Source organism: Embleya sp. NPDC059237, assembly GCF_042754105.1.
Taxonomy (GTDB): Bacteria; Actinomycetota; Actinomycetes; order Streptomycetales; family Streptomycetaceae; genus Embleya.
The window spans coordinates 110541-210054 of sequence record NZ_JBHZAE010000021.1; the positions used below are offsets into that span (position 1 = coordinate 110541).

A 99514-nucleotide genomic window follows, 5' to 3' on the forward strand; every position below is an offset into this window, starting at 1 on the left:
GGCCCCGCGCACGAGGTCCTGCTCGCCTCCGCCGAACACGCCTCCCTCGTGGTGCTCGGAAGCCGCGGGCACGGCCGGATGGCCGGTCTGCTCCTGGGCTCGGTCAGCCTTTCGGTGGCCGCGTACACCCCGTGCCCGCTGCTGGTGGTGCGCGACCGGCACGAGGCCCCGTCCCGGCCGGACGGTTCCGGTGAGGGCTTGGTGGTGGTGGGTGTCGCGGGCTCGGACTGCGGCCTCGCGGTGGAAGCCGCTTATGAGGAGGCCGAGTTGCGCCACCTGCGGGTGTGTGCGCTGAACGCGATCCCGCCGATCGTCCCCACCCCCCTCGGGCTGCCCGCGGCGGCCATCGAATCCCTGGCCGCGGAAAGCGCCGTGCGGCGGAGCGCCGTGGATGCCGCACTCGCCGCCTCGCGGGCCAAGCACCCCGAGATCGAATCGCAGGTGCGTGTCATACGCGAGGGCGCGAGTCAGGCGCTGGTGGAGGCATCGCGCGAGGCGGACCTGGTGGTCCTCGCCGCGCACCGTCGCACCGCCCGTTTCGGCACGCGTCTGGGACGGGTCGGTCACACGGTCCTGCACCACGCACACGCCCCCGTCCTGATCGTGCCGGTCGGCTGAGGCAACGGGCCGGGCCCGACCGAAGTCCCGGATGTGGTCGGACGGTTCGTCACGCGAGCGCGGTTCGTTCCGGGCACGAGGAAGGCGCACGAAGAGGACTGCGACCCGAGGCGGTCGTCCCGGATCCGTCGGGGACGACCGCCTTTTGCCGTGTCGGCCCGTCCGATCCATCGGCAACGTCCCGGCGGCAACCGGCTGTTGGACCCACCGTTTCGGGCCTCTCGGCCCTGGGGCGGCTGCCGGGATCACGGGAGATTGATGCCAACGGCCCGGCAGCGTACGACGGCGGCCGAGCGCCGGGCACCGGGCCCGGCGCCACAGGGAGGGAACCGACATGGCAACCGCACACGACCACCGACTGTCCTCGCGCCTGCACCTGCCCCACCGCCCCACCTCGGCGCCCCGGAGGGACGCGACCGGGCCCGACGTCGTGGCCGGTGCCCCGGCGATCGCCGCCACCCGCACCGTCGACGTCGCCGTGGCGGGCCTGCGCGTCCTGCTGGGCTTCGTGTTCCTGTGGGCGTTCCTCGACAAGACGTTCGGCCTCGGCTACGCCACCGCGAACGGCAAGGGCTGGGTCGACGGCGGCTCCCCCACCAAGGGATTCCTGTCCCACGTGCACGTCGGCCCGATGGCCGGCACCCTGCGCGGCTGGGCCGGGGAGACCTGGGCCGACTGGCTGTTCATGCTCGGCCTGCTCGGTGTCGGCCTCGCCCTGATCCTGGGCATCGGCCTGCGCCTGGCGGCCCTGTCCGGAACCGCCATGATGGCGCTGATGTGGATCGCCGAGTGGCCCCCGGCCAAGCACCTCGACAGCGGCAAGGCCACCGCCTCCACCAACCCCTTCACCGACTACCACGTCATCTACGCGATCTCACTGATCACCCTCGCCGCCGTCGCCGTCGGCAGCCGACTCGGCCTCGGCGCCCTGTGGGCCCGCCTGCCGATCGTCCGCGACCACCGCTGGCTGCTCTGATCACCACCACCATCACCACGGACCTCGGCCGGGTACCGTCCACGCGACGGGCCCGGCCGAACCACGTGCGGTCCCGATCCCGAAGCCCTGCGTACCGACAGGAGCCGGACACCATGCGCACCCCACACTCCCCGGCCGAGAAACCCGCCTCCGAACCACCCGCCGCCGAGCCACCCGCCGGCGACCACCCCGTGCGGGACGTACCGACGAGTCCGCTGCCCGAGCCGATCCGGCGATGGCTCGCCCATGCGGTGCCGCCCGGCGCGCCGACCCCGACCTCGGTGGAGCTGCGCGCGCACGGCCGGATCCGGGTACGGCGCCGGTGGTGCCCCTTCGAGTCCCGGCAGACCCTGACCCCGCCCACCGCGTTCCGCTGGGACGCGAGGGTGCGCGGGCCGGCGGGGATCCGGATCCGCGGCTTCGACCGCCTGGACGCGGCGGGCGGCGCGATGCGGTGGCGGCTGTTCGGCGTGGTGCCCCTCATCGGCGCGTCCGGTGCCGACGTGACCCGCAGCGCGGCCGGTCGCCTGGCCGGCGAATTCGTGTTCGTGCCCACCTTTGCGCTGCACCGCGACGTGCGTTGGCAGGGGTTGGACGACACGCGGGCTGTCGCCCATTTCGTCGTCGCCGGCCATCCCCGGGAGGTGACGGTGACCGTGACGCCCTCCGGCGCCCTGGCATCGGTCTCGCTGCCCCGCTGGGGCAACCCCGACGGCGATCGCCATCGTGAACACCGCTTCACCGCCACCTTCGACGGCGAGATCGCGCACGACGGATTCCTCCTGCCGACCGGAATCAGCGCCGGTTGGGACGACGCCGACGCGTTCATCCACTACGACATAGACGCGGCGGACTTCCGCCGCGCCGAGCCGTGACGTACACCCCGTCACGCACGGTGAGCGCGACCCGTTCTCTCGCACAGGGCCGTTCGGCCCTGGTCGAGGACCCGATGTGGTTCGAGAGTGGGGGGATGAGCGAAGACCTCGTGACGAATCGTCCCCTCGACCGCCGGGAGACGCTGGCGTTGATGGCCGGCGCACGCGTGGGACGTGTCGTCGTCAGCGAGGGCGCACTTCCGGCCGTGCACTTGGTGACGTTCGCCTTCGACGGGGAGTCGGTGGTCTTCCGCGCCCCCGCCGACTCCACGCTTGCGAGGGCCTTGGTGGACGCGGTGGTCGCGTTCCAGGCCGATTACATCGACCCGACGACGCTTGCCGGCTGGACGGGCACCATCACCGGCCACGCCTCCCGCGTCCGGGGCCCCGCGGCCGTCGCGCCCGTCGCGCGTCCCGAACACCCGCTGTCCGATGCCGAACCCGGGGAGAACCAGGCGTGGTTCTCGATCACTTCCGAGTTCGTCACCGGCCTGCTGGTGCGGCACACCACGGGCTCCGGTTCCCCGTCGGGACAGGCGACGGCGACCGACCCGCCGCCGGCTGCTTCGGGCGCGTGAGTTCGACCCGTCCATCCGACACCGCGATCCGTCAGGTGTTGCGGCCGATCGCTCTGCGGACGCCGTAGGCCGCGGCGCCGACCGCGATCACGGCGGCCCCGGCGAGTACCGAGGCAAGCGGCAGGGCGAAGGCCAGGACCAGGCAGCCCGACGTGCCGACGATCGGCACGATCCGGGCCGGGCGACCCTCGTCGGGGGCGAGGGTCCAGGCGGCGGCGTTGGCGATCGCGTAGTAGGCCAACACGCCGAAGGACGAGAAGCCGATCGCGCCGCGCACGTCCGTCGTGGCGGCCAGGATCGCGACCACGCAGCCGACGGCCGGTTCGGCCCGGTGCGGGACGTGGAAGCGCGGATGCACGGCGGCCAGGGCGTGCGGCAGATGCCGGTCGCGGGCCATGGCCAGGGTGGTCCGGGAGACGCCCAGGATCAGCGCAAGGAGCGAACCGAGTGCGGCGACGGCCGCACCGACCCGGACCACGGGCGCCAGGCCCGGGACACCCGCCGCGCGAACCGCCTCGACCAGCGGCGCGGCGGCGTCGGAGAGCCGGTCCGGGCCCAGTACCAGCAGGACGGCGACGGCGACCGCCGCGTACACCACGAGGGTGATGCCGAGGGCCAGCGGGATCGCGCGGGGGATGGTCCGCTTCGGATCTTTGACCTCTTCGCCCAGCGTGGCGATGCGCGCGTACCCGGCGAACGCGAAGAACAACAGCCCGGCGGCCTGCAACACCCCGCCCGCGGAGGCGTCCGCCCCGACGTCCAGCCGCGCCGCGGCCACCGAACCCGACGTCAGGCACACCACGACCACCATGGTGAGCACCACCAGGACGACCGCGACCACCGCCCGGGTCAGCAGCGCGGACTTCTGCACGCCCGCGTAGTTCACCGCCGTCAGCACCACCACCGCGGCGACGGCGACCGCGTGCGCCTGGTCGGGCCACACGTACGAGCCGACCGTCAGCGCCATCGCCGCGCACGAGGCGGTCTTGCCGACCACGAAGCCCCACCCGGCCAGGTATCCCCAGAAGTCGCCGAGCCGCTCGCGCCCGTACACGTACGTGCCGCCCGACTGCGGGTAGCGGGCCGCCAGCCGCGCCGAGGACGTCGCGTTGCAGTACGCCACCACCGCCGCCAGCGCCAGGCCGAGCAACAGTCCGGAGCCGGCCGCCGACGCGGCCGGGGCCAGGGACGCGAAGATCCCGGCCCCGATCATCGAGCCCAACCCGATCACTACGGCGTCGGACACGCCCAGATGCCGTTTCAGCTCACCCCCGCCGACCGGCACCGCAGACGTACTCATCGTTCACTCCTCGACGACGACGGCCGCAGGGAGCCGATGGGACGGGCACTTCGACAGCGGTGCACGATATCGGAAGGGGATGTCGCACGGATGACGACGAGGGGAACCGCCGGGGCCGGACGGGCGGGCGCCGGCGGTGCCTTCACTGTTCCCGGGCAATGCTCCGATTCAGCGCAGGCGTCGCAGGTACGGGTCGTGTCCGGGGCGCGGCGCGAGGCGGATGCGGGCGTCGAGGACGGTGACGCCGTCGGGGCGGGCGACCAGCGGGTTCAGGTCCGCCTCCACGAGTTGCGGCACGTCGTCCGCGAGCCTGGACAGTCGGTGCAGGACGTCCTCGATCCCGGCCGTGTCGACGGGCGCCGCCCCCCGGTGGCCGTAGAGCAGCGGCGCCCCGCGCGAGCCCGCGAGCAGCGTATGCGCGTCCAGGTCGGTCAGCGGGGTGAGCCGGGCGCCGTGGTCGGCCAGCACGTCGGTGGCCACGCCGCCGAGGCCGAACAGCACCAGCGGGCCGAGCACTTCGTCCTGGGTCACCCCGGCGATCAGTTCGACGCCGGACGCGGCCATGGGCTGCACCACCACGCTCTCCATCAGGGCGCCGACGCGATCGGCGAGGTCGGTGAAAGCCGCGCGCACCGCGTCGTCGCCGACCAGGCGCAGCCGGACCCCGCCGACGTCGCTCTTGTGCACGATGTGCGGGCCGTACGCCTTGAGCACGACCGCGCCGTCGGCGCCGAGCGAGGCGAGTTCGCGGGCGAGCGCCACCGCCTCGTCGGCGTCGAACGCCTGCCGCCACGGGCTGACCTCGATGCCGTAGGCGCCCAGCAGGCGGGCGCACGCGCGAGGCGGCAGCCATCCCCCGTCGGGCTCGCGCAGCAGATGATCGGCGACGAGCGCGCGGGCCGCGCCGCGGTCGACGTCGGCCAGCGGCGGCACCGTGCCGCGCGGGCGGGTCAGCCACATCGAGCGCTCGTAGGCGTGGGCGAGCGCGACGGCGGCGGTGCGCGCGTCGTTGTACACCGGCACCGTCCCGCCCAGGGCGGGCAACAGCTCGACGGCCGCGCCGCGTTCCGGAGCAATGACCACGACGGGCCGCGTACGGACCGCGGGGCCCTCCAGGAGGTCGCCCAGCGGGTCGCCGAGGGCGGTCGGCGCGAGGGCCAGGACGACCGCGTCCACGTGGCCGGCCGCCAGGACCCGGTCCACGCAGCGGCGCAGCGTCTCGCCGTCGACGGTGGCGGTGGTGTCGACCGGGTTGGCGCACGCGGCGCCGGCGGGCAGGAGGGCGCGCAGGTCGGCTTCGAGGTCGGGGCCGAAGCGCGGTACGGCCAGCCCCGCGTCCACGCAGGCGTCGGCCGCCAGCACCCCAGCGCCGCCCGCGTTGCCGATCACCGCGACCGCAGCGCCGTCGGGCAGAGGTTGCGCGTGCAGCAGCGCCGCGACGGCGACCAGGTCGCCGAGGGTCTGTACGGCGGTCACGCCGGCCTGGCGGAACAGCGCGCCGCGCGCCACGGTCGGGGTGACCGCGGCGGCGGTGTGCGACCCGGCGGCGCGGCGGCCGGCGGCGGAGCGTCCCGCGTCCACGGTGAGCACCGGCTTGACGCGGCCGACGGTGCGCGCGATCCGGGAGAACTTGCGCGGGTTGCCGAAGGATTCCAGGTGCAGGATCGCCATCGTGGTGCGCGAGTCGGCCTGCCACCACTGGAGCATGTCGTTGCCGCTGACGTCGTACTTGTCACCGAGTGACGCGAACGTGGACACGCCGATCCCCAGGCGGTTCAACTGCTCGATCAAGGCGATCCCCACACCGCCGGACTGCACCGCCACCCCGGCGCCGCCGCGCGTGGGGATGGTCCAGCCGAAGGTCGCGTTCAGGGCCGTCGCCGGGTCGGTCTGCGCGATGCCCAGGCAGTTCGGGCCGACCATGCGCATCCCGTGCCGCCGGATGGAGGCGTGCACGCGCGCGGCCTGCTCCGGCGTACCGCCCGAGGTCACCACGACCACGGCCCGCACGCCGACCCGTCCGCAGTCCTCGACCAGTTCGGGGACCCGGTCGGCCGGGACGGCCACCACGACCAGGTCGGGCACCTCGGGGAGCAGATCGGGCGTCGGGAACGCCGGTACCCCGTCCACCTGCGTCGCCGTGGGATGCAGTACGGCCAACGATCCGGGGTAGCCGGCCGCCATCACGTTGCGCAGCAGCGCCCGGCCGACCGAGTCCACCCGTCGCCCCGCGCCGGCGATCGCCACCGAGCGGGGCGCGAACAGCGGTACCAGACTGGCCACATCGGCCAACGCCTCGCGCCGCGCCACCGCGGTCAGGTAGCGCTCGATCGTCGGGATGTCGCCGTCCAACGGGATCTCGCAGCTCAGCACGCCGGACACGAGCCGGTTGCGGACCGGCATGCCCATGTCCTCCAGGACCCGCAACATCGGCCGGTTCCACGGCAACAGGTCCGCCACCAGCGTGCGTACGCCGTCCGCGCGGGCCATCGTCACCACGTGCTCGATCAGCAGCGTGCCGATCCCCCGGCCGTGCCACGCGTCGGCCACGGCCAGCGCGAGTTCCGCCTCGCCGGAGCGGGAGCCGGGGCCGGGGCCGGGGCCGTCGGCGCCGTTGTACTCGACGACCCCGACCACCTCGTCCCCATCGGGCGTGAGCGCGATCAGCGCACCGCAACCGTCCCGGTCGGGTGTGGTCACCCGCTCGGCGGTCTCGCGCGCCGCCGACTCCGACGCGCCGAAGAACCGCAGGTACAGACTCTCCGCCGACATCGCGCGGTGCATCGCCAGCACCCGGTCCCTGTCCTCGGGTCCGGGTCGCCGCAGCAGCACCGTCTCGCCGTCGGCGGCGAGCGCCCAGATCGCGTGCGGTGTACCGACCTCGTGCATGGTCCCGTTCCCTTCGGCCGGGGCGCGTTTCGCGCCGCTCGCGGCCAGCCTCGCGCCGATCCCGCGCACCGGGCAGGGCCGACCGGTCCCCGGACCCGGGTCCAACGACCCTGCCCGGCTCCGGGCAGGGCGGGCAGTGTTCCGGGTACAGGCCGACGGGCAATCGAACGGCCCGGGAGAAGGAGTCGACCGTGACCACGCACGTGGGAGCAACACCGATCGTCGTCGGCGTCGAACACACCGACGCCGGCCGCCTCGCCGTCGTGTGGGCCGCCGACGAGGCGGCCCGACGCGGCCTGCCGCTGCGCCTGGTGCACGCGCTCGACTGGCCGATCGGCGTCGAGCGCCGGCCCGAGCCGAACCCGCACCGCCTGACCTGGGGCGAACGTTTCCGCGCGACCGGCACCCGGGCCCTGGACGAAGCCCGCGAAACGGCCACGACCCGCCACCCTCGACTGAACACCGAGTCGGTCCTGGCCGACGGACCACCCGTAGCCGTGCTGCGCGAACACTCCCGGGACGCCGCGATGGTCGTGCTCGGCTCGCGCCGGCTGTCCGCGGCCACCGAGATGTTGACCACCGGCGGAATCGCGGTACCGGTCACCGCGCACGCGACCTGTCCGGTGGTCGTGGTCCGAGAGCCCGAGCACACGAGCGGCGAGCCGCCGACGATCGTGGTCGCGGTGGACGGGGCGCCGCACTCCGAACCGGCCGTGGCGTACGCCTTCGACGAGGCCGCCCGGCGCGGCGCCACGATCGTGGCCGTCAACGTCCGCCAGTTCTCCGGCGGGTTGTTGGCCGGGATGCGAATGCGCGAGGAGATGCAGGAGGGCCGACTGCGGCTCGCCGAGACGCTCGCGGGGTGGACGGAGAAGTACCCGAGCGTGCCGGTACACCGCGAGGTCGCCGTCGGACACCCGGTCGCAGTCCTGCGCGAGGCCGCCGAGCACGCCCTGTGCCTGGTCGTCGGCACGCGCGGACGCGGCGGCTTCGCGGGCCTGCTGCTCGGCTCGGTCGGTCAGGGCCTGATCCACCACGCCCGTTGCCCGCTGGTGATCGTCCCCACCTCGGCGGACGAGACATCCGCCGACCACGACTGAGCCCTCGCCGAACCGGGCATCGACGCACGGTCGGCCCCGACGCCCCCTCCCGTCTCCCACCCCCTGAAAGGGATTCCCCACCATGACCGAAGAATCGACCCCCCGTCCGGCTCCGCTCCAGGGACACGTCGTCGTCGGTTTCGACGGCTCCCCCGGCGCCGAACGAGCCGTGGACCTGGCCGCCGACGAGGCCGCCCGCCGAGACACCACCCTCGAAGTGCTGCACGCCCTGGAATGGGTCGAAGTCGCCGGCGGCGACGACCGCTTCGGGCAGCAGTTGCGCGAGAACGCCCGCGCCATCGTCGACCGGGGCGCCGACCGCGCACGCGCCAGACACGGCGACCTGCGGGTGCTCGCCACGGTCGAACTCGCCAACGCCATCGACGCGTTGGAGGCTGCGAGCGACCGCGCCGCCCTGCTCGTCGTCGGCAGCCGGGGCATGGGCGGCTTCGCCGGCCTCCTGATGGGCTCGGTCAGCCTGCCCGTCTCGGCGGCGGCCCGCTGCCCGATCCTGGTCGTCCACCCCGACCACGACACCGCCGTCGACCGTCCCGCGAAGCCGATCGTGGTCGGCGTCTCCGCCGACGACTGCGGCCCCGCTCTGGAAGCCGCCTTCGCCCAGGCGGCGGCCCGGAACCTGCCCGTACACGCCATCCACGCGTGGCGCTACCCGGCGTCGCTGGCCGGCGGCCTGGCGTTCGCCCCGGCCGTGTCGATCATCGACGACTGGCGCACGATGGCGGAGACCACCCTGGCCACCGCCCTCAAGCCCTTCCGCGACAAGCACCCGGACGTCCCCGTCACCGAGGACGCCGTCCTGGACACCACCGCCCACGCCCTGATCACCGCAAGCGCCGACGCCGACCTCCTGGTCCTCGCCGCCCACCGCAACACCGGCCGCTTCGGCCCCAACCTGGGCCGAGCCACCCACACAGCCCTACACCACGCCCACTCCCCAATCCTCCTCACCCCAACCCAACCCAACCCCACCCCCAAGTCCACCAACCCCCAACACCCCGACAACCCTCGCTGATCATCCGTCGCACGGCGCCACTTCCGGTGTTGACCAACCCCGACGGCCACCCGTTCTGCGTGGTGGCGCACAACGCGGACGCCGGCGGCTGACCGATCGGCAACGGGAAGTACAGGGGGAGGGTCGCGGATCGTATGCCCTGCCGCACACGATCCGCGCCCCCGGATGGTGACCGGGACCCCCGGTGCTCAGAGTTGTCCGGTGCTCGGGAAACGTTCCCAGACCCGGTGCGTGGCCAGCAACCGAGCCGTCGCGTCGACCACGGCCGCCGGATCGTTCTCGACGAGGACACCCGGGCTGTCGACGGGGATGCCCGCCGCGGCGAGGGCTTCGCCGGCCGTGGACCAGCCGCCGACGACTTTGGCGTGCCGGTACGCCTCGGCGAGGATCAGCGCGACGCGCGGGTCCAGCTCGCCCGTTCCGGAGCCCGCCTTGGCGTCGCGGGCGCCGTACGCGTCGGCGGCCGGTGCGGGTGCGCTCGCGAGCAGCACCGCGTCGAACTCCACCGAGCGGGCGGCGGCGAACGTACGCTGCACCGGAACTGGTTCGGCCGAGGAGCCGCCGAGCGCGCCACCGGTCGGCGCGATGATCAGCGGGACCATGTCCGCCCCGGCGATCGCGTCCCGCGCCGCGCGCAGAGCGCCGAGATCGCTGCCCTCGTCCGCAACGATGCCGACGACGCGTCCGGCCACCGGCCAGGTTCCGCCGACCTGGGACAGTGCGGGGCTGGGCCGTACGGACGCCGTCGGCTTCGTCGGCGCGGGCGCGGGCAGTCCCAGCCCGGCGGCGACCGCTGCGCACAGATGCTCGTCCACATTGGCCAACACACCCAGCGCCCGCTCGCGCACGGCGTCCTCGTAACACTTGGCGAGCTCGAACGTGTAGGCGCCGACCACATGTTCGCGTTCGACGTCGCTCAGGCTCAGCCAGAAGAGCCGCGCCTGGCCGAAGTGGTCGTCGAAGGACGCCGGTGCCTCGCGCACCTTCGTGGCGGCCGGTACCGCCACCGGGGTCTCCACGTACGCTCCCGCGTCGGCGCCGGCCAGGAACGGACAGCCCCCGTCGAGCGAGTTCGGGCGATACGGCGCGACGCCCGTGTGCACCGCGTCCTGATGGAACCCGTCGCGCTGCATGTCGTTGATCGGCGCGTGCGTGCGGTTGATCGGGATCTGCGCGAAGTTGGGGCCGCCGAGACGGGTGATCTGGGTGTCCAGGTAGGAGAACAGCCGACCGGCCAGCAACGGATCGTCGGTCAGGTCGATCCCGGGGACGAGATGCCCCGGATGGAAGGCGACCTGCTCGGTCTCGGCGAAGAAGTTCTTCGGGTTGGCGTTCAGGGTGAGCAGCCCGATCGGCTGTACCGGCGCCAGTTCCTCCGGCACGATCTTGGTGGGATCCAGCAGATCGATGCCCTCGAACGTCTGCTCCGGCGTATCGGGAAAGGTCTGGATGCCGAATTCCCACTGCGGAAACGCGCCCGCCTCGATCGCGTCCGCCAGATCGCGCCGATGGAAGTCCGGGTCCATACCGTTGATCAGCTGCGCCTCCTCCCACACCAGTGAGTGCACGCCCGCCTTGGGCTTCCAGTGGAATTTCACCAGGGTGGTCGACCCGTCGGCGGCGACCAGTCGGAAGGTGTGGACGCCGAAGCCCTCCATGGTGCGGAAGGAGCGGGGGATGCCCCGATCGGACATGTTCCAGATGGTGTGGTGGGTGGCCTCGGTGTGCAACGAGACGAAATCCCAGAACGTGTCGTGCGCGCTCTGCGCCTGGGGGATCTCGCGATCCGGATGCGGCTTCCCCGCGTGGATGACGTCGGGGAACTTGATGGCGTCCTGGATGAAGAACACCGGGATGTTGTTGCCGACCAGGTCGAAGACACCCTCGGAGGTGTAGAACTTGGTCGCGAACCCCCGGGTGTCGCGCACGGTGTCCGCCGAGCCGCGCGAGCCGAGCACGGTGGAGAAGCGCACGAACACCGGCGTCTCCACCCCCTCGGCGAGGAACGCCGCCTTGGTGACCGATGTCGCCGTGCCGTAGCCGCGAAAAACGCCGTGCGCCGCCGCGCCGCGCGCGTGCACCACCCGCTCGGGAATGCGCTCGTGATCGAAATGGGTGATCTTCTCGCGCAGATGGTGGTCCTGGAGCAGTACCGGGCCGCGCGGCCCCGCCTTGAGCGAGTGGTCCGAGTCGGGTACGCGCAATCCCTGGGCGGTGGTCAGGAACGCGCCTGCCTGGGCCCGGGTGGACTGCTCGGCGCCGGTGGCCTGCCCCGTGGGGCTCTGGGTGGCCGGCCCGTCCTGATCGGGCTTGGGGGGAAGCGGGTCGTGCGGGTCCGTCGGTTCCGTCACCGATGGCGCACGGCTGCCGGGACGTCCGGGAATCTGCGGGGCGGGGTCGGACTGGCTCATCATTCCTCCGGGCACAGCGGTTGTTTGGACCGTTGCCGCTTGCCCGTCCACGCGCGGGTGATACATCCGACGGGCCGGGTTCCCCGGTTTCCCTCATTCGTCGTCACCCGAGGTCCAAAAGCCGGAACGCCCGAGTCCGGATACATCGGCCGGCGCGCCCGCGCGGGCGCGCTCATTGCCGGGTGAAGTCGATGTCCTCGGCCGGGAGGATGCGGGCGCCCATGTTGCGCTCCATCATGCGCAGCGCCGCGTCGGCGAGGTCCTCGTGGATGTGGGCGACGGCGTCCCGTGCCACGGTCACCTCGAAATGCCGGATGTGGGCGTCCAGCGCCGAGTAGAGCACGCACTGCTCGGTGACCTGCCCCGTGAGCACGATGTACCGCACGCCCTTTTGCGTGAGCAGGTACTCGAGCGGTGTCTGGTAGAAGATCGAATGGCGGGCCTTGACCACGAACATCGACATGTCGTCGGGACGGATCGGGGAGCGGTGCCGAACGACTCCTGGTGGCCATATTCGCCTGCGCGTACCCGGAAGCGTTACCGCACAAGCGCCGGCACGGGTGAGGCGGCGAAAAGCGGGCAGCGGGCGGGAGGGGCACCGTCGTCCGCCCCGCCCGGAACGTCGGCGCCCCCCGCACATCACCGGATCAGCGATGAAACAGGAGCGTTCGCTCATGGATCGCGAACCATGTCTCGACATCCACCGAAGCCACGGGCGACTCGCCGTGGCGGCCGTGTCCGGCGAACTCGACGCGGACACGGCGCCCGGCCTCGATCGGCAAGTGCGCGAAGTGCTCGCCCGGCACCCGGCTCTCGTCCTGGACCTGGCCGGAGTCGACGGGTGCGACTCCTCGGGGTTCGACGCGTTGTTACGGCTGCGCCGGCGCGCATCGGCGGCCGGCGGGCGATTGTTCCTGGCGTCCCCGCCACCTCGGATACTCCGACTCCTGGCGACGAGCCACTCGGACATCGTCTTCGCCGTGCACAGCGACGTCGACGACGCTCGGGCCGCGTACACCTGCGGGGAACACGAGCAGACCTCGCCCTGAGGCGGACGACCCTCTCGCGGCTTCGCCGTCAGCCGCCGCAAACACAGGCGGCGGCGGGCGCCGGATCGACCTCGGGCCCACCCCCGCAACAGGCGTCGGCGCCCGGTGCCGAGCTCTTGCCCATTCGCTCGGCGTCGGCCTTGACGACGTAGACCTCCCACGGTTCCTTGCCGGGGCCGTGGACCCACACCTTGTCCTGGAGGGCGTAGCAGCAGGAGGTGTCGTTTTCCTCGAACGTGGCGAGTCCGGCGTCCTTGAGGCGGGTGATGGCGGCGGTGACGTCGTCGGTGGAGTCGACCTCGACGCCGAGGTGGTCCAGACGGGTGTCCCGGCCGGCCTCGCCCTCGATCAGGACGAGCTTCAACGGCGGGTCGGTGACGGCGAAGTTCGCGTAGCCGGGTCGGCGCTTGGCGGGCTCTACGCCGAACAGCTTGGAGTAGAAGGCCACCGACGCGTCGAGGTCGGCGACGTTGAGCGCAAGTTGCACACGGGACATGACAGCTGCCTCCATCGGCTTGTATCGATGTTGATCGATACAAGCTTGCGCGTTGGATCGAAGAACGTCAACATAGAGGAATGTCAAAACAGAAACTCGTGGTGCTCGGGCAGGACGCCGACGGATGTTGCCCGGCCCTGTTGACCGCCCCGCTGGACGAGGAGCAGGCCCTCGACCTGGCGCGGGTGTTCAAGGCGCTGGGCGACCCGGTGCGGCTGCGGCTGTTGTCGATGATCGCCTCCCGTGCGGGCGGGGAGATCTGCGTCTGCGATCTCACCCCGGCGTTCGACCTGTCCCAGCCGACGATCTCCCACCACCTCAAGCTGCTCAAGCAGGCCGGGCTGATCGCCTCCGAACGGCGCGGGACATGGGTGTACTACCGACTCCTGCCCGCCACGACCGACCGCCTCGCCGCGATCCTCACCCGCCCCGCCGGCGAACCCCTCCCCGAACCCGCCCCCACTCCGGTCGACGCGTGAGCGCCCCGGCCGCGACCCCCGCGGGACCGGTCGCCGGACGACTGTCGTTCCTCGACCGTTTCCTCGCGGTGTGGATCCTGCTCGCGATGGCCGCCGGCCTCGGCCTGGGCCGACTCGTCCCCGGCCTCGGCGACGCGCTCGCGAAGGTGACGGTCACCGGCGTCTCGCTGCCGATCGCGCTCGGCTTGCTCGTGATGATGTACCCGGTGCTCGCGAAGGTGCGCTGGGACCGGCTCGACACCGTCACCCGCGACCGGCGGCTGCTCGTGCCGTCCCTGGTCCTGAACTGGGTCGTCGGTCCCGCGCTGATGTTCACCCTCGCGTGGCTGATGCTGCCCGACCTGCCCGAGTACCGCACCGGCCTGATCATCGTCGGCCTGGCCCGCTGCATCGCCATGGTGATCATCTGGAACGACCTCGCCTGCGGCGACCGCGAGGCCGCCGCCGTCCTGGTCGCGCTCAACTCGGTGTTCCAGGTGATCGCCTTCGCCGCACTCGGCTGGTTCTACCTCGACGTGCTGCCCGGATGGCTCGGCCTGGACCGCACCGCCCTGGACGTGTCCGTATGGGAAATCGCCCGCAGCGTGCTGATCTTCCTCGGCATCCCGCTCCTGGCCGGATTCCTCACCCGCCGCCTCGGCGAGAAGACCCGCGGCCGCACCTGGTACGAGACGAGACTGATCCCCAGGATCGGCCCGTTCGCCCTGTACGGACTCCTGTTCACCATCGTCGTGCTCTTCGCCCTCCAAGGCGACGCCGTCACCTCCAAACCGCTCGACGTCGCCCGGATCGCGCTGCCCCTGCTCGCCTACTTCGCGGTGATGTGGGGCGGATCCATGGCCGTCGCACGCGCCGTCGGCCTGGACCATGCGCGGGCCACGACACTGGCGTTCACCGCCGCCGGCAACAACTTCGAACTCGCCATCGCGGTCGCCATCGCCACCTTCGGCGCCTCCTCCGGACAGGCCCTCGCCGGAGTCGTCGGGCCCCTCATCGAGGTGCCGGTGCTGATCGGCCTCGTGTACGTCGCCCTCGCCGCCCGCCGCCACTTCCCCCAACCCACCGCCACCGCAGCCCCGGAAGGTCCCGCCCGTGTCTGAACCCGCCGCGCCATCCGTGCTGTTCGTGTGCGTCCACAACGCCGGACGGTCCCAGATGGCCGCCGCCTGGCTCACCCACCTCGCCGACGGCCGGGTCGAGGTACGCTCCGCCGGATCCGCGCCCGCCGACGCCGTCAACCCGGCCGCCGTCGCGGCAATGGCGGAGGTCGGCATCGACATGTCCGCCGAGACGCCGAAGATCCTGACCACGGAGGCGGTACGCGCGTCCGACGTGGTGATCACCATGGGTTGCGGCGACACCTGCCCGATCCTCCCCGGCAGGCGATACCTCGACTGGAGGCTCGACGACCCCGCCGGACAGGGTGTCGAAGCCGTACGGCCGATCCGCGACGAGATCGAACGACGCGTCCGCGCCCTGCTCGCCGAACTCGGCGTCGAGGCGGCCTGACCGGCGCTGCCGTGTGCCGCACACCGACTATCGCCTTCCCCGCGTTCGGGCGTTCGCCAGACGACATCGGCCGGGAACGCCCGAGCCGGTCCCGGCCGTGTACCCGGTTCGCCGATCTTCCGCGTCGGGCTCGGGCAGGCTTGTCACGTGACCTACTTCGTACACGTCGACGTCGTCCCCCCGAGCGGCCATCCGCCTCTGGACAACCTGCGGCGGGCAGGCATAGCAAGCCTGCTCGCCGAACCCCTGGAGCGCCTGGAGGGCGTCGACGGCCCCGACGACATGCGCATCGACCTCGACGACTTCCGCGTCGGCTCGCATCCCGAAGGCGCCCTGGTGCTCATGGAACTGAACGCCCCCGCACTGGAGTTCGCCGAGACGGCGGCCCGTGAGGTGGTCGAGGAGATCCTGGAGAACACCGAAGGCTTGGAGGAGTGGGTGGTTGCCTCGTGCGAGGTCAAATTGCACGACGCGCTCGCGCGAAAGAGCCTCGCCGCCGCCGACGGCCCCGACGCGCCGCCCGCGGACCCGGCAGAGCGCGCCCTACTCCACCGCCGCCCCGTGCCGGACCCGAACGTGGGCGCGCCGACCGACGAGGAAGTCGAGAGGTATTGCAGGCGACTTCGGAGCCTGGCCCCACGTCTGACCTGTTTCTCCGCAGCCCGATTCGGTCACACCGACTCGGACCCGCTCCCCCACGCCACCGTCGAACTGGCGGCAGGCGCCCTCGTCTACGCCATCGATCTGCTCACCGACGAACTCTTCGGCGACCTGGTGAGCCTGGCCGAGGACGAAGTGGCCGACCATGTCGAGGACTCCGACGCGGACTTCTTCATTCTGGACGAACTTCCGCCCGCCTTCGCCGAGCAGTACACCGAGTTGTTCGTCCGCCGATTCATCATCGCCGCCGCCGGTGTGACCCAACGCCTCACCTCGACCGCGTGGCACCCACCCGCCACCACGGCCGAGGCACTCGCCCTGCACCTCCTCCTCCAGGAAGCCGTCCCCGTCCTCGACATCCACGGCCTGTACGACCACGACATCAAGAGCGCATACGCCGCGTTCAGAGAGGCGGTTCTGGGGGATCTCGACCCGGAGTGGCTCTACGAGGAAGACCCGTTCGACGAACAGGGCTCGGTCACCGACTGGTTCAAAACCTTCGGATCCGACACGCGGGTCCACTTCTACACCCTCGGCGACTGACCAACGCGGCACCAACAAGCCGGCCGCCACCACACATCACGCACCCGCCGTGGTCGCCGGCGAAACGATGTGGCGTAGGTATGCCTGTGGGTCATGCATGAACCGGCGCCGGCGGTCGACGATTTGAACGTAGCCTCGGACGGGGCCGACCACGCCCCGGACGACACATGAACCACCAAAGGACACACGTGAGCACAGAGCGATACCACATCTCGGTCCCCGGCCATGTGCTCGACGACCTGCGCGAGCGGCTGCTACGCACCCGGTTCACCACCGCGACGAACCCGGTGTACTGGGCGGCCGGGGTCGATCCCGGCGCCCTGCGCGAGCTGGTGGCGTACTGGGCGGACGGCTTCGACTGGCGGGCGGCCGAGGCTCGGCTGAACGCGTACCCGCACTTCCGCGCCGAAGTCGGCGGGCGCAAGGTGCACTTCGTGCACATGCGCGGCAAGGGCCCGGCCGGTGGACCAACCCCCTTGCCGCTGGTACTCAGCCACGGATGGCCGAGCAGCTTCGTGGAGATGTTGCGGATCGCCGAGCTGCTGACCGACCCGGGCGCACACGGCGCAGACCCGGCGGACGCATTCGACGTGGTGATCCCGTCGCTGCCCGGGTTCGCCTTCTCCGAGCCGCCGAGCGGCCCGTTCACGCGGCGCGCGGTCGCCGAGACGTGGCACGCGCTGATGACCGACGTACTCGGCTACCCTCGCTTCGGTGCCGAGGGCGGCGACATCGGCAGTGGGATTACGCAGTGGCTCGGCGCGCTGTTCCCGGACGAGGTGGCCGGCGTACTCGTCACCTCGTCGGTGGTCCCGACCGACTTCGGCGCGGCGCCGCCGACGCCCGAGGAGCAGCAATTCCTGGACGCGCTGGCCGTGTACGACGCCGCCGACGGCGGCTACAGCGCGATCATGTCCACCCGCCCGGACACCGTCGCGGCCGCGCTGATGGACTCCCCGGCGGGACTGCTGGCGTGGATCGTGGACAAGTACCGCGACTGGAGCGACTGCGGTGGCGACGTGACGACGCGCTGGGACCGCGACACGCTGCTGACGGTGGCGACGCTGTACTGGGCGACCGAGTCGATCGGCACGTCGTTCCGCGAGTACCACGACTGGTCGCACGACCGGCCGCTGCCGCCGATCACCGTGCCCGGCGCCGTGACGCTGAGCAACGAACCGGCGTTCCGCGGCATGCCCCGCGGCCTCGCCGAACGGACCTTCACCGACCTGCGGCAATGGCACACCCCGGAGCGCGGCGGACACTTCATGGCCCACGAGGAACCCGAACAACTGGCCCGCGACCTGCGAGACTTCTTCCGACCGTTGCGAGTCCGGGACCGGTAGGACTTCGCCGGTTTCCCGGAATTTGCCGGTTCGGTCGTATCCCTTCGCCCGGCATGGACGCCTGTGTGAGTGTTTCGCTTGCTCGGGCACGAACCCCGTCCTGCCCGGTCGTTCGCGGCTCACGAGATGCCCGCGACAGCAGGTCGGTGTCGTGGTCGAGGTCTGCCTTCCACCAAAGGAGCCTCGATGAATCGAAGAGTGACCACCACCGGGACCGTCCTCGCCTTACTCGCCGGCCTCACCGTCGGCGCGGCGGCCCAGTCGGCCGCGGCCGAACCGCCCGCGCCGCCCGGCTCTCAGGCGCTCGCCGTCTCCGCCGCCGACCGGGCCGCCGCAAGCGGCCTGGACGTTCTGGCCCAGGGACCCGACGAGCAGTACGAACGGCAGTCGGTGACGCCGTGGGTCGACGATCTGTACTCCGTCGCCTACGAGCGCACCTACCGCGGCCTGCCGGTCGTCGGCGGCGACGCCGTCGTCCTCGCCGACGGCAAGGGTCGCGTCCGCGCGACCCAGTCCGCGAGCGACGTACGGATATCCACCCCGGTTCACCCGATCGTGACGGCCGACGCCGCGGAGACCACCTCCAGGGCCGAACTCGCTTCGGTGGACCGGGTCGAGTCGCACCGCCTGGTCGTCCGGGTCGGGGACGATCGGAGCAATCTCGCCTGGGAGACCGTGCTCGTCGGCCGCACCGCGACCGCGCCCAGCAGGCTGCACGTCTTCGTCGACGCGAGCACGGGCACGGTGCTCGACAAGGTCGACGACGTCAAGGCCGGCACCGGCAACAGCCAGTGGAACGGCCCGAACATCCCGATCGACACCACCAAGTCCGGTGCCAGGTATTCGCTGCGCGACCCGGGCCGACCCGGCCTGTCCTGCGCGGACTACTCCACCGGGACGGTGTTCTCCAAGTCCACCGACTCGTGGGGCAACGGCCAGGCATCCAGCAAGGAAACCGGCTGCGCCGACGTCATGTTCGCGGCCCAAAAAGAATGGAACATGCTCCGCGACTGGCTCGGTCGCAACGGCCACAACGGCAGCGGCGGCAGCTGGCCGGTCAAGGTCGGTCTGAACGACGTCAACGCCTACTGGGACGGCTCGTCCGTCTCGATCGGCCACAACCAGAGCAACCAGTGGATCGGCTCGATGGACGTCGTCGGCCACGAATTCGGCCACGGCATGGACCAGTTCACCCCCGGCGGCGCCAACGGTGAAGCCGGACTCGGCGAGGGCACCGGCGACATCATGGGCGCGCTGACCGAGGCGTACACCAACGAATCCTCGCCCTACGACACCCCCGACTACACCGTCGGCGAAACGGTCGACCTGGTCGGCCAGGGGCCCATTCGCTACATGTACAAGCCCTCCACCAACGGCGACCCGAACTGCTACAGCTCGTCGATCCCCAACACCGAGGAGCACGCGGCGGCCGGACCGCTCAACCACTGGTTCTACCTGCTCGCCGAGGGCACCAACCCGGGCGGCGGCAAGCCGACCAGCCCGACCTGCAACAACACCACCCTCTCGGGCGTGGGCATCCAGAAGGCGGGCAAGGTCTTCTACGGCGGCATGTTGCTCAAGACCAGCGGCATGACCTACAAGAAGTACCGCACCGCGACCCTGAAATCGGCGAAATCCCTCGACCCCACATGCGGTCTGTTCAACAAGACCAAGGCGGCGTGGAACGCCATCAGCGTGCCCGCCCAGTCCGCCGACCCCACCTGCACCGCGGGTTCCGGCCTGGACGACTTCTCGGTCGCCTTCACCTCGCCCTCGGGCATCGTGACACCGGGCGACTCGATCACGACCGCGGTGAGCACGGCCGTGACCGCGGGCGCGGCGCAGAACGTCACGCTGTCCACGAGCGGTCTGCCCACCGGTGTGACCGCGACCATCACCCCGGCGTCCGCCGAGGTGGGCGGCTCGACGCTGACCCTGTCGGCGAGTTCGACCGCGCCGGCGGGCACCTACCCCGTGACCGTCACCGGTAGCGGCCCCACCGCCACCCACACCGCCCGGTACACCCTCACCGTGACGGGTCCCGGCAACCGCAGCCTGGCGCCGCCCGACATCAACGTGGCGAACGTACAGGCGCATCTGGCCCAGCTCAACCAGATCGCGAACCAGAACGGTGGCAACCGCCGTGCGGGCAGCGCCGGTTACACCGCGTCCGTGGCCTATGTGAAGGGCAAGCTCCAGGCCGCCGGCTTCACCGTGTCCGAGCAGGTCTGCACCTCCTGCCGATACCGCTCCAACAACCTGATCGCCGACTGGCCCGGCGGCCCCGCCGACCAGGTCGTCATGTTCGGCGCCCACCTGGACGGCGTCAGTGCCGGTCCCGGCATCAACGACAACGGCTCCGGCTCGGCCACCCTCCTGGAGAACGCCCTCGCGCTCGCCCGGGCCAACCCCACGCTCACCAAGCACGTGCGCTTCGGCTGGTGGGCCGGCGAGGAACAGGGCCTCCAGGGCTCGCAGTTCTACGTCAGCCAACTCACCTCGACACAGCGCGCCGCGATCAGGGGCTATTACAACTTCGACATGGTCGCCTCACGCAACGCGGGCTACTTCGTCAACAACATCAACTCGGCCACCGCCGCGCCCCTCAAGGCGTACTGGGACACGCTGAACCTGCGTCCCGAGGAGAACGTCGAGGGCCAAGGCCGCTCCGACGACTACTCCTTCCAGCGGGCCGGCATCCCCACCTCGGGCTACGCGGCCGGCGCCAGTGCCACCAAGACCTCTGCGCAGGCGGCCAAGTGGGGCGGCCAGGCCGGCCGATCGTACGACTCCTGCTACCACTCCGCGTGTGACACCACGAGCAACATCGACGCCACGGTACTCAACCGCAGCGCCGACGGCGTGGCATACACGATCTGGAAGACCGCGGTCGCGGTCACCACGCCCACCGCGTAACCCTCAACGATCGCCGGTACCGGCCGCCCGAAGCGGGCCGGTACCGGCGATCCCCACCCCCACACGGCCGACGGCCACGGGGGGCCGGCCGGGCGAGCGGGGATCCGATGAGGTCGGCGCAGGCTCGAATCGCTCCCACGACCCATCGCCGCCGCCTTCGACGGGACGCAACGAGGAGGCGGGGACGACGCGAAGCGCCCTGCCGCACGCCGACGGCCGGCATGACGAGAATCGGCATGCGCGGGTTCGGGGCGACGCCTGGCCCGGCGCCGGAGTCACCCGCGGTCGGTGACGGCTGTGAGCGGCCGGCCGAGGCGGTGCGCGGTGGTGACATGGGGGCGAATGCGCACGATGGCGTCGTGGGGGCCGTGGACCCAGCCCGGGAGTACCCGCCGGTAGTGGTCGCGTTCGGGCCCCGGGGGCAGCGGCCGGGCGGGGCCGGTCGCGGCCACGCTCCAGCCGCGGGCCGTGGCGGGGTCGATCTCGTCGGCGTGGTACGTCACCATCGGCACGGTCTCGTCCGGCGGTACCAGGACGTCGAGGGGGACGGGCGCACGAACGACGAGGCTGCCGTGTTCGAGGATGTGCCGCGCGGGTCGTATCGCGGTGATGCCGGCGAAGCCGTAGAGCAGGCGCCCGGTCGTGGCGCCCTCCAGCAGCCATAGGGCCTCGGCGCCGGAGATCTCGATCAGGCGGGGTTGGGCGGCGGTCATCGTGCGTCCTCCCTGACGGAATCCGCGGTGTCGACGGGAACCGGTCGCGGGCGTGCTGCGGTCGGTACGGGCTCAGGGGCCTGGTTCAGGGGTGCTCCGGCAGGTCGATGCCGTGTTGTTCGGCGAGTCGTTCCAGGGCGTCCAGGCGTGCCTGCCAGACCTCCGTGCCGTATGCGTCCTCGTCCTGACGGGCCTGATCGAGCTTGTCGCGGGCCTCTTCGATGCCGCCGGTCAGTTCGTGGATGAATTCCCCCACGGGGTGCCTCCTGGAGTGGTGGGCGGGGCAAGTGCGGCGGCGGTGCTGTCGACCTTCGACGAATGCGTTCGTTGTACGCCCCTCCATCTCCTGATACTTGCCGCAGTTGCCAATCTTATCAATTGCTAAGCTATCGTCTTCGTCGGGCTTAGGTCTCGTGTTGCCGAGTCGGCACGGGAGCGACCCGAGAGGGAGGTGGACGCGGATGCCGGGAAGCTGGGGGGATCTGTTCAGGTGCGCCGTGTGGACGCGGGCTCGCGAAACGGCCGCGCGATCGAGATCGGCGCGAGGATCGGACCGGTGTGCGGCGCGGAGCGGTACGGGCTGCGGATCGTCGCGCCGCAGCGGCGCGCGGACGTGCTGCCGACCACGGGGACGGTGAGCCGGAACCCGACGGAGCCACTGCGGCGTGCGTACGCGGCCTGTGGGCCGCTGAAGGCAGCGGCGGTTGCGTGGCCGCCCCCGCCCCACCGTGCGCGAACCCGATGCGCCGGGACCCCTCCCACGACCCAAGTGCACGAGCACACACGAGCACAGACACGAGGACCATCCGTGCCCACCACACGCCCACACCCACCCGAGCAGCCCGGCCGCCACGCGGCGGTCACCGCGGCCGCACCCCCTCGCACCGTGACCCCCGGGAAGGACGTGAAGCGGTGAGTACCCCCCTGTACGAACTGAAGGCCGAGTTCTTCAAGACGCTCGGGCACCCGGCCCGCATCCGCGTCCTGGAACTGCTCAGTGAACGCGAGCACTCCGTCGCCGAGATGCTTCCCGAAGTCGGCATCGAGGCGTCGCGGCTGTCCCAGCAGCTGGCCGTGCTGCGCCGCGCCAACCTGGTGGTGGTCAGCCGCCGGGAGGGGTCGACGGTCTACTACACCCTCACCAGCCCCCAGGTGAGCGAACTGCTCGCGGTCGCGCGCGGCATCCTGACCGGGCTGCTCACCGAACAGATGGAACTCCTCCAGGACCTGCGCGCGACCACGCGCGAGGTCTCCCCCGGGCCATCCCGGGGCTGAGTCGGACCGCATCCGGAGCCGCCCACCCGCACGACGGCCGCCGGGGACGAACGCCCGGCCACGGGCGGCCCGCGGGGCATCGGCACAGCGCACCTTCCAGGAACGAGGTTCCCCACCATGAACGACCGGCGGCAGGCACCCCACCCCGCGCGGGACACCCCTCCTCCCGCGGTCGGGACACGGGTCGCCGGCCGGCTCGCCCTGCTGCCCGGACGCGGCGACCTGCGCAGCATGCGCCGCTCCCCCGGACGCGACCTGGTCGCCGGCCTGACCGTCGCGGTGGTCGCGCTGCCGCTGGCGCTGGCGTTCGGCGTGGCCTCGGGACTGGGCGCCCAGGCCGGGCTGGTCACCGCGATCGTGGCCGGCGCCCTGGCCGCCGTCTTCGGCGGGTCCAACCTCCAGGTGTCGGGCCCGACCGGGGCGATGACCGTCGTCCTGGTCCCGGTGGTCGCCGCGCACGGCACCGACGGCGTCCTGATGGTCGGCCTCCTCGCCGGGCTGATCCTCGTGCTGCTGGCCGTCCTGCGGCTCGGCCGGCTCGCCGCGTTCCTGCCGGCCCCCGTGATCGAGGGGTTCACCGCCGGTATCGCCGTGGTGATAGCCCTGCAACAGGTCCCCGCCGCGCTCGGCATAGCCCACGCCGACGGCGACAAGGTCTGGCAGAGCGCCGCCGACGCCGCCTCCCGCTGGCTCGACCGGCCCACCGCCGCCGCGCCGGTCACGGCCCTGGCGGTCGCCGCCGTCATGCTCCTGGGGGCGCGATGGCGTCCGGCGATCCCGTTCTCCCTGGTCGCCGTGGCGGCGGCGACGGCCCTGGCGTGGTCCGCGGACCTGCCGCTGACGCCGATCGGGGACCTGCCCGCGGGGCTGCCCGCGCCCTCGCTGGGCTTCCTGGACACCTCCCTCCTGGTCTCCCTGCTGCCCTCGGCCGCGGCGGTCGCGGCGCTGGCCGCGCTGGAGAGCCTGCTCTCGGCGACCGTGGCCGACGGCATGACGGTCGGGCAACGGCACGACCCCGACCGGGAGTTGTTCGGCCAGGGGGTGGCGAACCTCGCCGTACCGCTGTTCGGCGGTGTCCCGGCCACCGCGGCCATCGCCCGCACCGCCGTGAACGTACGCGCCGGCGCCACGTCACGCCTGGCCGCCCTGACCCACGCCGTCGCGCTGGCCGTCATCGTGTTCACCGCCGCCTCCCTCGTCGCCCACATCCCGCTGGCCGCCCTCGCCGGTGTCCTCCTGGCGACCTGCGTGCGCATGGTCGAGGTCTCCGCGCTGCGCGCCCTGGCCCGCTCCACCCGCCCCGACGCCCTCGTCCTGGCGCTGACCTTCGTCGTCACCGTCGCCCTGGACCTGGTCACCGCCGTCGCGGTGGGCATCGGCCTCGCCGTGATCCTGGCCCTGCGCTCCGTCGCGCGCACCGCCCGCCTCGAACAGGTCCCGTTGGACACGAGCGACCACACCGACGAGGAACGCGCCCTCCTCGAAGCGCACATCGTGGCCTATCGCCTCGACGGGCCCCTGTTCTTCGCTGCGGCCCACCGCTTCCTGCTGGAGTTGTCCGAGGTCACCGACGTGCGGGTGGTCATCCTGCGGATGTCCCGCGTCACCGCGTTGGACGCCACCGGCGCCGGCGTCCTGGGCGATGCCGTCGACAAACTCGAACAGCGTGGCATCACCGTCCTGCTCTCCGGGATCAAGCCCGCCCACGACGACATCCTCGCCACCCTGGGAGTGGCCGAGCACCTGCGCCGCGACCGGCGGATCCTGCCCGACACCCCGGCCGCCATCGAGTACGCGCGGACCCTCATCGGGCAGCCCCACGACCGGCCCGGCCCGTTCGGCGCCGACCCCGCCGCGCGGACGCCGCCGTGCTGAACCGCGATCCCGCCGGCCGCGACCACCCGAACGCCAACCCCGCCTTCAGCGTGCGCATCCACGTGTCGCCCGCCGCCACCGACATCGTCGAGGACATCCTCGCCGACGCCCCCAATCCCGAGCGATCGGATCGGAGAATCGCCATGCCTCCCGACGACACGAACGCGGAACGCCCCACCCCGCCACGCCCCGTCGGGAGACGCCAAACCCAGAAGGAAATGGAGCGAGGCATCATCGTCTGGCTCCTCGTATTCACCTTCGGAACGCACCTGATCGGCGGCGGAATCTGGCTCTACATCCACTTCAGCGGTCGCGGCTGACCGCCCCAGCGTCGCCCCCTCGTGAACAAGGCCAAGAACAAGGCCAAGAACAAGGCAAGGAAAGACCACCGATGAGCGATGCAACCCAGACCCTGCCGAACTGCCCCGAGTGCACCGGCGCCCACACCTACGAGATGGGCGCGTTGCTGATCTGTCCCGAATGCGGCCACGAATGGTCGCCCACGTCCGCCGCCGACACCTCGGATGCGCCGATCAAGGACGCGGTCGGCAACACGCTCGCCGACGGCGACACCGTGACGGTGATCAAAACACTGAAGGTCAAGGGCAGCCCGACCGGGATCAAGGCCGGCACCAAGGTGCGCAACATCCGCCTGGTGAACGGCGTGGACGGCCACGACATCGACTGCAGGATCGACGGATTCGGACCCATGCAACTCAAGTCCGGCGTCGTCAAGAAGGCCTGAACCCGACCCTGCACCAAGGTCGCGACCCCGCTCAGCTCTCGAATTCGCGGACGCGCAGCACGTCGAGGTTGCGGAACGTGGGCTGCCCGTCGCACAGCTCGGCCAACCGCGCCGCGAATTCGGCCGTCTCCGGGCGGTTGGAGTTCTCCATTGCCAGTTCGTGGGACGGGAATTCCACGATGTTCAGATACACGTTCTCCCGGTCGAGGTCGCGGGTCTGCGCAGCGCGCGTCGCGATGCGGTGACCTTCGTTTTTGGCGACCCAGTCGTCCAGGGCGGCGTCGAACTCGTCGATGCGGGTCGTCCGGTATTCGATGATCTGGATGAATGTCATTGCTCCGGCCCTCGGCGTTCGTAGTGACGGGCGGGCCGCCGGCCGCGGGACAGCGGCCCCTGCCACCTCCAGGGTCCCGCCGGCGCTCCGGACTCGCAAAGCCGCCACCCGAGGTCGGCCGAGGCTCCGGTCCGCCAGGGTCGGCGTGTAGGCGCGGGCCGACAGGGAACGATCCCAGCCGGTGGCACCCGACGGCGAGAGGCATCGCATGCGGATCGGCATCATCACGACCGCACGCCCGGGTCTGGAGCACCTGGCCGCCCGCGCGGAGGAACTCGGTTTCAGCAGTTTCTGGGTATACGACACGCCGATGGTCCACGGTGATCCGTTCGTCGCCCTCGCGCTCTGCGCCAAGTCCACCAGCCGGATCAAACTCGGTATCGGGGTCACCTCACCGGCGCTGCGCTCCGCGCCCGCCGCGGCTGCGGCGCTCGGCAGTCTCAACGCCCTCGCTCCCGACCGCGTCATCTGCGGGGTCGGCACCGGCAACACCGCACGCCGCACGCTGGGCATGCGGCCGGCCAAGACGGTCGAACTCGAGTCGTTCACGGCGGCCTTGCAGGATCTCACCGCGGGCCGCGAGTCGGACCATCACGAGGGAACCCGGTCGAGCAGGGTGCGCTTCCTGCACGTCGACGGCTACGTCAACACCGAGGACCCGGTGGAGTTCGTCGTGGCTGCGTTCGGCCCGAAGGTTGCCGCCGTCGCCGGTCGCCTGGGTACGGGAATGATCTCCTTCGCACTGCACGCTCCCGAGGCCTGGTCCGCGCTCGGCCGGGCCCGCCGGGCAGCGGCACGGGACGCGGGCAACAGCGAGAAGGCGCATACGTACCTCGTCTCCTCCCTGTACGTCCTCGGCGACGGTGAGGACCGGTACGGCGATGCCGTCAAGGACGCGATGGGGCACATCGCGGTGAGCGCACTGCTCCTCGCCGTGGAGGACCCGGCCTTCCGCGCGGCCCTGCCGCAGGAGGAGTCCGCGGCTGTCGACCGCCTGCTCCACCTACGCGGCACCACCGCCACCGACCCCAATCGCCACCACACGCTCTACCACAACTATCTCGGCCGGCTGTCCCCCGAGGAGCGCGATCTCGTCGTGCCATCACTGGTGGACAGGTTCGGTCTGATCGGTACCAGGGACGAACTCCGAGAGCGGATCAACGCGCTGGAGAAGTCGGGGGTCGAGGAACTCGTGATCCAGCCCGTGGTGAACCCCGAGGCGGAAATGGCCGAAATCGCCCGGCTTCTGCCCTGACACCGCACAGCCCGATCATGGCGTCGCTGTCCCGAACGTCGCCCGGACAAGGCTCCGACCAGGCCCGACGGTGTTCCGCTTGTCCGGGACAACGCCGTCCCCTTGCTCACCCCCACGGCGCGAACAATGCTCGGTGAGGGCCGTCCGGATTGCCGATAGGGCCCACTCGACACGCACCACCGATTCGGCACCCGATCCTTCCACCTCACAGGGGAAATCATGAAGGGCACTCTCAAGGCGTTACTGGTCACCACCGCCGTAGCGGCCGCCGTGGGGATCACGCCCGCCACCGCGAACGCCGCGGCCGACTGGTCGTGCCGCTCCATCGCGAACCAGTACATGTACTTCAAGCCGGACACCCCCCTGCACGCCAAGCCCCTGGGCAGCTCCCAGGTCTACGCCACTTTCTCCAGCCCGCAGTTGATCGACGGCTCGTGCGTCAACAAGTACGGCAAGCAGTGGTGGCGTACGGGTTGGTCCTCCGGATATGGCTACATCTACGACGGCTATCGAACCGGCTGACCGACCGCCGTCAATCATTGCCTCGAAAGGGTGAACTCTGGGGTCACGATGCCGCGGCGACGGCGCCGACGGCGGGCGCGAAATCCCGGCGTCGTGGCCCCTGCCCGCTCTCCCGCGGCTCGCTGCCATTCCCCCTCGAAGGTGTCTCCGCCCGAAAACCCCGTTGCCGTCGACGCGTCGAACCGCCCACCGTGGACGCCGTGAACCGATCCTCCCGACGTCGTCGTGACCCGGCCGCCGAGACCATCGCCCGCGGCGTGGCCAGTGGCGAGGAACTCTTCGGTGGCAAACTCGCCCACAATCATGGCGCGTTCGCGCATCAGGACGCGCACCTGCAGCTGTCGCTGCTCGGCACGTTCCGGCAACTTCCCCGGCTGGTCGCGGCGTCGGTACGGCTGGCCTGGCGCACCGACCCCCGGGCGTTGTCGGCGGTCGGTCTCGCCGAACTCGGGCGGGGTGTGGCCGGAGCGTTCAGCCTGCTGGCCACCAATCAGGTCCTGGTGCGGTTGTTCGCCCAGGGCGCCACTCCGGACCGGGTACGGGCCGCGTTGCCGGCCCTGTTGGCGTTGGCCGCGTCCGGGGTGGTCGTGTCGTTGCTGCAGGCGCTCTCCACCGGCGCGGCCGGACGTCTGGAGCCCAAACTCGAACGTGTCGCCGAGACGTCGCTGCTGAGCAAGACGGCCAGGGTGGAGATGGCCACCCTGGAGGACGGTGACTTCAAACGCCTGCTGCAGTCGGCGAGTTGGGGTACCGATGCCTCCCGGAGGATGATCTCGTACACGATCGGCATCGCCAACGCGTTGATTTCCCTCGCCGCCGCCGCAACCGTACTCGCCGTGCTGCATCCGGTGCTGCTGCCGCTCCTCGCGTTGATCACCGTTCCCCAGGCTTGGGGCGCGGTCCGCGATGCGCGCCGGCGCTACGCCTCCGTGCAAAAGTGGATCGACCACAACCGGCAACAGGGCGAAGTCGCGTGGCATCTGCGGCACATCGGGTCCGGTCCCGAGGTCCGCGTACACGGAGTCGGCGACTACCTGGTGGAACACTTCGAGCGGATGGCCGCGGCCGGCGAGGCCGAGGAGAGCCGACTCGCGCGCGCCGAAGCCGTCACCGGCCTGCTGTCCGCCGCCCTGGCGGGGCTGGCCACGGGCGTGACATACGTCGTGCTGGGTTGGCTGACCTGGACCGGGCGCACCGGGCTGGCCGCGTCCGGCACCGCGGTCCTGGCGATCCGCACCGGCACGGGAGCACTGACCCGACTCGTCGAACAGGTGCAACAGACGTACAAACAATCGCTGTTCGTCCAGGATCTCGAACGCGCCTGCGCACTCGCCGACGAACACGCCATCCCGCGCGGCGGCCTGCCCGTGGAGCGGTTCCCCGACCGTATCCGGCTCGACGACGTCACCTACACCTATCCCGGCCGCGACACCCCCGCCGTCGACGCCGTCTCCTTGACCATCGAACGCGGCCAGGTCATCGCGCTCGTCGGCGAGAACGGCTCCGGCAAGTCCACCCTGGCAAAGATCATCGCGGGGCTGTACCGACCGCAGTCCGGGCACATCCACTGGGACGGCATCGACGACACCACCCTGGACCGCGACCAACTCTTCGGCCGCGTCGCCCTGATCTCGCAGTCCTTCACCGAATGGCCGTTCACCGCCGCCGCCAACATCCGCATCGGCCGCCCCACGACGCAAGGGCACACCACGGACGGCGTCGCCACGACCGTGCCCGGCCCACGGGCACACCCCGACACCGCCCCGGAACGCCCGGGGCCCACCCCGGATCCCGCGCTCGAAGCCGCCGCCCGATACGCCGAGGCCGACCGGGTCATCGACGAACTCCCGAGGAAATGGCACACCCTCCTCGACCGCTCCTACGTCGGCGGAGTGGCGCTGTCCGGCGGACAATGGCAACGCATCCTCCTGGGCCGCGGCGTCTACCGCGACGCCGACCTCATCATCGCCGACGAACCCACCTCCGCCCTCGACGCCAGGGCCGAAATCGCCGCGTTCGAACGCATCCGCGCCCTCGCCGACTCCGGACGCACCGTCATCCTCATCACCCACCGCCTCGCCGGCACCCGCCTCGCCGACCACATCTACGTCCTCGACCACGGCGCCCTCATCGAACACGGCACCCACCACGAACTCCTCGCCCACGAGGGCCGCTACGCCACGATGTACCACATGCAAGCCAATCAATACGAAACCGGACACAACGGCAGCGGACACAACACAGCTCAGCCACCGGGCTGACCCGCACTCTCGGCGACGCTTGCTTCACCTATCGATATTCGATAGATTCCTATCGTAATTCGATGGAAGGGGTGGGCCATGGGAAAGCCGGCCGTGCATGCCTTGCGCGCCGTACTCGCGGTGGTGCTCGCCGGCACCGTGTTCGTACAGGCAGCGATGGTGTGGGCGTTGATCGGCGGGAACGACCCGGAGGACGGGTCGCTTCCGCTGAACCCGCTGCGCGTGATCACGATCCTGGGCATGGTGTCGGTCCAGGTCGCCCTGGTCTGCGTGTGGCGGCTGGTGACGATGGTGCGACGCGGAACCGTGTTCTCCCATGACGCCTTCCGGTACGTGGACGGCGTGATCGGCGCGATCGTGGCAGCCGCCCTTTTGTGGTTCACGGTCACGGCCCTCAATGCGCCGGGTCAGCGGGACGACCCGGGCGTCACCGTGATCATGGGCGGGATCGGCGTGGCCATCCTGGGGGTCGCGCTCGTCGTACTCGTACTGCGGATGTTGCTTGCCCAGGCCGTCGCGCGCGACGTCGAGGCGGCGCGGATGCAGGCCGAGCTGGACGCGGTGATCTGATGCCGATCACCGTCGACATCGACGTGATGCTCGCCAAGCGGAAGATGTCCGTCGGCGAGCTGGCGGACCGCGTGGGGATCACGCCCGCCAACCTGGCGGTACTCAAGAACGGCCGCGCCAAGGCGGTCCGCTTCGCGACGCTCGCCGCACTCTGCGACGTGCTCGAATGCCAGCCGGGCGACCTGCTGCGCTGGGAGGCCGAGGACGCCGCGGACGCCGCGGACGCCGCGGACGTCACGGACGGATGACGTGTCCCAGGGCCGACGTGCGGGCCCGGAAGATCGTCCGGCGCGGTGGTCCACGGGCACGGCAAGCAGGGAACCAACTGACCTTCCTCGAACAACTCGGCCTCGCCCCCACACCGAGCTGGGCGAGCCGAGCTGCCGCCTCCACGCGTACGTCCTGGTCCGGATCGACGAGGCAGGCGGCGAGCAGGTCCCGTCAGTTGCAGCGTCGGACTCCACCGGCGCCGGCATCGCGGGCCCAAGGCGACGTGTGCGGCCACCGCGCGGGGTGTCGGACGTACGGGTCGCCGTTTTGCATCGTGCGTCGATCCGCACGAATCCCTTGTCCGGGTGCACCCGAATGGACTAGACCTCTGCTACGCCTGCCCCCTGGCGTATGGACGCACCGCCGGAACCAGGAGATCGTGTATGCCCGTTCGTCCCTCCGGTCTGCTCGCGGCCGTCACCGCCGCCGTGCTGCTGGCCACCGCCACCACCACCGCGCACGCCGCGAACGTCGCCGGCCACGGGTCCCACGGCCCGAAGCCGAAGGGCCAGCGGATCGGCTACTTCACCCAGTGGGGCGCCGACAGCTCCGCCAAACGTGTTCAGGAGACCGGCCAGGCAGCGAAGCTGACCATCATCAACTACGCCTTCGGCAACGTCTCCGCCGAGGGGACCTGTTTCGAGGCCAACGTCGAGGGCCAGGGCTACGCCTACGACGACTACCAACGTCCGTTCACCGCCGCCCAGTCGGTGGACGGCGTGGCCGACGCGCCCGACCAGGCGCTCAAGGGCCACTTCAACCAACTGCGCAAACTGAAGGGCGAGAACCGGCAGCTCAGTACCGTCATCTCGCTCGGCGGCTGGGCCTGGTCCAAGTACTTCTCCGACGCCGCCGCCACCGACGAGTCGCGCAGGAAGTTCGTCTCCTCCTGCGTCGACCTCTACATCAAGGGCAACGTGCCGAGGCTCGACGGCGCCCCGGAAGGCGGCCAAGGCGCCGCCGAGGGTGTCTTCGACGGCATCGACGTCGACTGGGAGTATCCGGGTGGCGGCGGCGCGGAGGGCAACGTCTCGCGCCCCGAGGACGGCCGCAACTTCACCCTGCTGATGGCCGAATTCCGCAAGCAGCTCGACGAGTACGCCGCACAGCGCGCCAAGGCCCAGGCCCACGGCAAGCCCCGGCACTACCTGCTGACCGCTGCCCTGCCGGCCAGTTCCGTGGTCGCCGACCGCCTGGAGATCCCCGCGGTCTCCGCCGCGGTCGACTACATCAACCTCATGACCTACGACCTCCACGGCAGTTGGGAGGCCAAGGGTCCCGCCAACCACCACGCCAACCTGTACTCCGACCCCACCGACCCCGACGTCCGCCAACGCAGCGCCGACAAGGCCGTCGACCACTACGCCCGACTCGGCCTGCCGTCCGGGAAGACGGTCCTGGGCGTCCCGTTCTACGGCCACGGATGGACCGGCGTTCCAGCGGGCGAGCGCAACGGCCTCTACCAGAAGGCCACCGGCACCGCACCGGACCTCACCTACAAGGAACTCGGCGCCCGCCCCGGCAGGACCTACGTCGACCGCGTCCACGGCGCCTCGTGGAAGTACGACGGCGACACCTTCTACAGCTTCGACAACTCCGAAGTCCTGACCGCCAAGGCCCGCTACACGCGCCGTAACGACCTGGCCGGCGTGATGATCTGGGCCCTGGACGGCGACGATTCGCACGGAAGCGCCGTAGCCGCACTGGACCGCGGCCTGCGCCGCTAGAGGGCGTCCGAAAACATGCTTCGGGCAAGCCGACTTGGGAGTCACCATGGGCGGCGCACGTCGGGCACCGCGGTGATCGGCGCCCCTGGATGACACCAACGCGCCGCCCCTGCCCGGGAGTTCGGGCAGGGGCGGCGCGTTCGCATTCGGAGGGTGGTTACACCGCCAGTCGGTGCACGCTTCCGTAGGTCGTGCCCGCGAACAGCCACCGGCCGTCGGGCGATACGGTCAGCGACGAAACCGACGGTTCCGGCAGGTTCTTCGTGATCGAGCCCCAGGTGTGGCCGCCGTCGGTGCTGCGGAGCACTCCGAGGGCCGGGGAATGGTATTCGTGCGAGCCCGCGAACACCGTCGAGCCGTCCGGGGTGAACGCCAGCGAACTCAGGTAACCGCTCAGGTCGCCGGCCGCCTTCGTCAGGTTCTTCCCGCCGTCGGTGGTCACGTACAGCGCGTCCCTGGCGGCGATGACCGCGTGGCCCGGGGTGCGCGGGTTCAGCGCGATCGCGCTCACCCAGCCGTCGAGAAGCTTGGTCAGGGTGACGCCGCCGTCGGTGGTGCGGAACAGCCCGTCCGGGCCACCGAGCCAGGCGCTGTCGGGGTCGACCGGGTCGACGGCGACGCTGGTGAAGCCGTTCAGGTCGTCCTGCCCGTTCTGGACCAGGGACTCGCCGCCGTCGTTGCTGGTGTACACGGCCGACGGCGAGTGGGTGGCGATGTACAGCCGCTTCGGGTCACCGGGGCTGACCGCGATGCCGAGTGCCTTGCCCGGTACGGCCGTTTGCGTGATGGTCCACCGCACGCCCGCGTCGGTCGACTTCTCCAGGTAGAAGCAGGGTTGATCGAAGGTGCAGGTGTTGCGTACCCGGTACACCGTCGAGGGGTTCGACGGATCGGTGGCCAGGCCGTCGATCCTGTTGCCCACGGTGTGCGGCGCCGAGCCGGAGAAGCCCCATTCCTGGTACCCGCGCGGCAGTCGGCTCTTCAGGGGCGCGGACGACTGGTAGGTGCCGGTCATGGTGCCCGCGACGATCGCCGGGCCCGACTTGCCCTGGGCGACGGTCAGCGACAACACCTCGGAGCCGGGCACGCCGATCCGGCGGAAGGACTGGTGGTCGTCGGTGGTGTAGATGCCCGCGCCGGCCGAGATGACGTCCGTGCCGGGCCGTCCGGGAAACGTGCCGATGCTCTCGTACAGGTCGATGCGGGCCAGGCCCGCCTCGGGGCGCCAGGTGCGGCCGTTGTCGCGGCTGCCCCACTGCTGCATCTCACCGGTGGACTGATTGACCTGGACGTGCAGCCGGCCCGAGCCGTCCACGACCGCGGCCAGGACCACCACGTCGGTGCCCCACGGCCCGCGCAGCGCCCGCCAGTGCGCGCCCCGGTCGGTGGAGACCTGCGCGACCTGCAGGTCGCCCCTGGCGACCAGGGTGCCACCGGTGCCGGTGAACTGATCGACGCCCGCGCCGGTCGAGCCGGGACGGGGCAGCTTCACCGGGGTCCGCGCGCCTCGGCGCAGCACCCAGACGTCGGCGCCGGCGGTGAAGTACAGGTCGCCGTCGGTGAACTTCGGGTTGCGCGCGTCGGCGGGGGCACCGGCCAGCAGCTTCCAGGTGTTGCCGTTGTCGGTGGTCACGTGCACACCCTCGGCGCCCGTCGCGTACAGCCGCGCGCCGGTCGGGTCGAACACGACGCCGCTGATCCCGCCCGGGGTGTCCAGCACCCGGGTGAACGTTTTGCCGGCGTCGGTGCTGCGCAGCACGTACCCGCGCCAGTGCTCCTTCTCCACACCGCCCGCGAACACCACGTCGGGCCGCAGCGGGCCGGCCGCGATGCCGCCGGCGTCCGTGGCGTCCACCGGCAGTTCGTTGCTCTGCTGCCAGGTGGTACCCCGGTCGTCGGATCGGAAGACGACGTTGCCGATCGGGGTCTGCACGTAGGCCCGTTCGGGCCGGGCGGGGGTGAACGCCAGTTTGCCGCCGGTGCCGTTCGGGCCGACCTGCCGCCATTCGTTGCCCCGGGTGGCCAGGGTCGTCGGCGGGTCGGCGGAGTCCGCGGGTTCCGCTCCGGCGGGCACCGTGCCGAACGCGCCGAACACGGTGCCGAAGGCCACCGTGGCGATCAGGAGTAGTCGGCGCCGGGACACCTTCGCTGAACTCGACCGTGAATGTTGTGCGTTGAACATGCCGTCTCCCATGGGGCCGGTGGTGTGCTCTTTGTAGTCGCGGCTCCCGAGGGTCGGCCAGGTGTGGCCGCCGGCCGGTTGCGGCCGGCGCCGGAATCGGCCATGCTCGCTCGCCATGGAAAATGACGAGTTGGTGTTCGGCGCCGTCGGGGTCGCGCCGTTCGACGAGCGGGTCTATCGCACCGTTTTGGCCGGACCGCCGGTCACTGTGCGCGACTTGGCGGAGCGCACCGGCTCGGGCGCCGAGCGGCTGCAGTCAGCCCTCGCTCGGCTGCGCGGCCACGGTCTGGTCAGCCGGCTCTCCGGCCGCCCCACCCGGTGGGCGGCCGTCAGCCCCACCGCCGCCCTCGCCGCCCTGGTCCGCAACGCGCACGCCGACCTCGGCCGGGTCACCGAGACGGCCGCCGAACTCGAGGCCGTCTACCGCGCGCTCGGCGAGACCGCCCGCCCCGGCGAAGGCGTCGAACTGCTGACCAGCGCCGACGAACTCGGCCGGTGGTTCGCTCGGCTCCAGCAGGAGGCCACCGAGGAGATCATGAGCCTGGACCGGCCGCCGTACGTCCTGGCCCACGGCAACCCGCTCCAACACACCCTGCTGGGCCGCGGGGTTCGGTACCGCACGATCTACGCCCCCGAGTCGTTCGAGATACCCGGGAACCTGGACGTCGTGTCCGGCCTGTCGCAGGCCGGCGAGGAGGCCCGGGTCCTCGCCGACGTCCCGCTGAAGATGTCCGTCGCCGATCGCCGGATCGCCCTGCTGCCCCTGCACCTCGACCCGCCCATCACCCGCAGCGTGGTCATCCGGGGCACCACCCTCGTCGACGCCCTGGTCACCCTGTTCGAAGGGCTCTGGACCCAGGCCGTCCCCCTCACCGCCGCCGGCTCCGGGTCGGCGGGCGACCCGCTCGACGCGGAGGACCGACGGATCCTGAACCTGCTGCTGTCCGGACTCAAGGACGAGACGATCGCCCGGCAACTGGGCATCAGCACCCGGAGCCTGCGGCGGCGAATGCGGGTGCTCCTCGACGAGTTGGGCGCGGAGAACCGGTTCCAGGCAGGTGTACAGGCGGTGCGGCGCGGCTGGGTATAGGGGAGTTCACGTGGGGCGCTCGCACAGGGGCGCTCACACCGGGCCTCGCACGGGGCGCTCACGCAGGGGCGCTCACGGCCGATGGGCCGTCGCCGATCCCGCGTACGTCCGGCCGCTCACCGGGCCTCCTCCGGTCCGGCGTCCGCCGGTTCGTGGTCCGCGCAGTCCACGCGTAGTTCGCCCGGCCCGAACGGTGCGTCGACGAACGCGCAGTGGTGGGGGCGGTCCGGGTCCTGCGGGTGCGCGTCCGGTCGGAAGAAGCGGCACGTCACGCACGTACGCGAGACCGGGATCGCGTCGTGCTCCTGCAACACCTTGATCATCGTGGTGGTTCCGCGCAACATCGCCGCGACATCGGCGTCCGACAGCGCGTCGAGGGCCTCGCGCAGCGGCGCGGGGACGACGCCGAGCCGATCCGCCTCCGCCCGGCCGGCGTCCGTCAGGGTCAGCGTCACCGCGCGCGTGTCGACCGGATCGCGCCGGCGGTCGACGAGGCCCTTCGAGGTGAGCGCACGCATCGCGTCGCTGACCGTCGGCGGCGTGGAGGCGAGCGCCTTGACGATCTCGCCCTGCCTGCGCGGTCGGGCGTCCGCGGCCAGGTACAGCAGGATGTCGGCCTGCAACGGACTCAGCTTCGCCGGACCGCCGTTGTGCCAGGCCGTCAGGCGCACCGCCTGGCCGAGCCGGGTCAGGCCGAGCAGCAGGTGCTCGGTGGGCGAGAGCCCCGGTGGTCCCTCCATCGGCGTGCTGCCTCTCTTTCGTTTCTTTTTCCCGCTCCGGATCGCCCCGTCTCTTGCATTCTAGGCAGTGCCAACTACATTTGGCACTGCCAACAGTCCTTCGGCACACGCTGCCGAAGGTCCGGTTTCGCATACCCAGTCGAGGAGTTCCCGCCATGTCCCGTCTGTCCATGGTCGACCCGGCCACCGCCGCCCCCGATGCCCGCCGCCTGCTCGCGAAGGTGGAAAGCGCCCTCGGCGTGACGCCGAACATGATGCGGGCGATGGCCGTATCGCCCGCCGTCCTCGACGGCTACCTCTCCTTCGCCGGCGCGCTCGCCAAGGGATCGCTGTCGGGCGCGCTGCGCGAGCAGATCGCGCTGGTCTCGGCCGCCGAGAACGCGTGCGAGTACTGCTACGCCGCGCACCACGTACTCGGCGCCCACGCCGGGGTGAGCGACGCGGACCTGGCGTCGGGCGGCCACGCCGAGGCGTCCGACCCGAAGGCCGCCGCGGCGCTGCGCTTCGCGCGGGCGGTGTTGCGTACGAAGGGCTTCGTGTCCGACGCCGAACTCGCCGACGTACGCGCGGCGGGTTACGACGACGGCGAGATCGGCGAAATCATCGGCGCGGTCGCGCTCAACGTGTTCACCAACTACTTCAACTCGGTCGGCCGCACCGAGGTCGACTTCCCGCCGGTCGCACTGCCCGGGTAAGTCCCGAGCCGGCCACGGCGGTTGGGGCGGCCACCGGCGCCCCAACCGCACCGGGACGCACGGGCGCGCTACGCCGGGGGGCCGTCCGGGAGCGAGGACGGGGCCGCGGCGCGCACTCGCACCCACGATCGAGCCGGGCGCGCCGGGGCGTCGCGGGGGAAGGCGAACACGAGGCCGACGGCGGCCACCGCGATGGCCATGGCGGTCAGATATGCGATCCGGAAACCGTCGTCGGAGGGCGGGCCGCCCGGAACGAGTATCGGGTTGTGGGTCATGATCAGTGCGGCCACCTGGGTCCCGACCGCCCCGCCGAGCGCCCGGGCGACGGTGGTCAAGGCGGTGGCGACACCGACCTGTTCGGGTGCCACTGCCGAGGCCGCGACGACGAAGATCGCCGTCGAGCCGGCCGCCGCGCCGATCCCGGTCAGCACCAGTCCGCACACGATCTGCCATGGCTCGTGGTGATAGGCCAGAGTCAGCGCGCCGGCGGCGAGCGACACCATTCCCACGCCGGCGACGGCCCGGCTGCCCACGTGTCGGGCCGCCAGGCCGGCGAGCGGTGAACTCAGCACCGCCGCGGCCAGAGCCGCACAGAGGTAGTAGCCGATCTCGGAGGCATTCGCACCGAGCCCCAGGCCCGTGGCCTTGGGCAGGGCCAGTAGTTGCGGGACGAGGTAGACGACCATGCCGTAGATCCAGCCCTGTGCCACGCCGACGCTCACCGGGCCCCAAGTACCGCGTCGGCGGAGCAGCGTCGGTGCCACCATCGCATGCACGACCCGGTTCTCCACGTACACCCATCCGACGAGGACCACGACCGACGACGCCACCAGGACCAGGCTCGTCGCGGCGCCCCAGCCGTCCTTGGGTGCCCGGTCGAGCCAGATGAACAGCAGCGCCAATCCGACGGCGAGGGTCGCCGCACCGGGCCAGTCGACCCGGGAGGGGCCCGCCTTCCCGCCCGGCCGCGCCACCTCGGACACCGGCGTCCGCAGCCCGGCGGCGGTCAGGTGGAACAGCCCGCCCCCGGCCGCCGCGCACAGTGTCGGGAGGGCGTACATCCAGGCCCGGGACAGCGAATTCGCGATCGGTCCGGCGAACAGCACGCCCGCGCAGTTGCCCGCCGTGATCGCCGCCATGAACATGCCCATCGGCGCCTTCAGCCGATCGGGCGCGTACAGCGAACGCAGCACCACGAAGCCGATCGGGATGACTCCCGTGCCGGTGCCCATCAGGATCTGGCCGACCAGGAACATCGTGTAGGAGTGCGCCGCGGCCGATACGAGGCCACCGCAGGTGACCAGGAACAGTACGCCCGCCATGGTCCGGCGCGGACCGTGGAGATCGGCGAGGCTGCCGGCCAGAGGAGTCGAGACGGCGGCGCTGACGGTCAGCGCGACCGCCCACGTCGCGGCCTTGGCGGGCCTGATGTCCAGATCGCTCTGCAGCATCGGCAACGCGGGAAGGATCAGGCTCTCCAGTGCCGCGACGGCCATCGCCGTGACGGCCAACGCCAGGAACAGGAGGGTGGCGCGTCTTCCGGACGGGGTGTCACCCGTTTCGGCGGAGGCGGTGGCGGAGCGTTTCATTGCGTGGGTCTCATTTCTCTGTGCACGATTCACCCGGTTCCGCGCAGAATCCGCAGGGGAATCCGAGCGAAACCGGAGCGAAATCCATGCGAGTATTCGGATACGCCGAATCGACCCGCGTAACCGCGTGGCTGCGCGGGCGCATGGGACCGAGAACGCGGGGTCGTTCTCGGATTATTGGGACTCTTGCGCCCGGTTCGATATTCGGCAGTCGATATTCGATTCAGACGTTCGGGTAGCGCTCCGCCCACGGGGCGGCCTCTTCGACCTCCGCCGCCAGTCGCAACAAAATGTCGTCCCGCCCCCACCCCGCGGTGAACATCACGCCGATCGGCATACCTCGCGCGCTCCACTCCACGGGCAGGCTCAGGGCCGGAAAGCCGGTCGCGTTGGCCAGGACGGTGTTTCCGGTGAAGGCCGTCATCGCGGCGAGTTCGCCCGCCGGGTCGGCGTCGTCGCGCAGTTCGCCGAGGGTCTGTGTCGGGCGGGTGATCGTCGGGGTGATCACGATGTCCACGTCGGCGTGGTCGAGCGTCCACGCGCGGGCCCGCGCCTGCAACGTGCCGAGTGCCGCGGCCAGTTCGGCCGCCGTGGTCCGGGTCGCGATCGCGCGCAGATGCCGGACGATCGGGCGCAGCAGGGGCTCTGCGCCCGGCGGTAGCAGCAGGCCGCCGGCGAGGGACGCGAAGGCCAGGGTGAACGACTCGGTGAACAGCGGGTCCTCGGCCTGGTCGCGACGCACCACGGTGTGCCCGAGGGATTCGAGCAGCAGCCCGGTACGGGTGATCGCCTCCGCCGACTCGGCGGCCACCGGGCCACCGGAAATCGACCCGTGCGCGACCGCGATCCGCAGGCGTGGGAGCGGCCCGTCGCAGGCCGCCCGGTAGCTGCCCGCCGAAGGCGCCGGGGGATGCACGGTGTTCGCGCCGGGCCGCGAGGCCAGGACGTCCAGGAGCGCGGCCGTGTCGCGTACGGTCCTGGCCAGTGGTCCGCGCGCTGACAGGCCCATGTTGTCGCCGCGGTCGGGGCCGGTGGTGATCAGGCCCCGGCTCGGCTTGAGGCCGATCACGCCGCAGACGCTCGCCGGGGACCGCAACGACCCGGCGGTGTCGCTGCCCTGCGCGAACGGCAACAATCGGGCGCCCACCGACGCCGCCGCGCCGCCACTGCTGCCGGCGGCGCCGCACGCGAGGTCGAACGGGCTGCGCGCGGGCGGGGCGATGTCGGGTTCGGTGTAGCAGGCGGCGCCGAACTCGGGCACCGTGGTCTTGCCGATGTCGATGAGGCCGCCGGCCCGCAGGATGGTGACGATTTCGCCGTCCGCGTCCGGGATCCAGTCCTGGAACACCCTGCTGCCCAAGGTGGTGCGAATTCCGCGCGTCTCCTCGAGGTCCTTGATGCCGATGGGCACTCCGAAGAGCGCGGGCAGCGGCTCGTCGCTCCTGTCGCGCAGGGTACGTTCGGCTCGGCGTGCCGATTCCCTGGCGTGTGTGTCGGCGATCGTGGTGAATGCCCCGACCGTGTCCGCCTCGGCGGCGCGCCGGAGGAAATGGTCCACGACATCCACCGGGGAGGTTTCTCCGGAGGCGATGACGGAACCGAGGTCCAGGGCCGATAGTTCGTGCAATTCAGACATGCGCGGTACACCTCGCTTGGCGTTTCGTTACGCGTATTGTTAGGGTGTTCCCATGGAATCGTCAATGCCGGGTTCGATGAGTGCAGCAGGTGCGTCCGAGCCACCGGGTGGTTCGGGGAGTGGTGCAGCCCGTGGTGCGGCGGGTGGCCCGCCGGAGACGGGGAAGCCGGGTCGGCCCAAGGCCGTATCGCTCGAGGCGATCCTGAGCGCCGCGACCGAGATCGCCGACGACCGTGGACTGGACGCCGTGTCGTTTCGCGTGTTGGGTGATCGGCTGGGCGTGTCGCCCATGGCGATCCATCGCACGACCGGCGGCATCGAGGCCCTGCGTCACACGATGGTCTCGGAGGTGGTCGGCCGGGTGACCCGATCGATCGTGTGGCCCGACGACTGGCAGGGCGTCGTGCGGGTCTTCGCGGAGGAACTGCGCGCGTTGCTGATGCGCCACCCGCTGGTCCTGGAGGCACACCGCAGGGCCGCCCTCGACGCACCGGGCGCGGACGCGGTCGCACACCGCGTCACGGGCGCGTTGCGTACGGCGGGGCTGGACGAGGAGCGCGCCACGTACGCGTACGCGGCCGTCCACGACTTCGTCACGGGGCATGTCGCGATCCGGCTCGGTCGAGGCGAACTCGAACACTACGACGCGTCGCCCGAGCGGCAGGCGGTGTCGGTCTTCGCCCGGTACCACGACTACGCCGAACGTTTCCGGCAGGGCCTCGAACTCCTGATCACCGGTATCGAGTCCACGATCGCCGAGGGACGGCCGGCGGGACGCCCGCGGGGGCGGGCGTGACCATATCCGCGCCGCCGACCCGATTCGCCCCGGCGCCCGGCGGGCGACGCATCGCCTACTGCGTCTACGGCGACCCCACCGGCGTCCCCACGATCTTCGCGCACGGTACACCGGGCAGCCGCTTCCAGGCCCACCCGCTCGACGCCTCGGCAACCGCCGCCGGAGTCCGGTTGATCTGCCCCGACCGGCCGGGCTTCGGGGAGACCGACCCCGTCGACATCGACGATTTCCACGCGTGGGACGGCGACTTCACCGCCCTGCTCGACGCGCTCGAACTCGACCGGGCGTCGCTGATCGGCATCTCGGGCGGCGCCGGCTACGCGCTCGCCGTCGCACAGCGCGTGCCCGACCGGGTCGACCGCCTCATCGTGGCCTGCGGAATGGTCCCGGGCGCCCCCGCCTCCGCCACCCGAGGCCGGCTCCCCGTGGTGACCCTCGCCTACTGGCTGGCCCGGCGCGTGCCGGGCCTGTTGGGCGTTCTCCTCACCCGGCGGGCCTCGGCCCCGACGGATCCGGCGAAGCCACCGGCCGGGTTGCCGGAGTCCGACCGGCTCGCCCTGAACGACCCGGCGACCCGCGCGTCGACGGCACGCGACGCCGAGGCGGCACTGTGCCAGGGGCCCGGAGCGGCCGTCGCCGACATGCGCCGCTACCACCGGGCGTTGCCCGACCCGCTCGGTACGATCACCGCACCGACCACGATCGTGCACGGCGACCTCGACGCGAACGTACCGGTGGGCGTGGCCCGTTGGCTCCACGCACGGCTCCCGACGGCCGAAGTACGCATCCTCCCCGAAGCCGGCCACCTCTTCGCCCTCACCGACCCCACCCCCCTGTGGCGCGCCCTCCTCGATGACACCCGGCGGCAAGGGCCGCGAGCCGTCGGGGAGTTCCAGGCGAACAGCGGTCCCTCCGCAACCGCGGAGAGGTAGTACACGGCCTGCTGCCCCTACACAGTGTCGGGTGCTCTGGGGCGGGTCGGCGCCGAGGGGTTGTGGCGGGGGCCCGCATCCGGCGTCGGTCCGGGGCAGTCCGCCGGGACCGGCTTCGAACGCGCCGTCGGCGTCTGGTTCATCAGGCCCGATTCGTAAGCCGCGATGACCAGTTGGGCTCGGTCTCGGGCGTCGAGTTTGGTGAGCAGGCGGCTGACGTGGGTCTTGGCGGTGGACAGGGACAGGTGTAGGTGGGCGGCGATCTCGGCGTTGGACAGGCCGCGGGCGACCTGGCGCAGGACCTCGCGTTCGCGGTCGGTGACGGCGGCCAGGCGGGTCGGGGCGAGGACGGCCGCCATCGGGCGTTGGGCGAACTCCTCGATCAGGCGCCGGGTCACCCCCGGCGAGAGCAGGCCCTCCCCCGCCGCGACCACCCGGATCGCGGCGAGCAGATCGGCCGGCGGCGTGTCCTTGACCAGGAAGCCGCTCGCCCCCGCCCGCAGTGCCGCGAACACGTATTCGTCGAGGTCGAACGTGGTCAGCACGAGTACCCGCGTGTCCACCGGATCGGGACCCGACAGGGCCAGCCGAGTGGCCTCGATGCCGTCGACCTCCGGCATCTGGATGTCCATCAGGACCACGTCGGGGCGTTCCCGGCGGATCAGTTCCAGCGCCTGCGCGCCGTTGGCGGCCTCGCCCACCACGGTGAGGCCGGGGTCGGAGTCGACGAGTACCCGGAAGCCGGCGCGCACGAGCGCCTGATCGTCGGCGACCACCACGCGAATGCTCATGCGCCGACGCCCAGCGGCAGCCGGGCCGCGACCCGATAGCCGCCGCGCGGACCCGGCCCGGCCTGGAAGTCGCCGTCGTACAGGCCGACCCGTTCGCGCATGCCGATCAGTCCGTGACCCTGCGCCCGGTCGAGGCCCTCGAGGTCGCCGGCGCCCCGACCGGCCGGCCCCGAGCCGTCGTCGGTGATCTCGATCCTGATGTCGGTGTCGCCGTAGTGGATGAACACGTTGCCCCGATCGGTGTCGGCGTGCTTGACCACGTTGGTCAACGCCTCCTGAATGATGCGATACGCCGCGCGATCCATACCCGACGGCAACTCGCGCGGGGTGCCGTCGATGCGGACGTCGACCCGCAGGCCGGCCCGACCGGTCTTCTCCACCAGACCGGGTACGTCCGCCAGACCGGGCGCCGAGTGGAAGCCGTCCCGTCCCCCGACCGGCGGCGCCTCCTCGCGCAACACCCCCAGCAGCGCGCGCAATTCGCGCAGCGCCGCCCGGCTGGTCGTCTCGATCGCGGCGAGCGCCTTGGCCGCCTCGTCGGGCCTGGCCGCGATCACATGGTGGCCGACCCCCGCCTGTACCGCTATCACGCTCATGCTGTGCGCCACCACGTCGTGCATCTCTCGGGCGATCCGCAGCCGTTCCTCGACCAGCGTGCGCCGGGCCCGGTCCGTCTCGTCCCGGGCCCGGCGTTCCGCCTGTTCGCGCAGGCCCGCGTTGTAGGCGCGTTGCCTGCCCATCGTCCGGCCGACGGTCCAAAAGGCGAGCAGTGCGCCCACCTGGCCGAGGATCCAGCTGCTCCACGACGACCAACCACGGTCGACGGAGCTCCCGACCAACGGCGCGAGCGCGACCAGGACGCTGCCGGCGGCGAGCAAGGCGACGGAACGCCACAGGGGTTCGACCAGGCCGACCACATAGACGACCAGCACCAGCGCGATCATCGGCGACTTCGGGAACCCGTACGCCGCCAGTACCGCATAGCCGAGGCACGCGAGTACGAAGGCCGACGCGGCATGCCGCCGGCGCAGCGCCACCGCGGCGGCGAGCGCGATGGCCAGGACGGCGAAGAGCGGCACCGGCACGTGATGCTCGTGCAATCGTCCGAGGCTCGGGCAGATCAACGCGGCCGAGACCACCGCCGCCACCACGTCGAGCCAGGCGAGGTGACGCGGTGTCAGACGTTGGGTCAAGGGCGGGCGGGACTGTTCCACGCCCCGACGCTAGCCCGCCGGGAGCGGGTCGGGCGTCAGTCCTGGGACGGATCACCCGGCGTCCGTCGCGCGACCGACGCGGCCGGCACCCGGCCTCCGTCGGAACGAGTGCGGACCGACGTTCCCGGGCCCGACGCGCGACACCCCCTCGGCGCGACAGCGTTGCGGCCACCGCGGTGCACGGCGATCCGGACCGATCCGAGGCCGCTCCCCCGCCCACTCCCCCACACACCTCCCACACCCGATCCACCCGCACCCCATCCCGTCCCGTCCGATCCCGTCGGACGGCATCCGAGCGAGGACACCCATGACCCACCGAACGCTCGACCCGCCACCCGCCCGGCCGCCGGCCGGATCGCCCTCGGTCCGCACCGGACGGGGCTGAGGCCATGCTGAAGGCAACCCTGCGCGGGTTCCTCGCGCAGCGCGGGCGCATGGTGCTGTCCGGCCTGGCCGTGCTGCTGTCGGTGGCGTTCGTCGCCGGTACGCTCGTCCTCGCCGACACGGTGACCCGGGCCGCAGCCGAGTTTTCGGCGGCCGGCGCGGCCGACGTGACGGTGCAGGCGCCGACCCCGGACAGCGCGGCCGGCCTGCGCAGCGCCGCCCCGGGCGGGCCGCCGACGCTGCCGGTCGACGTGGTCGAGCTGGTGCGCCGCGTGCCGGGCGTGCGCGACGCACGCGCCGCGATCACGGTGGACAACGTCGCGCTGGTGGCCGCCGGCAACCGCCGGGTCGAGGGCGCGGCGGGCGGACCCACGACCGCCGCCGACTGGTCCCCCGACGCGCGCTCACCGGTACGCCTGGCCCAGGGTCGGGAACCGCACGGTCCGAGCGAGCTCCTCATGGACGCCGACTCGGCCCGGCGCGCGCACGTGCGCCTCGGCGATCGGGTACGGGTCGTCGCCGTCCCGGGGAGCTTCGAGGCGGCGGTGGTCGGCATCGTCGCGTATCGCACCGTCGACCCCGGGCACACGTCGGTTTTCCTGGACACGGCCGTCGCGAGCACGCGCCTGCTGGGCGTCCCCGGCGTCGTGACGTCGGTACGGGTGGACGCGGGGGCGGGCGTGACCGACGACGAGTTGGCCGGGCGGATCGAGCGGGCGCCGGGGCTCGGTACGGATGCCGTGGTGCGTACTCGGGCCCAAGTCGCGGACGCGGAGACGGCGGAGACCGCCTCCGGCGTCGAGTTCGTGCGGTCCGCCATGCTCGGCTTCGGCGGGGTCTCGCTGCTCGTGGCCGGCTTCCTGATCGTCAACACGTTCTCGATGCTGGTGGCCCGCCGAACCCGCGAGTGCGGTTTGCTGCGGGCGTTGGGCGCGAGCCGTGCCCAGGTGCGCCGCTCGGTGTACGTCGAGGCGCTGCTGTTGGCGTCGATCGCGTCGGTCCTGGGGTTGGCCGCGGGCATCGGCCTGGCCGCCGGGCTCCGGGGCGCGATCGGCGGCGTGGGGGTGGGTCCGGCGGACGGACCGCTCGTGATCACGGTGCGTACTCCGGTTGCCGCCCTGCTGGTCGGCGTGCTCGGCACGCTGCTCGCCGCGGCGGTGCCCGCGGCACGGGCGAGCCGGGTCCCGCCGATGGCGGCGTTGCGCGACACCGCCGTCGGAGCGGGGTCGGGGTCGGGTCGGCCGGCCCGGCGGCGCGCCGTGGTCGGTGCGGTCCTGGTCACCCTCGGGATGGCGGCGGCGGTGGCCGGCGGACCGTTGGCGATCGTGGGCATCGTGCTCAGCCTGGTCGCCTTCGTGGTGCTGGGGCCGACCCTGGTCCGTACCGTGCTCCCGCCGATCGCGCGGGTCCTGGTGCGCTCCGGGGCGGTCGGGCGGCTGGGGCGCGGCAACCTGATGCGCGACCCGCGGCGGACCGGGGCCACCGCCGCCGCGCTGACCATCGGCGTCGCGGTGGTCGCGGCGACGGCGGTGGTCGCCGCGTCCGCGAGCGGTTCGATGGACGCGCGGATCGATCGCACGCTGGGTGGCGACATCACCGTGCGGAGCGACAAGAGCGGTGCGCCGTTGACCACCGAGGTATCCGACGCGGTCCGGCGCGCGCCGGGCGTGGGTCGGGTGGTTCGGCTGCGCGAGGCCCGGATCGAGGTGCTCGCCGACGGGCGCGCCGACCACGGGTGGGTGCAGGGCGCGGATCCCGAACTCCCGTCGGTACTGCACCGGCGCTCGGCGTCGGGAGCGCCGGCACCCGCGCCGGCGCCGGGCACGATCAGCCTGGGCGCCGGATACGCCCGCGACTTCCACCTGTCGATCGGCAGCGCCGTGCTCCTGCGCGGCCCGACGGGGACGGAACTGACGGTGACCGTGGCCGCGTTGCGCGAACCCGATCCCGCCGGGCAGTCCATCGGCCGCCGGGACGCGCCGCTGGTGGCCCTGGAGACGCTCACCGCGCTCGCTCCGGGTGCGCAGGATTCGATGATCTTCGTCGACGGCGCGCCGGGCACCGACCGCGCGAAGCTCAAGGCCGCGCTGAGGACCGCGCTCGCGCCGTTCCCACAGGCGTCGGCACGGGACCGCGACGAATACAAGCGGCTCGTTCGCGGCGGGATCGACGGCGTGCTCGACCTGGTCTACGCACTGCTCGGTCTGGCCGTGTTGATCGCCGCGCTGGGCGTGGTCAATACGCTCACCCTCTCGGTTGTCGAACGCACCCGGGAAATCGGGCTGTTGCGCGCGCTCGGCACGTCACGCGGACAGATCCGGCGGATGGTCCGCGCCGAGTCGTTGGCGCTGTCGGTGTACGGCACGCTGCTCGGCCTGCTGCTCGGGGTCGGCTGGGGCGTCGTGGCGCAGCGCGGACTCGCGGACCGGGGCCTGGAGGTACTGGCGGTGCCGTGGGCAACCCTGGCCGCCCTGGTCGCGGGGGCCGGCGTGGTGGGCGTGCTCGCCGCGGTGCTGCCGGCTCGTCGGGCGGCCGGTACGGCGGTGCTGACCGCGATCGCGACGGAGTAGGCGACCCGGTCCGGGGGCGGGCCCGATCGCAGGAAGTCCGAAGAGATCGATTCACCGGGAAAAGATTCTCGATAGGGAGGAACCACCGTGCTGCACCGACGACTTCGCCTCGCCTGCCCGGCCTGCGCGTGCCTCGTGCTCGTGGCCTGCGGTACGTCCGGCTCGCCGAACCACACCACCACCCGCACCGCCCACTACGAGGTCGGCGGCCCCGTCCGCAGCGTGGTCGTCGCCGGCGCGGCAGGCGACGTCCGGGTCGGCCGGACCGAGTCCGCGAGCGTCGTGGTCACCGAGACCAAGCGCTTCGGTTCGGCCGAACCCGTCACCGAACACACCCTGACGGACGCGACGTTGACCCTGCGGCAGACCGTCCGCGACGGGGCCCAGGTGTCGTACGAGGTGGCCGTTCCCCAGGGGGTCGCGGTCGAGGCGGTGACGTCGTCGGGCCGCATCACCCTCGTCGGGTTGTCCGGCGACGTGTCCGCGCACACCACCGGTGGTTCGATCGAGGGCAAGGAGCTGACCGCAGGCACCGTCACCGCGAAGGCCGACGAGGACGCGCTCGACCTGTCCTTCGCGAGCCCGCCGGCCCGCGTCGACGCCGACGGCGACACCGCCCGCGTCCGGCTGCCGGCCGACGTCGGATACGTGGTCGACGCGACCAGCGACCGCGGCGCGGTCCAGGTCGAGGTCCCGCGGGACGCCGCCGCGCCGTATCACGTGAACGTGCACACGCGGTCCGGCGACGCGAGCATCCTGCGGGCATCGTGAGCGCCGGCCTCGGATGGCGCATCGGTCAGACGTCCCGGCGCCCCGGCAACCACCCGGCCGTACCGAGGGCGAGCACGAGGTGGACGCCGCAATCCACGGCCACCGTGAGCCGGGGGCGGCCGATAAGGGCATTCGCGCCTATGTGACGCAGGTCACATATTTTGGGTCATACCCATAGCCGTCACCGACCGTGTACGGGATGTCCACACATCGTGCTTCGAAGGGACATCGTCATGCGTCTCCGCAACTTCGTACTCGGGCTCGCCACCGGTGGCGCCATCCTCACCGGCACCGTGCTGGGTGCGGCTCCCGCCCAGGCCGCCCCCGCAACGGTCGCCTGCACCCACCCGTGCCACCCGCCGGCCAGCCCCGGCTACACCTACATCACCGACTACTACTGGGCCAGTGCGTGCAACGACACCGGCAACCAGGGGATCAACGCCCATCGCTGGTCGAGCTACCAGTGCACCGGCGGGGGCCAGTTCGAGAACTACGAACTGTGGGTGAAGTAGCCCTCGAATCCCTCAGGGCCCGCGCCCGGGACGTGCCACCGCCCACTCGAACGCCGTCCCCACCGCCACCGCACGCGGCGGGGACGGCACCGGGTTCCCGGTTTCACCAGCGCCGAACAGGCATCGTCTGCTGAACCGGGCGCGGAGCGCGAGCCACCGATCACGACAAACGGGGGACGTCGACCGGTCGACCGGCCCCACGTCGCGATTCCAGCGCGGCGCCGTTCCCCTCCGCGATCCGGACGACCCGTCCGGCCCGGTCGAACAGCGCCACGAGACACCCGGCGCGCTCCGCGAGCCATGCCAACACCCGTGCGGTGGAGGCTCGTTCGCGGTCCGTCGCCGAGTTCGACGCCGGCGGGGCGGTACAGCGGCGGTGGCCGTGATGGGTTCGATGGTGTGTTCGGGGCGGTCGTGCTGCCGCTCGCCGGGTCGGATCAGGCGGCCGGGTCGGGGACGGACGGAAGGGCGGCCGATCGGGACACGTTGCGCAGCAGGTCGAGGGTGGTCTCCGCCGCCACGAGGTCTTGGGCCCCGAGTCCGATGAGCTTGGCGATGGTGATCTGCTCGCGGTTTTCCCGACCGACGTGCCTGGCCGACAGGAGTTCGCCGATCTCCGCGTGGATGTCGGCCTCGGAGATCGCGCCTTCGGCGATGGCGGCGGCCAGGTCGCCCGCGAATCGTGGCGCGTGCGCGCGGCTGTCGACGGCGATCAGGTCGGCGCGCCGGAAGCAGACCGGGTCCAGTTCGGCCTTGGTGAGGTCGTCCGAGCCGATCGCGGTGATGTGTTGGCCCGGCCTCAACCAGGAGCCCTCGACGATGGCACGCCTGCTGCCGGTCGCGGTCACGATGACGTCGGCGGCGCGTACGGCCCGTTCGGGGTCCTCCGCCACCGACACGGCGAGTCCGGGCGCGTCGTCTTCCAGCGCGGCGCGCAGTGCCCGTGCCGCGTCGCGGTCACGGCCCCACACGATGACCGTGTCGAGGGGCCTGACCATGCGGGTGGCGAGAACCTGGAGGCGGGCCTGCGTTCCGGTGCCAAGGACGGTCAGCACTGTCGCGTCCGGCCCGGCCAACGTCCGGGTCGCCACGGCACCGGCCGCGGCGGTGCGGATATCGGTGAGGTAATGCTCGTCGAGCAGCAACGCGACCAGGTCACCGGTGGCCGCGTCGTGGACGGCGAGGTATCCGCTGTTTCCCGAACGACCGCCTGTCGCCCGGGCGGCGAACCAGGCGGCGACCTTCACGGTGAAGACCGAACGCCCGGGCAGCCAGGCCGACTTGACGTGTACGTCGCCCTCCTCCCCCGCCGGCGCGAATACCGAGATCGGCGCCTCGCCCAGGCCCCGGCTGACGTCGATGAAGGCCCTGGTCATCGGTTGGAGCAGGTCCGCGATCCCGACGGCGTTCCGGATGGACGCGGCGGTGAACACCTCGGGGCTCGGCGCCGCGCCGGCGGCGGTCTCGACTGCGCCCGCCGCGATCACCGTCGCCCCTCCGCCGGCAGGGTGCACAGCGTGCCGGTGCCCACCGGGGTCACCGTGCCGCCGACGGTCACCCGCTCGACGTCGTCCGGCCGACCGTACGCGGTGATCGTGATGGCGCTGGGCCGCCCCACGAATCGTCCCTGCTCCAGGGTCAGTCGACGACCGTCGACGGCGTGCCCGTGGCGCAGCAGATACGCGGCCACGCAGCCCGCGGCGCTTCCGGTCGCGACATCCTCCTGGACGCCGTCGTTGTTCCAGTGCCTGCCCTGGAGGGAGTCGACGTCGAGCACATAGACGAACTCGGCCCCGAACACGGCGATGAACGCGTCGAAGTCCGGGATGTCGATCCGCGCCCTGCCCAGTACCTCGGCGTCGCGCACCGGCACGATCAGGTAGCGCAGGCCGGTGGAGTGCACCTCCGTCGGCAGGTCCGCCCGGAGGTCGTCCTTGCTCAGACCCAGCGAGCGGGCGACCGCCGCCCGGTCGATGGCGTGTTGATCGGTGACCAGTTCGGGACGGCCCTGGTCGAGCAGGGCGAACACCCTGCCCGTGTCGTCGCCTCGGGTGTTGACCCGTACGGTCCGGGCGGGCAGTACGAACGTCCACAGGAGTTCTGTGCCCGGGCCGACCGGGGCGCCCAGGTGGAGCACCGCCGCGGCACCGATGACCGGGTGCCCGGCGAAACCGAGTTCCTCCATCAGGTCGAACACGCGCGCGTGGTGCACGTCGCCCACTCGGGTCACGAAGATCGACTCGAAGTGTCGAAGCTCCTGGGTGATCCGGAGCATCCGGTCCGCCGACAGCGGGGGCGGATCGACGAAGACGGCGAGACTGTTGCCCGTGTAGGGCTGTTCGGCAAATACGTCCACATGGTGGTAATCGACGAAAGAGGATGCCATGTGGTCAGCCTAGGTACGACTCCGATCATGGGGAACGGCAATATCGATGTGTTCGACATAATCGATCGTTATGGGCAACGATCTTCAGATCTCCGACCTGCGGGCCTTCGCCGCGGCGGTGCGGGCGGGCAGTCTCACCCGGGCCGCCGTCGCCCTGGAGTCGAGTCAGCCGGCGATCAGTCAGCGGATCCAGCGCTTGGAGCGAGCCGCCGGCAAACACCTCATGATTCGAGACACGCGCGGCGTGCGACTCACCGAAGCCGGTGAGTCGCTCCTGGCCTATGCCGAACGTATCCTCGCGCTCCACGAGGAGGCTCGCGCATCGGTCGGGCATCGTGGCGCGACACCCACCGGTCGACGCACCGTCGGCTTCCTGGAAGACCTCGCGATCACCACGCTGCCCACCGCACTCGCCGACTTCGCCATGCTCTACCCGCGCATCGACCTCGAAGTGCTCATCGGCCCGGCGAGGGAGCTGCGCCGGCATGCCGAACGCGGCGGACTGGACCTCGTGTTCGGCGACCCGAGCGTCATGGGCGAGGCCGAGCTGCGCTGGCAGCGTCGGGTGCCGCTGGTCTGGACCTGCGCTCCCGGCTTCGATCCACGGACCGATCCGCTGCCACTGGCGCTGTTCTCCCAGCCGTGTCAATGGCGGCAGCCGGCACTGGACACGCTGAGCAGGCACGGCCGCCGCTGGCGGATCGCCTTCCAGAGCACCAGTCTGTACGCCGTACAGGCGGCGATCTCCGCCGGGATCGGAGTCGGCGCGCTGATGGCGGAGAACCTGCCCTCGGGCGCCGTGCGGCTCGGCGAACAGCACAACCTCCCACCCGCGCCGACGGTCGAGATCGCCATCTCCCGGCGGGCCGACACGGACACCGATCGGTCCCTCGTCGCCCTGGAACGCATCCTGCGCCGTCTGGTGGCCGTCGCCGAGTGAACCGCTTCCGGCCATGTCGAACCGGTCCCGGCCGTCAGGGATGGCCGACGGCGCGGCGCAGGATCTCGCGAGGTTCACCGGTTCGTCGCGGGTCGCGGTCCAGGCGAGATGCCAGTCGGGGCGCACCAGGGCGAGGGCGGTGGGCGGGTAACCTCCTCCCGGTCGCGGGGGCTACCTCGATTCGGCGTGGATGCCGGTCATCAATGCGGCCAGGTCCTCGGGGGCCAGGAAGGAAGGCGGGGGTGGCGGGCCCCAGTTGAACAGGCCCTTGGCTCCCTCCAGGACCTCCGGTGTCCACAGTTGGTCGTCGACCACGCAGTCCATGTCGGAGTAGTACTCGCTGAAGTTGCCCGCCGGGTCCTTGAGATACCAGAAGAAGTTCGACCCGGCGTGGTGGCGGCCCAGGCCCCAGACGTGGCGCTCGGGGTGGTCCTCCAGCATGGCGGCGGCGCCGCGGCCGACCTCGTCGATGTCGTCGACCTGCCACGAGGAATGGTGCAGGAACGCCACCGGCGCGGCCAGGACCAGGATGTTGTGGTGGTCGGTGGAACAGCGCAGGAACGCCCCGTGGTCCTTGATGTAGTCCGATGCCTTGAAGCCGAGCCCGTCACGGAAGAAGGCGGTGGTGGCGTCGAGGTCGGTGGTGCCGACGACGGCGTGTCCGAGCTTGCGGGGGCGGACCGGTTCGGTACGCAGGACGCCGGGTGCGCGGGAGCCCGTGCGCTCGACGCGGCCGGGACCGTTGTAGGCGGTGGGCGCGACCGGTTCCTGCGTCGGGCGTGGGGCGATTTCCAGGACGGCGCGCACGGCCGTGGGCGTGTCGTATGCGGTCAGTGCCCCGTCTGCGATGTGGCAGTCGACGCCGAGCCGCTTCAGGCGGGACGCGCTCGCCGCCAGGTCGTCGGGGGTGTCGACGCCGACCCTGACCTCCACCAGACGGCGGGTCGGCGCGTGCACGATCCTGAGCTGACGCCCGGCGTCCTGGGTGGTGAACCAGCCGTCTCCGTCCGGGGTCAGGCCGAAGTCCGCGTAGTAGGCGGCGGTCTCGGTGACATTGGGGACCCCCATGGTGATGGAGGTCAGTCGGTGCAGTGCCACAAGAGGACTCCCTTGTCGGTCGACGCCCGGTCTCAGGCCACGAAGGTCTGGCGCAGTTCGCCGATGCCTTCGATGGTGCTGACGAGTTCGTCGCCCGCGGCCAACCAGCGCTGCGGGTTCCGGCCGAGGCCGACGCCCGCGGGGGTGCCGGTGAAGATCACGTCGCCCGGCAGGAGCGGCAGCACGGCGGAGAGACGGGCGACAAGTGTGGGCACGGAGAAGATCAGGTCACGGGTGCGGCCCTTCTGGACCTGTTCCCCGTTGATCGCGCAACGCAGTTCGAGGTCGTCGGGATTGTCGAACTCGTCCGGTGTCACCAGCCACGGTCCCATGGGCGCGAACCCGGGATACGACTTGCCGAGGCTGAACTGCGGTGCCGGGCCCGCCAGTTGGATCACCCGTTCGGAGATGTCCTGGCCGACCGTCAGCCCGGCGACGTGGCTCCAGGCGTCCTCCTCGCGGACACCGTGAGCACGACGTCCGATGACCGCGACCAGTTCGACCTCCCAGTCGGTGTGGCCGTTTGCCGGCAACTTCACCTCGGTGACGGGTCCGCTGATGCTGGTGGCGAACTTGGTGAAGACCGGCGGGAGTTGCTCGGGCACGGTGAACCCCGACTCGGCGGCGTGGTCCCGGTAGTTCAGGCCGATCGCCAACGTCTGCCGCGGCGCCGGGGCCGGCGCGCCCAGTTCGCCGTGCTCGAACGCCACGCCGGCGGGAAGGTCGCCGGCGGCCCAGGTACAAAACTCCTCCCACCGCTCGTAGACGGCCTGGGGGTCGGCGGAGAAGCGGCCGTTGCTGCTCCGTTCGACGTCGACGGCCTTGCCGTCGACGATCAGGGCCAGCCGGCCGGAGAGGTTGGCGATGCGCATGACGGATCTCCCGGAGGAATGGGTGGGGCGGGTCACTCGCGCGCCTCACCCAATAATTAAGCATGATGATTATTCAGATTTTGCGGCGGCGAGAGCCACAGCGTCAAGAGCTGAGGCAGAATGAACATGGTGAATACAGCGGTCCGATACAGAGGGAGTGGACGTGCCAGTCGATCCGGACAGCCTCGCGCCGACCAGGAGGCCGGGAGCCGCCTCTCGTGACAGCCCCACCGCGGCCGGCCCGCGCCCGGGCGGCGGCTCGGCGGGCGCTCGAAGCACCGGGAGATCTCCCCGACCGGCGGGCTCGGGGCGCGCCGAACGGGCGGCGCAGCAGGTCACGGAGTTGATCGAGACCGCGCCCCCCGGTTCCCGGCTCGGCACGAAGGAGGAACTGCGCACTCTCTGCGAGGTGTCCGTGGGCACCTTCAACGAGGCCCTGCGGCTCCTCCAGGCCCGGGGTCTGGTCAATGTGAAACCCGGCCCGGGCGGGGGGCTCTTCAGCGCCGAGCAGTCTCCCATGGTCCGTCTCGGCAACTCGGTCCTGGCACTCGACGCGCAGCAGAACGACGTCGCCGAGGCGGTGCGCATCCGCAACGCACTGGACCCGCTGCTCATCGAGGACGCACTCTGGTACGCCTCCCCCGCCGAGATCGCCGCACTGCGCCCGCACATCACCACCATGGAGAGCGCCGTGGGCGACGCCGACCCGGTCGCGTTCGTACACGCCAACTGGCGCCTGCACGCCGCGATCGCCGCGATCAGCCCGAATGCCTTGCTCGGTTCGCTGTACACGCACCTGTTGGAACTGATCGAGACACACACCCTGTCGGTACTGCCGACCGGCGATCAACCCCTGGGCGAGTACATCGCCGACCGCCACGCACTGCACCGCGACCTGGTGGACGCCCTGGACCGACGCGACCGCGACGAGGCCCTTCGGCTCATCCACGAACACAACACCACCCACGACACCACTCCCGCGTATGCGGCGCCCCCCGAGGGGAGTTCGACCTCGCACCGGCGGCCCTGAGCCCGTCCTCCGCCACGGATTCGGACTTACCGGCCGACCTCGAGACCGGGCGCCATTGGCTTGACGAGTTTCGGCCTGGTGGAACTTTGCCGGCCGGGTGTTCGATTTCGCCCTATTGGGTAGGACATGAGTCCATTGTCGACCGACTTTGAGCCCATTCCTCACCGGAGGTTTTGTCATGCGCCTGCATGCCATCACGTTTTATGCGCCCGCCGCTGCGGCCCTGCTCGCTCTGGCCGTACCACCGGGGACCGCTCACGCGGCCACCGGCAACTTCTTCTACCGGCAACAACCCGGAGACATCGAGCGCATCCTGACCAATCCCGTGAACGACGTGTGCATTCCCCTGGGAAACGGCGGAGGCCCGATCTCCAACCAAACCGACCGAGTGGCCAATGTGTACTTCGCGAACAACTGCACCGGCGGGATCTTCGGATTCTTCAACCCCGGCACCAACGGCACATTGCCCGAGTATCACAGTGTGAAGTTCACCGAGTTTCCGCCGTGATTGCCGTTGGATCGTCGGGGAGCGCCGTACCCGTGGGTGGTGGGTATCGGCGTGACCCGACGGTGTGAGAGGGCGCGTCGGCCGATCGGATGACTTCGGTGTCGACCGACCGTCGCCGGGGGATCGGCCGAGGCGCCGACGGCGGGTCGGGGGGACGGGCGCAGGATGGGAGACGCCATGCTGCCCCGTGGAGGAGCCCGTCATGACCGAACGTCCCCTGTCCCCGGCCGACCACGCCCTGTCGGATGCCGCCGGCCGCGGTGATCTCGACGGTGTGCGTGCCGCGCTCGCCGCGGGCGCCGATCCGGCGGCGCGGGACGACCGCGGTCGCACGGCGCTGTTGTGCGCCGCCCTCGCCGATCACGTGGCCGTTGCCGAGGTGTTGGTCGAGGCCGGGGCGGACGTCGATGCCCGCGACGATCGACTGGACAGCCCGTGGCTGGTCACGGGGGTCACCGGCAGCGTGGCGATGATGCGCGCGCTGCTGGTGGGCGGGCCGGACGTCACGCTTCGGAACCGGTTCGGCGGGGTGTCGGTGATCCCCGCCGCCGAGCGTGGGCACGTCGGATACGTCCGCGCCGTGCTCGCCGAGACCGCCATCGACGTCGACCATGTCAACGACCTCGGCTGGACCGCCCTGCTGGAGGCCGTCATCCTCGGCGACGGTGGGCCGGCCCATCGTGAGGTGGTGGACGTCCTGCTCGCCCACGGCGCCGATCCGCTGCTGCCGGACGGCGACGGCGTCACCGCCCGGGCCCATGCCGAGCGTCGCGGCTTTCGGGAGATCGCCGCCGCTCTGCGGGCCGCGGAGCAACGCATCGACGACTCGCGCCGGGACGGGGCGTGACCGCCCGGGACCGCGCCGCTCGGGCCGGCGTACTCGGCGTGCCGGCCGCCGTCCTGCTCGCCGGCTGTGGTGGATCCACGCCCGCCCGGGCTCCGGCACCTGCCGCGACCTCCGCCGCCTCGGCCCCGGCCGCTCCGGGTTCGCCCGCGACGACCCTGCTCGTCACCGACTTCGGCGCCGACACCGTCACCTTCGTCGACCCCTCCCGCACCGGCCGCGCCGCCGACCTCGGCTCGGTCCGGGTCGGCACCGCGCCGTACGGGCTCGTGGTCGCCCCCGACGGCACCCGGATCCACGTCGGCGTCAACGTGCCCGGCGACGACGGCGCGCCGGAAGTCGTCGACACCGCAACCCGCGCCGTCACCCGGGTCGTTCCGGTCCGCCGCCGCCCCTTCGACGTCGACGTCTCCGCCACCGGCCGATCGACTCCGACGTCGACGCCGGCCCGTCGCTCACCATCCGCGCCCCCGACGGAGCCGAACACGTCGTCCCCCTCGACGGGCCCCACGAGAGCGTCACCCTCTCGCCCGACGGCCGCACGGCCTACGTCTCCGGCGGCTTCACGCGCGACGGCAGGTGGAATGGCCTCACCCTGGTCGACACCACCACCGGCACCACCACACGCCTACCCGTGGGCCGACTCCCGCTCGCCATCGCCGTGCTCCCGTGACGCCCGAGCCTCTCGGTGGGCCAGTACGTCGCCCATGTGCGCTTCGGCCCAGTGCTTGAGGTCGACCATGACGCGGTTCAGGGACAAGCCGAGGTCGGTCAGTTCGTAGGTGACGGTGACCGGCACCGTGGGTGTGACCGTACGCGTGACCAACCCGTCGACCTCCAGGGAGCGCAGGGTCTGGGTGAGCATCTTCTGGCTGGCGCCCGCGAGTCGGCGGGACAGTTCGGAGAAGCGCATCGACCGAGGGCCGTCTCCGTGGTCGACCCCGGGACGGTGCGGGCCGTCGCTGCCGAGCGCCGCGAGGATCAACGCGACCCACTTGTCGGAGATCCGGTCGAGCAGTTGGCGGCTGGGGCAGCCCGCCATGAACGCGTTGTAGCTCGCCTTCTCCTCGGCCCGTCGCTGGGCCGCCGTCCGGGTCGACATCGATCGCACCTTCCTCACCCGAGGGGGGCATAGGCACTTTCGAGTGCCTGCTTCCGCCAAGAGGTTAACGAAACCAGCATGGAGCTCGTAAACGATCACCCCTCCGCAAGGGAACAACGCCATGAATGCCGCCACTTTCCGCACCGCCGTCGTCCGCGTCCCGAACGGGCCCGACTCGATCGAGATCATCGACGTGCCCGTCGCCGAGCCCGGTCCCGGCCACGTCCGCGTCGCCGTCGCCGCGGCGACGGTCAACCCCACCGACCTCGGTGTCGCGGCCGGCTTCTTCCACACGATCGGACTGGTCAAGCAGCCCGAACACACCGGACTGGGCTGGGAGTTCGCCGGCGTCGTGGACGCGGTCGGGTCGGGGGTGGACCTGGCCGTCGGCACCCGGGTGGCCGGCCTGGTGGTCGGCTTCGACCGCGACTACGGCACCTACGCCGAGCAGATCGTGGTCGCGGCGGCCGACGTTGCCCGGGTCCCCGACGAACTGGACCTGGTCGCCGCGGCCACGGTCCCCCTCAACGGGTCGGCCGCCGCGCATGCCGTCGACCTGCTCGGCGACGCGCCCGCCGGCGCCGGCCGCCTGCTGGTGACCGGCGCGGCAGGGGCGGTCGGGGCGAACGTCGCGGTCCTCGCCCGGGAACGCGGTTGGCAGGTGACCGGGCTCGCCCGTACCGGCGACGAGGAGTTCGTCCGCGGCCTCGGCGCCGACTTCACCACACACGCCGAGCCGGAATGGGACGCGGTCGTCGACCCGGCGCAACTCAACGACCAGGCCCTCGCGTTGGTCCGCGACGGCGGCGCGTACGTCGGCCTGCGGCCCGGCCTCGAACCCGCCACCGAGCGCGGAATCTCGGTCGCCTCCGTGTTCACCGCCTCCGACCCCACCCGTCTCGCCGACCTCCTCACCCGCGCCGCCGCCGGCGAACTCCCGACCCGCGTCCACGCCGTCGTCCCGCTGGAACGGGCCGCCGAGGCACACCGGGCCACGGCCGAGAGCGGCCTCCGGGGCCGCTACGTCATCCGCCCCTGACCGGCCCGGCGCCGAGCGCACCACCCGCCCGCGATCACCGGCGCCGGCCGACCCTTGGCCTTGGCCGGCCACGACATCGGCGAATACGACTCCGTCGTCGTGTCACACCTCCAACGCGCCTGCCCTCCTTGGCCGGTCGGGGCAACCCATGCCGCTCCCGGGAGCCGATTCGGCGGCGCGTTCCGCTCCGTGCGGGGTGATCGCGGGCATGATGTGGGCCATGACTCACATCGCCCGTCGCATGTTCGAGCTCCTGGAGCCGTGCCGCGGCGGGGTTGTTCGTGATCAACGTACGCGGGACACTCAGCCCGCACTCGGCCGCCACGCGCAGTTGCAGCGGCTTGTACTCGGCGTCCGCCGCCTCGGCCGCAGCGCGGGCCGGATCGCTCGCAGTGGTCGGGGCGGGCGATCCGGCGGCCTGATCGGTGCTACGGCACGGTCAGGACGACCTTGCCGGTCACCCGTCCCGTGTCACCCAACATGTGGCCCTTGGCGGCCTCGGCGAGGGGGAACACGGCCTCCACGACGGGGCGCAGCGATCCGGCGTCGATCATGGCGGCGATCGCGCGCATCCCTTCCTGGTCGGCTTCGACGAGCATCGGCCGTACCCGGACACCCGCCGCGGCGCGTGTCGCCCGGTCGGCCAGGTCGTCGGGCAGTTGGGTCAGGGCGATCGACACGAGTTGTCCGCCCGGCGCGAGTACGCTCAGCGACCGCGCGGCGGTGTCGCCGCCGAGGGCGTCCAGCACGATGTCGACGGGTTCGATCGTGGTGAAGTCCCGGGTCCGGTAGTCGATCATCTCGTCGGCGCCGAGCGAGCGGACCACGTCGTGCTTGGCGGCGCTCGCCGTCCCGATGACGTGGGCGCCGCGCGCCTTGGCGATCTGTACCGCGAAATGGCCCACCCCGCCGGCGGCCGCGTGCACCAGCACCCGCTGACCGGGCCGCACCCCGGCGGTGTCGACGAGGGCCTGCCACGCGGTGAGCGCGGCCAGCGGCACGGCCGCGGCCTGCGCGTGGTCGAGGCTTTTCGGCTTGGCGGCCATCGCCCGCGCGGGGGCCACGACGTACTCGGCGAAGGCCCCGGCCCCGGACGGGTACGGCAGCATGCCGAACACCTCGTCGCCCGGCTCGTGCAGCGTCACCCCGATGCCGATCGCCTCGACGGTGCCCGAGACGTCCCAGCCCAGCACCAGCGGAAGCCGGCCCAGGAAGCCGGCGAATCGGCGGTGCTTCCAGTCCGTCGGGTTCATGCCGGCCGCGTGTACCCGCACCAGGATCTCGGAGGGGCCCGGCACCGGCCGGGGGGATTCGATCTCGTGAACGACGTCGGGCCCGCCGTACACGTCCTGGCTCATCGCCTTCATGGTGCTCTTTGCTTCCTGTGCGGTGGTGGCATCCGTGCTTGTCATGGGACCCAGCATGTCCGCGATGCGACCAGGCAAAACAGTGGCCCGAAGGTCATCATATGCAATGATCGGGCCATGGCCATCGTCGGTGCATCGCCCACTTCCGTTGCGCTCGGGTCGGACTCCGAGCCGTTCTCGTGCATCCCCGCGCCGGTCTCGGACGAGCCCGCGCCGGTTCCACACCGCGTCGTGGTGCTGGCCGTCGACGGCGTGATCCCGTTCGAGCTGAGTCTCGCCGCGCGCCTGTTCGGCGCCGCGACGGACGCCGCGAACCGGCCGCTGTACGACGTCGTGACCTGCTCGATCGACGGGCGCCCCGTGCGCACCGCGGCGGACTTCGCGATCACCGTCGAACACGACGCCGCGGTGCTCGCGAGCGCGGGCACGGTGGTCATCCCGGCGTCCGAACGATTCGCGGAGATCGTCGACGGCGCCGCGATACCCGCGCCACTGGCCCGTGCGCTGCGCCTGATCCCGCCCGACGCCCGCATCGTCTCGATCTGCATCGCCACCTACGTACTGGCCGCCGCGGGCCTGCTCGACGGCCACCCGGCAACCACGCACTGGCGGCACGCGGAGCGCCTGGGCCACCTGTATCCGCAGGTCAGCGTGACCTCCGACGTGCTCTACGTGGACGCCGGCCGGGTCCTGACCTCGGCGGGCGCAGCCTCCGGGATCGACCTGCTCATGCATCTGATCCGGGTCGACCACGGCAGCGCGGTCGCCAACCTGGTCGCGCGCCGCTGCGTGGTGCCACCACAGCGCGAGGGCGGCCAGGCGCAATACGTCGAACGCCCCGTACCCCCGACCGCCGACACCGGCACATCCGCCACCCGGGCCTGGGCCCTGGAACGGCTGCACGAACCGCTGTCGCTGGAAGACCTCGCCCGACACGCGGGCATGAGCCGCCGCACCTTCACCCGCCGCTTCCGAGCCGAGGTGGGCCAAAGCCCCGGCCAATGGCTCACCCGGCAACGCGTGGACCTGGCCCGGGAGTTGCTGGAAACCAGCGACCTACCGGTATCCCGCATCGCCGAACGCGCCGGCTTCGGCACCGACGTCTCCCTACGCCAACACCTACACACCGCAATCGGCGTCTCCCCAGGCACATACCGCCGAACCTTCCGAACCTGACTTCTCCCCCGCAGCGGCGCCGCTCCGGCCCTCCGAGGGAGTCACCGAAGCGGCGGCCATCCGGGTGAGCGGGTGTCGAGAGCCCTGAGACGCCGACCGACGCCTCCGTGCGCTGGTGGGATTCACGCTGACGAGCACGTGGACGAGATGAGCAGGGGCCGGGTGTGTGGCCGGGGCCTCGAAGCGGGGAGTGGCTCATACGACATCGGTGGGCGGGGTGCGGGATCCGGCCGGTCGAGGTACCGAATAGTGCGTACTTCCGCCCCGGGCGGTCGCGATCTACGGTCGCATGGATCAATCGGTCGAACGAAACCGGCCGACCACCGCACCGTCTGCTGCCGTGGTTGCTCGGCGTTTTGGTATGAGAGGGAACAGCACATGAGGATCGGCGTACTGGGCACGGGCGAGGTCGGACGACGGCTCGCCGGCAAGCTCGCGTCACTGGGTCATCAGGTCACGCTCGGCTCCAGGACGGCGGACAACGCCGAGGCCAGGCAGTGGGCGGCGGACAACGGCGGCGCACACGGCACCTTCGCCGACGCGGCCGGCGCCGGCGAACTCGTGGTGAACGCGACCGGCGGCCTGGTGTCGGAGGCCGTGCTGGAGGCGGCGGGGGCCGACAATCTGCGCGGCAAGATCCTCGTCGACGTATCCAACGCACTCGACTTCTCCGAGGGGTTCCCGCCCAAGGTCTTCACCCCGGACGGCGGCAGCCTCGCCGAGCACCTGCAAAAGGCGTTCCCCGAAACCCGGGTCGTCAAGACCCTCAACACGATGAACAACACGGTCATGGTCGAGCCCGGTCTCGTACCCGGCCACCACAACGTATTCCTCAGCGGCGACGACGAGGCCGCCAAAGCCGAAGTGGCGACCCTGCTGGGCTCCTTCGGCTGGACCCCCGCCCAGATCATCGACCTCGGCGACCTGTCCAGTGCCCGCGCGACGGAACTCCTGATGCCTCTGTGGCTACGCCTGTACGGGGTCCTGGGCCCGGTCGACTTCAACATCGCGGTCGCCATCGCCCCCACCGCCGACCCGGCCTCGACCCACGCATGACCCGGGTCAGGCGCAACGGGTAACCGACCACCACCGTCGCCGGGGGCGCCGGCCCACCCGGCCCGACGCCCCCGGTCACGCCGAAACCCGGTCGCCCCGTGGGAGACTGGGTTGGTGATCGGGCAAGGGGCCTCCCCGGGGGCGTTTGTGGCGACGTTGGATGCGTACGATCTCGGGGCGGGCTCGGGGGGCGTTCATCGTGGGCTGCCTTCGTCCACCGTGTCGATCACCATTCCCGAGGACGACTTTCTCGAGGTCGGGTGGGTCGCGCGTCCGGCCTCGCGCAGCCGCCACCGCGCGGTGGTGGCCGGCCTGCACTTGGATGCGGCCGAGTTGCGACAGCGAGGCTGCACCCGTGGTGTGTTCGTCACGCTCGATCCCCTGGGTGCCAGGGCGTTGCTGGGGCTGCCTGCGTCCGCCCTGGCCGGACACGTGGTCGACCTTGCCGACATCGTTCCCGCGCTCGCGGATCTCCCGGAGCGGCTGGCGGCCTGCCGGACCTGGCCGCAACGTCGCGCGCTGGTCGAACGGTCCCTGCTGGCCGGCCTGGCCCGGCACGGTGCGCGCGACAACGCCCGCGAACTGCGTGCCATGCTCACAGCCCTGGCCCGCACCGCCCGGGTGGACGAGGCCGCTCGCCGACTCGGATGTTCCAGGCGGCACCTGAGCACCAGGGTTCGTGCCGAGTGCGGGGTGACGCCGAAGGAGTACCAGCGTCTGGTCCGCTTCGAAACCGTCCGCCGCCGGCTCGCGGCCGTCGGCACCGCAGGGGCCGGTCTGGCGGACGTGGCCGCCGCGTCGGGGTTTGCCGATCAGGCGCATCTCTCCCGGGAGTGGCGGGCCATGGCCGGGTACACACCCACCGAGTGGCTGCGCGCCGAAGGCCCGTCCGCGAGGAAACCGTCCGCCCACCACCGGTCCTCCGGCGGGGCGACCGCGTCCGGTTGACTTTCCGCCGGGCCGGAGACCGCGGCCGATCCCAAATGTTCAAGACTCGGCCGCCGCCCCGCCTCATGATCGGTACATGACACAAACCCGAATCCTCCCTCGCCTGATCGTGTCCGACCCCGACCGTGCGTCGGCCTTCTACCGCGAAGTCCTCGGCGCCGAGGAAGTGTTTCGTGCGCCGGGCGACGACGGCCGCCCCACCGTGGTGGAACTCCGCCTCGGCGGGTGGTCGTTCCGGGTCTCTCCCGTCGTTGCGGCATGGGGGTGGGTATCACCACGTGATCTGGGCGGCTCGCCGGTCCTGCTGGAGATCGAGGTCGACAACCCGGACGAGGTCGGCGAACGCATGACCGCCCACGGGGCCGAGGTGGTCGTGGCCATCGAGAACCGGCCGTACGGGAAACGTTCGGGTCGCATCCGTGACCCGTTCGACCATCTGTGGATCGTCACCGGAGAGCCCGCCCTCGACGACATCCACGCGAACTGACCACACCTCGCCCCGGAGTGGACCGGACGCAGGTGCATGCGCTCGCCCGCCCCACACAGTGGCCGATGCAACGCCAACCGCGGCGTTCCCAGCCCCGAGGGCACGTGCCTTCGCCCGCGTCCCCATAATGTCGCCGTGACCCTCCCCCTCCCCGAGCCCGCGCCGCTCGCGGCTTCCGCAACGCCGGCGATGCCCGCGACGCCCGCGACACCGGCCGCCCCGGTGGAGTCCACCGTGCGGGTGTCCACCCTGGAGCTGTTCTTCGACCTGGTCTTCGTGTTCACGGTGACCCAGCTGACCGCCGCGATCGCGCACGAGTTGAACCCGACCGGGATCACCCGGGTGGTGCTCATGCTCGCGCTCATCTGGTGGATGTACAGCGGCTACGTGTGGCTGACCAACACCGTGCCGCCGACCACGCCCCTGCGCCAGACGCTCCTGATGGTCGGGATGGCGGGCTTCCTCGTGGTCGCGTTGGCCGTTCCGCACGCCTTCGACGGGACCGGGGAGGCGTTCGGATTCGGGTACCTGATGTTGTCCGGCGTGCACTTCGCGATGTTCCTCGCCTCCGGCGGCACCCGGCAGGCGTTCATCCGGATCGCCCCGTTCAACATGTCCAGTACCGCCTTGATCGTGCTCGGCGGCTTCCTCGACACCAATGCGCAACTCGCGGCATGGGCCGCCGCGCTGGTCGTGCAGATCATCACGCCCTACGTCGCCGGCAACGACGGCTTCCGGTTGAGCGTCCCGCACTTCGTGGAACGGCACGGTCTGGTGGTGATCGTCGCGCTCGGCGAGTCGGTGATCGCGATCGGCGTCGGCGCGCAGGGCCTCGCGCTGAACGCGACCCTGATCGCGACGGCGGCATCGACCCTGACGGTGTGCTTCGCCATCTGGTGGGCGTACTTCGGCGCCGAGGACGACGAGCACGCCGTCGTCGCGGTCCTGGAACGCATGGAGCCCAGGGCCCGCAATCTGCGCGCGCTCAACATCCACGGGTACGTGCACTACGGACTGCTGCTCGGCATGCTGCTGTTCGCGGCCGGCGTCAAGGGCGCGATGGCGCATCCGTCGGACCACCTCGATACCGCGCATGCGGGCACGCTGGTGGGCGGACTCGCGCTCTTCCTGGCCTCGGTCGTCGTCATCCGTCGGACCTTCGGGATCACCCCGAACGGCTACCGGATCGGCGCCGTGCTGACCCTGCTCGCCACCATCCCGATCGGCCGCTTCGGCTCGGCCCTGGCCCAGATCGCCGCCATCGCCGCGATCCTGATCGCGTACGGCACGCTGGAAACCCGCCATCGCCGGCGGCACCCGGCGGGTCCGCTCGACGTACACACCGGTTCCGTGACGTCGGTTCGGCCCGGGTAACCGCGCCCGGGAAACCGCGGCCCGGGAAGTGCGTCCGGGAACTCCGAACAGCGGGCCGGGCGTTGCGCCCATGAACCGGATCGTGCCCACGTCGGCGTGGGAACGGCGCAGACCGAGGAGGGCGCGATGACCCGGCGACACGTCGCCGTACGTCCTCCCCGCGTCGGCTCCCCCGCTACCCACCGGCGCCGCGGCGCACATGCCCGCGTCCGCACCGCGCGCTTCCGGCGCGATGGATGGCTCGGGGCGTTGCTCGCCGTCGCCCTCGCCCTGCTCGGCGCGTTGGCCGCCCCCGCATCCGCCCACGCGGCCGACGGCGCGCCCGACCGCACCTCCACCTCCGTCTCCGCGCACACCGCCGCCGACCCGGGGCACGTACGCGACGTCGCCGACGAGGCGACCCGCGACGTGCGCCGTGGTCCGCCGGCACCGCTCGCGGCCCGCGACCTCCACGACGAGCGGCACCACCTCCACCACCCCCACGACGCGGCGCTCACCGGCCGCGCCGGCGCGCTGCCGCCGCCCCCGGGGCATCGAACCTCCGCGCTCGGCGCCGACGCCGATCCTTCGCCGCGCCGTTTCGCGCTCCCGCCGGGCCGCGCTCCACCGTCTCCCCGGGCTCCAGACCTTCCCTGAGTCCGATCGCCGCGCGCCGACCACCGGCCGCGGTGTATCCGTGGAGACCATCCTTGCCACGTGCCACCAAGGTGCGGGCGTTGTTCGCCCTCGCCATCCTCGCCATGTCCACCTACATCGCCGCCACCATGCCACCGCGCCTGGGCCTCGACCTGCGCGGCGGTACCGAGATCGTGCTGGAGACCCGGGACTCGCCCACCGCGAAAGCCGACCGCGACGCCACCGATCGAACCCTGGAGGTGCTGCGTCGTCGCGTCGACGCGCTCGGCGTCTCCGAACCCACCCTGGTCCGCTCGGGCGAGCGACGCATCATCGTCGAACTCCCGGGCGTGCAGGACCCGCGCCGCGCCGCCGAGGTGCTCGGCCGTACCGCACAACTCACCTTCCATCCCGTTCTCGACGTCGTCGACCCGACCGGCGCCCCGACCGCGGCCGACGCCGAGGGACGCCAGGTGTTGCCCGACGAGTCGGGCCGAATGCTGAAACTGGACGCGTCCCGGATGACCGGAGCCGACGTCGACCGCGCCCGGGCGCTGCTGGATCCGGCCGGTGGCCGGCACGTCACGCTCGACCTGCGCGGTCGGGGCGAACGGGCCTGGGCCGCACTCACCGCGGACGCCGCGTGCGCACCGTCGGGAAGCCCCGCGCGACGCGTGGCGATCGCCCTGGACGGCAGGGTCGTCTCCTCGCCCCAGGTCGAGCAGTCGGTACGCTGCGGCACCGGCATCCTCGGCGGATCCACCCGTATCACCGGCGACTTCGACAAACGTGCGGCGCGCGAACTGGCGCTGTTGATCAACGGCGGCGCGCTGCCGGTACCGGTCGAGACCGTCGAACACCGCACCGTGGGGCCCACGCTGGGCGAACGGGCCATCGAGGCCGCGATGTGGGCCGCGATCGTCGGCGCCGCGCTGACCGCGCTGTTCATCGCGTGCGTGTACCGCCTGCTCGGCGTCCTCGCCGCGCTTGCCCTGGTCGGCTACGGGCTGATCGCGTACGCCGCCCTGGTCGGCGTCGGCGCCACCCTCACCCTGCCGGGACTCGCCGGGTTCGTACTGGCCGTCGGGATGGCGGTCGACGCCAATGTGCTGGTGTTCGAACGGGCCCGGGAGGAATACCTCGCGCGAACCGCACCGGCCCTGCGTCCGTCGCTGACCCGAGGTTTTCGCAACGCGTTCGGCGCCGTCGCCGACTCCAACGTCACCACCCTGATCGCCGCCGGCCTGCTGTTCTTCCTGGCCGACGGCCCGGTGCGCGGATTCGGGGTGACGCTGGGCATCGGCGTGCTCGCGTCGATGGTCAGCGCGCTGGTGGTCACCCGGGTCCTGGCCGAGTTCGCCGTGACGCGCGCGGCGGTCCGGCGCCGGCCCCGAATCAGCGGCATCGCGCACGCGGGCCGGGTGCGCGAGTGGCTGGGCCGGCGCGATCCGAACCTCATGCGGTATCGCCGACGCATGATGGCCGTATCCGGCGTGCTCGCGCTGGGCTTGGCGGTGTCCGGCGTGGCGGTACGGGGCGTCGACTTCGGCGTGGAGTTCACCGGGGGCCGGCTCGTCGAGTACGCGACCACACAGGCGGTCGATCCGGACCGGGCGCGGGCGGCACTCGCCGACGCCGGATTCCCCAAGGCCGTCGTACAGGCGTCGGGCGATCACGAACTCACGGTACGTACGGGCAAGCCGACCGACGCCGAGGAGGCGCGGATCACCGCGACGGTCGTCGAACTCGGCCACGGCGCGGAGAAGGTGCGCGACGAGTTCATCGGGCCGAGCCTGGGGAAGGAGCTGCGGCTCAAGGCCACGATCGCCCTCGGGGTGGCTCTCGCCGCCCAGATGGCATACCTCGCGGTGCGGTTCCGCTGGACCTTCGGGGTGGCCGCGGTCGTCGCGATGGCGCACGACGTGCTGATCGTGGTGGGCGCCTTCGCGTGGCTGGGACGTACCGTCGACGCGGTGTTCCTCGCCGCGCTGCTCACCGTGATCGGCTACTCGGTCAACGACTCCGTCGTCGTCTTCGACCGGATCCGCGAACTGCGCCGCGCACCGAGTGAGCGCTCGCTCGCCCGGATCGCCGACACGGCGGTGTTCCAGACCCTGCCGCGCACCGTCAACACCGGTTCGGGCGCGTTGTTCGTCCTGATCGCACTGGCGGTGTTGGGCGGCGACTCACTGGCCGACTTCGCACTGGCGCTGCTGATCGGCGTGGTCGCCGGTACGGTCTCCACGGTAACCGTCGCCACACCCGCGGCAGTCGCACTGGAGTCACGCACGACACCCGCGCCACCACGCACGCCCCGCCCCCAACCCTCCCCCGACCCCCACGGCGGGCGCGTCCCCCGCCCCGGCCGCACCCCACACGACAACGGCGCCCGTATCTGACCTCACCGACCGCCCCGCCGCGGCAGGCCCGCCCCCGGCGCAGCCTGCCGTGACGGTGCGCTCCACATGGCGGCTTCGAGCAGCGATCAACCGCCCGGTCGACGACGCGTGTCGAGCCGCCGGCCGAGCAACGCGACCGCCTCGCCCAGCAGGGCGATCTCGCGGGTGGTCAGGTTGGGGTCGGCGCGGCGGAAGCGTACGGCGTGGTCCAACGCGTCGGGAGGCACGGCGTCGACGGTGGCCAGGAACGCGGTGAGGAACTCGGCGGCGAGCGCGGCCTCCGTCCAGGCGGGGTCGACCGCGACCTGGGCAAGGATCAGCGCGGATACGGCGACGTCGAACTCGGGCCGGCCCTCTCGGGAGTTGCGCCAGTCGATCACCACCGGCCCGCGCGCTTCGAGCATGATGTTCGCCGGGTGCAGATCCAGGTGCACCGGATGCTCCCTCGGCCTGCCCGGGATTCGTGGCGGCAGCGCGTGGAGGCGGGCGAGCAGGTCGGCCAGCTGTTCCGCCGCCGCCGACGTGGTGATCTCCCCGCTGCCCAGCGCCTGCAACATGGTCGGACCGGTGAGTCGTTCGAGGACCAGATCGCCGCCCTCGGCCGAGTAGACCCGTGGTACCGGAAATCCCAACCCGCCCACGTGGGCCATCATCGAGGCCTCGGCGGCCACGTCGCCTCCGTCCCGATACCGGCGCAGGACGCGCTGCGCGTCGAGAGCGAAGACATCGGCATCACGGCCGGTCGCCACCATCACGAGGTCGGTCACAGCGCGACTGTACTGTCGTACGCCGAAGCGCGCGCAAGGCTTCGGCGCCCGGACGGCCGCCATCACCCTCACCTCCGGGTACCTGGGGCCGTGGCAGCCAAGTCGCCGACCTGGTTCGCGATTTCGGGCCACAGAGCGGCGGGGAGATCGTGGCCGACGCCCGGATAGGTCACCAGGCGGGCCCCGTCGACGGCCTTGGCGGTGGCACGGCCCGCGGCAACGCGCAGGATCGGGTCCTGCTCCCCGTGCAGGACCAGTGTGGGTCGGCGCAGTTCCGCGAGCTTGGCTCCGTGCCACTGGGCGCCGATCTGGCGGCTCTGCGCCTTGGTGTCGCGCGGGCCGCTGTCCACCTCGGCCTCGACCCACGCACGTGCCGCGGCCTCGTCGAACGGGTAGGCCGGTGAGGCGATTTCGCGCCAGACGGTGAGGGCGGCCTCGATGTCTCCCTCGCGGCCCTCGGGGAATTTCGCGCGGGCGAGCCTGGCGAGCAGCCCGAAACGCAGGTAGCGCAGTACGCGCAGCCCCGAGACGTCGCTGGGGAGGGCGGCCGACGAGGTGACGCTGAGCACCCGGTCGGGGTGGCGCAGCGCGATGCGCTGCGCGATCACTCCGCCCAGGGAGTGGCCGAAGACGTGGGCGCGTTCCCAGCCGAGTTCGTCCATCACGGCGATGGCGTCGTCGGTCATGTCCTCCGAGGTGTAGGCGTCGCCGCGCTTGCCGAACAGGGCCTTGAACGGGTTGGTGGTGGCGGTGTCGGGCATCCGGGTCGACTCGCCGGCGTCGCGCTGGTCGTAGCGGGCCACCGCGAACCCGGCGTCGGCCAATGCCCGACACAGTCCGAGCGGCCACCAGAAACGGGCGGTGGCCAGGCCCATGACGAGCAGCAGCGGTTCGCCCTCGGAGCCCTCCAGCCGATCGAAGGCCACCTGCACGTCGCCGTTGTGCGCATACCGGGTCGGGGTCCAGTCCTGTTGCGGCCGGCTCGAGGGCATGTCGACTCCCTTTCATCTACTGCGATCGATGTTCGCAGTCCAGGTGTGCCCTAAGGTACTGCATACGTCGTTCGCAGAACAGGAGGGGTCATGACCGAGCCGGCCGCCCACAGCATCTGGCTGCGCCCCGAGCGCGCCACCCGCGGCCCCGTACCGACGTTCGACCGCGATCGCATCGCCGCCGCCGGCGTGGCCCTCGCCGACACGAACGGCCTGCCCGCCGTCACCATGCGCGCGGTGGCGGACGCCCTCGGGGCCGGACCGGCGTCCCTCTACCGCTATGTGGCCACCCGTGACGAACTGCTCGAGCTGATGATCGACCGGGTCAACGGCGAGATCTCCTACACCGAACTCGGCTCCGGACTCTGGCTCGACGACCTGCTCGCCCTCGCCCGGCAGAGCAGGAGCGTCCACCTCGCGCACCCGTGGCTGCTCGACGCCACCGCCACCAGAACACCGGTCGGACCGCACGCGGTCACCTACCTGGAACACGCCCTCACCGTGCTCGCCGACCTCGACGTGGCCCCCCGTACCAAACTGGAAGCCATCGCGATCCTCAACGCCGTCATCGCCGCCCTGACCCGCGCCGAGGTGACCCGACATCTCGCCGGACAGACCATCCCCCAGTGGCAACAGGCCCAGGCGGAATACCTCACCCGGGTCGCCATGGCGGGCCGACACCCGCACCTCGCCGCCGCCCTGGCCGGACAGCCCCCGGAGGAGGAGTCGACGGACGCGCTCTTCGACCGCATCATCACCCGCCTACTGATCGGACTCCTGAGCCCCGACGACATCGCGACGACCCCGGCACCCGACCTCACGGAGCCGGAGCCGGCCGGCGCCGACTGATGCGCTGCGGTCGTCGTCGACAGGGGCCGGATCGGCACTCGGTGCATCGTGGTGGTCGTCCGGACGTACCGGCCGGCCGGAGTACGAACCGGCCGGCCCGTCGGGGCGCGTCAGGGTGGGGGCAGGGTCGGGTCCTGGGCGACCGGGTTGCCGTTGGCGTCGAAGATGGTTCTGCTCCAGCGTTTGTCCCACTTGTCGCCCACGGTTCGCGGCACCTTGCCGGCCGGATAGCGCACGGTGCCCGGCGGCGGATCCCGGTCGTCGGGCACACATTGTCTGCCCGTGGCGCTGCCGATCTGCTTGACCGGGTACTCCCCGCCACCGCAGACGTGCTCCTGGAAGGCGTCGCAGCCGGCGGTCGACGAGCCGGCGAGGATTGCGGCGAGCGCGACAGCGAGGAGTCGAGCCGGGTGTCCGGCCGGGAGCCTGCGCACGATCGGGACCTCTCCTCCCCGTCGGTCGAATCATCGTGTCGCGAAGGTCTGCCCCCGACGTGGTTACGCATACTCGAATCGCGGTAAAAATCGGGCAGTTGGGCTTCGAACCACCGGGACGGCGTGGTGCGAGCCGGTCGCCCGGGGGTGTTCCGGTCGTTCACACATCCGGGTGTTTCGTGGCCAGATGGTAGCGGCCGGAGTGGAAGACCAGGGGTTCCCCGCCGGGCGCCTCGTAGTGTTCGACCTCGCCGATCATGACGACGTGGTCGCCGGCGTCGACGAACTGCACCGTCCGGCACTGAAATCGGGCAACGACCCCTTCCAGCAATGGAGTTCCGGCGATGCCGTCGGTGGTGGGGGTGTCCGCGAACTTGTCCTCGGCCGGGGTGGCGAACCGGCTGGAGAGCTGGTGCTGGTCGGCGGCCAGCACGTGGACCGCGAAGTGCGTGGCCGACCTGAAGTGGGGCAGGCTCGGCGCGTTCGCACCGGGACACCACAGCACCAGGGGCGGGTCCAGGGACACCGAGGTGAAGGAGTTCGCCGTCATCGCCACCCGCCGGCCGTCCGCGCCCCGGGCGGTGACCACGGTGACGCCGGTCGCGTACTGCCCGAAGGCCCGGCGCAGCGGATTCCCGGGCGGCCGCGCGTCGGCCTGCCCGGCCCCGGCCCGCCCCGGGCCGCCCTGCCCACCCCCGCCGACGACGGCCACGCCCGTCACGCGCTGCTCCCCACGGTCGCCGCCTGCTCGCCGCCCGCCCGAACCGCCTGCGCCGTGCCCGCCGACACCGCGGCGGCGTCGAGGTAGACCCGGGCCGCGTCCGGGTCCATGAACCACTGGAAGAAGTCACGCGGATCGTCGAAGCCGTTGGCGAAACGGTGGGCGATCCGGGAATCGCCGCCCGCCGCGCCCAGGAGTTCGAGCACGTGCTCGGGCGGCGCGCCCAGCATGGCGTTGGTCCACGCCGCGACGTACTGCGCGTAGTCCCAGTACCGTTCGAACGTCCCCTGCAGGAAGGCGCCGTCGAAGGGTCGCTCGCCGTGCTCCAGGATGCTCGCCAGGTACGAGGCCGCGCACTTGCTCGCGTTGTTGGAACCCTGCCCGGTGATCGGGTCGTTGAGCACCACGACGTCGGCCATCCCCAAAACGAGGGCGCCGGAGGGCAGTTGCCCGACGGGCTTGCGCACCGTGGGCGGGAAGCGGCCGGCAAGCACACCGTTGGCGTCGGTCGGCGCGACGTCGGCGCAGCGCTCGGCCTCCCAGGGCAGGTGGGTACGCAGGATCCGCAGGGAGCGCTCGACGTGCTCCTCGGTCGAGGCGACGTCCGCCCAGCAGTCGAGCGGGCCGCCGGGAACACCCTCGAAGACCATGATGTCGCACGGTCCGGTGGTGGTCAGCGCCGGGAAGGTGAAGTATTCGCCGACTCCGGGAATCAGGTTGAAGGCGACCGCGGAGTACTCGTCCCTGGGGGTCATCCCGGTGACGTACGTGAGCGCCAGGGCGCGCTGCGGCCGGTCGAACGTCGAGCGCTGGGCGTCCCGTTCGAACAGGCCGGCGATCCTGCCCTTGCCCGCGGCGACGATCACCAGGTCGGACTCGCGGGCGTAGGACTCCAGATCGGTCACATCCGCCTCGCGCAGTTCGATCCGGCCGCCGCGCCGCTCGAATTCCGCCAGCCAGGCCGGCATCTTGACCCGCTGGTCGACCGAGCGGGCCGCGGCGTCCAGCCGTGAGGCCCAGGAGATCGCGGTGCCGCCGCGACCGTCCGGTACGACGAACGAGATGCCCTCGACGGGGGGACAGTCCCGGTCCCACAGGTTCAGGCCCAGGTTGTGTTCGTGGGCGAGCGCGGTACCGAACATGCACTGGCTGGACATGATGCGACCGTCGCGGATCTGCTCCGCGGTGCGGTCGGTCACCAGGGTCACCCGGTAGCCGTGCGTCAGCAGTCCGATGCCGAGCTGGAGGCCGGCCTGTCCGGCCCCGATGATGGTGATGTCGCGCATGGGCGTGTTCCTCCGGTCCTGAGGGTCCTGATTACTGGCTGATCACTGCTTGATCACTGCCTGTTCACTCTGCCTCGTCACTGCGTGCTCACTCGGCGAGTTTCGCGATCGCGGGAACGAGACCTTCCGGGCCGATGGCCGAGTAGCCGCCGTCGACGGCCCAGTCGGCGCCGGTGACGAAGGACGCCTCGTCGGAGCAGAGGAAGACGACCACACGGGCGACCTCCTCCGGGTCGCCGACGCGGCCGAGGGGGTGGAAGGGCGCGGCGACGCGGTCCGTCTTGGCCCGGTCGCCGTCGGTGAGCGTGTCCATGACCTTCGACCAGGTCCAACCGGGACTCACCGAGTTGACCCGGATGTTGTCGCCGGCCAGGTCCACCGCCATATTGCGGGTCAGCTGCATCAGGGCGGCCTTGCTCACCGGATAGAGCCACCGCCCGGGCTGGGCGACCCGCCCGGAGATGGAGGTGAAGTTGACGATGGCCCCGCCGCCCTGTGCGAGCAGATGCGGATGTACGGCCCGGGCCAGCAGCGCCGCACTCGCCACGTTCACGTCGAGGGCCGTGTGCCACTGGTCGCGGGTCGAGGCGAAGCCGTCGTCGACGTACGAACAGGCCAGGTTCACCAGCACGTCCAACCGGCCGAACGCGTCGACCGCGCGGGCGACGCAGTCGGCGACCTGCGCGTCGTCGGTGATGTCGGTGCGCAGGAACAGAACACCGGCGTCCATTTCGTCCGTCAATTCACGGCCGCCGTCCTCGTCGATATCCGCGACGACGACATTCGCGCCCGTCGCACGGAATGCGCGAACGACCGCTTTCCCGATAATCGTCGACCCGCCGGTAATGAGCGCGGTCTTGACCGACAATCCACTCATGCTGTCTCCTGTGTCCTTGCCGGGAGTTGTCGAAAAAATAGGTGCGGGGCCCTGGGCCTGCCGTCCGCAACACGCTGCTCCCTGTCCGGATCGCGCTCTCGGCTGGAGGTCGGGATGGTCGACGCTCAACTCCCGCTCGACGCACGGCTCTCGCCCGGCGCGTCGCTCGCCCACGACGCACGCCTCTCACCCGACGTCCGGATCCCGTCCGACGCGCCACTCCCCCTCGGTGCGCACGAGCGGTTCCATACCTCCGACGTCGACGTGGCGCGTTCGCACGTCGGGCGCGCCTTCTGCGCCCACGACCTGCGGCTGATCGGGCGCGCCGCGCGCCTCGACGCGCGCATGCACGGCGTGGCGTTCGGCGAGACCGGCCTGTTCTACCTCGACTACGGCACGGAGGTGATGATCACCCCGGGTGCGCTGGAGGCCTTCTACCTCATCCAGATACCGCTCGCCGGGGCCGCGGAGATCACCTGCGGCCGGGCCCGGATCGCCTCGACTCCGCAGCGGGCCTCCGTACCGGCGCCGACCGACCCCCTGGCCATGCACTGGGGCGCGGGCAACCCGCAGCTGATCGTCTGGATCGACCGGATCGCGCTGGAGCACCACCTGGGCCGACTGCTCGGCCGCCGGCCCCGGACGCCCGTGCGCTTCGACCTCGGCATGGACCTCACCACCCCCGCCGCGCGTTCCTGGCTCGGCGTGGTCGACCTGCTCCGGCGCGAGGCGGACAACCCCGGCGGCATGCTCGACCAGCCGTTGATCCTCGGCCGGCTCGCCGATCTGCTGATCACCCAGTTCCTGCTCACCCAGCCGCACAACTTCAGCGCCGCGCTGCACGGCCGGCAGCCCCGGGTCGCACCGCCCGCGGTCCGCCGGGCGATGGAGCTGATCGAGTGCCACGCCGCCGAACCGCTGACCGTGGAGGACGTGGCGGAGGCGGTGGGGGTGAGCGTACGGGCCCTGCAGGACGGCTTCCGCCGGCACCTGGAGACCACGCCCGTGTCGTATCTGCGCACGGTGCGGCTCGACCGGGTTCGCGCCGATCTGACCGCGGCCGAGCCGGGCACGACGACGGTCACCGATGTCGCCTACCGCTGGGGCTTCTTCCACCCGGGGCGCTTCGCGATCGCCTACCGGGAGCAGTTCGGCGAGCACCCCTCGCAGACGCTGCGCGCCTGAGCCGGGCGCCTGAGCCGCACACGTGAACCGCGCATGGGGGCCACGCACCCGAGCCCGCACCCGAGTCCCCGCGCGTGTCCCGACCCCGGGTACCGGGCATGTACCCGGCGGAATGTGGATGGCCACCCGCGTTCCGCGGACGGTGCGGCATTTCGACTACCCGTAATTTCTTGGCAACCCCGTGACCGTCCGGGAAACCCGAAGATCACCCACGAGACGCCGAGACCGGCCGCGAGAAAAACGATCCCGAACGAATGAGCGGGCCGAATGATCGGTTCCATTCATTCTGCCGATCAACCGCCGCGCACCCCGACCCCGAGGAGTATCCATGGCACAGACCGTCGACGCGGTGGTCGTCGGATCCGGTGTGAACGGTCTGGTCGCGGCGGCCGAATTGGCGGATGCGGGCTGGTCGGTGGTGCTGGTCGAGGGCAACCGGCGCCTGGGCGGGTTCATCGCCACCGAGCAACGGACCCTGCCCGGCTACCTGCACGACACCTACTCCTCGTGGCATCCGCTGTTCGTGTCGGGCGGGGCCTACGCCACGCTCGGCGCGGACCTGCACCGCCACGGTCTGGAGTACCGCAACACCGAGGACTACGTCACCGGCACCGTCACCGACGACGGCCGCGTGGTCCTGGGTCACCGCGACGCCGACACCACCGCGCGGGCGTTCGCCCACGCCGAGGATCGCGCCGCGTACCTCGCCATGGTGCGGCGATTCCTCGACAGCGCCGAGGACATCGGCGCCCTCATGGGCGGCGAGCCACGCTCGCCCCGCGCCCTGCGGCCCGCGCTGCGCATGGTGCGCCGGGAGCGGTTGACCGGCACCGAGGCGTGGCTGCGCGCCACCGTCACCAGCGGACGCTCCTACTGCCGGGGCGAGTTCCGCGGCGACGAGGCGGATCTGCTGTGGGTTCCCTGGCTGTTGCACGCCGGGTTGTCGCCGGACCACGCCCAGGGCGGCCTGATGGTGCCGATCCTGGCCGCCACGATGCACGGCTTCGGTTTGCCGGTGGTCGCGGGCGGGGCGGGGAACTTCGTCCACGCCTTCGAGGCGCTGCTCGCCGAACGCGGCGTGGACGTGCGCACCGGCACGCCGGTGGAGCGACTGCTCGTGACCGACGGCAGGATCGGCGGGGTGGTCTGCGGCGGCGAGACCATCACGGCTCGCCACGCGGTGCTCGCCTCGGTCACCCCGACCGCGCTGTACGGGGACCTGCTGCCCGCGTCGGCCCCGGTGCCGGCGCCGGTCCGCGAGCAGGCCCGGCGCTACCGGTACGGACGTGCCGCGATGCAGATCCATGTCGCGTTGTCGGCCCCGCTCGACTGGCGGGACGAGCGGCTGGCGAGCGTACCGCTGCTGCACCTGAGCGACGGCTCGGCGAGTACCGCGATCGCCTGCGCGGAGGCCGAGGCCGGTCTGCTGCCCCGCCGGCCCACCGTGGTCGTCGGCCAACAACACGTGCTCGACCCCTCACGCGTGCCCGAGGGCGCCGCCGCGCTGTGGCTGCAACTCCAGGAACTGCCGTACCTCCCAGGGGGCGACGCGGCGGGAGAGCTGGACACCGGCGGCGGCTGGACCAAGGAGCTGACCCACGGGTACGTACGCCGGGTCCTGGCCCGCATCGCCCGCCACGCCCCCGGCCTGTCGAAGCGTGTCCTCGCGTGGGACGCCGTCACCCCGGCCGACCTGGCCGCGGCCAACCCGAACGCCGTCGCCGGCGACCCGTACGGCGGCTCCGCCGAACTCGACCAGAACTTCCTGTGGCGCCCGCTGCCCGCCGCCGCCCGGCATGCCACCTCGGTGCCCGGGCTCTGGCACATCGGCGCCTCCACCCACCCCGGTCCCGGACTCGGCGCCGGATCGGGACACCTGGTGGCGCAACGACTCATCCGCACCGGACGGCGGCGCACCGGCACTCGCTGAGCCGCAACCACACGCGCCCCCGGGCCACTTCGCGGGCCGACGCCGCGCCCCCGCGTACCTACCCGCTTCCCGCCACACTTCGCGCCGACGATCACGGCCGCACCACGCCGCGCATCACGGCCCACCACGGACGAACGAACAGGAGCCGGCCATGGCCGAGCGGTCATTTGCCACCGAAGTCCGACAGTTGCGCCACGGCGCGGGCACCACGCTGCACGTCGAGGGCATCCTGGCGGTCACCAAGGCCCTGCTCCAGTCCGGCGTGGCCTATGTCGGCGGCTACCAGGGGGCGCCGATCTCGCACCTGATGGACGTACTCGGCGACGCCCACGACATCCTCGACGAACTCGACGTGTACTTCGAGAACAGCGCCTCCGAGGCCACTGCCGCCGCGATGTTGGGCGCGTCGGTGCACTATCCGCTGCGCGGCGCGGTCACGTTCAAGTCGACGGTCGGCCTCAACGTCGCCTCCGACGCGCTGGCCAACCTGGCCAGCGGCGGCGTCACCGGCGGCGCGTTGGTCATCCTCGGCGAGGACTACGGCGAGGGCTCCAGCATCATGCAGGAGCGCTCGCACGCCTTCGCGATGAAGTCGCAGATGTGGCTGCTCGATCCGCGGCCCAACCTCACCGCGATCGTCGAGGCGGTCGAGTCCGGCTTCGAGCTGTCCGAGGTCAGCAACACCCCGGTGCTGCTGCAACTGCGTTTGCGCTCCTGCCACTTGCACGGCGCGTTCGTGGCGAAGGACAACGTGCGCCCGCCGATGACCGTCACGGACGCGATCGAGAATCCTCGACGCGAGCTCGACCGCATCGTCCTGCCGCCGGCGAGTTTCCGGCACGAACGCGAGAAGATCGACCAACGCCTGCCGGCCGCACTGGACTTCATTCGCGAACGCGGGCTCAACGAGGTGTTCGGCGCCGGGGAGGCCGACATCGGGATCATCGTCCAGGGCGGCCTGTACAACACCCTCAACCGGGCGCTGGAGCTGCTTGGTTGCTCGGATCCGTACGGTCGCACCCGGATACCGCTGTACGTCATGAACGTGACGTATCCGGTCGTGGACACGGAGATCGTCGAGTTCTGCGCGGACAAGCGCGCGGTGTTGCTCCTGGAGGAGGGGCAGCCCGACTACATCGAGCAGAATCTGAACACGATCCTGCGCCGTGCCGAGGTCGCCGCCGCGCTGCACGGCAAGGATCTGCTGCCGATGGCCGGCGAGTACACCGCGTCGGCGGTCACCCGAGGGGTGCACGCCTTCCTGTCCCGGTACCTGCCGGAGGTCCTGGCCGGCGAACCGGCGCTGCTGCTGCCCGAAACCGACCCGCGCAGCCCGTTCGCCGAGCGGGTCGATCCGCAGGCGGTCCAGGCCCGCCCGCCGGGCCTGTGTACCGGCTGCCCGGAGCGGCCCATCTTCAGCGCGCTCAAGCTCGCCGAACGCGAAACCGGCGCGCACCACATCAGCGCGGACATCGGCTGCCACCTGTTCTCGATCAACGAACCGTTCAACCTCGGTGCGACGACCATGGGTTACGGGCTCGGTTCGGCCGGCGCGGCGGCACTGAACTCCAAGGACGCCGACCGTCGGACCATCGCGATCATGGGTGACGGCGGGTTCTGGCACAACGGTCTGACCAGCGGTGTCGGCAACGCGGTCTTCAACGACAACGACCAACTCCTCGTCGTGGTCGACAACGCGTACAGCGCGGCCACCGGCGGACAGGACGTGCTCTCCTCCGCCGTCGACCATCCGCGACGCTCCACCGGGCATACGATCGAGAAGGCCGTGCGCGGTGTCGGCGTCAAGTGGACGAAAACCGTCACCGACACCTACCGGGTCGGGGAGTTGCGCGACCTGTTCGTGCGCGCGCTCACCACGAAGGAACCGGGGCCCAAGGTCATCGTCGCGCAGAGCGAATGCCAGTTGAACCGACAGCGTCGGGAGCGGCCCCGGACGAACAAGGCGATCAAGGAGGGCAAACGGGTCGTCCGCGAGCGGTTCGGCGTCGACGCGGAAACCTGTACCGGCGACCACGCGTGCATCCGGATCTCCGGCTGCCCGTCGCTGACCCTGGCCGCCAACCCGGACCCCATGCGCACCGACCCGGTCGCCACGGTGACCGACACCTGTGTCGGCTGCGGGGTATGCGGCGCGAACGCGCACGCGGCGTCGTTGTGTCCGTCGTTCCACCGCACCGACGTGGTGGTCAACCCGACCCGGCGGGACCGCGTCCTGGCGCGGATCCGCACGGCCTGGATCGCCGCGCTGTCCGCGCCCGTCGAGCGTCGCGCCGCGAAGTACGAGGTGGCCTGATGTCGAACCGGCAACCCGTACCGCGCCCGATCACCATCGCGATCCTGGCCATGGGTGGCGAGGGCGGCGGGGTTCTGGCGGACTGGATCGTCGCCGTGGCGGAGACGGCGGGGTACACCGCACAAAGCACCTCCGTCGCCGGCGTCGCCCAGCGCACCGGCGCGACCGTCTACTACGTCGAGTTGTTCCCGGCGCCGGACGCCGAACTGCCCGAGGGGGGCCGCGCCGAGCCGATCCTCGCGCTGTTCCCGACGCCCGGCGAGGTCGACATCGTCATCGCGTCGGAACTCATGGAGGCGGGACGGGCAATCCAGCGCGGCTTCTGTACGCCGGACCGCACCGCGCTGATCGCCTCCACCCATCGGGTCTACGCGATCACCGAGCGCATCGCCATGGGCGACGGGCGCGTCGACGGCGACCTGCTGCTCGACGCGGCGCACCGGGGCGCGCGGCGTTTCGTGGGCGCCGACTTCCTGGAGTTGGCTGGGCAGGCGGGCAGCGTGATCAGCGCTTCGTTGTTCGGCGCGTTGGCCGGGATGGGGGAACTGCCCTTCGATCGTTCGCTGTTCGAGGACGCGGTGCGAGCGGCGGGCAAGGGGGTGGAGTCCTCGTTGGCCGCGTTCGCGCTGGGGTACGACGCGGCCCGGCAGCCGCCGCCGCGGCCTGGTCGCCCGCGCGCGGCGGGGGGCGGACCGGTGGCGGTGACGATCGGCAGCCGGCCCCCGGCGGATCCCGCGGTCGAAGCCGCGAACGCCGAGGAGCGGCGGCGGCGCGCGCTCGCCGACACCGATCCGACCCGGCTGGTCGGCCCCGCGCTGCGCGATCGGGCCGCGCGGGTCGCCGAGTTCCCGGAGGCGGCCCGTTCGATGCTGCTCCACGGCTGCGAGCGCACGGCGGTGTATCAGAACCCGTCGTACACCGACCGCTATCTCGATCGGGTGGCCCGGGTGGGCGCGCTGGAGCACGACCCGCGAGGTGAGGCGAGGCTGACCACGGAGACGGCCCGACACGCCGCGCTGTGGATGTGCTACCAGGACACCATCCAGGTCGGGTTGCAGAAAATCCGCCGACGGCGGATCGAGGACATCCGTGAACGGGCGCGGACCGAGCCGGGACAACCGATGCAGGTGCGGGAGTATCTGCACCCGCAACTGGAGGAAATCATCGACACGTTGCCCGCGCGGGTGGGCGATCCGCTGTCCCGGTCGGCGCTCTTCGGCAGGCTCGTCACGAGGCTCACCCGCAACGGCATGGTCGTCAACACCACGGGCGTCGTGGGCTACACGATGTTGTGGACCATGGCCGGGATCCGCCCGCTGCGACCATGCTCGGGCCGGTTCGGTCGGGAACAGGCGGCCATCGACGCCTGGTTGGACCTGGTCGTGGAGACCGCGTCGAGCGACTACGCGCTGGCCTGCGAGATCGTCGAGTGCCGGCGGGTGGTCAAGGGCTACGGCGACACCTACCGGCACGGCAGCGAGAGTTTCGCCATTCTCCTCGACGCCGCCCGGGAGTTGCGCGGACGCGACGACGCCGCGACGGTACTCGCCGGCCTGACGTCGGCCGCACTCGCCGACGAGAACGGCACGGCACTGCGCGAGGCCGTGGCAGCTTTGGCAGCGAAGTCGCGGGCCCGCCCCGCCTGAGCACGCGAATCACCCATTCGCGCAAAGCACGCATGCGCGCACGAACACCCCACGCCCGAGACCCCATTCCCTTCGCTCGACACCCATTCCCCACGCCCGATTCCCCACACATCCGGCAAGGAGCACGCATGGCCGATCTGACCGCCCTCGCGACCCACCTGCTCGACGGCTCGATCGAGGTCGTCGACCTGACCTCACCGCTGCACGCGGGCACGCCGCTGCTCGCCCTGCCGCCCGAGTACGGGCAGACGGCCCCGTTCGAGTTGGAGGAGATCAGCCGCTACGACGACCGAGGCCCGGCCTGGTACTGGAACAACTTCCGTACCGGCGAACACACCGGCACCCACTTCGACGCGCCGAACCACTGGATCAGCGGCCGGGACCTCGACGACGTGTCGCAGGTACCGGTGCAGCGCCTCGTCGGCCCCGCCGTCGTCATCGACAAGACCGCCGAAGTCGCCGTCGAACCGGACTACTTGCTCGACGTCGCGGACATCCGCGAGTGGGAATCCAAGCACGGCGCGCTGCCCGACCGCGGCTGGCTGATCTACCGCACCGGCTGGGCCGCTCGCGGCGACGACCCGGCGGACTTCGCGAACGCCGACGACGACGGCCCGCACACGCCGGGCCTGACACCGGACGCCGCCCGCCTGCTCGCCGACAGCGGCATCCTGGGCATGGGGGTGGAGACCGTGGGCACCGATGCCGGCCGCGCGTTCGCCTTCGATCCGCCCTTTCCGTGCCACGACTTCTTCCTGGGCGCCGACAAGTACGGCCTCACCCAACTACGCAACGTAGACCGACTGCCGATCACCGGCGCAATCGTCATCGCCGCCCCACTCCCCATCGTCAACGGCTCGGGCAGCCCCTGCCGAGTACTGGCCCTGATCACCCACTGACGCCCCACAACAAACCACCCGACAACATCCGCTCCCGGCTCGTACGCAGCGTCCGAGCCGGGAACACAACTCACCGGTCCGCCTCGATTCGCCGAGGATGTCGCCGAACCCGACGAGGGTGATGCGGCCCGACGACGTCACCGCCTCGACCGCGACCCCCTGGGGAACGGCCACCTCGTACGACACCCGGGCCCCGTCGCAGTCGCGTCGTTGGGCTCGTCCGATGCCGGGATTGCATGATGTGCCCGAGCGGGCTCACCCTGGAGATGGCACGACCGGGAGGAACCGGTCGCGACACGAATGTGCCGCCGGGAACGGAAGGACGGTCATGAATCTTCGTCGATGGGCCGCGTGTGCCATCCTCGCCTTCGTCGCGGGCGTGGCCTTCGCCGCCACCGCCCCGGGGGCGACGACGGTCGAGTACGGATCGACCCATGCGGTCGCCGCCACCGCCATCGAGTACGGCCTGTAGACGGGCCGAACCCGCGTAGCCGCCGGGCCCGTTCCGCATCGGGGCGGGCCCGGCGACCGGCTGGGCAACGAAGGTCTTCGGGCATCGCCGAGCCTGCCGGGTCACGGCCGGCCGGCAAGCTGTCCTCATGACAGGCGAAACCGGTGGGACTCGAGGCCGGTGGGTCGACCCGGGCAAGTACGCGCGCATCGAACGCGAGCGGCGGTTTCTCCTGGCCGCGCCCCCGGCACCATCGGACATCACGGACACCTGGACCATCGGCGACCGGTACCTGGTGGGGACCCGCCTGCGGCTGCGATGTGTCGAGCGGCCGGACGGCGGCCGCGAGTTCAAGCTCACCCAGAAGGTGCCGGTCGTTCGGCCGGGCGCGGTTCAGGGGCTGATCACGAACACATACCTGTCGCCGGCCGAGTACGACCTGCTCGCCTCGCTGCCGGCCGGTGTGCTGTCCAAGACGCGGTACCGCATCCCGCCCGTGGGCGTCGACGTCTTCGACGGCCCGCTGCGGGGTCTGGTCCTCGCGGAAGCCGAATTCGCCGACGACGAGGAGGCCCGGTCGTTCGTGCCTCCTCCGGAGTGCGTGGCGGAGGTGACCGACGACCCCCGCTTCACCGGAGGCAGCCTCGTCGAGGCCACGCGCCGGGAACTGCTCCGCTGGTTGGCCGAGTACGGGCTCCATCCGGCGAATTCCTAGAGGAGTCGCGCGAGGAAGTCGCCGGCCGGAGGCGGTCCATGCCGAGGAAACGATCCTGTACCGCCATGGCGAATACGATTTCGCACGTCTCGTCTAAAGTCGGGGGTCCGGCGGACGAGGGAGTCGTGAATGACGCACGGATTCGGGGAGTTCTTCCACACGGCCACCGGCCATCGCCCCTATGCCTATCAGGCCGGGTTCGCGGAGAGCGGGCTGCCGCGGCTCGTTCGGGTTCCGTCGGGGGGCGGGAAGAGCGCCGCCGCCGTATTGGCGTGGCTGTACCGGCGGTTGGTGTCCGCGGTCGAGGTGACGCCGAGGCGATTGGTGTACGTATTGCCGCAGGGCAGCCTCGCGGAACCGACCCACGCGCGCATCGCCGAGTGGCTGCACCACCTCGGGTACACGGACGACGTGGACCTGCACCTGCTCGCCGGTCCGGAGTCGCAGAACGGCGCATGGCGGCGGTTTCCCGAGCGGAACGCGATCCTGGTGGGTACGCACGACGGGCTGCTGAGCCGGGCGTTGATGCGTGGGTTCGCCGATGCGCGGGCGATGGCGCCCGTGTCCTTCGGACTGCTCAACACCGACACCCACTGGGTGTTCGACGAAATGCACTTGTTGGGCCCGGGATTGCCGACGAGTACGCGACTGCAGTCGCTGCGCGAATCGTTCGGCACGACGGCGCCGACCGGCAGCACGTGGATGTCGTCGACGTCGGACGGGGTCACGACCGACGGCGGCGACGTGGCGGCCGGGCCCCGGCTCGCGGCGGTTCGGCGCATCAGGCGGTTGGATCCGGACCCGACACGGTACGTCGACGACCTCGTCGACGCGCTGGGCGCCGCGCACCTGCCCGGCACGCAGTCCATCGCCGTGCTCGGCTCCGCGCAGCGGGCGCGCGAGGTCTACGGCGCGCTGCGCGCGGCGCATCCGGGCCGGGAGATCGTGCTGGTGCACCCGTACGCGCGTTCGGCCGACCGCCGTGTTGGCGCGGCGGTTTCGGAGGAGGCCGGCCGGGACCGGATCCTGGTCACGACGCGGGCGCTGGACGTCGGATCCGACGCGTCCGGCCGTACACTCCTCACCGAACTCGCCCCCTGGAGCGCGCTCGTGCAACGCGCCGGTCGCTGCAACCGACACGGCGAACACCCCGCCGGCGGCGACCTGTTGTGGTGTGTACCCCCGGACGGACCGGGGCCGAACGCGGGCGTCGCGGCCTGGCTGAACGCGCACGAGGGCGAGGCCGTCACGACCGTAGATCTGTTCCGGGCCCGTGTCGGCCGCAACCCGACGCCCTCCCAAGTCCTGGGCGAGCACGATGTGTTGGCGATGTTCGACAACGCGTACGGCGCGGTTCCGGCCGACGCGAGTCCGTGGATCTGCGCCGACGACGAGCGCACGGTCCTGGTCGCGTGGCGGGTGTGGGAGTCGGGGGAACCCGCCGAGGACGAGCCGGGACCCGGGCGCGGCGAGCAGTGTGAGGCGCCGCTCGCCGACGTCCGGAAGATGTTGGACGATCGCGGAGTGTGGCTGCGGGATCCCGTCGACGGCCGGTGGCGGCACGCGGCGGCCGACGATCTCCGTGCCGGAACGTCCGTGGTGCTCGACGCGGCGCGCGGCGGCTACCTTCCCGAGGTGGGATGGGCGCCCGAGAGCGGCGCGCCGGTGCCGTCGCTGTTCACCGGACGCACGCCGCCCGCGATCGCGTGTGTCGCGTGGGTGAGTCTCGACCGGCACCTGCTGGAGACCGAGGAGGAGGCACGTGCGGTCACGGCCGCCCTTCCGGGGCTGACCGAGGCGCAGCGCGAAGCCGTGGCCCGCGCCGCCAGGTTCCACGATCTCGGCAAGTGCCACGACGTGTTCCAGGCCATGCTGCGCGGCGGCGGTGGCGGCGAGCCGCCGGAGCACCTGTTGGCCAAGTCCAAGGCGCCGTGGAGCACCGGGGTTTCCACGCGGGCGTACTTCCGGCACGAACTGGTCAGCGCGCTCATTCTGTTGAACGGGGAGCACTGGCATGTCCCCCGGGTGGAGCCGGAGTTGGTGACCTACCTGGTCGCCGCGCACCACGGTCGGGTCCGTGTGTCGGTGCGCCCGGAGGCCGACGAGGACGCGCGGACGCTGCTCGGTGTCCGCGACGGTGATCGCACGCCGCCGGTCGCCGTGTCCACGGGCGACCACTTCCCCGGGCAGTCGCTCGACACCGGGGCGTTCCGCCCGGGCGGTTCGTGGACGCCGCGAGCCTTGGCGCTGCGCGACCGCGACGACCTGGGACCGTTCCGGCTCGCGTACCTCGAGTCATTGGTCCGCGTCGCCGACTGGCGCTCCAGCGCCCGTCACGACGGCCCCGCGACGGGCCTCGTCCCCTGAAATCCCGCCACCGCAGCCCGGCGGGCTCAGGGACGGTCCGGCAACGCATCGGCGAGCTGTGCGAGGCGACGCCGTTCACGTCGTGCGGCCACCGGCGTCATCCGGCCCCCGTTCGAATTCGGTTGTCGCAGCAAGGAGTTCGGCGCACTGTGGGCCGATGGACACCAACGAGGACTGCGCGCGGTGGTCGAGGGACGGGTTCGTCGTGTTGCCGGGGTTTTTCGCGGCCGAGGATCTGGCGTCCGCGCAGGCCGGTCTCGAAGCGCTCCACCCGACGGCCGCGGCTTTCCACGACGGGCTCGACCCCCGGCGCCGACGATACGTCGGCGACGAGTTCGCGGGGATCGACACGTTCCCCTTTGCCTCCCCCGCGCTGAGCCTGTTGGCCGTACACCCCCGCCTGACGGACCTGGCCGCCGCGCTCGCGGGCCACGACGACCTGCGGATGTACCAGGCCGAGACGTGGGCGAAGTACACCGGTGCCGCCGACTACGACCAGGACCTGCACCGGGACTACCTCAACCACACCGTCCTGGTCCCCACCGACGCCGCCGGGTGCCGCCAGGTGGAGATGTTCGTCTACCTGTGCGACGTGCCGGAGGACCTGGGACCGCCGCACCTGGTCCCCCGCGAGCACACCCGGCACCTCCCCGCCAGGCCCAACTGGTACCTGCGCCCCGGCGCCGATCCCGGAGTCGCCCCCGCCGACGACCTGCGCGCGTTCGTCACCGCAGGCGACACCCGTGCGCTCTACGACGCCGAGGTATCCGCCGCCGGTCCGGCCGGCACCGTCGTCGCCTTCGGACTCGACACCTTCCATCGCGGCACCGGAGTGACCCGCCCCCGCGGGGCACGCTTCACCATGCACGTCAACTACCGTCCGGCATCCGCCGATTGGGCCCTGCGCGGACCGTGGGCGGACCGCAGCCACGACACCGCCTGGTACCGGTTCGTCGAACGCGCGACGGCGAGCCAACTCACCCTGTTCGGATTCCCGCCCGCCGGGCACCCGTTCTGGAACCCCGACACGCTGCGCGCCATGGCACAGCGCTACCCGACCCTCGACCTCTCGCCCTGGGAAAAGCCCCTCGCGCCGTGATCCGCGGCCCGTCGCCCCGCGGCCGTCAGAGGCGGTCCAGGTGGAGTGGGCGAGCGGCGGCATACCGTGCGCGAACGGCCGCCGCGCCGCCGCGCACCGGCAGGTATGTCGTGCCGGGGACCGGCCACTCCGGAGGATGCGGGTCCTCCGCCAGGGCCCACGCGGCCTGCCGGGCCGCGCCCCACGCGGCGAGTTCACCGGTTGCGGGGACCGTGACGGGGCGGTCGAGCAGCTCCGCGGCGATGGCCGCGACCGCCGGCGAGCGGGCCGCGCCGCCGACCAGCCGGATGCCCGCGACATCGGTGGCCGTGGTGTCGAGCACGGCGTCGAGGGCGTCGGCCAGGCCGCACACCATACCCTCGACGTAGGCGCGGGCCAGGTGGGCGGGGGTGGCGTTGGCCGTGGTCAGGCCGTGCAGGGCGCCGGCTGCGTTCGGGAGGTTGGGGGTGCGTTCGCCGTCCAGGTACGGGACGAGGACCAGGCCGTCGGCGCCGGGCGGTGCGGCCATGGCGAGTTCGGCGAGCCGCTCGTGCGACACGCCGAGCATGCCCGCCGCCGCGTCCAGGACGCGGGCGGCGTTGAGCGTACAGGCCAGCGGCAGGAACGCGCCGGTGGCGTCGGCGAATCCCGCCACGGTCCCGGACGGGTCCGCCGTCGGGGACGCCGACCGCACGAACACCGTCCCGGACGTCCCGAGCGACACGACGGCCTCCCCCGGCGCGACGTGCACGCCGAGCGCCGCCGCCATATTGTCGCCCGTGCCCGCCGCGACCAGCACGCCCGACGCCGTACGGCCCGCCGCGTCCCGCGGACCGAGCACCCGCGGCAACACCGGCCGGGCGCCGAACGCCGCGCCGAGCAGGTCCGGCCGGTATGCCTCCTCGCGGGGCGACCAGTAGCCGGTCCCGGAGGCATCGCCGCGATCGGTGGTCAGCCCGCCGATGTCACCGCCGCCGGTCAGCCGCCACGTGAGGTAGTCGTGCGGCAGGCACACCGCCGCCGTCCGCGCCGCCGACCGCGGCTCGTGCTCGGCGATCCAGCGCAGCTTGCTCACGGTGAACGACGCGACCGGCACACTCCCGACCGCGCGCGCCCACGCCTCGGGCCCGCCGTACTCGGCGCACAACGCCGCCGCCGCGCCGGCCGACCGGGTGTCGTTCCACAACAGCGCGTCGCGGACGACCGCGCCGTCCTCGTCGAGGCAAACCGCGCCGTGCTGCTGCGCGGATACCGCCACCGCCGCGACGTCGTCCAGTCCCCCGGCCTCGGCCGAGGCCGTCCGCAGCGCTTGCCACCAGGCCTCCGGAGGGACTTCGCCGCCGTCCGGGTGCGGCGCCCGTCCCTGCCGCAACACCGCGCCGCTCACCGCGTCGCAGACGAGCACCTTGCACGACTGGGTCCCGGAGTCGATGCCCGCGACCAGGGTCCGCCCCGGCATGTCAGCGCGCGCCCAGGAGGTGTTCCACGGCCAGCTGGTCGAGCCGCTCGTAGCCGGACCCGCGGACCGCGGCCGCGTCGGGGTCGAACGTGTCGCCGGCGAGGTCGGCATACGTCTCGCCCGGCGCGAGTGTCGGTACGGCCAGCTCGTCCAGCCCGGCGGCGGCCCTGGCCTCGCGCACCTCGGGGTCGGCGCGAAACGCGCGGGCACGTTCGCGGAGCAGCAGGTAGGTGCGCATGTTGGCGGCGGCGCCCGCCCACACCCCGGCGGTGTCCTCGGTGCGCATCGGCTTGAAGTCGAAGTGCCGGGGCCCGTCGTAGCCGCCGTGCTCCAGCAGGTCGACGAGGAAGAACGCGCTCTTGACGTCGCCGTGGCCGAACACCAGGTCCTGGTCGTACTTGGGCCCGTGCTGGCCGTTCAGGTCGATGTGGAAGAGCTTGCCCTCCCACAGGGCCTGCCCCGCCGCATGCACCATGTTCATCCCGGCCATCTGCTCGTGACCGACCTCGGGGTTGAGCCCGACCATGTCGGGGTGTTCCAGGCGGGCGATGAACGCGAGCATGTGGCCCACGGTGGGCAGGAAGATGTCGCCGCGCGGCTCGTTCGGTTTGGGCTCCAACGCGAACCGGAGGTCGTGGCCCCGGTCCCGGACGTACGCGCACAGGATGTCGATCGCCTCCTTGTAGCGGTCGAGCGCGACCCGCACGTCCTTGCCGGCGTCCGTCTCGGAACCCTCCCGGCCGCCCCAGAACACGTAGGTCCGCGCCCCGAGTTCGGCGGCGAGGTCGAGGTTGCGCATGACCTTGCGCAGCGCGAACCGGCGGATGCCGCGGTCGTTGGCGGTGAACGCGCCGTCCTTGAAGACCGGATGGGCCGTGAGGTTCGTCGTGACCATCGGGACGATCATGCCGGTCGCGTCGAGCGCGGCCCGGAAGGCGGCGATCCGCTTCGCCCGCTCCGCCTCCTCGGCACCGAACGGGATCAGGTCGTCGTCGTGGAACGTGACGCCGTGCGCGCCGAGTTCGGCCAGCCGGCACACCGCCTCGGCCGGCTCCAGCGGGGCGCGGGTGGCGTCCCCGAACGGGTCGCGCGCCTGCCATCCGACCGTCCACAGCCCGAAGCTGAAATGGTCTTCCGGGGTCGGGACAAGGTCGATCATCGCGCCTCCCTGAGCGAATCGAACCGATTCGAATCGGCACCCAATTAGTTAGGACTCTGGACTAAACTCGAAAACGAGCCAACCGCGCACCCGGGCAACTGTCAATAGCCGCCCGCGGGAAGACCGTCCGTCCGCAGGTGAGAGGATCCGCGCCATGAGCACGCCGGACGGCCCCACCGATCTGGCCGGGATGCGCGAACGCAACCTGGCACTTGTGCTGGCCGAGATCGACCGCAGCCAGCCGATCACCCGCGCGCGGCTGGCCGCGCTCACCGGGCTCACGAAGACCACCGTGTCGGCGCGAGTCGCCGCGCTGACCGCGCTCGGGCTGGTGAGTGCCGAGGACCCGGTCCGCGCCGGACGCGGGCGGCCCGGCGCTCCGGTGTCGGTGGCGTCGGGGCCGATCGCCGGGCTCGGCCTGGAGATCAACGTCGGTTACCTGTCCGCGTGCGTCCTCGACCTCACCCGGCGGGTACGCATCCGCCGCAGCGTCCTTCGCGCCGGCGCCGGTTCCGACCCGGACCGGGACGTCGCGGCCCTCGGCCGGCTCGCCCACGCGGTCACCGGGCAGGCGCGCCGTGCCGGGCTCACCCTCGTCGGGACGACGGTGGCGGTCCCGGGCGTGCTGCACGGCGGGGCGGTGAACGCGCCGAACCTGGGCTGGGACGCGCTGCCCGCCGCCGAACTCCTCGCCGAGGCACTGCCGTCCCAACCGCTACCGGTGACGGTGGACAACGAGGCCAATCTCGCCGCCCTCGGCGAGTTGTGGTTCGGCGCGGGCGCGGGGCTGGGCGACTACGTGTACGTGTCCGGCGAAACCGGCATCGGCGCGGGAATCGTCGTCGCCGGCGCACTGTTCCGCGGTACGCACGGCGCGGCCGGCGAACTCGGCCACGTCGTCGTCGCCCCCGGCGGACCCGCGTGCCGCTGCGGCGGGCGCGGCTGCCTGGAACAGGTCGCCGGGCTGGACGCGGTCCTGCGGGCGGCCGACGTGCCGGACACCGCCCCCGCCGGACCCGACGTCCGGGACTCCGCAGACCTGCTCGGCGCCGGCGCCGCCGAACTCGTGCGCCGCTTGGAGGCGAAGGACCGCCGCGCCCTCGCGGCCGCGAAGCGGGCCGGCGAAGGACTGGGCATCGCCCTGGTCGCCGTCACGAACCTCTTCGACCCCGCGGCCCTCGTCCTCGGCGGCCTTCCCGCCCGCATGGCCCCCTGGCTCACCCCGCACATCACCGCTGCCCTCGAAGCCGGCGGCGGCAGACTCCGCGGCCGCACCCCGACGATATGGCGCTCGGAACTCACGGACGGCGCGGTGCTGGGCGCCGCCGGCGAAGTCGTCGCCCGAGTACTCGCCGCCCCCAGCGCCGTGGCGTAAAACCCGTCAGAGGCGGCCCCGGCCACGTCCCAGGCGACGGCGGCGCTCTCACCGGGCCGGTTCCGCCGGGGACTGGGGGCGCGGGGTTGGTGGGTTGGGCATCGGCGGGGGGCTTGCGGGATGCTTCCCGTGGGCGTCGTAGAGCCGGAACGGGCGTACGGCCAGGGCGCCGACCATGACCAGGACGATGCACAGCATGGCGCTGCCCGACCAGGCGATGCCGAGGGTGGTGGTCGCCGCCATGGCTCCCGCCCGCAGGTCGCCGAGTCGGGGGCCGCCGCTGACGACGACGGTGAACACGCCCTGCATACGTCCGCGCATCTCGTCCGGGGCCCACGTCTGCAGGATCGTCTGCCGGTAGACGGCGCTGACGAGGTCGGCGGCGCCGGCGAGGACGAGGAGGGCGACGGCGAGCCACAGGGCGCGGGTGACGCCGGCCGGCGTGATGGCGCTCGCCCACGCGACCACCGCGAGGGTGAGCGCGACGCCTTGGCGGCGTATGCGCGCGATCCATCCGCTGCACAGGCCGGCCGGCAGGGATCCGATGGCGACCGCCGAGTACAGGACGCCGATCCCGCCGTGGAAGCGGGTGGCGGCGGCCTCGGGGAACAGGGCGTTCGGCATGGCCGGCACCATGGCCGCGATGTCCACGGCGAACGACATCAGCAGTATCGGACTGCCGCCGATGAAGCGCAGGCCCTCGAACACGGCGCCGATCCCCGTGCCCGTCGCGGCCCCCGCCGGCGGGATCGGCGGAAGTCTCCATGTCGAGTAGAGGGACAGGGTGAACAGGAGGGCGTCGGCGGCGTAGGCGTAGGCGAACCCGTGCGGCAGGGTGAGCAGGACGCCCGCGACCAGCGGTCCCGCGATCTGGCCGATGTTGCCCACCGTGAAACTCAGGGTGTTGGCGGCGGGGATCAACTCGTGCGGCACGATGCGCGGAATGATCGCGCCGCGCGCCGAGGAGGCCGTGGCGAACCCGGCCCCCTGGACGGCGACGAGGCCGAGCAGGAGGAACCCCGAGCGGGCGTGCAGGAGGGTCTGGGCGAGCAGCGCGATGGTCACCGCCCAGGTCACCAGCGACGACCACAGGCACAGCCGGCGGCGATCGACCCGGTCGGCGACGGCGCCGCCGTACAGGCCGAACACCACGATGGGCACGAAGCCGAAGAGTCCGGCGAGGCCCACGTAGAACGACGAGTTCGTGATGGAGTAGATCTGTACCGGGACGGTGACCTCGGTGACCATCGTGCCCACCAGCGAGGCCCCTTGGCCGACCAGTACCCGCCGATAGGCCGGCACGGCGAACGGACGCGTGTCCACCGCCGCGCGACGTATCCGGGCCCCGATGCCCCGGGATGCCTTCGGTGCGGGCGTCGCGGGCGGCTCCGCCCCTGGACGGGGACGATGCCGCCGGCGACGCGCATCCCCCGGTGTCTTGCTCATGGGGTCACGTTGTCACGAGGGCGCAATGGCTCTCTTCCATTAATCTGCCTACATGTGTCGCAAAACAGCCAACATCCGTCGGCGTGAGCTCGCCGGGTTCCGGCCGGAGCAGGGGCTCGTCCGTCTGGCCGGAAAAGCATTGGACGGGTGGGGCCCACGCCTATACCTTGCACTCGACCGTGACACCGCCCGAGGAGGTGAGACCCATGAACGCTGTAGCGATATGGGTGCTCCCCCTTGCGGTCACGGCCGGCGATTGACGTAGGTATCGCCGGGAGCGCCTCGCCGACAAGGCACTCCCGAAAGGCAATACCCATGCAATCTCCACAAGCCACCCCCGAACTCCGCGCCTCGGCCGTCGGCGGCACCGATCGTGCGCCCCTCGGGTTCGACGTGATCATCGCCGGCTGCGGGCCGAGCGGCGCCATGCTGGCCGCCGAACTGCGGCTGCACGACGTGCGGGTGCTCGTTCTGGAAAAGGAAACCGAGCCCGTATCGTTCGTCCGCATCGTCGGTCTGCACATTCGCAGTCTCGAACTGATGGCCATGCGCGGACTGCTGGATCGTCTGCTCGAACGCGGCCGGCGGCGTCCGGCCGGCGGCTTCTTCGCCGCCATCGACAAACCCGCGCCCCGGGGCCTGGATTCCGCGCACGCCTATCTGCTGGGCATCCCGCAGCCGGTCATCGAGCGTCTGCTCGAAGAGCACGCGACCCGACTGGGCGCGCAGGTCCGGCGCGGCTGTGCGGTGGCCGGTTTCGAGCAGGACGACGAGGGTGTGACCGTCGAACTGGCCGATGGCGAACGGCTGCGTTCGCGCTATCTCGTCGGCTGTGACGGCGCCCGCAGCACGGTACGCAAACGGCTCGGCGTCGGCTTCCCCGGCGAGCCCTCGCGCAACGACACGCTGATGGGCGAGATGCACGTGGGCGCGCCGCAGGAGGAGATCGCCGCCAAGGTGAGCGAAATCAGCCGCACCAACAGGCGATTCCGGCTCCAACCCTTCGGCGAGGGGGTGTACAGCGTCCTGGTCCCGGCCGCGGGCGTCGCCGATCGCACGGAACCGCCCACCCTCGAGGATTTCAGACAACAGCTGCGCGCCATCGCCGGAACCGATTTCGGCGTGCACTCCCCGCGCTGGTTGTCCCGCTTCGGCGATGCCACCCGGCTGGCCGAACGTTACCGCGTCGGGCGGGTGTTGCTGGCCGGCGACGCGGCGCACATCCACCCGCCCACCGGCGGGCAGGGCCTCAACCTGGGCGTTCAGGACGCCGTCAACCTCGGCTGGAAACTGGCCGCGCACATCCGCGGCCGGGCACCGGAGACCTTGCTGGACACCTACCACAGCGAACGCCATCCGGTCGCCGCGGACGTACTGGACAACACCCGCGCCCAGACCGAACTGCACTCCACCGACCCGGGCCCGCAGGCCGTACGCAGGCTCCTCACCGAACTGATGGACATCGACGAGGTGAACCGCCGGCTCATCGAGAAGATCACCGCGATCGACATCCGCTACGACTTCGGCGACGGCCCCGACCTCCTCGGCCGCCGCATGCGCGACATCGACGTAAAGGACGGCCGCCTCTACACCCTGCTGCACCACGGCCGCGGCCTACTCCTGGACCGCACCGAACACCTGACCACCGGCGCCTGGTCGGACCGCGTCGACCACGTCGCGGACCCCACCGCGGCACTGGACGCCCCATGCGTCCTCCTGCGCCCCGACGGCCACATCGCCTGGATCGGCGACAACCAACAGGACCTGAACACCCACCTCTCCCGCTGGTTCGGCCACCCCAGCCCCTGATTCCACCCCGACAGCCGAGGCACCATCAGCCGTGGTGCTCCGAGGCCGAACTCGACCCGGTCGGCGGCATCGCCCGCCGACCGGCCGGGTGCGGCGAGTCGTCGGTGGAGGGCTCGCGGGTGGGGGTTGTGGGGGTGTGTTCAAGCTCTGGTATATCAGACACGCTTAGACTCGGAATCGCGGCGCAGCACGGGGCTCGCCGGGCGAGGGGACGAGCGTGAGCAACCGGATGGGCTCCCAGCCGGCCAACGGGTGGACGCAGACCGACGAATTCCTCTGGTACACCTGCGACATCGTGGCCGATGTCGTCACCGGCCAGGCGGACCGCCGCCCGCTCGTGGCGAGTACGGCCCGGATCGCGCCGGGGGAGCGCGTACTCGCGACCGGGGTGGGAGAGCAGTTCCGGCTGCGCGCCGTGGGCAACGGCAGTTACCGCAGCACGGGGGTGGCCGCGATCGGCAGGCCCGGGTTCGTGGTGGGCGCGCTTGCCGTGAACGCCTTGGGCAACGCGGCGCGCCGCAAGCGTGCGCAGCAGGACACCGTGCCGCGCTGGGTCAACGACGGCGGCGGCGAACTGACCATCACGCACCTGACCGCGTATCTCGCGCATCCCCGCAACCCGCTGAGTCTCGGCTTCACCGGTCTCGACCAGATCGACCTGCCCGAGCCCGGCGTCTTCGAGGCCCGCTACCACGACATGTACGGCAAGGGGTACATGTGCGTGCGCCTCGCCACCCCGTGGGCGTCCCTGGTGTTCGCGCTGGCGGCCCTCGCGGCGTTTCCGTCCCATCCGCGGCTGCTCGGCGGCACGTGGCTCCCGCCGGGGTTCGAGGAGCGCTGCGCCCACTTCGGCCGACCGGTGCGCCCCGCCCAGCGGTTGGTGCTGGAGCGCTAGCCGGAAGCACCACGCCGCGACCGGGAGTGCCATCGCGCGCTCGGGTCAGCGGGTTGTCCATGGGCGGAGTTTGTCCGGGTTGCGGACCGTCCAGATGTGGTGGATGCGCTCGCCCACCACGTGGAAGGCGAATACGGTCACGGCGCGGCCGTTCTGCTGGACCACCAGGCCGGGCAGGCCGTTGACCGTACGCTCCAGTAGCGTGTAGTCGGGTGCGACGGTGGCGAGTTGCAGGTAGGTGTGGGCGATCCGCTCGCCGCCGATGATCGGATCCAGGATGGTGACGGCCTTGCCGCCGCCGTCCGCGATCCAGGTGGCGTTCGGGTCGAGCAGGCCGATCAGCGCGCCGATGTTCTTCGCGTCCCAGGCCGCCTTGAAGTCGCGGACCACCGCGGCGTGGCCGGCGCTCGGGTCCGCGTCGACCCGTGACTCGCGAATCCGCCGCCGAGCCGACGAGGCCAACTGGCGGCAGGCCGCGGGGGTACGCCCGACGATCGTGGCGACCTCCGTGAACGGGTAGCGGAAGATGTCGTGCAGGACGAACGCCACCCGCTCGGCCGGGGTCATCGACTCGAACACGACGAGGAAGGCCATGCTGACCGACTCGTCCAGGGTGATGCGATCGGCCGGATCCATGCCGCCGCCGGCCGCTCCCCCGGTGATCCACTCGGTCGGCTCGGGCAGCGGCTCGGGGAGCCATTCACCCACGTAGGTCTCCCGCCTGGCCCGCGCCGAGCCGAGCAGGGTCAGACACACCCGGCCCGCCACCTTCGTCAGCCAGGCCGCCGGGACCTCGATCTCGTCGCGTTGCGCGTCGGTCATCGAGTACCAGCGGGCGTAGGTCTCCTGGACCACGTCCTCGGCGTCGGCGAGCGATCCGAGCAGCCGATAGGCCAGGTTGATCAGCCGCTGCCGCTCCTCCATGACCGCCTCCACGCCGCTCTCGTACATCGTGTCCCCGTCCGTCGCTCTCATCCGTTCGATCACACCTGTTCGACCGGACAGGCCGCCGAAACGTCAGGTCGGCCGCAGACCGGCCGCGCCGCCTCACATTCCGAGCGACTGCCTGGTCGAAGGGGTGGCGGCGAGTACACCACATCCCGAGTTCGCGGCCCGCCGACCAGACCCCCATGATCCGGAGGAAGCATGAGCACGCCCGCCGCCACCCCGACCACGGCCACGGCCACGGCCACGGCCACCATCACGGCGGACTTCGCCGAACCCGCGCCCGTGTCGCGCCTCGAACGGGCGGCCGCAGCGCTGCGGGAGAACGGCTTCGCCGTCGAGATCCTGGCCGACGCGGCCGCCGCGCGCAGCCGCGTGGGCGAGCTGATTCCCGAGGGTGCGTCGGTGTTCACTGGAGCCGGCGAGACACTGCGGCTGTCCGGCATCGAGGAGGACCTCAACACCGGCGGTCGCTACGACGCGATCCGACCTCGCGTGCTGACCATGGACCGGGCCACCGAGAGCGACGAGATCCGACGGCTGACCAGCACCCCGGACGTGGTCGTCGGCAGCGTCGCCGCGGTCACCGAAACCGGGTCGCTGGTGGTCGCCTCCGGCAGCGGCAGCCAACTGCCCGCCTACTCCGGCGGCGCCCGCCGGGCGATCTGGATCGTCGGCGCGCAGAAGGTCGTCCCCGACCTGCCGACAGCGATGCACCGCCTCGAGGAGCACGCCCTGCCGCTGGAGGACGAACGCACCCGCAAGGTCTACGGTGCGCCGAGCGCGATCAACCGCCTGCTCGTGATGCACGCCGAGCCCTATCCCGGCCGGGTCACCGTACTGCTCCTGCGCGAGGCCATCGGGTTCTGATACCGACCCGACCACCCGCAACGAACCCGGGCCCGAGCAGGGCCGACCGGCCGGCCCCATAGCCCGCGAAGCATGGCCGGCCGATCGGTTCGAGGTCGTGCGCCCGCATCTGCGGACGGTGGCGTACGGCATGCTCGGCTCGCGTACCGACGCCGAGGACGCGATCCAGGAGACCTGGCTGCGGGTGTTGCGCAACGAACACCAGGACGTCCGCGACCTCCGGGCGTGGCCGACCACGGCCGTCTAGCGGATCTGCCTCGACATGCTCCGCGCCCGGCGCCTGCGTCTGCCTGAACCTCCTCGACGGCCGTCGCCCCACCCCGTGATGCCCGGACACCATCCCATCTTGCTTTCGGAGCCCCCATGTCCACCGATACATCCGCATCACCCAATCCGACGAAGGCGAAATCGCCGACAGGGACACCCGCGGCCGCGGCCGACGCCACCGCCGACCGGCGACCATCCGCAGCCGAGGCGCTCAAGGTCGTCGGTGCGATCGACCGATGATCCCGGCGTGAACCACTCCTCGCATACACCCCGTCTCAACCGCTTCCGCAGACCAGCGACGACCCGGTTCCGCTCGGCGATGCCCGGCCGTCGGCGACGGTGGACCGGCATCGTCGTCGCGGCTGCCGCGGCATCGACCCTGGTGACGGGCTCGGCAAGTCCGAGTCCGAACCCGGCCCCGCGGCGACAGGCGACCTCGCTCGTGTCGACCGGCGCCGAGCAGGCGGCGGGCATCAGGCTCGACGGTGATCATCTGACCCTCGCCCAGATGAAGGCCGTACTGCACGGAAACGCCGGCGCGGTGCACCTGGCCCCGACCGCCGCCGCCCGTATGCGCACCGCCCGCGCGGGAGCACTGGCGGCCCTCGAACGCGGACAGCGTGTATACGGCTGGAACCAGGCACTGGGCCCGCTCAAGGACCACCCCCTCACCGACGACGAACAAGTCGATTTCCAACGCCGGGTCCTGCGCTCGCACGCCGCCGGCATCGGTGAGGAACTCTCCCCCGGTATCGCCCGGTTGGCCCTGGTGTTGCGGGCCAACGCCATGGCCCGCGCCAGGATGGGCGTACGGCCCGAAATGGTCGAGCGCATGCTCGCGCTGGTCAATGCCGGCGTGACCCCGGTGATGCCCTCGATCGGCTCGCTGGGCACGGGAGACCTTCAGCCGATGGCCGCCGCGGGACTCGTACTCACCGGCGACGCGGGCACCGCCCGGTTTCGCGAGGGGCCCGCGCGCGACGCCCGCGAGGTGCTTCGACAGGCGGGCCTGCCGCTCGAATTCCCCCTGGAAGCCGGCGAGACCCTGCCGCTGATCAGCGGCAGCGGCGTGCTCACCGCCCGCTATACGGCGTCGGTGGATCGTTCGGAACGGTTCCTGGACCAATTCCGCGGCGCCTTCGGGCTGTTCCTGGAGGCAACCCGAGCCGAGGCGAGTTCCCTGGACGAACGTACGCATGCCGAACGGCGCATCCCCGCCGAGGAGCACGAGGCGGCCAGGCTGCGGGAGTTGACCGACGGCAGCGAATGGATGACCGAACCGGGCCGAGCACGGTTCGGCGAGACGTCCCCGCGGGTCCAGGACGCCGTCTCCGTACGCGCCGCCCCGCACATCGTCGCGACCGTTCGGCAAACCCTGGAGGAGGCCGCAACCATCATCACCCGCGAGGCCAACGCCTCGACCTCCAACCCACTGCTGTTCGAACGCCCGGACCACACCTGGGAGTTCCTGATGGGCGGTAACTGGGACGGCGCGCAGATCGGGCATGCGATCGACACCCTCAATGCCCAGATCAGCGATGTCTCCGTGCTCTCCCACGAGTTGTCGGGACGGCTGATCGCGTCCAAGTGGAGCTACGGGCTCCCCGACAACCTGGCCGGTCCGCCGGTCGGGCTCAACTCCGGCATGGTGCAGGTGCAGACCGTCGGCGCGGCGCTGATCCCGGAGATGCAGGCGCGTGCCATGCCCGCCGGGGTCCTGTCGCGACCGGAGAAGTTCGGGCAGGAGGATCACAACACCATGGCGATGGCCTCGGTGCGCAACCTCGACGACAACCTGCACCGCGCCGAGATCGTGCTTGCCGTGCAATTCCTGCTGGCCGCCCAGGGCATCGACCTGGTCCGTCCGGCCATGGGCGAGCTGTCACCGGCCAAGGCCACCGACGAATTGCACCGTCGATTCCGGGAACGGGTACCCGTTCTCGGCGACGACCGCTGGATGACCCCGGACGTGGACGCCGCCGTCGACATGGTCGCCCGCGGGGCCCTTCGCCCCGAGGGCGGCTGACCCATCCGGTCCCGGTGCGGCGGCCTCGGCTCGGGTCGAGGCCGCCGCACCGGCGGGATGCCGTGTCTTCAGGGTTTGCGTGCCAGCAGTCCGTAGCAGCCGATGTCGGCCGGGTCCGGGAATTCGGCGTCGGGTTCGGGGTGCCATCGGGAGACGAGTTCCACGCCCGGTTCGAGCAGTTCCCAGCCCTGCGGCACCAGTGCCTCCACCTCGGCGCGGCTGCGCAGTTGCATCGGGATACCCGATTTGCGGTACACGTTGGCGCCGCCGCCGGTGCCGATCGGGTCGAAGTCGCCGGTCAGGTGCGAGAGCACCAGGTAGCTGCCGGAGGGGAGCCGCTCGGTCAACCGGCGCACGAGGTCCGCCGGTTTCTCGTCGTCCGGGACGAAGTGCAGTATCGCGAGCAGCATGACCGCGAGCGGCCGGTCGAGGTCCAGGGACCGCACGAGTGCGGGGTGGTCGAGGATGGCGTCCGGGTCGCGGACGTCGGCGTCGATGTACGCGGTCTCGCCGTCGGGGTGGCTGCTCAGCAGCGCACGGGCGTGTACGAGGACGATGGGGTCGTTGTCGACGTACACCACTCGGGAGTTCGGCGCGATCCCCTGGGCGGCGTCGTGCGTGTTGCGGCCCTCGACGGGGATGCCGGTGCCGAGATCGAGGAACTGCCGTATCCCGAGCCGGGCGAGGTGTGCGACCGCCCGCAACAGGAACGCCCGGTTCGCCCGCGCGGCGGTACGCGCGTACGGAACGGCGAGCAACGTCTGTTCGGCGGCTTCCCGGTCGGGGGCGAAGTTCGTCTTGCCACCGAGGAAGTAGTCGTAAATGCGCGCCGAGTGCGGCTTGGTGGTGTCGATCCCCGGCGGAGTCCAGTCCGCGATGAGAGCCTCCTGCTCGGGTGAACGCTCGAACCCGGAGTCCATCGAGTCGCCACCTCCGTTTCGAACCGACCGCACCGGGACGGCCCCTTGTGCGCGTCCCTTGATCGCATCATGCAAGGGGCATGCTACCCGGCCGTCGCACGCTCGTTCCCCTCGGCGTCGCTTCGCTGCGCGGTTCGGGAGGTTGCGCAACGGGCGATCGGGCGATTCGTACGTCAGTACGATGCTCGGGTGACGAGTGACGTGGCGACCGGCCGGCCGACCCGTGCGCAACCGCCGAAGGGAGATGGGGAGTTCCCCGACACCCCCGACGACACGGGGACCGCACGTCCGGAGCCGCGTGGTTGGGCGTGGTCACTGGCTCGGTTCGGGTTTCGGGATCGGCCGCCGACGTCGTTGCGTGAGC

Annotated in this window: 88 protein-coding genes and 2 pseudogenes (1 of these 90 running past the window's edge); 59 read left to right on the plus strand and 31 right to left on the minus strand. The window is 71.6% G+C overall.

The window, feature by feature from the left end; genetic code table 11:
• The 4 genes from ACFXKZ_RS43505 to ACFXKZ_RS43520 all read left to right on the plus strand — a co-directional run.
• Window positions 1–618, plus strand: the 3' portion of a protein-coding gene (locus tag ACFXKZ_RS43505; protein WP_380010725.1) for a universal stress protein. Its footprint begins 273 nt before the window's first position; 618 of the gene's 891 nt are visible here — the last part of the coding sequence; its start codon lies beyond the left edge, outside the window; the stop codon is at window positions 616–618.
• Between the two features lie 334 nt (window positions 619–952).
• Complete coding sequence (locus ACFXKZ_RS43510; protein WP_380010728.1) at window positions 953–1594, plus strand: hypothetical protein; 642 nt, start codon at window positions 953–955, stop codon at window positions 1592–1594.
• Window positions 1595–1707: 113 nt separating this feature from the next.
• On the plus strand, window positions 1708–2469 hold the full coding sequence (locus ACFXKZ_RS43515; RefSeq protein ID WP_380010731.1) for a DUF6544 family protein: 762 nt from the start codon (window positions 1708–1710) through the stop codon (window positions 2467–2469).
• Between the two features lie 95 nt (window positions 2470–2564).
• Window positions 2565–3047 carry a pyridoxamine 5'-phosphate oxidase family protein gene (locus ACFXKZ_RS43520; RefSeq protein WP_380010734.1) on the plus strand — a complete coding sequence of 161 codons (483 nt, stop codon included), beginning with the start codon at window positions 2565–2567 and terminating at the stop codon, window positions 3045–3047.
• A gap of 31 nt (window positions 3048–3078) precedes the next feature.
• Here the strand turns inward: ACFXKZ_RS43520 and ACFXKZ_RS43525 are convergent, their stop codons facing one another.
• Window positions 3079–4347 (minus strand): APC family permease, encoded by a 1269-nt coding sequence (locus ACFXKZ_RS43525; protein ID WP_380010737.1) that lies wholly within the window; start codon window positions 4345–4347, stop codon window positions 3079–3081.
• A 168-nt stretch (window positions 4348–4515) separates the two neighbouring features.
• Window positions 4516–7236: a GNAT family N-acetyltransferase gene (locus ACFXKZ_RS43530; RefSeq protein WP_380010740.1), complete on the minus strand. Its 2721-nt coding sequence runs from the start codon at window positions 7234–7236 to the stop codon at window positions 4516–4518.
• A gap of 191 nt (window positions 7237–7427) precedes the next feature.
• Here ACFXKZ_RS43530 and ACFXKZ_RS43535 point away from each other — a divergent pair, with 191 nt between their 5' ends.
• Both ACFXKZ_RS43535 and ACFXKZ_RS43540 read left to right on the plus strand, forming a co-directional pair.
• Window positions 7428–8336 carry a universal stress protein gene (locus tag ACFXKZ_RS43535; RefSeq protein WP_380010743.1) on the plus strand — a complete coding sequence of 303 codons (909 nt, stop codon included), beginning with the start codon at window positions 7428–7430 and terminating at the stop codon, window positions 8334–8336.
• A gap of 82 nt (window positions 8337–8418) precedes the next feature.
• Complete coding sequence (locus ACFXKZ_RS43540; protein ID WP_380010746.1) at window positions 8419–9369, plus strand: universal stress protein; 951 nt, start codon at window positions 8419–8421, stop codon at window positions 9367–9369.
• 188 nt (window positions 9370–9557) lie between these two features.
• Here ACFXKZ_RS43540 and ACFXKZ_RS43545 read toward each other — a convergent pair whose 3' ends face one another.
• Both ACFXKZ_RS43545 and ACFXKZ_RS43550 read right to left on the minus strand, forming a co-directional pair.
• Window positions 9558–11783, minus strand: coding sequence for a catalase (locus tag ACFXKZ_RS43545; RefSeq protein WP_380010987.1), 2226 nt, complete (start codon window positions 11781–11783; stop codon window positions 9558–9560).
• A gap of 169 nt (window positions 11784–11952) precedes the next feature.
• Window positions 11953–12261 (minus strand): annotated as a pseudogene (locus ACFXKZ_RS43550) (cysteine hydrolase family protein); the annotation flags it as partial.
• A gap of 193 nt (window positions 12262–12454) precedes the next feature.
• On the opposite strand from ACFXKZ_RS43550, the gene ACFXKZ_RS43555 reads away from it, so the two are divergent.
• Complete coding sequence (locus ACFXKZ_RS43555; RefSeq protein WP_380010749.1) at window positions 12455–12829, plus strand: STAS domain-containing protein; 375 nt, start codon at window positions 12455–12457, stop codon at window positions 12827–12829.
• 28 nt (window positions 12830–12857) lie between these two features.
• On the opposite strand, the gene ACFXKZ_RS43560 is transcribed toward ACFXKZ_RS43555, so the two are convergent.
• The gene (locus ACFXKZ_RS43560; protein WP_380010752.1) at window positions 12858–13325 is read right to left on the minus strand and encodes an ArsI/CadI family heavy metal resistance metalloenzyme; all 468 of its coding nucleotides are present in this window, start codon (window positions 13323–13325) and stop codon (window positions 12858–12860) included.
• A gap of 80 nt (window positions 13326–13405) precedes the next feature.
• Between ACFXKZ_RS43560 and ACFXKZ_RS43565 the strand changes: the two genes are divergently transcribed.
• The 6 genes from ACFXKZ_RS43565 to ACFXKZ_RS43590 all read left to right on the plus strand — a co-directional run bounded on the left by ACFXKZ_RS43565 (window position 13406) and on the right by ACFXKZ_RS43590 (window position 20778).
• Entirely contained in the window at window positions 13406–13804 is a 399-nt protein-coding gene (locus ACFXKZ_RS43565; protein ID WP_380010755.1) for an ArsR/SmtB family transcription factor, read from the plus strand.
• Window positions 13801–14904 (plus strand): ACR3 family arsenite efflux transporter, encoded by a 1104-nt coding sequence (gene arsB / locus ACFXKZ_RS43570; RefSeq protein ID WP_380010758.1) that lies wholly within the window; start codon window positions 13801–13803, stop codon window positions 14902–14904. Before ACFXKZ_RS43565 ends, arsB begins: the two co-directional genes overlap by 4 nt.
• Entirely contained in the window at window positions 14897–15313 is a 417-nt protein-coding gene (locus ACFXKZ_RS43575; RefSeq protein WP_380010761.1) for an arsenate reductase ArsC, read from the plus strand. Before arsB ends, ACFXKZ_RS43575 begins: the two co-directional genes overlap by 8 nt.
• Before the next feature lie 147 nt (window positions 15314–15460).
• A complete protein-coding gene (locus tag ACFXKZ_RS43580) occupies window positions 15461–16516 on the plus strand; it encodes a hypothetical protein (protein ID WP_380010764.1) in 1056 nt (351 codons plus the stop codon).
• A 188-nt stretch (window positions 16517–16704) separates the two neighbouring features.
• Window positions 16705–17862: an epoxide hydrolase family protein gene (locus ACFXKZ_RS43585; protein ID WP_380010767.1), complete on the plus strand. Its 1158-nt coding sequence runs from the start codon at window positions 16705–16707 to the stop codon at window positions 17860–17862.
• A gap of 186 nt (window positions 17863–18048) precedes the next feature.
• The gene (locus ACFXKZ_RS43590; protein WP_380010770.1) at window positions 18049–20778 is read left to right on the plus strand and encodes a M28 family peptidase; all 2730 of its coding nucleotides are present in this window, start codon (window positions 18049–18051) and stop codon (window positions 20776–20778) included.
• Between the two features lie 275 nt (window positions 20779–21053).
• Here the strand turns inward: ACFXKZ_RS43590 and ACFXKZ_RS43595 are convergent, their stop codons facing one another.
• Window positions 21054–21491 (minus strand): pyridoxamine 5'-phosphate oxidase family protein, encoded by a 438-nt coding sequence (locus ACFXKZ_RS43595; RefSeq protein ID WP_380010773.1) that lies wholly within the window; start codon window positions 21489–21491, stop codon window positions 21054–21056.
• 85 nt (window positions 21492–21576) lie between these two features.
• Complete coding sequence (locus ACFXKZ_RS43600; protein ID WP_380010776.1) at window positions 21577–21747, minus strand: hypothetical protein; 171 nt, start codon at window positions 21745–21747, stop codon at window positions 21577–21579.
• 656 nt (window positions 21748–22403) lie between these two features.
• Between ACFXKZ_RS43600 and ACFXKZ_RS43605 the strand changes: the two genes are divergently transcribed.
• From ACFXKZ_RS43605 to ACFXKZ_RS43620, 4 genes are all read left to right on the plus strand, one after another.
• Window positions 22404–22766 (plus strand): ArsR/SmtB family transcription factor, encoded by a 363-nt coding sequence (locus ACFXKZ_RS43605; protein WP_380010779.1) that lies wholly within the window; start codon window positions 22404–22406, stop codon window positions 22764–22766.
• Window positions 22767–22997: 231 nt separating this feature from the next.
• Window positions 22998–24641 (plus strand): SulP family inorganic anion transporter, encoded by a 1644-nt coding sequence (locus ACFXKZ_RS43610; RefSeq protein WP_380010990.1) that lies wholly within the window; start codon window positions 22998–23000, stop codon window positions 24639–24641.
• On the plus strand, window positions 24635–24961 hold the full coding sequence (locus tag ACFXKZ_RS43615; RefSeq protein ID WP_380010782.1) for a hypothetical protein: 327 nt from the start codon (window positions 24635–24637) through the stop codon (window positions 24959–24961). The genes ACFXKZ_RS43610 and ACFXKZ_RS43615 overlap by 7 nt, the downstream gene beginning before the upstream one ends.
• A 71-nt stretch (window positions 24962–25032) precedes the next feature.
• Window positions 25033–25386, plus strand: a complete 354-nt coding sequence (locus ACFXKZ_RS43620) for a zinc ribbon domain-containing protein YjdM (RefSeq protein WP_380010785.1) — start codon at window positions 25033–25035, stop codon at window positions 25384–25386.
• Window positions 25387–25417: 31 nt separating this feature from the next.
• Here ACFXKZ_RS43620 and ACFXKZ_RS43625 read toward each other — a convergent pair whose 3' ends face one another.
• Entirely contained in the window at window positions 25418–25720 is a 303-nt protein-coding gene (locus tag ACFXKZ_RS43625; protein ID WP_380010788.1) for a hypothetical protein, read from the minus strand.
• A gap of 208 nt (window positions 25721–25928) precedes the next feature.
• Between ACFXKZ_RS43625 and ACFXKZ_RS43630 the strand changes: the two genes are divergently transcribed.
• The 6 genes from ACFXKZ_RS43630 to ACFXKZ_RS43655 all read left to right on the plus strand — a co-directional run bounded on the left by ACFXKZ_RS43630 (window position 25929) and on the right by ACFXKZ_RS43655 (window position 32325).
• The gene (locus ACFXKZ_RS43630; RefSeq protein WP_380010993.1) at window positions 25929–26975 is read left to right on the plus strand and encodes an LLM class flavin-dependent oxidoreductase; all 1047 of its coding nucleotides are present in this window, start codon (window positions 25929–25931) and stop codon (window positions 26973–26975) included.
• A 219-nt stretch (window positions 26976–27194) separates the two neighbouring features.
• The gene (locus tag ACFXKZ_RS43635) at window positions 27195–27497 is read left to right on the plus strand and encodes a hypothetical protein (RefSeq protein WP_380010791.1); all 303 of its coding nucleotides are present in this window, start codon (window positions 27195–27197) and stop codon (window positions 27495–27497) included.
• A 200-nt stretch (window positions 27498–27697) separates the two neighbouring features.
• Window positions 27698–29758, plus strand: coding sequence for an ABC transporter ATP-binding protein (locus ACFXKZ_RS43640; RefSeq protein WP_380010794.1), 2061 nt, complete (start codon window positions 27698–27700; stop codon window positions 29756–29758).
• A 78-nt stretch (window positions 29759–29836) separates the two neighbouring features.
• Window positions 29837–30328, plus strand: coding sequence for a DUF2975 domain-containing protein (locus ACFXKZ_RS43645; protein WP_380010797.1), 492 nt, complete (start codon window positions 29837–29839; stop codon window positions 30326–30328).
• Window positions 30328–30576 carry a helix-turn-helix domain-containing protein gene (locus ACFXKZ_RS43650; RefSeq protein WP_380010800.1) on the plus strand — a complete coding sequence of 83 codons (249 nt, stop codon included), beginning with the start codon at window positions 30328–30330 and terminating at the stop codon, window positions 30574–30576. The genes ACFXKZ_RS43645 and ACFXKZ_RS43650 overlap by 1 nt, the downstream gene beginning before the upstream one ends.
• A 405-nt stretch (window positions 30577–30981) precedes the next feature.
• Window positions 30982–32325 (plus strand): glycoside hydrolase family 18 protein, encoded by a 1344-nt coding sequence (locus tag ACFXKZ_RS43655; protein WP_380010803.1) that lies wholly within the window; start codon window positions 30982–30984, stop codon window positions 32323–32325.
• Window positions 32326–32482: 157 nt separating this feature from the next.
• On the opposite strand, the gene ACFXKZ_RS43660 is transcribed toward ACFXKZ_RS43655, so the two are convergent.
• Window positions 32483–34507 (minus strand): WD40/YVTN/BNR-like repeat-containing protein, encoded by a 2025-nt coding sequence (locus tag ACFXKZ_RS43660; protein ID WP_380010806.1) that lies wholly within the window; start codon window positions 34505–34507, stop codon window positions 32483–32485.
• Between the two features lie 115 nt (window positions 34508–34622).
• On the opposite strand from ACFXKZ_RS43660, the gene ACFXKZ_RS43665 reads away from it, so the two are divergent.
• Complete coding sequence (locus tag ACFXKZ_RS43665; protein ID WP_380010809.1) at window positions 34623–35597, plus strand: helix-turn-helix domain-containing protein; 975 nt, start codon at window positions 34623–34625, stop codon at window positions 35595–35597.
• A gap of 116 nt (window positions 35598–35713) precedes the next feature.
• On the opposite strand, the gene ACFXKZ_RS43670 is transcribed toward ACFXKZ_RS43665, so the two are convergent.
• Window positions 35714–36337, minus strand: coding sequence for a MarR family winged helix-turn-helix transcriptional regulator (locus ACFXKZ_RS43670; RefSeq protein WP_380010812.1), 624 nt, complete (start codon window positions 36335–36337; stop codon window positions 35714–35716).
• Window positions 36338–36492: 155 nt separating this feature from the next.
• Between ACFXKZ_RS43670 and ACFXKZ_RS43675 the strand changes: the two genes are divergently transcribed.
• Window positions 36493–37032 carry a carboxymuconolactone decarboxylase family protein gene (locus tag ACFXKZ_RS43675; protein ID WP_380010815.1) on the plus strand — a complete coding sequence of 180 codons (540 nt, stop codon included), beginning with the start codon at window positions 36493–36495 and terminating at the stop codon, window positions 37030–37032.
• Between the two features lie 68 nt (window positions 37033–37100).
• Here ACFXKZ_RS43675 and ACFXKZ_RS43680 read toward each other — a convergent pair whose 3' ends face one another.
• Entirely contained in the window at window positions 37101–38621 is a 1521-nt protein-coding gene (locus ACFXKZ_RS43680; RefSeq protein WP_380010818.1) for an MFS transporter, read from the minus strand.
• A 223-nt stretch (window positions 38622–38844) separates the two neighbouring features.
• Window positions 38845–40257, minus strand: a complete 1413-nt coding sequence (locus ACFXKZ_RS43685) for an amidase (RefSeq protein ID WP_380010821.1) — start codon at window positions 40255–40257, stop codon at window positions 38845–38847.
• Window positions 40258–40504: 247 nt separating this feature from the next.
• Between ACFXKZ_RS43685 and ACFXKZ_RS43690 the strand changes: the two genes are divergently transcribed.
• Window positions 40505–41053 carry a TetR/AcrR family transcriptional regulator C-terminal domain-containing protein gene (locus ACFXKZ_RS43690; protein WP_380010824.1) on the plus strand — a complete coding sequence of 183 codons (549 nt, stop codon included), beginning with the start codon at window positions 40505–40507 and terminating at the stop codon, window positions 41051–41053.
• The gene (locus tag ACFXKZ_RS43695; RefSeq protein WP_380010827.1) at window positions 41050–41985 is read left to right on the plus strand and encodes an alpha/beta fold hydrolase; all 936 of its coding nucleotides are present in this window, start codon (window positions 41050–41052) and stop codon (window positions 41983–41985) included. Before ACFXKZ_RS43690 ends, ACFXKZ_RS43695 begins: the two co-directional genes overlap by 4 nt.
• Before the next feature lie 17 nt (window positions 41986–42002).
• On the opposite strand, the gene ACFXKZ_RS43700 is transcribed toward ACFXKZ_RS43695, so the two are convergent.
• Both ACFXKZ_RS43700 and ACFXKZ_RS43705 read right to left on the minus strand, forming a co-directional pair.
• Complete coding sequence (locus tag ACFXKZ_RS43700) at window positions 42003–42776, minus strand: response regulator (protein WP_380010830.1); 774 nt, start codon at window positions 42774–42776, stop codon at window positions 42003–42005.
• Complete coding sequence (locus tag ACFXKZ_RS43705; protein ID WP_380010833.1) at window positions 42773–43990, minus strand: sensor histidine kinase; 1218 nt, start codon at window positions 43988–43990, stop codon at window positions 42773–42775. The genes ACFXKZ_RS43700 and ACFXKZ_RS43705 overlap by 4 nt, the downstream gene beginning before the upstream one ends.
• Before the next feature lie 389 nt (window positions 43991–44379).
• On the opposite strand from ACFXKZ_RS43705, the gene ACFXKZ_RS43710 reads away from it, so the two are divergent.
• The 3 genes from ACFXKZ_RS43710 to ACFXKZ_RS43720 all read left to right on the plus strand — a co-directional run bounded on the left by ACFXKZ_RS43710 (window position 44380) and on the right by ACFXKZ_RS43720 (window position 48227).
• Window positions 44380–46944, plus strand: coding sequence for an ABC transporter permease (locus ACFXKZ_RS43710; RefSeq protein ID WP_380010836.1), 2565 nt, complete (start codon window positions 44380–44382; stop codon window positions 46942–46944).
• An 87-nt stretch (window positions 46945–47031) separates the two neighbouring features.
• Window positions 47032–47715, plus strand: a complete 684-nt coding sequence (locus tag ACFXKZ_RS43715) for a hypothetical protein (RefSeq protein ID WP_380010839.1) — start codon at window positions 47032–47034, stop codon at window positions 47713–47715.
• 233 nt (window positions 47716–47948) lie between these two features.
• Window positions 47949–48227 (plus strand): hypothetical protein, encoded by a 279-nt coding sequence (locus ACFXKZ_RS43720; RefSeq protein WP_380010842.1) that lies wholly within the window; start codon window positions 47949–47951, stop codon window positions 48225–48227.
• Window positions 48228–48664: 437 nt separating this feature from the next.
• Here the strand turns inward: ACFXKZ_RS43720 and ACFXKZ_RS43725 are convergent, their stop codons facing one another.
• Together ACFXKZ_RS43725 and ACFXKZ_RS43730 are read right to left on the minus strand one after the other, a co-directional pair.
• Window positions 48665–49714, minus strand: coding sequence for an ornithine cyclodeaminase family protein (locus tag ACFXKZ_RS43725; protein WP_380010845.1), 1050 nt, complete (start codon window positions 49712–49714; stop codon window positions 48665–48667).
• Complete coding sequence (locus tag ACFXKZ_RS43730; RefSeq protein ID WP_380010848.1) at window positions 49711–50613, minus strand: PhzF family phenazine biosynthesis protein; 903 nt, start codon at window positions 50611–50613, stop codon at window positions 49711–49713. The genes ACFXKZ_RS43725 and ACFXKZ_RS43730 overlap by 4 nt, the downstream gene beginning before the upstream one ends.
• Before the next feature lie 70 nt (window positions 50614–50683).
• Here ACFXKZ_RS43730 and ACFXKZ_RS43735 point away from each other — a divergent pair, with 70 nt between their 5' ends.
• Window positions 50684–51553, plus strand: a complete 870-nt coding sequence (locus tag ACFXKZ_RS43735) for a LysR family transcriptional regulator (RefSeq protein WP_380010851.1) — start codon at window positions 50684–50686, stop codon at window positions 51551–51553.
• Window positions 51554–51724: 171 nt separating this feature from the next.
• Here the strand turns inward: ACFXKZ_RS43735 and ACFXKZ_RS43740 are convergent, their stop codons facing one another.
• Both ACFXKZ_RS43740 and ACFXKZ_RS43745 read right to left on the minus strand, forming a co-directional pair.
• Window positions 51725–52651: a VOC family protein gene (locus ACFXKZ_RS43740; RefSeq protein WP_380010854.1), complete on the minus strand. Its 927-nt coding sequence runs from the start codon at window positions 52649–52651 to the stop codon at window positions 51725–51727.
• 32 nt (window positions 52652–52683) lie between these two features.
• Window positions 52684–53523: a fumarylacetoacetate hydrolase family protein gene (locus tag ACFXKZ_RS43745; RefSeq protein WP_380010857.1), complete on the minus strand. Its 840-nt coding sequence runs from the start codon at window positions 53521–53523 to the stop codon at window positions 52684–52686.
• A 163-nt stretch (window positions 53524–53686) separates the two neighbouring features.
• On the opposite strand from ACFXKZ_RS43745, the gene ACFXKZ_RS43750 reads away from it, so the two are divergent.
• The 4 genes and pseudogenes from ACFXKZ_RS43750 (at window position 53687) to ACFXKZ_RS43765 (ending at window position 56578) form a co-directional block, all read left to right on the plus strand.
• Complete coding sequence (locus tag ACFXKZ_RS43750; protein WP_380010860.1) at window positions 53687–54553, plus strand: FadR/GntR family transcriptional regulator; 867 nt, start codon at window positions 53687–53689, stop codon at window positions 54551–54553.
• 178 nt (window positions 54554–54731) lie between these two features.
• Entirely contained in the window at window positions 54732–55061 is a 330-nt protein-coding gene (locus ACFXKZ_RS43755; RefSeq protein WP_380010863.1) for a hypothetical protein, read from the plus strand.
• 202 nt (window positions 55062–55263) lie between these two features.
• The gene (locus ACFXKZ_RS43760) at window positions 55264–55908 is read left to right on the plus strand and encodes an ankyrin repeat domain-containing protein (protein ID WP_380010866.1); all 645 of its coding nucleotides are present in this window, start codon (window positions 55264–55266) and stop codon (window positions 55906–55908) included.
• A pseudogene (locus ACFXKZ_RS43765) lies at window positions 55905–56578 on the plus strand (hypothetical protein). The gene ACFXKZ_RS43760 and the pseudogene ACFXKZ_RS43765 overlap by 4 nt, the downstream one beginning before the upstream one ends.
• Here ACFXKZ_RS43765 and ACFXKZ_RS43770 read toward each other — a convergent pair.
• A complete protein-coding gene (locus ACFXKZ_RS43770; protein ID WP_380010869.1) occupies window positions 56534–57007 on the minus strand; it encodes a winged helix-turn-helix transcriptional regulator in 474 nt (157 codons plus the stop codon). The pseudogene ACFXKZ_RS43765 and the gene ACFXKZ_RS43770 overlap by 45 nt on opposite strands.
• 121 nt (window positions 57008–57128) lie before the next feature.
• Between ACFXKZ_RS43770 and ACFXKZ_RS43775 the strand changes: the two genes are divergently transcribed.
• A complete protein-coding gene (locus tag ACFXKZ_RS43775; RefSeq protein ID WP_380010872.1) occupies window positions 57129–58046 on the plus strand; it encodes an alcohol dehydrogenase catalytic domain-containing protein in 918 nt (305 codons plus the stop codon).
• A 428-nt stretch (window positions 58047–58474) separates the two neighbouring features.
• Here the strand turns inward: ACFXKZ_RS43775 and ACFXKZ_RS43780 are convergent, their stop codons facing one another.
• Window positions 58475–59413 (minus strand): NADP-dependent oxidoreductase, encoded by a 939-nt coding sequence (locus ACFXKZ_RS43780; protein WP_380010996.1) that lies wholly within the window; start codon window positions 59411–59413, stop codon window positions 58475–58477.
• A gap of 117 nt (window positions 59414–59530) precedes the next feature.
• Between ACFXKZ_RS43780 and ACFXKZ_RS43785 the strand changes: the two genes are divergently transcribed.
• The 7 genes from ACFXKZ_RS43785 (at window position 59531) to secD (ending at window position 67468) form a co-directional block, all read left to right on the plus strand.
• Window positions 59531–60589, plus strand: a complete 1059-nt coding sequence (locus ACFXKZ_RS43785; protein ID WP_380010875.1) for a GlxA family transcriptional regulator — start codon at window positions 59531–59533, stop codon at window positions 60587–60589.
• Window positions 60590–60967: 378 nt separating this feature from the next.
• Window positions 60968–61645 carry an NADPH-dependent F420 reductase gene (locus tag ACFXKZ_RS43790; protein WP_380010878.1) on the plus strand — a complete coding sequence of 226 codons (678 nt, stop codon included), beginning with the start codon at window positions 60968–60970 and terminating at the stop codon, window positions 61643–61645.
• Window positions 61646–61864: 219 nt separating this feature from the next.
• Window positions 61865–62593: a helix-turn-helix domain-containing protein gene (locus ACFXKZ_RS43795; RefSeq protein WP_380010881.1), complete on the plus strand. Its 729-nt coding sequence runs from the start codon at window positions 61865–61867 to the stop codon at window positions 62591–62593.
• A gap of 76 nt (window positions 62594–62669) precedes the next feature.
• On the plus strand, window positions 62670–63080 hold the full coding sequence (locus tag ACFXKZ_RS43800) for a VOC family protein (protein ID WP_380010884.1): 411 nt from the start codon (window positions 62670–62672) through the stop codon (window positions 63078–63080).
• A 135-nt stretch (window positions 63081–63215) separates the two neighbouring features.
• Window positions 63216–64454, plus strand: coding sequence for a low temperature requirement protein A (locus ACFXKZ_RS43805; RefSeq protein ID WP_380010887.1), 1239 nt, complete (start codon window positions 63216–63218; stop codon window positions 64452–64454).
• A 126-nt stretch (window positions 64455–64580) separates the two neighbouring features.
• Window positions 64581–65090, plus strand: coding sequence for a hypothetical protein (locus tag ACFXKZ_RS43810; protein ID WP_380010890.1), 510 nt, complete (start codon window positions 64581–64583; stop codon window positions 65088–65090).
• A gap of 53 nt (window positions 65091–65143) precedes the next feature.
• Complete coding sequence (gene secD / locus ACFXKZ_RS43815) at window positions 65144–67468, plus strand: protein translocase subunit SecD (RefSeq protein ID WP_380010893.1); 2325 nt, start codon at window positions 65144–65146, stop codon at window positions 67466–67468.
• An 86-nt stretch (window positions 67469–67554) separates the two neighbouring features.
• Here the strand turns inward: secD and ACFXKZ_RS43820 are convergent, their stop codons facing one another.
• Complete coding sequence (locus ACFXKZ_RS43820) at window positions 67555–68235, minus strand: phosphotransferase (RefSeq protein ID WP_380010896.1); 681 nt, start codon at window positions 68233–68235, stop codon at window positions 67555–67557.
• Window positions 68236–68303: 68 nt separating this feature from the next.
• On the minus strand, window positions 68304–69227 hold the full coding sequence (locus tag ACFXKZ_RS43825; protein ID WP_380010899.1) for an alpha/beta fold hydrolase: 924 nt from the start codon (window positions 69225–69227) through the stop codon (window positions 68304–68306).
• Between the two features lie 90 nt (window positions 69228–69317).
• Between ACFXKZ_RS43825 and ACFXKZ_RS43830 the strand changes: the two genes are divergently transcribed.
• Complete coding sequence (locus ACFXKZ_RS43830) at window positions 69318–70076, plus strand: TetR/AcrR family transcriptional regulator (RefSeq protein ID WP_380010902.1); 759 nt, start codon at window positions 69318–69320, stop codon at window positions 70074–70076.
• A gap of 110 nt (window positions 70077–70186) precedes the next feature.
• Here ACFXKZ_RS43830 and ACFXKZ_RS43835 read toward each other — a convergent pair whose 3' ends face one another.
• From ACFXKZ_RS43835 to ACFXKZ_RS43850, 4 genes are all read right to left on the minus strand, one after another.
• Window positions 70187–70510: an SCO0607 family lipoprotein gene (locus tag ACFXKZ_RS43835; RefSeq protein WP_380010905.1), complete on the minus strand. Its 324-nt coding sequence runs from the start codon at window positions 70508–70510 to the stop codon at window positions 70187–70189.
• 160 nt (window positions 70511–70670) lie between these two features.
• Entirely contained in the window at window positions 70671–71231 is a 561-nt protein-coding gene (locus ACFXKZ_RS43840) for a flavin reductase family protein (protein WP_380010908.1), read from the minus strand.
• On the minus strand, window positions 71228–72517 hold the full coding sequence (locus ACFXKZ_RS43845) for a styrene monooxygenase/indole monooxygenase family protein (RefSeq protein WP_380010911.1): 1290 nt from the start codon (window positions 72515–72517) through the stop codon (window positions 71228–71230). The genes ACFXKZ_RS43840 and ACFXKZ_RS43845 overlap by 4 nt, the downstream gene beginning before the upstream one ends.
• Window positions 72518–72605: 88 nt before the next feature.
• Complete coding sequence (locus ACFXKZ_RS43850) at window positions 72606–73394, minus strand: SDR family oxidoreductase (protein ID WP_380010914.1); 789 nt, start codon at window positions 73392–73394, stop codon at window positions 72606–72608.
• Window positions 73395–73508: 114 nt separating this feature from the next.
• Here ACFXKZ_RS43850 and ACFXKZ_RS43855 point away from each other — a divergent pair, with 114 nt between their 5' ends.
• The 9 genes from ACFXKZ_RS43855 to ACFXKZ_RS43895 all read left to right on the plus strand — a co-directional run bounded on the left by ACFXKZ_RS43855 (window position 73509) and on the right by ACFXKZ_RS43895 (window position 86000).
• Entirely contained in the window at window positions 73509–74579 is a 1071-nt protein-coding gene (locus ACFXKZ_RS43855) for an AraC family transcriptional regulator (RefSeq protein ID WP_380010917.1), read from the plus strand.
• A 328-nt stretch (window positions 74580–74907) separates the two neighbouring features.
• On the plus strand, window positions 74908–76509 hold the full coding sequence (locus tag ACFXKZ_RS43860) for a phytoene desaturase family protein (protein WP_380010920.1): 1602 nt from the start codon (window positions 74908–74910) through the stop codon (window positions 76507–76509).
• Window positions 76510–76660: 151 nt separating this feature from the next.
• A complete protein-coding gene (locus ACFXKZ_RS43865; protein ID WP_380010923.1) occupies window positions 76661–78823 on the plus strand; it encodes a thiamine pyrophosphate-dependent enzyme in 2163 nt (720 codons plus the stop codon).
• Window positions 78823–80469, plus strand: coding sequence for an indolepyruvate oxidoreductase subunit beta family protein (locus tag ACFXKZ_RS43870; RefSeq protein ID WP_380010926.1), 1647 nt, complete (start codon window positions 78823–78825; stop codon window positions 80467–80469). The genes ACFXKZ_RS43865 and ACFXKZ_RS43870 overlap by 1 nt, the downstream gene beginning before the upstream one ends.
• Window positions 80470–80597: 128 nt before the next feature.
• The gene (locus ACFXKZ_RS43875; protein ID WP_380010929.1) at window positions 80598–81368 is read left to right on the plus strand and encodes a cyclase family protein; all 771 of its coding nucleotides are present in this window, start codon (window positions 80598–80600) and stop codon (window positions 81366–81368) included.
• A 328-nt stretch (window positions 81369–81696) separates the two neighbouring features.
• Window positions 81697–81840 (plus strand): hypothetical protein, encoded by a 144-nt coding sequence (locus ACFXKZ_RS43880; RefSeq protein WP_380010932.1) that lies wholly within the window; start codon window positions 81697–81699, stop codon window positions 81838–81840.
• A gap of 127 nt (window positions 81841–81967) precedes the next feature.
• Window positions 81968–82534, plus strand: coding sequence for a hypothetical protein (locus ACFXKZ_RS43885; protein ID WP_380010935.1), 567 nt, complete (start codon window positions 81968–81970; stop codon window positions 82532–82534).
• Window positions 82535–82663: 129 nt separating this feature from the next.
• Window positions 82664–84901: a CRISPR-associated endonuclease Cas3'' gene (locus ACFXKZ_RS43890; protein WP_380010937.1), complete on the plus strand. Its 2238-nt coding sequence runs from the start codon at window positions 82664–82666 to the stop codon at window positions 84899–84901.
• A 157-nt stretch (window positions 84902–85058) separates the two neighbouring features.
• Window positions 85059–86000, plus strand: a complete 942-nt coding sequence (locus ACFXKZ_RS43895) for a phytanoyl-CoA dioxygenase family protein (protein ID WP_380010940.1) — start codon at window positions 85059–85061, stop codon at window positions 85998–86000.
• A 25-nt stretch (window positions 86001–86025) separates the two neighbouring features.
• On the opposite strand, the gene xylB is transcribed toward ACFXKZ_RS43895, so the two are convergent.
• Both xylB and xylA read right to left on the minus strand, forming a co-directional pair.
• The gene (xylB, locus tag ACFXKZ_RS43900) at window positions 86026–87438 is read right to left on the minus strand and encodes a xylulokinase (protein WP_380010943.1); all 1413 of its coding nucleotides are present in this window, start codon (window positions 87436–87438) and stop codon (window positions 86026–86028) included.
• A gap of 1 nt (window position 87439) precedes the next feature.
• Complete coding sequence (xylA, locus tag ACFXKZ_RS43905; RefSeq protein ID WP_380010946.1) at window positions 87440–88597, minus strand: xylose isomerase; 1158 nt, start codon at window positions 88595–88597, stop codon at window positions 87440–87442.
• Between the two features lie 154 nt (window positions 88598–88751).
• Between xylA and ACFXKZ_RS43910 the strand changes: the two genes are divergently transcribed.
• A complete protein-coding gene (locus tag ACFXKZ_RS43910; RefSeq protein ID WP_380010949.1) occupies window positions 88752–89972 on the plus strand; it encodes an ROK family protein in 1221 nt (406 codons plus the stop codon).
• A gap of 48 nt (window positions 89973–90020) precedes the next feature.
• Here ACFXKZ_RS43910 and ACFXKZ_RS43915 read toward each other — a convergent pair whose 3' ends face one another.
• Window positions 90021–91295, minus strand: a complete 1275-nt coding sequence (locus ACFXKZ_RS43915) for an MFS transporter (RefSeq protein WP_380010952.1) — start codon at window positions 91293–91295, stop codon at window positions 90021–90023.
• Between the two features lie 438 nt (window positions 91296–91733).
• On the opposite strand from ACFXKZ_RS43915, the gene rox reads away from it, so the two are divergent.
• Window positions 91734–93227, plus strand: a complete 1494-nt coding sequence (gene rox / locus ACFXKZ_RS43920) for a rifampin monooxygenase (protein ID WP_380010955.1) — start codon at window positions 91734–91736, stop codon at window positions 93225–93227.
• Window positions 93228–93444: 217 nt separating this feature from the next.
• Entirely contained in the window at window positions 93445–94122 is a 678-nt protein-coding gene (locus ACFXKZ_RS43925) for a hypothetical protein (RefSeq protein WP_380010958.1), read from the plus strand.
• Between the two features lie 45 nt (window positions 94123–94167).
• Here ACFXKZ_RS43925 and sigJ read toward each other — a convergent pair whose 3' ends face one another.
• Window positions 94168–95097, minus strand: coding sequence for an RNA polymerase sigma factor SigJ (gene sigJ / locus ACFXKZ_RS43930; RefSeq protein ID WP_380010960.1), 930 nt, complete (start codon window positions 95095–95097; stop codon window positions 94168–94170).
• 171 nt (window positions 95098–95268) lie between these two features.
• On the opposite strand from sigJ, the gene ACFXKZ_RS43935 reads away from it, so the two are divergent.
• From ACFXKZ_RS43935 to hutH, 3 genes are all read left to right on the plus strand, one after another.
• Window positions 95269–95937 (plus strand): LUD domain-containing protein, encoded by a 669-nt coding sequence (locus ACFXKZ_RS43935; protein WP_380010963.1) that lies wholly within the window; start codon window positions 95269–95271, stop codon window positions 95935–95937.
• 97 nt (window positions 95938–96034) lie between these two features.
• Entirely contained in the window at window positions 96035–96184 is a 150-nt protein-coding gene (locus tag ACFXKZ_RS43940; RefSeq protein ID WP_380010966.1) for a sigma factor, read from the plus strand.
• Window positions 96185–96646: 462 nt separating this feature from the next.
• Window positions 96647–98230, plus strand: coding sequence for a histidine ammonia-lyase (gene hutH / locus ACFXKZ_RS43945; RefSeq protein WP_380010969.1), 1584 nt, complete (start codon window positions 96647–96649; stop codon window positions 98228–98230).
• Window positions 98231–98298: 68 nt separating this feature from the next.
• Here hutH and ACFXKZ_RS43950 read toward each other — a convergent pair whose 3' ends face one another.
• Window positions 98299–99150 carry an SAM-dependent methyltransferase gene (locus ACFXKZ_RS43950; protein ID WP_380010972.1) on the minus strand — a complete coding sequence of 284 codons (852 nt, stop codon included), beginning with the start codon at window positions 99148–99150 and terminating at the stop codon, window positions 98299–98301.
• Window positions 99151–99514 lie beyond the last annotated feature (364 nt).

Bases quoted from the DNA above. Each gene is read 5' to 3' on its own strand.
- xylA (WP_380010946.1), bottom strand. From the start codon at position 88,597: ATGATCGACCTTGTCCCGACCCCGGAAGACCATTTCAGCTTCGGGCTG.
- ACFXKZ_RS43655 (WP_380010803.1), top strand. From the start codon at position 30,982: ATGCCCGTTCGTCCCTCCGGTCTGCTCGCGGCCGTCACCGCCGCCGTG.
- ACFXKZ_RS43565 (WP_380010755.1), top strand. From the start codon at position 13,406: ATGTCAAAACAGAAACTCGTGGTGCTCGGGCAGGACGCCGACGGATGT.
- ACFXKZ_RS43650 (WP_380010800.1), top strand. From the start codon at position 30,328: ATGCCGATCACCGTCGACATCGACGTGATGCTCGCCAAGCGGAAGATG.
- ACFXKZ_RS43760 (WP_380010866.1), top strand. From the start codon at position 55,264: ATGACCGAACGTCCCCTGTCCCCGGCCGACCACGCCCTGTCGGATGCC.
- ACFXKZ_RS43555 (WP_380010749.1), top strand. From the start codon at position 12,455: ATGGATCGCGAACCATGTCTCGACATCCACCGAAGCCACGGGCGACTC.
- ACFXKZ_RS43620 (WP_380010785.1), top strand. From the start codon at position 25,033: ATGAGCGATGCAACCCAGACCCTGCCGAACTGCCCCGAGTGCACCGGC.
- ACFXKZ_RS43810 (WP_380010890.1), top strand. From the start codon at position 64,581: ATGACCCGGCGACACGTCGCCGTACGTCCTCCCCGCGTCGGCTCCCCC.
- ACFXKZ_RS43530 (WP_380010740.1), bottom strand. From the start codon at position 7,236: ATGCACGAGGTCGGTACACCGCACGCGATCTGGGCGCTCGCCGCCGAC.
- ACFXKZ_RS43950 (WP_380010972.1), bottom strand. From the start codon at position 99,150: ATGGACTCCGGGTTCGAGCGTTCACCCGAGCAGGAGGCTCTCATCGCG.
- ACFXKZ_RS43875 (WP_380010929.1), top strand. From the start codon at position 80,598: ATGGCCGATCTGACCGCCCTCGCGACCCACCTGCTCGACGGCTCGATC.
- ACFXKZ_RS43700 (WP_380010830.1), bottom strand. From the start codon at position 42,776: ATGAGCATTCGCGTGGTGGTCGCCGACGATCAGGCGCTCGTGCGCGCC.
- ACFXKZ_RS43895 (WP_380010940.1), top strand. From the start codon at position 85,059: ATGGACACCAACGAGGACTGCGCGCGGTGGTCGAGGGACGGGTTCGTC.
- ACFXKZ_RS43525 (WP_380010737.1), bottom strand. From the start codon at position 4,347: ATGAGTACGTCTGCGGTGCCGGTCGGCGGGGGTGAGCTGAAACGGCAT.
- ACFXKZ_RS43730 (WP_380010848.1), bottom strand. From the start codon at position 50,613: ATGGCATCCTCTTTCGTCGATTACCACCATGTGGACGTATTTGCCGAA.
- ACFXKZ_RS43830 (WP_380010902.1), top strand. From the start codon at position 69,318: ATGACCGAGCCGGCCGCCCACAGCATCTGGCTGCGCCCCGAGCGCGCC.
- ACFXKZ_RS43720 (WP_380010842.1), top strand. From the start codon at position 47,949: ATGCGTCTCCGCAACTTCGTACTCGGGCTCGCCACCGGTGGCGCCATC.
- ACFXKZ_RS43885 (WP_380010935.1), top strand. From the start codon at position 81,968: ATGACAGGCGAAACCGGTGGGACTCGAGGCCGGTGGGTCGACCCGGGC.
- ACFXKZ_RS43680 (WP_380010818.1), bottom strand. From the start codon at position 38,621: ATGAAACGCTCCGCCACCGCCTCCGCCGAAACGGGTGACACCCCGTCC.
- ACFXKZ_RS43880 (WP_380010932.1), top strand. From the start codon at position 81,697: ATGAATCTTCGTCGATGGGCCGCGTGTGCCATCCTCGCCTTCGTCGCG.
- rox (WP_380010955.1), top strand. From the start codon at position 91,734: ATGCAATCTCCACAAGCCACCCCCGAACTCCGCGCCTCGGCCGTCGGC.
- ACFXKZ_RS43860 (WP_380010920.1), top strand. From the start codon at position 74,908: ATGGCACAGACCGTCGACGCGGTGGTCGTCGGATCCGGTGTGAACGGT.
- ACFXKZ_RS43870 (WP_380010926.1), top strand. From the start codon at position 78,823: ATGTCGAACCGGCAACCCGTACCGCGCCCGATCACCATCGCGATCCTG.
- ACFXKZ_RS43865 (WP_380010923.1), top strand. From the start codon at position 76,661: ATGGCCGAGCGGTCATTTGCCACCGAAGTCCGACAGTTGCGCCACGGC.
- ACFXKZ_RS43745 (WP_380010857.1), bottom strand. From the start codon at position 53,523: ATGCGCATCGCCAACCTCTCCGGCCGGCTGGCCCTGATCGTCGACGGC.
- ACFXKZ_RS43635 (WP_380010791.1), top strand. From the start codon at position 27,195: ATGAAGGGCACTCTCAAGGCGTTACTGGTCACCACCGCCGTAGCGGCC.
- ACFXKZ_RS43710 (WP_380010836.1), top strand. From the start codon at position 44,380: ATGCTGAAGGCAACCCTGCGCGGGTTCCTCGCGCAGCGCGGGCGCATG.
- ACFXKZ_RS43780 (WP_380010996.1), bottom strand. From the start codon at position 59,413: ATGAAGGCGATGAGCCAGGACGTGTACGGCGGGCCCGACGTCGTTCAC.
- ACFXKZ_RS43670 (WP_380010812.1), bottom strand. From the start codon at position 36,337: ATGGAGGGACCACCGGGGCTCTCGCCCACCGAGCACCTGCTGCTCGGC.
- ACFXKZ_RS43825 (WP_380010899.1), bottom strand. From the start codon at position 69,227: ATGCCCTCGAGCCGGCCGCAACAGGACTGGACCCCGACCCGGTATGCG.
- ACFXKZ_RS43850 (WP_380010914.1), bottom strand. From the start codon at position 73,394: ATGAGTGGATTGTCGGTCAAGACCGCGCTCATTACCGGCGGGTCGACG.
- ACFXKZ_RS43645 (WP_380010797.1), top strand. From the start codon at position 29,837: ATGGGAAAGCCGGCCGTGCATGCCTTGCGCGCCGTACTCGCGGTGGTG.
- xylB (WP_380010943.1), bottom strand. From the start codon at position 87,438: ATGCCGGGGCGGACCCTGGTCGCGGGCATCGACTCCGGGACCCAGTCG.
- ACFXKZ_RS43515 (WP_380010731.1), top strand. From the start codon at position 1,708: ATGCGCACCCCACACTCCCCGGCCGAGAAACCCGCCTCCGAACCACCC.
- ACFXKZ_RS43520 (WP_380010734.1), top strand. From the start codon at position 2,565: ATGAGCGAAGACCTCGTGACGAATCGTCCCCTCGACCGCCGGGAGACG.
- sigJ (WP_380010960.1), bottom strand. From the start codon at position 95,097: ATGAGAGCGACGGACGGGGACACGATGTACGAGAGCGGCGTGGAGGCG.
- ACFXKZ_RS43545 (WP_380010987.1), bottom strand. From the start codon at position 11,783: ATGATGAGCCAGTCCGACCCCGCCCCGCAGATTCCCGGACGTCCCGGC.
- ACFXKZ_RS43735 (WP_380010851.1), top strand. From the start codon at position 50,684: ATGGGCAACGATCTTCAGATCTCCGACCTGCGGGCCTTCGCCGCGGCG.
- ACFXKZ_RS43610 (WP_380010990.1), top strand. From the start codon at position 22,998: ATGCGCCGCTCCCCCGGACGCGACCTGGTCGCCGGCCTGACCGTCGCG.
- ACFXKZ_RS43675 (WP_380010815.1), top strand. From the start codon at position 36,493: ATGTCCCGTCTGTCCATGGTCGACCCGGCCACCGCCGCCCCCGATGCC.
- ACFXKZ_RS43630 (WP_380010993.1), top strand. From the start codon at position 25,929: ATGCGGATCGGCATCATCACGACCGCACGCCCGGGTCTGGAGCACCTG.
- ACFXKZ_RS43665 (WP_380010809.1), top strand. From the start codon at position 34,623: ATGGAAAATGACGAGTTGGTGTTCGGCGCCGTCGGGGTCGCGCCGTTC.
- ACFXKZ_RS43540 (WP_380010746.1), top strand. From the start codon at position 8,419: ATGACCGAAGAATCGACCCCCCGTCCGGCTCCGCTCCAGGGACACGTC.
- ACFXKZ_RS43790 (WP_380010878.1), top strand. From the start codon at position 60,968: ATGAGGATCGGCGTACTGGGCACGGGCGAGGTCGGACGACGGCTCGCC.
- ACFXKZ_RS43785 (WP_380010875.1), top strand. From the start codon at position 59,531: ATGGCCATCGTCGGTGCATCGCCCACTTCCGTTGCGCTCGGGTCGGAC.
- ACFXKZ_RS43845 (WP_380010911.1), bottom strand. From the start codon at position 72,517: ATGCGCGACATCACCATCATCGGGGCCGGACAGGCCGGCCTCCAGCTC.
- ACFXKZ_RS43910 (WP_380010949.1), top strand. From the start codon at position 88,752: ATGAGCACGCCGGACGGCCCCACCGATCTGGCCGGGATGCGCGAACGC.
- ACFXKZ_RS43855 (WP_380010917.1), top strand. From the start codon at position 73,509: ATGGTCGACGCTCAACTCCCGCTCGACGCACGGCTCTCGCCCGGCGCG.
- ACFXKZ_RS43510 (WP_380010728.1), top strand. From the start codon at position 953: ATGGCAACCGCACACGACCACCGACTGTCCTCGCGCCTGCACCTGCCC.
- ACFXKZ_RS43890 (WP_380010937.1), top strand. From the start codon at position 82,664: ATGACGCACGGATTCGGGGAGTTCTTCCACACGGCCACCGGCCATCGC.
- ACFXKZ_RS43935 (WP_380010963.1), top strand. From the start codon at position 95,269: ATGAGCACGCCCGCCGCCACCCCGACCACGGCCACGGCCACGGCCACG.
- ACFXKZ_RS43595 (WP_380010773.1), bottom strand. From the start codon at position 21,491: ATGACCGCCGCCCAACCCCGCCTGATCGAGATCTCCGGCGCCGAGGCC.
- ACFXKZ_RS43800 (WP_380010884.1), top strand. From the start codon at position 62,670: ATGACACAAACCCGAATCCTCCCTCGCCTGATCGTGTCCGACCCCGAC.
- ACFXKZ_RS43590 (WP_380010770.1), top strand. From the start codon at position 18,049: ATGAATCGAAGAGTGACCACCACCGGGACCGTCCTCGCCTTACTCGCC.
- ACFXKZ_RS43770 (WP_380010869.1), bottom strand. From the start codon at position 57,007: ATGTCGACCCGGACGGCGGCCCAGCGACGGGCCGAGGAGAAGGCGAGC.
- ACFXKZ_RS43775 (WP_380010872.1), top strand. From the start codon at position 57,129: ATGAATGCCGCCACTTTCCGCACCGCCGTCGTCCGCGTCCCGAACGGG.
- ACFXKZ_RS43685 (WP_380010821.1), bottom strand. From the start codon at position 40,257: ATGTCTGAATTGCACGAACTATCGGCCCTGGACCTCGGTTCCGTCATC.
- ACFXKZ_RS43560 (WP_380010752.1), bottom strand. From the start codon at position 13,325: ATGTCCCGTGTGCAACTTGCGCTCAACGTCGCCGACCTCGACGCGTCG.
- ACFXKZ_RS43755 (WP_380010863.1), top strand. From the start codon at position 54,732: ATGCGCCTGCATGCCATCACGTTTTATGCGCCCGCCGCTGCGGCCCTG.
- ACFXKZ_RS43660 (WP_380010806.1), bottom strand. From the start codon at position 34,507: ATGTTCAACGCACAACATTCACGGTCGAGTTCAGCGAAGGTGTCCCGG.
- ACFXKZ_RS43625 (WP_380010788.1), bottom strand. From the start codon at position 25,720: ATGACATTCATCCAGATCATCGAATACCGGACGACCCGCATCGACGAG.